This window comes from Ferrimonas pelagia (genome assembly GCF_039543565.1).
Lineage (GTDB): Bacteria > Pseudomonadota > Gammaproteobacteria > Enterobacterales > Shewanellaceae > Ferrimonas > Ferrimonas pelagia.
Map to the genome: position 1 here is coordinate 1 of NZ_BAABJZ010000003.1, position 115,343 is coordinate 115,343.

The following is a 115,343-nucleotide window of genomic DNA, read 5'->3' on the forward strand; positions in this document are numbered from 1 at the left end:
CCTGAACATCTCGCTATCGCAAAACGTCAGAATAAGTGGCGTCCCCTAGGGGATTCGAACCCCTGTTACCGCCGTGAAAGGGCGGTGTCCTAGGCCTCTAGACGAAGGGGACCCCGGACCATCGTTTAAACTCCGATGAAAAGAGTAAAAGACTTGGTGGGCGATACTGGGCTTGAACCAGTGACCCCCTGCTTGTAAGGCAGGTGCTCTCCCAACTGAGCTAATCGCCCAAATCTTTGTGTGCTTCACGCTGCAATTCCGATGAATCGAGCATGTCGCCAATGTTGCGCATCCGATGCGGATGCACCACATAAAATAAGTGGCGTCCCCTAGGGGATTCGAACCCCTGTTACCGCCGTGAAAGGGCGGTGTCCTAGGCCTCTAGACGAAGGGGACCCCGGACCATCGTTTAGACTCCGATGTTAAGAGTTGGTGGAGCTACACGGGATCGAACCGTGGACCTCTTGCATGCCATGCAAGCGCTCTCCCAGCTGAGCTATAGCCCCAAAGACTTGGTGGGCGATACTGGGCTTGAACCAGTGACCCCCTGCTTGTAAGGCAGGTGCTCTCCCAACTGAGCTAATCGCCCAAATCTTTGTGTGCTTCACGCTGCAATTCCGATGAATCGAGCGTGACGCCAATGCTGCGCATCCAATATGAATGCACCACATAAAATAAGTGGCGTCCCCTAGGGGATTCGAACCCCTGTTACCGCCGTGAAAGGGCGGTGTCCTAGGCCTCTAGACGAAGGGGACCCCGGACTGCTGTTTAACGTCCAACAACACGACGCTCTCTTTGCAGAGAAATATGGTGGGCGATACTGGGCTTGAACCAGTGACCCCCTGCTTGTAAGGCAGGTGCTCTCCCAACTGAGCTAATCGCCCAAATCTTTGTGTGCTTCACGCTGCAATTCCGATGAATCGAGCGTGACGCCAATGTTGCGCATCCAATGTGGATGCACCACATAAAATAAGTGGCGTCCCCTAGGGGATTCGAACCCCTGTTACCGCCGTGAAAGGGCGGTGTCCTAGGCCTCTAGACGAAGGGGACCCCGGACCATCGTTTTGACTCCGATGAAAAGAGTGTCTCTTACGAGATTGGTGGAGCTACACGGGATCGAACCGTGGACCTCTTGCATGCCATGCAAGCGCTCTCCCAGCTGAGCTATAGCCCCAAAGACTTGGTGGGCGATACTGGGCTTGAACCAGTGACCCCCTGCTTGTAAGGCAGGTGCTCTCCCAACTGAGCTAATCGCCCAAATCTTTGTGTGCTTCACGCTGCAATTCCGATGAATCGAGCATGTCGCCAATGTTGCGCATCCGATGTAGATGCACCACATAAAATAAGTGGCGTCCCCTAGGGGATTCGAACCCCTGTTACCGCCGTGAAAGGGCGGTGTCCTAGGCCTCTAGACGAAGGGGACCCCGGACCATCGTTTACACTCCGATGTTAAGAGTTGGTGGAGCTACGCGGGATCGAACCGCGGACCTCTTGCATGCCATGCAAGCGCTCTCCCAGCTGAGCTATAGCCCCAACTCGTTTGCTTTTTCAGGGGGCGTCCCCTTCAGTGCGAGGCGCATTTTAGGGAGCCCCCCCTAATGAGTCAATAGCGTTTTTTACGAATTGGCTCTGTTTGCTACAAATTCAACCGCCTTGTTGATCCTTTCGACAGAACGCGCCTGCCCAATCAACAATAAGGTCAGATCCAGGCTTGGAGACTGCCCGGCTCCGGTTGCAGCAACGCGCAATGGCATGCCAACCTTACCCATTCCAAGCTCCAGCTCAGCAGCTGTCTCCTGAATGCAGGTGTGGATCGCTTCTGCGTTCCACTGGGTTAACGCCGCCAGCTTATCGGCCACCAGCTGCAGTGGCGCCTGAGCAACTGGACGCAGGTGCTTCTTAGCTGCCGCAGCATCGAACTCGGCGAAGTCTTCGTAATAGTAACGGCTGCTGGCTGCGAGCTCTTTCAAGGTGTTGCATCGTTCTGCCATCACAGGCACCAGCTCGACCAAGGCAGGGCCCTGGCTGACATCGATACCCTGATCATTGAAATGCCATGCCAACTGCTCAGCGACGTAATCAACCGGCATGCTCTTCATGTAATGCTGGTTCAGCCACAGCAGCTTTTCCGTATTGAAGGCAGAAGCTGACTTATTGATGGCTTTCAGGGTAAACAGCTCAACCATCTCTTCACGGGAGAAGATCTCCTGATCACCATGAGACCAACCCAAGCGAACCAGGTAATTCAACAGCGCTTCTGGCAGGAAACCATCGTCACGGTATTGCATCACGCTCACGGCGCCATGGCGCTTGGACAGCTTGGCACCATCATCACCCAGGATCATCGATACATGGGCAAACTCTGGCACCGGTGCGCCCAGTGCTTGATAGATGTTGATCTGACGCGGAGTATTGTTGATGTGGTCTTCACCACGAACCACCTGGGTGATCCCCATGTCCCAATCATCGACCACGACACAGAAGTTGTAGGTCGGCGAGCCGTCAGTGCGTCGGATGATCAGATCATCCAATTCGCTGTTGTCGATCTCGATGCGACCACGCACATGGTCGTCAAACACCACGGTCCCTTCGGCCGGGTTGCGGAAGCGCACGACGAAAGGCGCATCTTCGGCAGCCGCAGCTTGACCGTCACGGCAGTGTCCGTCATATCGAGCTTTTTCGCCATTGGCCATCTGCTGTTCACGCAAGGCATCAACGCGCTCTTTTGAGCAGTAGCACTTATAAGCCTTACCCTCTTGCAGTAACTGATCGATCAGTTGGTTATATCGATCAAACCGCTGCGTCTGGAAGTACGGGCCCTCTTCCCAGTTCAGACCCAACCACTCCATACCTTCCATGATGGCATCAATAGCTTCCTGGCTGGAACGCTCCAGATCGGTATCTTCGATCCGCAGAACGAACTCACCGCCTTGATTACGGGCGTGCAGCCACGAGTACAAAGCGGTACGGGCGCCGCCGACGTGCAGAAAGCCGGTCGGGCTTGGGGCGAAACGGGTTTTTACGGTCATATCCTTCTCGATATACAAAAGCTTGAGGAGTTGGCCGACGGCCATTTAAGCAGGCTAGTTTAGCAGCCATCGCCGCCACCACCAAAGGCTATCCGCCTTAGCTCGTACAATACGCAGGCCTTGTTCTACGCTAGGTATTGTGTCTTGCAGATCCGGAGCCGACCATGCCCACTAATATCAGCCAATCCGCCCCTGTCGAGAGCATCGCTCGCTACCTCAAGCAGATCCACGGCTACGACCAAGCCAGAGCGGAGTGCGAGGCACGCCAGGTGATCGCAGACTTTAAAAAGATGCAGTCATTGGGCTACATTCGTGGCTGGTATTTCGACAGCGATGGTCACTTAGATCTGATCCCAAGCGACGACGTATTAGGACGATTGCACGAGAAGTAGTGTTGTGAGCGGTGCCTTCAAGACTGGGTCACAAGATCGGCTCAATGGCCGGCCCAAGCATTAGAGGCAGGTTCCACTGCGCCAACGACAATGCGCAGCAGCTTTGAAGGAATAAGGTGAGATAATGGGCAAATATCCCAGCAGATGCGGGAGCCGGCAGAACAAAGCACTTTACGTCGATGAACTCATAGCCAAACCATCACTTGAGTCATTTTGAGAAGCTGGCATAGTAAAGGCACCCGCCGTTCTTTTTTAGATGACTCAACCCCTTATGGATCTCCGTCAGTTACGTAACTTCGTCATGGTCGCCGAACACGCCAGTTTCACGCGTGCAGCCAAGGTACTGGGGGTCGCTCAGCCCGCTGTCAGCACCGCAATAAAAAAACTGGAGAACGATCTCGGCCTGGTCCTGCTACACCGCCAAGATAAGCGAGTCCAATTGACCGCCGAGGGGCAAGAGCTGCTTCCCCACGCGCAAGCCATCCTGCAGCGGGTTGAACAAGCCACACAAGCCATGGCACGCCTGCGAGATCTGGACCGGGGAGAGGTTCGTATCGCCCTGCCCGGCATGATCGGCTCCTACTACTTCCCGGCCCTATTGATGGCGTTTCACCACCGCTACCCAGATCTCAAGCTGTCGCTTTGCGAAGCGGGCACCAACGAGATCCGGGGCATGCTTGAGCGTGATGAAGTGGATATCGGTATTATTATCGATCCCGGCGAGCAGATGGGCCTAGATACCCTGCCTTTAACACGACCAGAAATGATCGCAGCCGTTGGCTTGGAGCACCCACTTGCGCAACAAGACACCATCGAGTGGGATGAGTTTTTCCAGCATGAGCTGGTCATGTTCAAACCCGGATACTATCACCGGGAGCTGGTCAACGAGTTGGCTCAAGCTCGTGGGTTTACACCCGACATCGCCTTTGAGACCAACCTCATCGAATTGATCCGCAGTATTGTTCGTCAAGGCTTTGCCATCACCACGGTGCTGGACATGGTGGTTGAGGGCGATCCCGAGATCAAAGCACTTAAGTTCAAAGAGCCCATGTTCTTAGATCTGCACGTTGGCTGGAAAAGTGGCCGCGCCTTGACCCAAGCAGACCGTACCTTCCTCGACTTCTTGCTTGAGCAGAGCGACTGAGACCATCCAAAGTAAACAGGGCAGCCCATAGAGCTGCCCTGCTTCCATCTATGGCATAAAGAAGTTTAATAGCAATTGCAGGATCACCGCGTTGGAGATATCAACGAAGAAAGCGTTCGCCAGCGGGATCACCATAAAAGCCAAAGGTGCCGCACCGTATCGCGCAGTGACGGCGTTCATATTGGCCATCGCGTTTGGCAGAGCACCAAGACCCATGCCCAGATAGCCCGCCGAGATCACGGCACTGTCGTAGCTTTTCCCCAACATAGGAAACATCACAAAGACCACCAGCAAGACCATCATAGTGACCTGCACCACCACCGTCACCAGCATCGGCAAAGCCAGATCCACCAAGGTCCATAATTGCATGCCCATAAGTGACATCGCCAAAAACAGACCCAGCGTCATTTCGCTCATCAGCGACAGCGACTGACCCTCAGTGGGCGCTTCCAACTTGGGCAGTAGACGCGGCAATATATTGGTCAGCACCAACCCCGACAGCATACAAGCCAAAAATTCCGGGATATTCACGCCGTGTTGTGTCCCCCATTGCGCCACATGGGTACCAAGGATCATCCCGGCAGACAGATACATCAGCACGACAAACATGCCCTGACTGTCGATCTGCCGACCCGAGCGTCGGTCTCCACTGGATTGGATCACCGGCTCGCCCGCTTTGAGTTTGTGCTTCTCAATCAACTTTTGCGCTAACGGGCCACCGACGAGGCCGCCAAGGATCAGTCCCATGGTGGCGCTGCCGATCCCGATCTCGAGCGCATTGCTGATCCCCACCTGCTCTTCAAACACCGATGACCAAGCCACCGACGTGCCGTGACCGCCAAACAAGGACACCGAGCCTAGCAGCAAGCCATTGACCGTCGGCAAGCCGGTCGCCATTGCCATGACCAAACCGGTGACGTTTTGCAGCACAACCCCGGCGACACAGATAAACATCAGCACCAACAGGGGTCGTCCCCCCTTGGTCAGCATGTCCAAGCGCGCAGACAAGCCCACCGAGGTAAAGAACGCCAGCAACAGCACATCCCGCAGAGACATATCAAACTGGACGTCAAAGCCCCATAACTGATGGGCAAGTAAAGAGAGCAGCGAGGCGGCGATCCCACCGGTCACTGGCTGAGGAATGTTATAACGGCGCAAAACGCCGATCTGGCTGTTCAACAGCCGACCGATCAGTAACACCACGACCGCAGCTAATACGGTTTCACGTAAAGACAATTCCATACCGAGCACCTTCTCAATGCATCGCACTTCCATCAGGAAGCACACTGGTCCACAAGCAAAGGCGGGCGATACTAACCATCAGCGAGGGGAATAACAAACTTCCACGGATGCATTTATATGCAGTCAATTCGGTTCGTCGCCGATATTTAGTGAGCAGACGTGAGGCCGGCGTTGATTAAGAACCTGTTTTTTATAGACATTGGTTGAATTCACCTCTTGCGCCAGGAAAGTTAGCAAGTATAGGCGGATATGACTCGACTTGATGAATTTTTCAACGCCCCTGAAGCGCATCCGGCTGACTTTGCGGCGCCGCCAAACTAAAACAATCCAGCTTTCGACAACGCGCAACGATCCCTGCAAGGCGCTCATATTGGCTCAGATCCACGCCACACTGTTGAGCCGTCTCATACTCCGGGATCACGCACACATCCACCAAGGTCAATTGATCGCCAAAGCAATAGGTAGCGGCGGTACGTTCTAGCTGAGCTTCCAGTCCATCAAAGGTTCGCTTGACCCAGTGGCAATACCAATCGCGCTGCTGTGCCTCATTTTGCTTCAGCTTCTGGCTCAGATACTTCATGACACGCTGGCTGTTCAGCGGATGACAATCACAGGCGATCTGCATTGCCATCGACCGCACCTGAGCCCGATCCGTCGGGTGGTCGGGGAGCAAGGGGTTGTCGGGGTAAGCTTCATCAAGGTACTCAATGATCGCCAGCGACTGATTAAGGATAAGATCACCGTCCACCAGGGTCGGGATCAGCGCTGCCGGACTTAGGACACCATAGCCCGGTAAGTGTTGCTCGCCACCATCCAGCGCCAGGTTGACCGCTTTACTTTCAAACGCAAGCCGCTTGTGATGGCATGCGATCCGAACTCGATAGGCCGCACTGGAGCACCAATAACCGTAAAGTTTTAGCATCGCGTTCACTTTCCCAGCTCGAGACTCTTTCTGTTGAGAAAATATAGCCGCCCCGACCCTAAATGCATTAGATTGCAATGGATTATTGGACGCTCGGCGCCGTTCACAGCTTTCCTGAAAAGAATAAAAAAGGGCCAAAAGCCCCTTTATTGGTTCATCTCTCGGCGATCAGATCACTCCGCGCCGGATCTGATCTTCTTCAATGGACTCAAACAGTGCTTTGAAATTTCCTTCACCGAAGCCTTCATTGCCCTTACGCTGAATGATCTCAAAGAACACCGGCCCTATGACCGTCTGGGTGAAGATCTGCAACAGGATCCCATCTTTCATGGGCGCACCGTCGATCAGGATCCGCAGTTCACGCATGGCGTCCAGATCCTCGGTATGCCCTGCAACACGTTCGCCCACCTTGTCGTAATAGCTCTCCGGCGTCGGCATGAAATCCATTCCCCCAGCCCGCAGCGAGCGAACCGTGGCGTAGATGTCATTGGTGCTTAGCGCGATATGTTGGATCCCTTCGCCCTTATAAGCCTTGAGGTATTCCTCGATCTGGCTCTTGTCGTCCGACGACTCGTTGATGGGAATGCGGATCTTGCCACAGGGGCCGGTCATCGCACGGCTGATCAAACCGGTCTTCTTCCCTTCGATGTCAAAATAGCGGATCTCACGGAAGTTGCCGATCCGCTCATAGAATCCGGCCCATTTGTCCATGTTGCCTTGATAGACATTGTGGGTGAGATGGTCGATCTCAAACAGACCGCTGTCGATCTGGGCCAGGCGCTGTTGATAATCATCATGGAACACAAAATCGACGTCGTAGATGGAGTGCTCACCATAACGATCGACAAAATACAGGGTTGAGCCGCCGATCCCATTGACCGCCGGGATCTTCAGCTCCATCGGTCCAATATTACCTTCAAACGGCTCCGCGCCTTGCTCCACCGCGTAAGCCAATGCCTTACCCGCATCCTTCACTCGCCAAGCCATGCCACACACGCTGGGCCCATGATCACGTGCAAACGCCTCAGCCTGAGAATGCGGCTGCGCGTTGACGATGAAGTTAATATCGCCCTGACGGAACAACCAGGCTTGTTTACTGCGATGACGGGCGATCTCGGCAAACCCGAGCTGAGCAAATAACTGCTTAAGGGCCTCGATCCCGGCCGGATCTGGCGCTGTATATTCGACGAACTCAAAGCCATCCGTCGCCAATGGGTTCCAATCGGGGTTGCTGTTCGCTGATGTCACTGTGTTGTTCTCCCTTTACCGCGTTCACGACGCCAATGCTGTAACAACCTGTTTACCTCATTGCTGGTACGGGAAGGAAGCGCCGAATGGGATCCGCGGGCAGGTCGCGAAACAAAGCAAATGTCATACTGACTTTACAGCGTGACATTTACTTCAAAGTAACAACAACTTATTTAGTACTTCGCTGTTTTCCGATCCGATACTCACGCAGCTTATTGGCGATCGCCGTATGGGAAACCCCAAGCTTTCTGGCCAACTGTCGTGTCGAAGGGTAAGCCGGATACAGTCGGCGCAATAAACTGGACTCAAACTGCTTCACCGCCTCATCCAGGGTGCCTTCAAACTCCTGATCGAAATAACCAAAGTTCTCACTCCAGGCAGGCAAACGCAGCTGCTCCGGGGTCAACTCCCCCCGCTCGTCAGCCATCGACACCGCGCGGAAGATGGCGTTCTTTAACTGGCGAACGTTGCCCGGCCACGCGTAATTACGAATAAAGTCCCGACACGCCGCCGACAACTGTCGCAAAGGACTGCCCAGCTGCTCGCTATAGTGCTCTAAGAACAACTCCGCCAAAGGAATGATGTCCGCTTTGCGCTCACGCAGCGGCGGCAATTGCAGGTTCAGCACATTGATCCGGTAGTAGAGATCCTCGCGAAAGGCCCCTTTCTGACACAACTCAGACAGATCCTTCTGACTGGCACAGACAATGCGCAGATCCACCGTGATCTCGGTATCGTCGCCCACCCGGCGGAAACAACCATCTTGGATCAAGCGCAGCAATTTCACCTGCAGTTGAGGCGACATGTCCGCCACCTCGTCCAAAAACACCGTCCCGCCATTTGCTTGCTCGATCACCCCGCGCTTAACCACTTCTCCGGGGCTCGACGCCAAACCAAACAGCTCGCTCTCCGCCACCTCATCCGGCAGCGACGCACAGTTGATCACCACAAAGGCCTTGTCCTGGCGCAGGCTGGCTTCGTGACAGGCACGAGCCAATTGCTCTTTGCCCGTACCGGTTTCCCCTAGGATCAACAAGGGAGCCTCCAATTGCGCCATACGCTGCGCCTCAAAGATCAGCGCCGCCATCCGCTCACTGTCAGCGATCAAGGTATCAAAACCGGAGCGTTGCTCCCTTAAGGCATTAAACTGCTTACCAACCCGTGCCGGTGACTTGAGCTGAACCATAGCACCGGCCAAGATCTTAGTGCCCTCTTCATCGGGCAGATAGATAGGTAAGATCTCCGCCAAATACTGGTTGCCGCTGATCGTCACTGTCGTCGCCTGTGGCAACACGTCCTCACAGCCCAGCCAACGGACAAACGAAAAGCCCTGAATAAAGTTTGCCGCCGGTTGCTCCAACACCGCCTCAGCAGCAGCGCCAAACACCGCCAGCGTCGAATCGTTGACCATCGAGAAGTTGGCTTTCAGATCCAACGAGAAGATCGGATCGGGTAAGGCCCGCAGCAACGCCTCCATGGCATAATGCTCTCGCTCTGAGGGCATATAAGGCACGGTGCGGACATCGGTAACGTTCGGGATCCGCCGCAACATCGGCATCAACTCTTGGAGCTGCTCGAACGTGGGAGCGGGGATCTGCAGATACACAAACCCTTCGCTGGCCGCATCGATGGCATTGATATTTATCTCGTGCTTCTCAAGCACTTCAAGGATCTCACGCGCTAATCCTATGCGATCTTGACAACTGACTCGTAAGCGCATCAGCCCTTCCTGTTGTTATATGTGCATTTGTGGGAACGGTTGTGCCGATAATACTGTAAAAGAACCTGTACGTTATAGTCCTTAGTGACAAAAAACCCACCTTGTCCGGTGGGCTGTTTACAGGTAGGTCGCCAGCGACGGCTCCTGCTCAGGAGAACAACGCGTCCGTCTTGGCGGCCATGATCAGATCATTCTTATGCAGCCCCCCGATGGCGTGGGTCCACCAGGTGACCGTCACCTTGCCCCATTCCAATAAGATCCCCGGGTGGTGAAACTCCGCCTCCGCCAGCTCGGCAACCTGATTGGCAAAGGCCCAAGCCAGCTTAAAGTTCTTAAACGTATACACACGTTCCAACTGCATCACACCGGCTCGCACCGGCACCGCCCAGTCGGGCAGCTCACGCATCAGTTGCGCCAACTCCTGCTCCTCGATCTGAGGGGCACCGGCCTGACAGGCCTCGCACTTCAATGTCGATAATTCGCTCATGATCTATTCCTTTAGCTTACTTGTTGTTTGGGGGGAAACGTCGGTTCAAACAGCCCCAGTCGTTGTGCCTGCGCCACACACTGCATCAGATCCTGATCGGCCAGCTCATACAGCTGATCGATCTCATCCAGCACATAATAGATCGGCTGCATAATGTCGATGCGATACGGAGTGCGCATCGCCTCCACCACATTCATCGGCCGGATCTCCGGCTCAGCCGAGATCGCGTATTGAGTTTCCCCCGGGCTCGATAGGATCCCACCGCCGTAGATCTTCAATTGCTGCTCGGCCCGCACCAAGCCAAATTCGACGGTAAACCAGTAGAGTCGCGCCAGGTAGCTGCGCTCATTGGGATGGGCCGCCAGCCCCAGCTTGCCGTAGGTGTGGGTGAAGTGCGCGAAGGCGGGGTTGGTTAATAGCGGACAATGGCCGAAGATCTCATGAAAGATGTCCGGCTCTTGTAGATAATCAAACTCCTCCCGACTGCGGATGAAGGTGGCAACCGGAAATTGCTTATCCGCCAGCAATTGAAAGAAGCGTTCGAATGAGATCAGGGCCGGCACCTGGGCCGTGCGCCAGCCGGTGCTGTCTAGCAGCACCTCATCCACCTCGTGCAGCTGTGGGATCCGTTCGTTGGGCAACGCCAGTGCCGCCAATCCGGCCATGTACTCATCGCAGGCTTTGCCCGCAATACATTGACGCTGACGAGCAATGAGATCCGCCCAGATCCTATCTTCGCCTTCGGGGTAGAGGATCCGCCCATTCGAGTCCGGTTGACGTGCCGTGTATCGCGACTGTTTCATCGTACCTCCCCGGCGGGTGGAGCCCCGCTCGACACCCGGTTCGGCTCCAATGCCTGAGCCAGATCGGCGAGCAGATCATCGACATGCTCCAGCCCGATCGCCAAGCGCACCAGGGTATCGCTGATCCCGGCCCGCCGCCTCGCCTCCGGCTCATACGGACTGTGCGTCATCGACGCCGGATGTTGTACCAGTGACTCGGCGTCACCCAGACTGACGGCAAGCGTGAATAACTTGAGTCCGTCGGCAAACGCCAAGGCATCGGCATAATCCCCTTTCAGCTCCAGCGCCACCACACCACCGCCAGCGGCCATCTGCTGGCCGATCAACTCCGAGCCCGCGTGGCCAGCCAGCCCAGGGTAGAACACCCGCTCCACGCCTGGGTGCGCTTGCAGAAACTGCGCCACCGCCAGGGCATTGGCACAATGTCGCTCCAACCGAACCGCCAGGGTCTTCAAGCCGCGTAGGATCAACCACGCATCGTGCGGCGAGAGCACGGCACCGAAGTCCTTGCGGATCTCCCCACGCAATCGCGCCATCAACTCCGCCTGACCGCAGACCACCCCGGCGATCACATCGCCATGGCCATTGAGGTATTTGGTCGCACTGTGGAGCACCACATCAATACCGTGGCTCAGCGGCCGTTGCAGCAAGGGCGTCATAAAGGTGTTGTCGACCACGCTAAGCAGCTCATGCTGCCGAGCCAGCAAGGCGATGCGATCCAGATCAAACACCTGTAAATGAGGATTGACCGGGGTTTCCAGCAAAACCAATCGGGTGTTGGGCCGGATCGCCTCAACAACCTGATCCAACTGGGAAAAGTCCACCTCAGTGAACTCGATGCCAAATCGGGGCAACTGCTCCGTTACCAAAGAGTGGCTGCAACCATACAAGCCCCGCGCCACCAACAGGTGATCGCCTTGCTGCAACAAGGTCAACAGCACGGCGGACACCGCAGCCATACCGCTGGCAAAGGCCACAGCGTCCTCCGCGCCCTCCAGCAGCGCCATCCGTCGCTCGAACTCATCGGTCGTTGGATTACCGAGTCGAGTGTAGATCGGGCCAGAGCGCTCTCCGGCAAACCGCGCCCCCCCGGTCTGACAGTCCGGAAAGGCGAACGTAGCCGATTGCCATAATGGCGTAACCAAGCTGGCAGTGGGATCGCGCCGGTGTCCCCCATGGATTACACACGTATTTGGATGCATCTTCGCAACCATGAATTTCTCCCTAGATCCGTCGCTGGCACGTCGATTTATCACTTTGTGCTGTGCCAAAAGCATTGCCCTACCTTAATTCAGACAACCGCAACAGGAAGAAATCACTCGTGGGATTAATGCATCTTATATTGTAAATTCATCGTTACGCTGTTGATATTGCCGCGCCTGGCGCAGTGCATCCGCCGAGACCCGGGTCAACTCCGCCAAGAGCTTGCCCTGCACGGCCAGCAATGACGGCCTGGCGCCGCTTTGATACGGCAACGGGCGACATTCGGCACAGGCGGCAAAGCCGAGCCGAGCGGTCAGCAGTCCCGCTCCGAGTCCTTGGGCGATCCGAGCTGACAACTTGCCTGTCAGCTCCGTCGACAGCATCTGTGTGCCCAGATCCACCGCCAGCTCACTGCCGCCGGCATACAACAGATTGACCAGGATCCCCCGCACCAAACGAACACGGCTCAGATAGCCGGGCTCGATCCCGTAGATCCGCGCCACTTCATCCAGCATGGCCTGATTGCGCCACAGCATCAGCGCCATATCCAGCGTCGCCATTGGGCTGGCTGCCAGCAACAAACTGGCCTGCGCCGCAAACCGGTAGATGCACTGCTGCGCCGCCCGATCTTGCTCAGACAGCACCGTGCGCTCATACAGCAGCAACAGCTCCCCGTCACTGTGATGAGGCTGACAGCGCTGCTGCCACCGTTGATAGTTGGCCTGATGGGCTTCAGGCAAGCGCTGACTAAGGGCGGCGACAAAGGCCGGTGCTTCGCCCCGCTGGGCACTGTCGAGGATCCTCTGCCCACACTGGCGCTGCTCCCCTGCCCGTTTCAGCTGGCGTAATCGACGCCACTCGCGCAGACATAAACGCAACAGCAGCCACACCCCGCCTCCCAGCGCCACGCTGTAAAGACCAAACAACACCGGACTGCGCTGCCAAGCCTGCCACAGCGTCCAGCCCGCTTCGGCCAGCACCAGCAAGCCAAAAGCCAGCATCACCAGCCGGGCCAAGCGACCGTGGACACGCCGTATCGGACGTTCCGAGGCGGCCGTCTGTGCGTCCTGCCACAGGGTCTCGTCGATCTCTTGCGCCGGCGCTACCGCCTCCGGCGCCACCTTCGCCTCATCGGACTCATCAAACTGTTGTGCCGGTTTCAATCTGCTCATCGCATCTTATCTCCCAACATCCACTCGATCAGATGATCCATCCGCATGTGCGGCAGCGCCGACTGTGGTCGTTCCAACCGTGGCGGCGCCAACGTCGCGAAATCAAAGCCCTGCTGCTGCCAAAAACCGGCACTGGGTAGCCGTTTTGGCACCTCACCGGGAAAGCGGGTCGTGGGTTGATGCTGTGGATCAAGCCCGCGGATCACCGGCACCACCCCACTGCCCTGATCGATCTGGCCCTGCTGACTGGCGCAGATAGCACTCAGCACCATGGTTTCGACCCGTCCTCCGGAAAAGCGCGCACGCCGTCCGCTCTCCCCCATCAGGCTATCGGTTAATGCCAGCAGGTTGGGGTGTTGATCCACCGTGATGTGATCGGCCTTACCGGCGACAAACAACAGTTTGTCGATCTGAGGCCGAAACAAGCGACGCAACAGTGAGCCCGGCCCGTAATGGAAGCTTTGCATGATGGCCTGGATCGACTGTGCCATCTGATCGATCTGGGCATGACCCTGATCCAGCGCGCCTAAGGTATCCAGCAACACCACCTGGCGATCAAATCGGGCAAAGTGCTGGCGATAGAAGGGTTTCACCACCTGCTGGCAATACGCGTCATAACGGGCCGCCAACAGATCACGCAAGGGATCGTCCGATCGCTCAAAACGCTCTGGCGGCAAGGGGAAAAATGCCAGGATCGGCGTCCCCGCCAACTCCCCTGGCAGCAACGCCCGTCCCGGTTGCAGATAAGTGGCAGCGAGTTCGGAGCGCAATTGTGACAGCAACGCCGCATACCCCTGTGCGATCTCATCCACACTGTCATCGCACACCGCATCCAGTCTGGCCCGCCAAGGCGCCGCGTGACGGTCCCAGGGCTCACTGGTCAACATCCGCCACTGCTGCGCGCTCCACTGGGCAAAGTCCTGCGACAGCATCGGCAGATCCAACAGCCACTCGCCGGGATAATCCACCAGATCCAGATACAGGGTGAGATGATCGGTCAACTGACGTTTGAGCCCCCGGGCAGGGACAAATCGCAGCGCCAAGCGGATCTCAGACAGGCCGCGAGTCGACGGTGGCCAGCTCGGCGGTGACTGACACAAACCGTCGATGGCCCCCTCATAGTCGAAGGGCAGCAGGGTCAGATCCGGCTGATGTTGACGCTGAACCCCCAACAAACGCCCCTCATGCAGCGCCTGCCACATCGGCAAATGCGTCTCTTGCGCGTGCAGCAATTGGTGCACCAAAGAGGTTAGAAAAGCGGTTTTGCCCGCACCGGACAGTCCGGTGATCCCCACCCGCAGGTGTTGATCCAGACTGCGATAGGCCAGTTGCTGGGCATGGCGGCCTAAGCCGCGTAGCTGTGTTTTGAATGCATCCATATAAAATAGCGGAAGCCTGACGGCTCCCGCAATAAGGGCTTATTTCAGATTATCGATCTCACGGCGCAAGCTGTATGCGTCGGAGGTGACATGGCGTTCCATCTGCTGCAAACGCAGCTCCAGCGAGCGAAAGCGGCTATTCACATCACGAAACGCATTGCGGGGGGATTCACCGGCTTGCCAGACCTTAGACTTCACATCCGGCCGGTGCATCGGCTCCTCACGCGGTTTCTTATCCAGCAGAACCCAGCCGACCACATACATCAGCAGAACAAAGCTAAAGATCCCGGTCAGAAGCAAAGCCGACAGCGCAACGATCCGAACCAGCCACACTTCGAGACTAAAACGCTCCGCCAGTCCGGCACACACCCCGGCGATCTTGCCTTGCTCTGGGATCCGATACAGGGGGGGGGATTGATCATTCATGGCCATGTTTCCTCCGCCATTCTGGGGACTCCGCGTCGAGGATCCGCTCCAAGCTGTCGATACGGCCGGCCATCTTATCGGCCCGATGCAGCAAGTCGTTCAGTTGTTGGTACTCTTCATCGGTCAACCCCTGACTGATCTGCTTCTTACTGCGGTAATGCAAGATCAGCCAAATGGGCGCGACTATCACCAGAAAAATGATAATCGGCGCAACCAGTAATCCGATCAGCTCGTCCATGCGTAACTCCTTATCGCGTCGTTCTTAAGATTTCTTCTTGGCCATCTTCTTTTTCATGGCCTCCAGCTCGTCGTTCACCCGATCTTCCGCTTCCAGTGCGGCAAATTCGTCCTCCAGGCTGCGCGGCTGGCTCAGCTCATAGGCTTCCACCTCGGATTCGATCCCCTCGACTCGACGCTCGTATTGGTCAAACCGACTCATCGCCTCATCGATCTTAGAGGTATCCAGCTGACGTTTCACATCCAAGCGGGAGCTGGCCGCTTGTTTACGCATCACAATCGTCTTCTGACGGGCACGCGCGTCATTGAGCTTCTCTTGCAGTTGGGTGATCTCCTCTTTCAACCGCTCGATCTGCTGCTCAACCACGATCAGCTCGTCTTTAAGCGCATCCACCAGATCCGACGCCTTCTGCTTCTCAATCAAGGCAGCGCGGGCCAGATCCTCACGGCCTTTCGACAAAGCCAATTCGGCTTTGGATTGCCACTCATTTACCTGATGCTGTGCCCGCTCTACCCGGCGGATCGCCTCTTTCTTCTCAGCTAAGATCTTGGCAGAGGTCGAGCGTACTTCAACCAGGGTGTCTTCCATCTCCTGGATGATCAGCCGAACCATCTTTTCCGGATCTTCAGCCTTATCCAACAAAGCACTTAAGTTGGAGTTCACTATGTCTGCAAAGCGCGTAAAAATACCCATAATCGATTCCTCATGATTTTTGTTGCCCTCGAGTCATAGGAATACAGATCCCGTGCCAACTCGGCAAAAACCACATAAGCTATTGTTTATTATGATGGTTAACAATATTGTTTCTTTTTGGCTCGTCCCTTTCTATTATGGAAAGCGCCAACAGTTAGCCAATCTCACCACACAGGAAGCCAGATGCCATCAGCTCGCCAAACGGACAATCTTATCGGCCAGTCCGCGGCTTTTCACCAAGTACTCGACCATGTCTCTAAGGTCGCGCCCCTGAGTAAACCCGTACTGATCATCGGTGAACGTGGCACTGGCAAGGAGCTCATTGCTGAGCGTCTGCACTTTCTGTCACGCCGTTGGGAACAGCCCTATATCAAGCTGAACTGCGCCGCCCTGAATGAAAACCTACTGGAAAGTGAGCTGTTTGGCCATGAATCTGGCGCCTTCACCGGTGCCGGCAAGCGCCACGAAGGCCGGTTTGAACGCGCCGACAAAGGCACCCTGTTTCTCGATGAGCTGGCCAACACCTCAGGTCTTATCCAGGAAAAGCTACTGCGAGTGATCGAATATGGGGAATTTGAGCGCGTCGGCGGCAATCGCACCATCCGCTCCGACGCCCGCCTGATCTGCGCCACCAACGAAGATCTGCCCCGCCTAGCCGCTCAAGGAGAATTCCGCGCCGATCTGCTTGATCGTTTGGCGTTCGATGTGATCACCCTGCCGCCGCTGCGCTCACGGCCGGAGGACATCATGTTGCTGGCCGAGAGCTTCGCCCTGCAGATGACACGGCAACTGGAGTTGGAGCTGTTTTCCGGCTTCACTGAGCGGGCGAAGCAAACCCTGATGGGCTATCACTGGCCAGGCAACGTGCGTGAACTGAAAAACGTGGTTGAGCGCAGCGTCTATCGCCATAACAACGCACAACTGCCGGTCCATCACATCGTGGTCGACCCGTTTGAATCCCCCTGGCGGCCCGAGCAAAAGGTGCGCACGGAAGATCAGCGCCCCAGTCCTGCGCCCGTTAGTAAGCCGGCATCGGTCGAGCCGATCCCGCAGGAGATCCAATTCCCGCTAGACTATAAGCAAAGCTGTCAGGATCACGAGATCCGCATCCTCAAGCAGGCGCTGGTGCAGAGCCAATACAACCAGAAAAAGAGCGCCGAAATGCTGGGGCTGACCTACCACCAGCTGCGCGGTATATTGAAGAAATACGACCTGCTGACGGCTCAGGACAATTGAGCCCCCTGTTCGCCCCTGCTAGACTACTGCGATCAATAAGTTGTGAAAGATCATCATGGCGAGATCCTGGCTCCTCCCCGTCCTGCTGGCCGGACTGTTAACCGGTTGCAGCGACAATAACATCCACCACGACGCGGGCTTGGTCTATTGCTCTGAAGGCAACCCTGAAACCTTCAATCCGCAGCTCACCACGTCTGGCACCGCCATCGATGCAACCGCCAAGCAGTTGTACAATCGCCTGCTGCGGATCGACGCCAACACCGGCGAGCTGCAGCCCGAGTTGGCCTTGTCTTGGCTGGTGAGTGAGGATCAGCGCGAATATCGCTTCGTCTTGCGTCAAGATGTACGCTTTCATCACAACGATAGGTTCGTTCCCAGCCGCCACCTGAACGCTGACGATGTGCTGTTTAGCTTCAATCGCGTGATCGACTCAACCCATCCCTATCATTCGGTTTCGGGCGGACACTACCCCTTTTTCCAAGGGATCGGCTTAGACCGAAACCTGCTTGCCATCGAGCGGATCTCCGATCACGAACTCCGCTTTGTCCTGGCCCAGCCCAGCGCCAGCTTTCTGGCCGACATCGCCACCGACTTTGCGGCGATCCTCTCGGCCGAATATGGCGAGCAACTGTTACGCCATGGCGAGCCGGAACGACTCGACAGTCAGCCCATTGGCACAGGTCCATTTTACCTGAAGGATTTCCTGCGCAACCGGCACATTCGCTACGCCCGCCATGAAGGCTACTGGGGGCCTCGGGTCGAGTTGGATCAGCTGGTGTTTGACATCACGCCCTCCAGTACCACCCGGGTAATCAAACTGATCGGCGGTGACTGTGATGTCGCCGCACTGCCGCAGATCAGCGAACTGTCGGTGATCCAACGTTACGATGATCTCGCCATCGACGCTCGCCCCGGACTCAATGTGGCCTTCTGGGCCTTTAATACCCAAAAGCCCCCGCTGGACGATCCCCGCGTCCGCCAAGCGCTGAGCCTCGCGGTCGACAAACGCCGGATCCTCACCGCGGTCTACCACAACACCGCAGTGAGCAGCAAAGGTCTACTGCCGCCTATCTCCTGGGCGTACGACCCCAATTTGCCGGAGTTCCCGCACGATCCCCTTCGGGCCCGCCAGTTGCTCGATAGCGCCGGTTACAGTGAGCTGGAGCTCAATGTATGGGCCATGCCGGTCAGTCGGATCTACAACCCCAACGCGATCAAAACCGCGGAGATCCTGCAGCAAGATCTGGCCAAGATCGGCGTACGTTTGAACATCGTCAGCTACGAGTGGGGCGGCTTTATCAGCAAGCTGGAACATGCCGAATACGACTCCGTTCTGATCGGCTGGGCGGCGGACAATCTGGATCCGGACAACTTCTTCACGCCGCTACTGAGCTGCGATGCACTGCTGTCCGGCTCAAATCGGGCGCGCTGGTGTGATCCCCAATTTGATGCGCTGATGGCGCAAGCCAAGGCAACCGAAGACAAAGCCACCCGTCGCCGCCTCTACAGTCAGCTCGAGCATCAATTACAACAGCAACTGCCGCTGCTGCCGCTGGCGCACGCCAACCGGACGCTTGGCCGCCAACGCAAATGGCAAGGGCCGATCCTGCATACCAGTGGCGGCGTCGATTTCACCCAGTTGTCCAAGGAGCCGTAAATGCTGACCTACCTGCTTAGACGGCTGAATCTGTTGATCCTCACCACCTTGGTGTTATTAGGCCTGCTCTACTTTGCCAGCCTGAACATGCCGGGCGATCCGCTCACCACCCTCAGCGGGATCCCCCACCCCAGTGAGCAACAACGTGCCGATCTGACCGAGACCTATCGGCTCGAGCACGGCCACATTCAAGGTTACTTGGCCTTTGTGGGTCAGCGCCTCAGCGGTAACTTCGGCTTGTCGCAGGCGTCCGGGATCCCGGTCAGCCAAGAATTGATGCAGGTGCTGCCCGCCACCATCGAGTTGAGTGTGTTGGCCGTCCTGCTCTCGCTCATTGTCGGGATCCCATTGGGGATCCTGGCAGCAAGCCGCCGCGGCCCCTTGCCGAAGATCCTCTGGACGGGCACGCTGCTCGGCTTCAGTGTGCCGATCTTCTGGCTGGGCTTACTGCTGATGCTCACCTTTGGTCTTGAGTGGGATCTGTTGCCGCCATCGGGCCGATTGAATCTGCTGTACGATATTCCACAGGTGACCGGCTTCTTGTTGATCGATATTCCCCTGTCCGATGCCAGCTGGCGCGGGGCAGCGCTGCAGGATGCGGTCAACCACCTGATCTTGCCCACCTTGGCCTTGGCAACACTGCCTTGCACCATAGTGATCCGCACCATTCGCGCGGCCATGCTGGCCGAAATGGACAAAAACTACATTCGAGCGCTAACCGCCCGGGGCGTCCACCATTGGAGCCTGATCCTCCACCATGCCCTGCCTAATTCGCTGGCGCCCATGCTGCGGACCCTCAGCCTGCAACTGGGCCAGTTGATCTCCGGTGCGATTGTGGTCGAGATGATCTTCACCTGGCCGGGGATCGGCAATTGGCTGCTCTCGGCTCAATACCAAGGGGATCACACCTCGCTAACCGGTGGGATCCTGGTGGTCTCACTGAGCATTATCGTCACAGCCATTGCGCTGGAGATCGCCCAGGCATTGCTCAACCCGATCAACCGCAAGGAGATCCATGGCTAATACATCGCTGTACCACGAGGATAAGATCCCCTCGCCATGGCACCAGATCTGGCGACACTACCAAAGTCGACCCAGCGCCGTTGTCGGCCTGTGGGCATTGCTGCTGGTGGTCTTCCTATCACTGTTTGGTCCGCTGATCGCCCCGTTCAGTGCCGAGCAGCAGGCCACCGAGCACCTGCTCGCGCCCCCCTCTTGGTTTGCCGACGGCTCCGTCGACTACTTCCTCGGTACGGATGCGTTAGGCCGGGATCTGCTGTCCCGACTGCTGCACGGCGCACATTTGACCTTCGGTTACGCCGCCTTGATCGTCTGGGTCGCCCTGTGCCTCGGCTTTGTGATCGGCACCTTGTCCGGCGCCAGTAAGGGCCTGCAATCTTCGGTGCTGGGCCACCTGCTCGATGCCTTGCTGTCGCTGCCCTCCTTGCTGTTAGCCCTGTTGTTTGCCGCGGTGCTGGGCCCGGGGGCACACAATGTCTTCTGGGCCGTTGGCCTCGCGCTGCTGCCGGGCTTCGTGCGCGTGGTTCACAATGCCATCCATGAGGAGATGCAAAAGGAGTACGTGATGGCGGCGCGGCTGGATGGGGCCAGCCGTTGGCAACTGCTGCGCTACGTGATCTGGCCCAATATCACCGATCCGGTGGTGGTTCACACCACATTGGCGTTTTCCACTGCGATCCTCGACATCGCGGTGCTGGGCTTTTTGTCTCTCGGCACCCAGGCGCCGTCGCCGGAATGGGGCTCGATGGTGCGCGAGGGCACCAATAACGTGCTCAGTGCCCCTTGGACGGTCACCATGCCCGGCTTGGCGATCTTATTCAGCGTCTTAGCCACTAACCTTGTGGGCGATGGTCTGCGCCAGGCCATCGCTGAGGAGCGGGGATAATGCAGTTATTGGATATCCGCAACCTGACCATCGAGCTGGACACGCCACACGGGCGCTACTTAGCGCTGGAGCGGTTTAGCCTTAAGCTCAGCGAAGGCGAGATCCACGGTCTGGTCGGCGAATCCGGCTCAGGCAAAAGCTTGCTGGCGAAAGCGATCCTGGGGATCACCGATCGCCGCACCCATGTCCAGGCCGATCGATTGAGCTGGAATGGCCACAATATGCTCACCATGAGCCCGGCCCAGCGGCGCGAGCTGATGGCCAACGAGATCGCCATGATCTTCCAGGAGCCCGCATCTTGCCTCGATCCCGGTGCCCGGATCGGCGCACAATTGCTCGAAGCGATGCCCAGGTTCGACGCCGAGCCATGGTGGCAGCGCAAACAGAAGCGCCAGGCATTGGCAATCAAGCTCTTGCATAAGGTCGGGCTAAAAGAGCACAAGCCATTACTGCGCGCCTTTCCTTGGGAGCTGTCTGAAGGCGAGGCCCACAAGGTGATGTTGGCGATGGCCCTGTCCCACAAACCGAAACTGATCATCGCCGATGAGCCCACGACCGGGCTGGAAAGCTCAGATCAAGCCAAGATCTTCCGCCTGCTCGACAAGATGAACAAGCTCGGTAACGTGGCGATCTTGTTCATCAGTCATGATCTGGAATCGGTTGCCCAATGGTCTCATCAGGTCACGGTGCTGTATTGCGGCCACCTGATGGAATCCGGCCGCAGCAAGCGGATCAGCACTCAGCCCATGCACCCCTATACTCAGGCGCTGCTGCAAAGTGCACTGACCATGCAATCGAGCCTGCCAAGCAAGAGCGATCTGCCGGCGCTGCGTGGGGCGGTGCCGCCTTTGCAACACCTGCCCGTAGGTTGTCGTCTCGGCCCACGCTGCCCCTATGCTCGGCGCGAGTGCGTCAAACCGCCAACCATTCGCAGTCAGTCGGGTCACGCCTACCGCTGCCACTTTCCACTGACGGATAAGGACACGACATCATGATCCCAGTGTTGCAGGTCCGCGGGCTGCATAAACACTATCGCAAGCACGAATCCCTGTTCAAGCGAACCTATAAACAGGCGCTCGCCCCCATCTCCTTCGATCTGTACGCCGGTGAGACCCTGGCCTTCGTTGGCGAAGCGGGCTCCGGACGCAGCTCGCTGGCCCAGGTGCTGGCCGGAGCCAAGCCCCGCAGCGGCGGCCAGATCTTATTGCAAGGCGAGGAGTTGCTGACCAAAGACCGACGCCGGCGCAGTCAGGATATCCGCATGATCTTTCAAGATCCCAGCACCTCGTTAAACCCGCGGCTGAGGATCGGCGCCCAGCTCGAAGAGCCCTTGCTGTTTAACACCGAGATGAGCGCTGAGCAGCGCATGGAAGCGGTTGCCGTTGGCCTGATCCGGGTAGGCTTACTGCGCGAACACGCCGATTTCTACCCCCACATGCTGGCCCACGGTCAGCGTCAGCGGATCGCCATCGCACGCGCCCTGATGCTGGATCCCAAGGTGGTCATTGCCGACGAAGCCTTCAGCGGCTTAGATACGTCACTGCGGGCCCAGTGCATCAACCTGATGCTGCAATTGCAGCGCCAGATGGGGCTTTCCTATGTCCTGATGTCGCACGATCTCGGCCTGGTTCGTCATATGAGCGATCGCGTCGTCGTCATGAAGAAAGGCAAGATCGTCGAGCAGGGAGACACCGAAACCGTGTTCGCCACACCGCAACACGACTACACCAAACGCTTGCTCGAATCGCAGTTTTTTAAAAAGAAGCATTAAAAAACCCCGCAAAAGCGGGGTCTAAATCGATGGCAGGGTGAGGATCAATCCAGCGCGATCACCTCAAACGGCACCACGGGATCGACATCGGCATCGTAATCGATCCCCGCTAAGCCGAAGCCGAACAGGCTTAAGAACTCCGCCTTATACTCGTTGTAATCGGCCAGCTCCGTCAGGTTGTCGTTGGTCACCTGGCTCCACAGCGTCTGACAGTGCTGCTGAATGTCTTCGCGCAGCTCCCAGTCATCCAAACGCAGGCGATTGTCGTCATCCGTTGGGATAGTGCCATCGGCGCGGTACAAACGATCGCTGAGCATGCGCCAGATCTGCTCGATACAGCCCTCGTGCACGCCCTCTTCGCGCATCTTCTTAAACACCATGGCAATGTACAACGGCATCACCGGGATCGCAGAGGAAGCCTGAGTCACCACACTTTTAAGCACAGCCACGTTCGCGCCACCATCAATGGCGGCCAACTGATCATTCAGCGCCGTTGCGGCACGATCCAGATCTTTCTTCGCCTCACCCAACGCACCATGCCAGTAGATCGGCCAGGTGATCTCGGTACCGATGTAGCTGTACGCGACGGTGCGACAGCCTTGGGCCAACACGCCCGCCTCGGACAGCGCCTGGATCCACAGTTCCCAATCCTGTCCGCCCATCACGGTCACGGTATCGGCCACTTCCTGCTCGGTCGCCGCTTCGATGCTGGCTTCAAACAGCACATCTTTATTGGTATCGACTGCGGTTGCCGTGTAGGTTTCGCCCATCGGCTTAAGGGAGGAACGCACCAGCTCACCGCTGTCTGGCAGTTTACGTACCGGAGACGCCAGAGAGTAAACCACCATATCGATCTGACCCAGATCCTGCTTGATCAGCTCGATCGCCTTTTGTTTGGCTTGATGAGAGAAGGCATCACCGTTAATGCTCTTGGCGTACAAGCCGGCCTCATGCGCGGCCTTGTCAAAAGCGGCAGCGTTGTACCAACCTGCCGTGCCTGGCTTGCGTTCGGTCGCCGGCTTTTCGAAAAACACCCCGATGGTAGCAGCCTGACAGCCGAAAGCCGCAGAGATCCGCGACGACAAGCCATAACCGCTGGACGAGCCAACAACCAATACGCGCTTAGGGCCGTCGGTTAATGCTGGCTGAGATTGAACGTATGCAATTTGATCCTGTACGTTCTTCTCACAACCCACTGGATGGGTTGTGGTACAGATAAAGCCACGAGTTTTCGGTTTGATGATCATCTTCAATTCCCTAAACGCCGACGCCGGCCATTCCCGTTAAGGGCTCTGCCCGCGTCATGACAAAATTTCTGCTGGCAAGGTTACCCTAAACCGGCCATCGCATTAAACCCACAGCGTGGTGATCAGACCATTCACCATAAGATAGCGACAGAAAAAAAACGGCGACCCGAGGTCGCCGTTCATTAAGCTAAAAGCAGTATTATTGGTTCGCGCCAGCCTGATACAGGATGGTCGCTTCCGCACGCAGGCTCTCCACCAACGCCTGATAGCCCGCTTCGCTCATCTGCTGAGCCAAACGACCTTTCAGTTGCTCTTCGCCGTCAATCTGCTCCGGGACGTTGATCGCATCCAGCGCCACGACCGCAATGTCACCGCTGGGCAAGCGCACAGAATCGATCGCACTACCGGACTCAGGCAGAACCATCTTAAAGGCACTCTGTACCAGAGTGGGATCCAAGTCAGCTTGACCAAAGCGGCTCACTGCCGCAACTGCGATCACGCCTTCAGGCGCGGTCCCAGCTTGCCAAGCCGCCAGCTTTGCGTCCGCTTGTTGCTGAGCCAGCTCGGAGGCTTTCTCGGTCAACAAGCGCTGCTCGATCTGAGCACGAACATCCGCCAATGCCTTGGTGCCGGACTCGATATGCTCGATCACGCGCAGTACCAGCATGTGGCCGCTTTCGATCTCAACCAGATCGGAGTTCATCGCATCCAACAGAACCGCTTCGGAAAACGCCGCGGCCAAGGCACGTGGGTTGTTCAACGGCGCAGGCGCCATGTTGCGCTCAAACAGCACACTGGTCTGTACCTTGGCACCGATCGCTTCCGCCGCCTCTTCCAGAGAATCCGGCACCTCAAAGCTCACGTCGGCCAAGGTTTGCTGCAGCTCGTAGAACTCACGCTGCGCTTTATCCGCTTGCAAGGTCTCGGTGATGCTGGCTTGCACGTCCGCGAACGGGCGCACGGTGCTGGCTTCCACTTCTTTGGCGTGGATCAGCTGATAGCCATAGTCAGAGGACACCACCTCGGACACGCCCCCTTCCGCCAAGCCAAACAGCACAGCATCAAAGGCCTGATCCATGGTACCTGGTGTCATCCAATCCAACTCACCGCCATTGTCAGCGGTAAAGGTATCATCAGAGACATCCTTAGCGACCTCGGCAAAAGACTCACCGGCACGTACGCGAGCCAAGGCGGCTTCGGCACGTTCTTCGCCGTCAGAACCTTCAAACAGCATGTGTGCGGCCAAGCGGCGCTCAGGTTGAGTGAACAGAGTGGATTGGGCTTGGTAGTACTCGTTGGCTTCCTCGTCAGAAACCACCTGAGACGCCGCCATGTCGGCCACATTCAGCTCAACAAACTCCACCTTAACCTGCTCATCTTGAACAAATTGCAGTGGGTTGCTGCTGTAGTAAGCCTCGATCTCTTCTTCCGTCACCGACAAGTCAGCTTGGAAATCGGCAGCGCTGATCTGCACATAGCGCAGATCACGGGTTTGCTGTTGCAACTGAGCCAAAGACAGCACTTCGCTTTGCGTGCTAAATTCGCTCCCCATCAAACCAATCATCAGCTGCTGGCGGGCCATATCGCGGCGCATCAGATCACGCAGACGCATGCCGTTCAGGCCGTTTTGGCGCAGCACCGCTTGATAACGATCGTTATCAAAGCGGCCATCCACCTGAAACTCGGCCATAGATACGATGGCGGCTTGGATCTGTGCGTCAGAAACACGCAAACCCATCGCATCCACTTTTTGATCGATCAAACGTTCGGCGATCAAACGGTCAAGCACACTCTGGCGCAAGCCCGCCATGTAGTTGCTGTCCGCCGCCAAACTATCAAACATCTCACCGAGCTGAGCGCGCATGCGGCCCTGCTCGTTCTGAAAGGCCTGGTCCAGATCGTAGCGACTGATCTCTTCACCATTGACATCCGCGGCCATCTGCTCGGCATTGGTGCCGAGATAGCTGTACACGCCGGTCAGGGCGAAGGATAAGATCACCGCACCAAGGATGATCTTGGCGACTGGCCCCTGGGAGCCCTCACGGATCTTCTCTAACATCTACCTTCTCTATATTTGGGTATCGATATGCAAGGGTTCGAATATTAACAAAAAAAGCGCACCTTGGGAGGATGCGCCTTTATTTGTTTGACTATTGTCAGCAATGATCCTAACAACCCCGCCAAACAACAACGCTCAAGCCAAAGGCTTGAGCGTTACGTGCAAACCGTTCTTAGTTTACGGCGTCTTTCAGGGCTTTACCGGCTTTGAAAGCTGGGATCTTAGCCGCTGCAATTTTGATCTCTTTACCAGTCTGTGGGTTACGACCGGTACGCTCTGCGCGCTCGCGTACTTCGAAAGTACCGAAGCCAACCAGAGAGATCTTATCACCGTTTTTCAGAGTTTCGGTGATAGAATCGATGAAAGAGTCCAGAGCACGGCCAGCAGCCGCTTTAGAGATATCTGCGCCGGAAGCAATTTGATCGATCAGTTGAGATTTGTTCATTTCATCCCCTTGAATTCTATTTTTCGCACCGCCGCGATGTCCTTAGTCGGTGCGCGGTCTGTCGAGGTTTTATATCAAGCTTGAAATCGAAGTTCAAGCACCTTGCAGACTGCTAATTCCATTTATCGGATACGGCTCAAACCCAGTCCTGCTGCGGTCTGCAGACAGATCCGAATTTGTTCAGTTGTCTACACTACCACGTATTTTCAGCTTGAAAAGCCTTTTTTCGGGTCACGCAATAAAAATGCGCCCTGAATGGGCGCATTGGTTATTAAACGAGTCACGAACGCGCTTCAATTACCTCAAAGCCCGATGGTGCGTGCTCTAGCGCCAATTCCAGCACCTCATCGATCCACCGTACTGCTTTGATCTCTAGGTCCGCTTTCACGTTTTCAGGGATCTCTTCCAAGTCGCGTTCATTCTCTTTTGGAATGAGCACCCGCTTGATCCCGCCCCGGTGTGCCGCCAGCAGTTTCTCTTTCAAACCCCCGATCGGCAGCACCTCACCGCGCAGGGTGATCTCACCGGTCATGGCCACATCGGAGCGCACCGGGTTGCCCGTCAATGAAGACACCAACGCGGTGCACATAGCAATACCGGCTGAGGGGCCATCTTTCGGGGTTGCGCCTTCGGGGACGTGCACGTGAATGTCACGTTTTTCATAGAAATCCGCATTGACCCGAAGCTTCTCCGCCCGGGCGCGCACGACGGTCATCGCCGCTTGGATAGACTCCTGCATCACATCGCCGAGCGAGCCGGTATAAGCCAGCTTTCCTTTACCCGGCACTGAAGTGGTTTCAATGGTCAGCAGATCGCCGCCCACTTCCGTCCAAGCCAATCCCGTCACTTGGCCGATCTGATTGGTCTCCTCCGCCTTACCATAATCAAAACGTTGAACCCCCAAATACTCCTTGAGGTTGTCCATATTGACCACCACCGGCTTGTCACTCTTACCCAGCAGGATCTGCTTCACTGCCTTACGGCAGATCTTCGAGATCTCCCGCTCTAAGCTCCGCACGCCAGCTTCTCGGGTGTAGTAACGAATAATGCCGATAATGGCGCTGTCGTCCACCACCAGCTCACCGGCTTTCACCCCATTGCGCTTGAGTTGCTTGTCGAGCAGGTGCTGCTTCGCGATGTTCAGTTTTTCATCTTCGGTGTATCCCGACAGCCGGATCACTTCCATCCGATCCAGCAGCGGGCCCGGAATGTTCATCGAGTTCGAGGTCGCCACAAACATCACATCGGACAGATCGTAATCCACCTCCAAGTAATGATCGTTAAAGGCGTTATTTTGCTCAGGATCCAACACCTCCAGCAGGGCCGAAGCCGGATCGCCGCGCATGTCTGAGCTCATCTTGTCGATCTCATCGAGCAGAAACAGCGGGTTCTTCACTCCCACCTTCGACATCTTCTGGATCAACTTGCCCGGCATAGAGCCAATATAGGTCCGACGGTGGCCACGGATCTCCGCTTCGTCTCGTACCCCACCCAGCGCCATCCGTACGTACTTACGTCCCGTCGCCCTGGCAATAGACTGACCTAAAGAGGTTTTACCCACTCCCGGTGGCCCAACCAAACACAGGATAGGCCCCTTCAGCTGCTTCACCCGCGCCTGAACCGCGAGGTACTCCAGGATCCGCTCTTTGACCTTTTCCAGACCAAAGTGGTCGGCATCGAGCACGTCACTGGCGACCGCCAGATCCTTCTTCACCTTAGAGCGCTTCGCCCAAGGCACGCTCACCATCCAATCTACGTAGCTGCGCACCACCGTGGCTTCCGCCGACATCGGTGACATCATCTTGAGCTTATTAAGCTCCGCCGACGCCTTATCTTTGGCTTCCGCGGGCATCTTGGCTTCGTCGATCTTATTGGCCAGCGCCTCAAACTCATCCGGCGCGTCATCCAGCTCACCCAACTCTTTCTGGATCGCCTTCATCTGCTCATTGAGGTAATACTCGCGCTGGCTCTTCTCCATCTGCTTTTTCACCCGACCACGGATCTTCTTCTCGACTTGCAGTATGTCGATCTCAGATTCCATCGTCGCCATCAGATATTCGAGCCGCTCCGCGACATCGACCATCTCCATCACCGCCTGCTTATCGGCCAGCTTAAGCGGCATATGCGCGGCCATGGTGTCGGCAAGGCGGGCCGCCTCATCGATGCCATTAAGCGACGTCAGCACCTCGGGCGGGATCTTCTTGTTCAGCTTGATATAGCCTTCAAACTGACTAATTGCAGTGCGGACCAGCACCTCTTCTTCGCGATCCGGCACATTTTTTGACGAGAGAAACTCCGCTTCCGCCACGAAGAAAGGATCCAGCTCAGTAAACTGGCGGATCCGAGCACGCTGACCGCCCTCGACCAACACCTTCACCGTGCCATCCGGCAACTTCAAAAGCTGCAGGATCGAGGCTACCGTACCGACATGGTAGATGTCGTTTTCATCCGGCTCATCTTGGTCCGCCTCGCGTTGCGCAACCAGCAATACCTGCTTGTCTTGCTCCATCGCCGCTTCAAGGCAACTGATTGATTTTTGGCGCCCGACAAACAGTGGGATCACCATATGGGGATAGACCACCACGTCCCTTAAGGGGAGTACGGGAATGACTACGTGATCAGTTCGCTCTAGGGTCATCGCTCACTTCCATTTGGCTGCAGGAAAAAAGAGGGGGTATTGCCGGTCCAAACCGGGTTAAGTGTTCGCAGCGTAACCGCGCTGTCCCAGCGCATTTACGCTGCGACACTCGAACGTACGCCTCTCGAGTGAGGCTCACATGCTTCAATGACCAACGGCAGCAGCCTGACCCGTCAAGCCCAATTCAGCTTGGCATCCCTCAGCGTACGCACCGAACCCGTGGAATGGATCGGTTTCGCATAGTCAGTATATGGTGCTGGATCCAACGGATTCAATGTTACAGGCACAAAAAAGGGGCCCTTTGGCCCCTTTCCAATCAATCACCTGGCAAATATTCGCCAAGCTTGCGCCGTCATTCTGCTGCGGCGGCTTGGGCCTCGCTGCGATAGATCAACAGCGGCTCAGATTCTCCGCGGATCACCGACTCATCGACCACCACCTTTTCGACATTATCGATGGACGGCAGATCGTACATGGTGTTCAGCAAGGTCCCTTCTACGATCGAACGCAGACCACGCGCACCGGTTTTCCGTTCCATCGCTTTGCGAGCGATCGCGCGCAAGGCATCTTCACGGAACTCAAGCTCAGTGCCTTCCAGCTCAAACAAAGCACCATATTGCTTGGTCAAAGCGTTCTTCGGCTCGTTGAGGATCTGCACCAGCGCGTCCTCATCCAACTCACCCAAGGTCGCCAACACCGGCAGACGGCCAATGAACTCAGGGATCAGGCCATATTTGACCAGATCTTCCGGCTCGACCTGAGCGAAGGTTTCGGTGATCGACTTGCCATCGTCCTGGCTGCGGACTTCCGCACCAAATCCGATCCCGGTGCCGACAAAGGCACGCTGATCGATCACCTTATCCAAGCCGGCAAACGCCCCACCACAGATAAACAGGATCTTGGAGGTATCCACCTGCAAAAATTCCTGCTGCGGATGCTTGCGCCCACCTTGCGGCGGAACCGCAGCCACGGTGCCTTCGATTAACTTCAGCAATGCCTGCTGTACGCCTTCGCCGGACACATCCCGGGTGATCGAGGGGTTGTCAGATTTGCGTGAGATCTTGTCGATCTCATCGATGTAGACAATGCCGCGCTGGGCCTTCTCGACATCATAGTCGCACTTCTGCAACAGCTTCTGGATGATGTTCTCGACGTCTTCACCCACATAACCGGCCTCGGTCAGTGTGGTGGCGTCCGCCATGGTAAACGGCACATCCAGTAAGCGCGCCATCGTCTCCGCCAGCAGGGTCTTACCCGAACCGGTAGGACCGATCAACAGGATGTTACTCTTACCCAGCTCCACCTCTGCGCTCCCGCCGCCATGGCGCAAACGTTTGTAGTGGTTATAGACCGCAACAGACAATACCTTCTTCGCCTGTTCCTGACCAATGACGTACTCGTCCAGATGGGCTCGGATCTCATGAGGGGTCGGTAACCGATCTGCCTGACGTTTCGGCGTCAGCTCTTTTACTTCTTCGCGGATGATGTCGTTGCACAATTCAACGCACTCATCACACACATAAACCGAAGGGCCGGCAATTAACTTACGCACTTCGTGCTGGCTTTTGCCACAGAAAGAGCAATACAGCAATTTGCTGTTATCGCCATCACCCTTGTGGATATCACTCATTCACTACCCCTTCATACAGGCGCTTTACAGTCTTTATACAGTCTATGACAGGGTACACGCTTTTGCTCTACGCGGTAACCCGTCTTGCCAGTACTGAGTCCACCAAACCGTACTCGACTGACTGATCAGCACTCATAAAGTTATCGCGGTCGGTATCTCGCTCGATCACTTCCATTGGCTGTCCGGTATGTTCGGCCAGCAGAGTGTTGAGCTTATGTTTGATGCCGATGATCTCTTGCGCATGGATAGCAATATCCGACGCCTGGCCCTGGAAGCCGCCCAGAGGCTGATGGATCATCACGCGGGCGTTCGGCAGCACGTGGCGCTTACCCTTAGCCCCGCCAGCGAGCAGGAAGGCGCCCATGCTGGCCGCTTGGCCCATGCACACGGTGCTCACATCTGGCTTAATAAACTGCATGGTGTCGTAGATCGACATCCCCGCCGTGACCGAGCCACCTGGGGAGTTGATGTACAGATAGATATCCTTATCGGGATTCTCTGACTCCAGGAACAACAACTGCGCGACCACCAAATTCGCCATATGATCCTCAACCGGTCCGGTCAAGAAGATCACGCGCTCCTTTAGCAAACGAGAGTAGATGTCGTACGAACGCTCACCTTTGGCGGTTTGTTCCACCACCATGGGCACCAGGGCGTTCAGCGGAGAATCTTGCAAATGCTGCATAATTTGTCGTTTCCCTAACAAAATGGCTCGTATGAGCGAAGCCTCATACGAGCCATTATAAGATTGGCCGATAAGGCCAAGTCAAATCACAGAGACTTAGCGCTGCTGCTGGTTCATGAACTCTTCAAAGTTCACTTCTTTCTCAGTAACTTTAGCTTCTGCCAGAATCGCGTCAACTGCTTGTTCTTCCAAAGCAACATTGCGCATGTTCTGCATCATCTCATCGTTCTTGGCGTAGTAATCCTGAACTTCCTGAGGATCTTCGTAAGCGGACGCCATTTCGGCGATCAGCGCGTTCACACGCTCATCTTCCACTTTCAGATCTTTAGACTTGATCACTTCGCCCAGCAACAGGCCAACCTGCACACGGCGCTTCGCTTCGTCAGCAAACAGTTCTGCTGGCAGCTCAGGCATGTTGTTGCCTTGCTGGCCACCAAAGCGCTGCATCGCTTGCTGGCGCAGCTGACCCACTTCCTGATCAACCAGAGCCGATGGCATATCGATGTCGTTGGCCTTAACCAGACCTTCGATAACCTGCTGCTTGGTGGCGTTCTTCAGCGCTTGCTTCAGCTCACGCTCCATGTTCTTACGAACCTCGGCGCGCAGGGCTTCAACACCGCCTTCGGCGATACCAAATTTAACCACGAAGTCATCGTTCAGCTCAGGCAGAACCTGCGCTTCAACGGCGTGCAGTTTGATGGCGAAGGAAGCCGCTTTACCTTTCAGGTTTTCAGCGTGGTAATCCTCTGGGAAGGTTACTTCAACCGCAAACTCTTCGCCCGCTTTGTGGCCTTTGATGCCTTCTTCAAAGCCAGGGATCATACGACCGGAACCGATCTCCAGCTCAAAGTTCTCGGCCTTACCGCCTTCAAACTCTTCGCCGTCGATGGAGCCGTTGAAGTCAAACTTCACACGGTCGCTGTCGGCCGCTTCGCGCTCAACCGCTTCGAAAGCAGCGTGCTGCTTACGCAGAGTTTCCAGCATGGTGTCAACGTTCGCTTCGGTCACGTCACAAACTGGCTTTTCTACTTCGATGCTGTCCAGACCAGACAGCTCTACCTCAGGGTAGACTTCAAACAGAGCGGCAAACTCCAGATCCTGACCTTCGTCGGATTTCAGAGGCTCAAATCGTGGCATGCCCGCTGGGTTCAGCTTCTGCTCAACCACAGCCTGGAAGAAGCTGTGCTGCATTACGTCACCCAGAACTTGGGCGCGAATGGCTTGGCCGTAACGCTTCTTAAACACAGACACTGGAACCTTGCCAGGACGGAAGCCATCCAGACGGATACGCTTGGCTTCTTTTTTCATCTCTTCGATCACCTTTGGCTCGAACTCAGTCGCTGCCACGGTGATGGTCATGCGGCGTTCCAGGCCCTGGGTGGTTTCAACGGAAACTTGCATTTCGTTACCTCAGTACTCGATATTCTTTTGGCTTCCTGCCGGTCCATACCGACAGGAATAAATCCGGTCCCAATGAAGGCGAAAAATTGCCCCACACTGGGCGCTACAGGCGTCCACGCCTTAATAAAGGACGGGCTATTATAGCGGCAGGTTTGAAGAGAGTCGAGATGGGGATCATGAGCCGGAGCACAAAGCAAAAAGGGGAGATGCATAATGCATCTCCCCTTTTCTAAATGGGTGGGGTGGCTAACGGGACTTGAACCCGCGACAACCGGAATCACAATCCGGGACTCTACCAACTGAGCTATAGCCACCACCGAGTTTTATGGCACGCCCGGCAGGATTCGAACCCGCGGCCATCCGCTTAGAAGGCGGATGCTCTATCCAACTGAGCTACGGGCGCAGAGAATACGGCAATATTTGCGTACCACTAAAAAGTGGTCGGTGAAGAGGGATTCGAACCCCCGACCCTCTGGTCCCAAACCAGATGCGCTACCAAGCTGCGCTATTCACCGACGTTGTCCTATCAATTGGGTCCTGTGATAGCAGGCGCGACATTATCGTAATGTGGCTGTTCCCCAGTCAAGTGCATGACGCTGCGCCATGGCCTCTCAACGGGGGCGGATATTAGACCTCTCTCGATCTGCCGTCAATCACTTTTTCCAACAACAATGCCGTTTGGCTAAAGCTTGAACGCCTCCACGTCGCGCGGCGTAATTTACCCCGCTAACCCACCCACGCCGCGTGACCACAATCACACTTACTGGTAAAATGCGCTCGGCATCCATTCCCCCTAATTATAACCAAAAGGATGACTATGACTGCCCAGCTCATTGATGGAAAAGTGATTGCTGCCGACGTCCGCCAAAAGATCCAACAAGAAGTGGCGTCCCGTTCCGCTTTAGATAAACGCCCCCCCGGCCTCGCCGTGATCCTGGTTGGCCATGATCCCGCCTCACAGGTTTATGTCGGCAATAAACGCCGCGCTTGTGAACAGGTTGGCTTTTACTCCCGCAGCTATGACCTACCCGACGACACTCAACTCGACCAGCTACTGCCCCTGCTTGATCAGCTCAATGCCGATCCACTCATCGACGGGATCCTGGTCCAGCTGCCGCTGCCGGCGCATATCGACACCACTCAGGTGATCGAACGGATCCGGCCCGACAAGGACGTCGACGGCTTCCATCCATACAATATCGGCCGACTGGCCCAGCGCATGCCCGTGCTTCGCCCCTGCACCCCAATGGGGATCATGACCCTAATACGCTCAACCGGTGTCCGCCCCCAAGGGCTGCACGCTGTGGTGGTGGGCGCCTCCAACATTGTCGGTCGGCCCATGAGTCTCGAACTCTTGTTGCGCGGTTGCACCACAACGACCTGTCATCGCTTTACCGAAGATCTGCAATACCATGTTAGTCAGGCCGATCTGCTGATCGTGGCCGTCGGTAAACCCAATTTTATCCCTGGTCATTGGATCAAGCCCGGCGCCATTGTTATCGACGTGGGGATCAATCGATTGGAGAATGGCAAGCTAACCGGCGATGTCGAGTTTACCACGGCCGCCGAACGCGCCGGATTCATCACCCCTGTCCCCGGCGGCGTGGGACCAATGACCATCGCCAGCCTGCTGGAAAATACCCTGTATGCCTGCAAGCGCTATCACAGCACTGAAGCGTAGAGCCGAGACAAATAGCCCGGTCAAGGACGGTTTACCGGGCGCTTTCAGCCAATGACAGGCCAACAGAGGCGCGCCTCGGACCGAAGGACGGGTTAGGTAAAACGCACCGCGTCATCGATGACACTGGTGTTGTTAAGCATCTGTCACGACACGGCCGACGCTAAAACCAACCTGCGAGCCGATGTGTCTGGGTGATTTAAGACGGCTGTTTGCTCCGCTTATCGGCTAGCTGACTCAGGGTATACCAAGCGGACGAGCAAAAGATCAGGCAATAAGCCAGCAGTTCGGTCCCCTCCTCAGCCAAATTTTTTACACCGCGAACATACTGCTCCCCCATTAGGGTGTTCCAGAGTATGCCCATACCGAACAAGCGAGAGAACACCATTAAGATCGCCATTCCAGCGATCATCAGTCCAAAGCTGCTGTGCCGACTGTAAGCCACCAGCGGCATGCCCGTTGTCTGAGGATGGCGGTAGGCATAGCCAATCGCGGTCGCGGCCAGCAGCACCGCGGGGTACTTCCAGAAACCGTGCACGATCTGATCAAAGACGGAATCCATCTCCCGGATCAACAGAACCGCAAAAAAGCCACCGACGAGCACCGCCGCTCCTCGCTGAGCCGGACGTTTGGCTACCAACAGCAGGAACATGGCCACCGTCACCGCCAAGATCAGCTCCTGCATGTACTCCACTAACGAGTCTTCACCGACATGACCCAGCAGCCAACGCACCTCCAGATGGATAACCGCCGTCGCGGCGGCCAGCAGTAACGCAACCGCTAGAAAACGGCCGATCGCAGGGATCATTTGTCTGAACACACTCACATTCGTCGACATTTGCGTCGCCCCCTTTACCAAGCTCTGCACCCCAAACACCTTATTACTGAGAATAGAGCGACGGATACTATCCGCGAGTATAGCAAACAGCAATCCCTGACGAATGCTCCTCGCCATCGGTTCAGCTTGAGTCCAGCGCATAAAAAAATCCGGGGCCCCTTTCGGGACCCCGGATCTTCATCAAGCCAGCGTGCCGCTGGTTGGGATGACGCTTACTTGCGACGCCAGGTGGTGCCACCCGCACCATCTTCCAGGATCACGCCTAGAGCATTAAGCGCATCGCGCGCTTCATCGGCCGCCGGCCAATTCTTATCGGCACGCGCTTGGTTACGTTGGGCGATCCACGCTTCGATCTGCGCCACCTCTTCGTCATCGCCACCGCCCTGCAAGAAGGCTTCCGGCGCCTGGCCCAACAGGCCAAGAATGTCACCCAGCGTGATCATCAAGCCCGCCAACTGCGCCGCCAGCTCGGACTCACCGTCTTCCTTGGTGATGTTCAGCTCCCGTGCCAGATCAAACAACACCGGCAATGCCTCGGCGGTGTTGATGTCGTCGTTCATGGCGGCATTGAAGCGCTTGACGTAGTCGTTATCCATATCCACTTGCTGCGCCGGCGTCACACCACGCAAAGCCGTGTACAGTCGCTCCAGCGCGGAGTGGGCCTGATCCAAGTTATCGGTGGAATAGTTCAACTGGCTGCGGTAGTGGCTGGACAGCAGGAAGTAACGCACCGACTCCGCTTGGTACTGCTTCAACACCTCACGGATGGTGAAGAAGTTGCCCAGTGATTTGGACATCTTCTCTTTGTTTATCTGCACCATACCGGAGTGCATCCAGTAGTTAACGTAGTCGTTATCATGCGCACAGCAGCTTTGCGCCACTTCATTCTCGTGGTGCGGGAACATCAGATCGCTGCCGCCACCGTGGATGTCGAACACCTCACCCAGATGCTTGCCGCTCATGGCCGAGCACTCAATGTGCCAGCCTGGGCGCCCTTCGCCCCATGGGGACGTCCAGCTTGGCTCACCCGGCTTGGCGCTCTTCCACAGAGCAAAATCCATCGGGTTACGCTTGGACTCATCGATATCGACACGCGCACCGGATTGCAGCTGCTCCAGATCTTGGCGCGACAGCTTGCCGTAATCGGCAAAGCTCTTCACTTCAAACCAAACATCCCCGGCTTCCGTGGCATAGGCATGGCCCTTTTCCACCAGCTTGGCAATGATGGCGATGATCTCATCCATATGGCCGCTCACGGTCGGCTCGATATCAGGACGCAACAAACCTAACGCATCAAAATCTTCGTGCATCAGCGCCACGTTGCGGGCCACAAGCTCGCTCCAGCACTCGCCATTGTCATTGGCCCGATTGATGATCTTGTCTTCGACATCGGTGATATTGCGCACATAGGTCACTTCCATCCCTTGGCTGCGCAGAAAGCGCACCACGGTATCGAAAGCAACGTAAGTACGGGCGTGGCCAACGTGGCAGAGATCGTAGGTGGTCACCCCGCACACATACATACCCACTTTGCCGGGCACGATGGGTTTAAATTGCTCTTTTTGACGGGTCAGGGTGTTGTAGATCTGCAGCATCATTGGACTCTTTGTCGAACTGTGGTCAAGCGAAAAGTGGAAAGCCGCTATTCTAGCATGAGACCCGGTCGTTCTTACGAGCTTTTTCCGCACGGCGGGATCAGGTAGGATCGGCGCTTGCCAATCAAACAAGAGACTGACCATTATGGTAACTTTGCACACCAACCACGGTGACATCACCCTTTCCCTGAATGCTGAAAAGGCGCCGATCACCGTCGAGAACTTCCTTAAGTACGCCAAAGAAGGTTTCTACAACGGCACCATCTTCCACCGCGTGATCGATGGCTTCATGGTACAAGGTGGCGGTTTTGATGCCGATATGCAGCAAAAGCCCACCCACGCCAACATCCAGAACGAAGCCAGCAACGGCCTGTCCAACAAGACCGGTACCATTGCGATGGCGCGTACCCCGGATCCACACTCCGCCTCGTCTCAGTTCTTCATCAACGTCAATGACAACACCTTCCTGGACTTCAAAAATGAATCCATGCAAGGCTTCGGTTACTGCGTCTTCGGCGAAGTGAGCGAAGGTATGGACATCGTTGAGAAGATCAAAGCCGTGGCCACCGGCAACCACGGCATGCACCAAGACGTGCCACTGCACGCCGTTGTGATCGAGAGCGTCACCGTTGCAGAGTAACGCACGCTATCAGGGGGCCGCAGTTTGCGGCCCTCGCACGTTGATCATCGGCGATCTGCATCTGTGCCCCTCCCGCCCCGATATCACGGCCGCCTTTGCCCGTTTTGTCGAACATGAGCTCGAGAACGTCGAGGCTTTGTACATCGTTGGCGATCTGTTTGAGTTTTGGATCGGGGATGATGACATCAATGCCTTTACCGATCAGATCGCTCAGATCATCCAAGCGGCCACGGCCAAGACCCAGGTCTACTTCAGCCACGGCAATCGGGATTTTGCCTTGGGTCAGCGTTTCTCGCAGCGAACCGGCATGATCCTGCTGCCTGAGATCGCCTGCGTCGAACTGTATGGCCACACCACAGTGATCCTGCACGGCGATAGCCTGTGCACCGATGACGTCGAATACCAGAAGTTTCGCACGCTACGCAACAAGCCCTGGTTCCGTTTTGTCACCGCGGCCATGCCACTCAAATTGCGTCGCTATCTGTCCGATCGTGGCCGAGCCAAGAGTAAGGATCGCGCCCAGCAAGACGATTATCAGATCGTCGACGTGACTGAGCAGGCAGTAGACAGCGTCATGCGCGAGTACAACGCCAGCCGTATGATCCACGGCCATACCCACAGACCCTGCATTCATCAGCTCGATGAGGGCCGTGAACGCCTGGTCGTCGGCGATTGGTATAGCCAGGAAAGTGTGCTGGTACTAACCCAGGACGGCGCGACATTACACCGCAGTGCCCTTTAATGGGGTTGACCAGAATGGAAGCGATAGAGCGGATCCAAACGCTCGATCAATCTCGCTTCCACCTGCCCTATCAGCCTTATCCGCTCCGTCACCGGCTCCGAGCTGAGCCCTTGCGCTAACGCCAAATAATCTTCGAAGTGACGCGCTTCCGAGCGCAGCAAGGACCGGTAAAACTGACCCAGCTCTGCGTCAACCAAGGGGATTAAGGCCGCAAAACGCTCACACGAGCGCGCCTCGATATACGCCCCGATGATCAACTGATCGACCAAACACGCCGGCTCATGGGTGCGACAGGCCCGGCGCAGATCCCGCGCGTACTGCCCTGCGGGTAACGCATCATACGCCACACCACGCCGCTGCATGATCTCCAATACCTGGCGAAAATGGTGCAGCTCCTCACGCACCAACAAGTACAGCTTGTCGATCAACGCACTGCGTTTGCCCGGCTGCGGTAATCGATAGCGCTCAACGTTGGCCAGAAACCGCCGCACCGAGCATCGTCCGTAGGCCACATCCTCACAGGGGGCCATCGCGGCCAACCAGTCCGTCTCATCCCCGCTGTAGCGACGCAACAGCCGCACCGCGGCCTGGGCAGCTTTCAACTCACAATTGGCGTGGTCGATCAATAAAATAGCGGGCTGGTTCGGGGCTTCGGCCAGCCAACTGGCTGGCGTCGGACAGTGCACGAACTGTCGAACAGGGGACAACACACTTGCTAACACCTGAGGCTCCTTGCTGGGTAGCAGATCGTCGCCAGTATACCGGAATGATGTTCTGCCGATGACGAAAACGGCTTGACTCTAAACAAGCATTCACCAATAACTAGAACATTGCTTGGCGGTTTTTTCGGCGTTTTACCGCCCTGCTCTGCATTAAGCAGCCAAGATTGTCAGCAAGCAATAGTTGTAGTGTCTGCAGCATCGACACTGAAGATAGTGACCATCAAAAGGACTATAACTATGATATTGAACCACCTCTGGGGACTCTACACCCACCCTCGGCAAGAATGGAAAACCATTGAACGCAGTCATGAAGGTCTCTCTTCCAGCTTGATCCACATCCTAGTGATCGCCCTGATCCCCGCCATTTGCGGCTATTTTGCCGCTGCCCACATCGGTTGGGATATCGGCGCGGGCGATCCCATCTACCTGACCAACCTCAGTGCCCTGAAGATGGCCGGGGCCATGTACATCGCCTTGATCGCTGGCGTCTTTGCCTTGGCGTATCTGGCGCACTGGATGGCCAAAACCTTTGGCGCCGATCCCGATTTTTCCCAAGCCTTAGAGCTGGCCGCCTATACCGCCACGCCCATGTTCATGGTCGGCTTTGCCACCCTGTACCCCCAGCTTTGGTTTGTCATGATGGCTGGCCTGGCTGGGGTGACCTACTCCGTCTACCTGCTCTACTCCGGCGTCCCTATCCTGATGAACATCCCTGAAGAGCGCGGCTTTATCTACGCCAGCTCACTGGTCACCTGCGGCTTAGTGCTGCTGGTGGGGATCATGGCCAGCTCGGTCATTCTCTGGAGTTACGGCTTCGGGCCCGCTTATATGAGCTGACGCTCAGAGCCATAAAAAAACGCCGCTGCGGAGATCCGCAGCGGCGTTTTTGATCGCAACGTTTGTTATGGGTGGCAAACGTTATGGATCTCCAGATTGGTGCTCTGCTCTCCCGCCTGCTTCACCTTCGCATCCTCGTTGCGACTGGCGTTGAGTCGGTCCAGATAGGCTTGATCAATGTCGCCGGTGACATAGCGGCCGGTAAAGACCGAGGTTTCGAAATGAGGAATGCTTGGATTGGCTTCACGCACCGCCGCTTCCAGATCATCGATATCCTGGAAGATCAGGCCATCGGCGCCGATCTGCTCGCAGATCTGCTCCACTTCACGACCATAAGCGATAAGCTCTTCCGGGCTAGGCATATCGATACCATAGACATTGGGGAAGCGGATCTCCGGTGCCGCAGAGGCAAAATACACCTTCTTCGCACCGGCTTCGCGCGCCATCTCAATGATCTGCTCAGAAGTAGTGCCCCGCACGATGGAATCATCCACCAGCAACACGTTCTTGCCCTTAAACTCCTGGCTGATCGGGTTGAGCTTGCGCCGTACCGACTTCTTGCGCTGTACCTGACCTGGCATGATGAAGGTGCGGCCGATGTAGCGATTCTTCACAAAGCCCTGGCGGTAAGGCAGATCCAACTCATGGGCGATCTGCAGCGCAATGTCACACGAGGTCTCCGGGATCGGGATCACCACATCGATATCATGGGTTCGCCACTCACGGGCGATCTTGGCCCCCAAGCGGGTTCCCATGTTGACGCGGCTGCCATAGACAGAGATCCCATCGATGGTGGAGTCCGGACGGGCAAAATAGACGTACTCAAAGATACAGGGCACATGCTGAGGCGCATCCGCACACTGTTGGGTATGCAGGTTGCCATCAAAATCCACGAAGATCGCCTCACCCGGCGCGACATCCCGCAGGGTGTCAAAACCGGACGCGTCCAAAGACACCGACTCCGACGCCACCATGTACTCGGTGCCCAGCTCGGTCTCTTTCTTCCCTAACACCAAGGGGCGGATCCCAAACGGATCGCGGAAAGCCACCATACCGACACCGATCACCATAGCGACGGCGGCGTAGGCACCGCGTACCTGACGATGCAACTGACGCACCGCCTCAAACACATCCGCCGCATTCGGGCAGTGCGCTTGCGATTTTTGCAACTCATGAGCCAGCACGTTGAGCATCAACTCAGAATCCGAGCCGGTGTTGATATGACGTCGCATCACCGCCATAGAGGCGACCAGATCGTCGTAGTTGGTCAGGTTGCCGTTATGGGCCAGGGTGATGCCAAACGGCGAATTCACATAGAAAGGCTGCGCCTCAGAAGAGCTGGAGCTGCCGGCGGTAGGGTAACGCACATGGCCAATACCGATATTGCCCTGCAGTCGATGCATGTGTTTAATTTCAAACACATCCTTAACCAGGCCGTTGGCTTTGCGCAGGCGGAAGGCCTGTCCATCAATGGTACAGATCCCGGCGGCGTCCTGGCCACGGTGTTGCAAAACGGTCAAAGCATCATAGATCAGTTGATTCACGGGCGTATGCCCGACGATCCCGACGATACCACACATGTTTGAGTTTCCTCACAAAGGTCGATGTTCTATATAGGGTGTTGTTATATTTGTCTTAGGAAACTGGAGGACTGCTCGATATGGTCAAAAAACCATTGGATCACGATGCCAAACTCGGGGATAAGGGCCGATTGCTGCCACCACAGCGCCGATGAGGCGGTGGTAAAGCTATCGAGGAAGAACAGCATCGCACTGACCACCAGTACCCCGCGCAATGCGCCGAAGCAGGCACCCAGCACCCTGTCTGTGCCACTTAATCCGGTCTTATCCACCAACTGACCGATCAGGTAGTTCACCAGTGTTCCAAGGATCAGGGTCGAAATGAATAAGATGGCCACGGCCGCGCCTTTTTTTAGCATCGGCTCGCTGATCTGGGTAAGAAAGACCGCCAGATCCTCATAGAAGCGACTGGCGATCACAAACGCGGCGATCCACACCACCAGCGACATGGCTTCACGGGCGAAGCCACGGATCAAACTGATCACCACTGATAATCCGATCACTGCCAAGATCGCATAATCGATCCATACCATCATTCGCTGCGTCCCCTTCCTCTTGTTTTTGGGCGGCGATTTTACCAGAGCGCCGCCGTTTTCACACGGTCGAATACAAAAGACAGGATCCTGTCTGCAAAACAATAAAAAGCCCGCGAAGGCGGGCGATTAAATCTTTAATGGGTCATAACGAACCAACTGGGTTTGCAGCGAATGCCGCTCGGCCAGTTCTTGCTGCAGTGCCTTGATCCGTTTCTGCTCGATCTCCGGCCCCACAAACACCACGGTCAACTCACCGTCTTGCGGCACCGCCGGTACGGTATAGGCCGGATAATCCTGTGCCCGTAACTCCTGTACCAATCGGTTGACGTTGCTGGCACTGCGGAAGCTGCCCAGACGAATGCTCCAGCCAGAACGGATAGCCTCATCGGCTTCCGGTTTCGGCACGCTGGCGTCCACCACAGGCGCCGAGCCGGGCTCAGGAGCCGGGTTTGTCGCATCGTCCTGCAGTGCCACCACCACCGGCTCGGCTTGCGACACGATAGGCTCAAACACCTCGGCGTGATCCGGCGTCACATCCAGAGCCGGCCGCAACGGGATGGTGGCAAATTGCTCCTCCACCCGGGTCTTCTCACCATTAAGTAAGTCCGGCAGCACCATAACGCCCAGCGCGACGATCACCACCGTGCCGACCAATCGGTTGTGCAAAGGCTTAGCCAAATTCAGCTCCTCTCTCGCCAGTACTGTTTTGCTTGGGCCACAGTGTAAAAGGAGCCAAACAAGATCACCAGATCATCCGGCGCCGCCTGCGCTAACGCCGCGTCAAGCGCCTGCGCCACACTGGCAAACTGGCGCGGCGCTGCCACATGCTGCGCCAACTGCTCGGCCGAGGCACCACGAGGAACCGACAGATCGGCCACATACCACTGCAGCGGCAGGGAGCGAAACAGCGCCAGGGTCGAAGCAATGTCCTTATCCGCCAGCATGGCGCACACCGCGTGCACCTGCCCGTAGCTCTGCTGAGCCAACCAGTCGGCCAGATAGCCGCCCGCTTGCGGGTTATGCGCCACATCCAACACCAAAGCCGGCTGCTGCGCAAGATGCTCCAACCGCCCCTCGACCTGGATCTGTGCCAGAGCGACACGAACCGCAGGCTCAGGTAAGATCCCCAGCAGCGCACGCAGCGCCGTCAGGGCCGTCGCCGCATTGTCCAGCGGGATCGCCGGCAGCGGCAGTGCCGTCAGGCAGAGATCGTCACTGTGATAATCCCAGCTGTCCGCGTGACGGCGCAGCTCAAACTCGCGTCCCCGTTGACTCAGCGAAGCGCCGATCGCATCGGCATAACACGCCACCGAAGCGGGCGGTTGAGGATCGCCACAGATCGCGGCATGGCCAGGACGAAACACACCGGCCTTTTCTCGACCGATCCCTTCCCGGCTATCCCCCAGATAGTCCTGATGATCCAGATCCACCGTGGTCACCACCGCCACATCGGCGTCGATCAGATTGGTCGCATCCAGTCGTCCACCCAGGCCAACCTCAAGCAACACCACATCCGGTTGATGGCGCGCAAACAGCCACAAGGCGCCCAGCGCCGAATACTCGAAAAAGGTCAGGCTGGTCTCACCCTGCGCCGCCGCAATGGCACTGAAAGCATCAACATGTGCCTGCTCGTCTAACTCGTCGCCATTGATCTGGACCCGCTCGGTGTAGCGCTCAATATGGGGAGATGAGAACACGCCCACCGAGTAACCGGCTTCGCGTAGGATCCGCGCCATCAATGCACAAGTGGTGCCCTTGCCGTTGGTTCCGGCGACGGTGATCACCCGGCTGTGTGGCAACGCGGTCAGCTGCAGACGCTGCGCGACGGTGCGCAAACGCGCCAAGCCTAAATCGATTTCAGTGGGGTGCAGAGCTAAGATCTGATCAAGCCACTCCGCTAGGGAGTGGCTCGTGTCGAGCGTCGGGATCATTCCTCAGCCGTCTCGCTGGACTCAACCGTTTCCGTTGCGGTCTGGTGGGTAAACTTAGCGAGGGTCCGGCCTAAGGTGTCACGCATGTCGCGACGATCAACGATCATGTCGATCGCACCTTTCTCCAGCAGAAACTCGCTGCGCTGGAAGCCTTCTGGCAGCTTCTCGCGAACGGTCTGCTCGATCACGCGAGGACCGGCAAAACCGATCAGGGCGCCCGGCTCAGCGATATTCAGATCGCCCAGCATGGCCAATGACGCCGAAACGCCGCCCATGGTGGGATCGGTCAACACCGAGATATAGGGCAAACCGCGCTCTCGCATCCGCGCCAGCGCCGCCGAGGTCTTGGCCATCTGCATCAGCGAGAACAAGGCTTCCTGCATCCGCGCGCCACCACTGGCCGAGAAACAGATCAGTGGGATCCCCTTCTCCAGCGCCACATTGACCGCTCGAACAAATCGAGCCCCAACCACGGACGCCATCGAGCCGCCCATGTAGGCAAATTCGAACGCACACACCACCACAGGCAAGCCTTGCAGCTCGCCCTCCATCACGATCAGCGCGTCTTTCTCACCGCTGGCCTTGTTGGCTTGGCTGATACGATCTTTGTACTTTTTGGAATCACGAAACTTGAGGATATCCTGCGGCTCAAGCTCGGCGCCCAACTCTTGGTGGGTGCCTTCATCCAGTAAACGCTCCAACCGGGTGCGCGCAGTGATCCGCATGTGATTATCACACTTGGGACACACCTCCAGGTTGCGGCTCAGCTCAACACCATAGAGGATCTGATCGCACTTACTGCACTTACTCCAAACCCCTTCCGGCACGCTGCGACGACGCTCTGCCACCGCTTTGCTTTTTGGCAGGATCTTTGTTAACCAACTCATTTGCGGCTCTCTCTCCATTCCGGCAAACTCGGCCTTCCGGCCGACAAAGGTAGGGAACTTGCAGCCAACCGACGGGCAACGAGTCGCCATCGTGCAAGGTTGGGCCCCTGTACCTGTTTTAGCATGGCAGCCATTAAACCATAAGGGCGTTTTGGCAGCTAACGAAAACTGGTCATACCCTCTTAATACGGCTCAAAACAATAAGATATCAAATCTCTTTGCGCTATAGCGGATCCGGCAAAAACAGCGGTCCTGGCGCGCTGCGTGGGATGCCAAAGGCCTCAGGATAATCCACCTCGACCAAGTACAATCCCTCCGCTTTGGCCGTTGCCGCCGCCAGATCGCGGTTTTTCGCCGCCAGTAGCTCGGTGATCCACTCTTTGGGCTGGTTGCCCTGACCCACTTCCATCAGCGACCCCACAATGTTGCGCACCATATGGTGCACAAAGGCGTTGGCCTTGATGTCGACGATGACAAAGTCGCCCTGACGATCCACCTTAAGGTGATGGACATTGCGGCAAGGGCTGTGAGACTGGCATTGAATGGCACGAAATGAGGTAAAATCGTTCTCACCCAGCAACAACTGGCCGGCTTCTTCCATTAAGTTGGCGTCGAGGGCATGGTAATAATGGCTCACGCCATGGCGCAGGATCCCAGGGCGCAGGCGATGATTGTAGATAATGTAACGATAACGGCGTGCTGTCGCTGAAAAGCGGGCATGGAAATCGTCACTCACCGGTTTGGCCCAGCGCACCGCAATGTTGTCCGGCAAATTGGCGTTGACCCCCAGGGTCCAAGCGGCGGGACGACGCTCAAACTGAGCATCAAAATGCACCACCTGCCCGGTACCATGCACGCCGGCATCGGTTCGCCCGGCACAAAACACATCCACCGGATGGTTCGCCACCTTGGCCAGCGCCTCTTCCAATCGCTGCTGAACCCCGATCACCTCACGCTGCTTTTGCCAGCCAAAGTAACCGTGCCCGTTATATTCAATCCCCAATGCAATGCGCATGTCTTGCCCCCATCAATCTTAGGGCGCGCATTATAGCGACCAAAAAAAACGGTGGCGAGCGCCACCGTTGTTTGCTGTCATTTCCGCTTACAGCTGCGCCAGCAAGATCTGCGCTTCCGAGCGCTGGGAATCACCGCCCTCCAGTGCCACCTCTTTCAACAAAGCGCGAGCACTGTCGGTATCTTCGATCTCAATATAAGCGCGTGCCAGATCCAGCTTGGCCGCACTGCCCCCTTCATCCATCGGCGCTTCGTTCATCGCCACCATGGTGTCGGTCTCCAGCGCGACTGGGGACTCATCGGCCTCAGCAGCCAGTTCACTCTCTTCCAGCAACTTATCGATATCGATAAACGGCTCATCCGCCGGCGGCACCTGAACCGTCGCAGGCGCGCCGACTTCAGGCTCCACGGCATTGAGTAAGGTGTCCATGTCGACTTGATCGGCAAGCTCAGCGGTGCCTGCCTGTTGCCGCTGCTGCTCCTGCTCCTGCTCCTTGAGCAGTTCATCCAGTGACAGGATATCTTCATCCTTCAGCGCGCTGTCAAGCTGGATCCCCGCGGACGACGGCTCCGTCGACGCGATCGGCTCCAACAAACCATTATCCACAGCCTCCTCTTGCGGCATCTCCTCAGCCAGCCGGGGCTCCTGATCCCCCAACTGGGTCTGCACCGCATCGGCTTCACTGTCGCTGCGTCGACGCAACAACAGCAACAGCAGTACCATCAACAGCCCAACCGGCACGATCGCCAGCAAGGTCAACTTAACCGGGTTTGCCAGAAGATCGGCCCAAAATGACGGCGGTGTCGCCACCAAAGGTTCATTCACCACCGCATCCGCAACCGGCTGTGTCGCGGGTTGCTGGCTACGCTGCCGGTCCAGCTCCTGCTCTAGGGCATGGTTGAGCAACTGTTGCTCATCGAGCGCCTGCTGCATCAGGGTCAATTCCTGGCTGAGGGTGTCCAACTGCTGCTGCAACAACGCATTTTGCTCCAGCATCTGCGCCATCTCATCCGCGGTACTGGCCAACTCCTGACGCAGTTGATCAACCTTGGCTGCCTGCTGAGCCTGCGTCGCCAACTCAGCCGACAACTGCGCATTCTCCTGCTGCAGCTCGGTCAGATCTCCGCCTGCGCTGGTGGCAGTGTCCGCAGGCGCCGCGCCAGCGGCCGCCGCTTGGCCTGACCCGCTGAGGACCGGAGGCTGCCAAGCGCTGTCATGCTGTTTGGCCTGACTGCGGGCCTCACTGGCGGGCAGCGCGGCCATCACCGCTCGGGTCGGCACGGTCAAAACACGATTGCGTTCAAGTGAGTTGAAGTTCGAGCTGGTAAATGCATGGGGGTTGGCGTTAAACAGCGCCTGCATCACCTGGTAAACGGTTACCCCATTGTCCGGCCGGACTTCATTGGCGATCCGCCACAGGGTGTCGGTCCGCGTGGTTGGGCCATACTGCTGCAGTGGCTGATCCACCACCTGCTGAACCTCGCCATCCGGCCCAGTCACATACAGGGTTTGGGCGGTCGCTGGCAGCGCCAGCATCATACTGCCCAAGGCAGCAGCGCGCAGCGCGCGACTCAAGGTGTCGTTCATCATTCCCACTCGTTATTACTGGGCAGTTCACCTATTTTCTTCAAGTGAACTGCCACTTTTCAGTACGTTACAGGTAATCCTGCACCAAAAGCTCGGCGATTTGTACTGAATTCAATGCCGCGCCTTTGCGGATGTTGTCGGCAACAACCCAAAGGTTCAGACCTTGAGGGTGACTGATATCTTGGCGCACCCGACCGACAAAGACATCGTCCTGACCTTGTGCGTTGCCGATCTGAGTCGGGTAATCCTCGTCCTGCTCCATTAAGGTCACCCCTGGGGCTTGCGCCAGCAGGGCTTTGGCTTCATCCACCGAGGTTGGCATCCGGGTCTCGATGTGGATCGCCTCAGCGTGACCATAAAACACCGGCACACGGACGGCGGTCGCATTCACCTTAATATCGGCGTCACCGAAGATCTTCTGGGTTTCCCAGACCATCTTCATCTCCTCTTTGGTGTAGCCGTTATCCATAAAGACGTCGATCTTGGGCAAAACGTTAAATGCGATCTGCTGATCGAACGCGTCCGTAGTGGCCGGCATGCCCTGCAGCAACTGGCTGCACTGTTTCGCCAGCTCCTCAATGGCACGCTTGCCCGCACCAGACACGGACTGGTAGGTACACACGTTGATGCGCTCAATACCGAACTGATCGTGCAGCGGCTTCAACGCCACCAGCATCTGAATGGTGGAACAGTTTGGGTTGGCAATGATGTTGCGGTTGCGGAAATCCGCCAGCGCGTGTGGGTTCACCTCTGGCACCACCAGTGGGATCTCAGGATCGTTACGGAAGTGCGAGGTATTGTCGATCACCACACAGCCCGCATCTGCGGCGATCGACGCATACTTTTCCGACACACTGCCACCGGCGCTGAACAAACCGATCTCCGCCGTCGTCCAATCAAAGGTCTCAACATCGATAATATCGAGTTCTTCACCGTTAAAGCTCACGGTTTTACCGACGCTGTTGGCGCTGGCCAGGGGGAACAATTTGGCCACGGGGAAACCCCGCTGCTCCAAGATCTCAATCATGGTTTGACCGACGGCGCCCGAGGCGCCCAATACTGCAACGTTATATGCCATGTTCGTTTTTCTCTTCTACCGTAAAGCCCAAATTGGCCAACATCTTTGCTTGCTTCGACGTGGCAGGGACCACAGGCAAAGCACTGAATTCTCGTCGGGCGAGGTTCGCCTGACGTCGTTTATCAAATCCGTCCGGCAAGGCCGCACGGAATAAGCCGTCTTCCTCGGCCAGATCGTACACACTGCGGATCAGCGCCAGCAGATCCGCATCGTCCAGCTCAGCCTCAAGCTGTCTTGGCGGCAAGGCGTTATCGCCCAGCAACGTCGCCATTTCCGGGGTGGGGCAACGGCCCTGTACTAGTGCCTGATGCAGCATCTGGCTGCCGCGGATCTTGCCCTCCACCGAATAACCGGCAATGTGAGCCGTGGCAATGTCCGCCAGCTCAACCAGAGCCGCTTTGGGGCGGGGCTCGCCCTCCCAGACATCCAGCGCCAAACGCAGATCCGGCCGTCGTGCCTTAACTCGGATCAACGCGTCGTTGTCCACCACTTCACCACGGCATGCATTCACTAACCAAGCGTTTGATTTGAGCATGCCAAGCCGCGCTTCATCAAGCAGGGCCAAGGTGGGATCATCGCCATCGGTTATCAAAGGCACATGCAGGCTTATTACATCACAACGCTCGATCAGCTGGGCCAGACTAAACCAAGGCCCCGCCGCACCGCTGCGCTGTTTGGGGGGATCGCAACGCAACACCTCGATCCCCAGCGCCGACAGGCGCTTTTGTACCGCCGAGCCGGTGTTGCCCAGCCCCACCAGGCCGATGGTTTGTCCCGCCAGCGGCTTGCAGGTTTTCACCGCCAGGATCAGCAGGGCTTGCAACACATACTCACCCACCGCATCGGCGTTACAGCCCGGGGCATTGGTCCAGCGAATGCCGCGCTGCTCCAGCGCCTCGATCGCCAGGTGATCCGTGCCTATGGTGGCGGTACCGACAAACTTCAGGGCCGGAGCCGCCGCCAGCAGCTCTGGCGTCACCTTAGTGACCGAGCGCACCAACAGCGCATCCACGTCCTGCAGATCTTGCGGGCCAATCGCCCGACCCGGCAAACGCCGTACTTCCCCCAGATCCGCAAACAGCGGATCCAGGCTGGCCATATTCTCATCAGCTAGAATTTTCATTGTTTTGCAGCGCCACTCGAACCGGCTATCCAGTGTACCCGATGCCGCTCAGGGACGCAGCCCAGATCCCGCCGCTGTGCGCGATATCACCTGAAAAAAGGGCAGAAACAACAACGGCCCGGTGCGCTAGCATCGGGCCGTTGAAAAAAGCCAAGGTTCGCCGTCGCGAATTACTTGTGCTTGGTGAAGATCAGCGTCGCGTTGGTGCCGCCGAAACCGAAGCTGTTGCTCATGACGGTACTCAGCTGCTTATCCAAACACTCTTTCACGATCGGCATGCCTTCGGCATCTGGGTCGACCGTATCCAGGTTGATGCTTGGCGCGACAAAGCCGTGCTCCAGCATCAGCAAGGAGTAGATGGCTTCGTGCACACCAGCCGCACCCAGGGCGTGCCCGGTCATCGCCTTGGTGGCGGAGATCAGCGGCAGATCATTGCCGAAGGTCTCGAGAATGGCGCCCAGCTCACGGGTATCCCCGACCGGGGTCGACGTGCCGTGGGTGTTCAAGTATTCCACTTCGCCCGCACCGGCGGCCGCAGCTTGGTCCAGCGCCTGCTGCATGCAGCGGGACGCGCCTTCACCGGAAGGGGCCACCATATCGTAACCATCGGAGTTGGCACCGTAACCCACGATCTCCGCGTAGATCTTGGCGCCACGGGCCAGCGCGTGCTCCAGCTCTTCCACCACAACGATACCGCCGCCACCGGAGATCACGAAGCCATCACGATCGGCATCGTAGGTACGGGACGCCTTGGTCGGATCGTCGTTGTACTTAGTGGACAGCGCGCCCATGCCGTCAAAGCCCATGGCCAGGGTCCAGTGCAGCTCTTCGGAGCCGCCAGCGAAGACCACATCCTGCTTACCCAGCTGGATCTGCTCAACCGCGTTGCCGATACAGTGGGCACTGGTGGCACAGGCGGAGCTGATGGAGTAGTTCACGCCTTTGATCTTAAACGGCGTCGCCAGACAGGCAGAAGCCGTGGAAGACATGATCCGTGGCACCAGGTAGGGACCGATACGGCGAACGCCTTTGGTGCGCAGCGTATCCGCAGCTTGGACCTGATTGAGCGACGAAGCGCCGCCACAACCGGCGATGATCCCGGTGCGCGGGTTGCTGACCTGCTCTTCGGTCAAACCGGAATCGGCGATCGCCTGCTCCATCGACAAATAAGCGTAAGCGGCCGCGTCCCCCATGAAGCGGATCACTTTGCGATCGATGTGTTCGGACGGGGTGATCTTCAGATCGCCCCAGACGCGGCTACGCAGCCCCATCTCTTCAAACTGTTCCGAGTAGCTGATCCCACTCTTACCTGCACGCAGGGCCGCAGTGACCTCTTCGGCGTTGTTACCGATACTCGAAATCACGCCGATCCCGGTAATGACCGCTCTTTTCATCTGTGTCGTCCTATCTGTGTTTAGACTCAATTCAACCGCAGCTATGTTAGCGCGAAGCCCGGTGTAAAGTGGTCGGCTTTCCCCAAGTCACGGTAGAATAGCCGCCAAATGCTGACTTTTGAGGGCTGTTGTGAGCCATTTAACCCCCGCCAATATCGACTGGTCCGATCCCGCCGCGCCGCTGTCGACCCAATTTGGTGACTTTTACTTCTCTAAAAAGAATGGCGCGGCCGAGACTGAGTATGTGTTCCTGCATCATAACCATTTACCCGGACGATGGCAGCAACACCAACAAAGCCTTTTCACTGTGGCCGAGACCGGATTTGGTACTGGCCTGAATTTCTTCGTGTTATGGCGCCATTTTCAGCAATTTCGCCGTCAGCACCCCAGCGCAGCCTGCCAGCGACTGCACTTTGTCAGCGTCGAAAAATATCCGCTGAATGTGGACGACTTGCGTCGGGCCCACGGCCAATGGCCCGAATTTGCCGATCTGGCGATGCAACTGCGCCAGCACTACCCACCGGCAACCCAAGGTTGCCACCGTCTCCTGTTGGATAACGGCCAGATCGTGCTGGATCTGTGGTTCGGCGACGTGCTCGATACCCTGCCGCAGATGGACGCGGGTCGAAATGGCGTGGTCGATGCGTGGTTCCTGGACGGTTTCACGCCGCGCAAGAACCCACAGATGTGGCAACCGGCGCTGTATCAGCACATGGTACGCCTGTCCCGGCCCGGCGGCAGCTTCGCCACCTTCACCGCCGCCAGCGACGTGCGGCGCGGCCTGCAAGCGGCAGGCTATCAGGTCAAAAAAGCCAAGGGCTTTATGGGCAAGCGAGAGATGATCTACGGCACCTTGCCCATGGACAGCGACGCTGCAGACAGCGACGCGCGATCCCGCGAACTCGAGCCGGTCAGCATCGTCGGTGGCGGCATGGCCGCCGCCAGCACCGCGCTGGCCCTGTGTCGGCGCGGTGTTCAAGTGGATCTGTACTGCGCCGATGACGCCCCGGCGCAAGGCGCGTCCGGCAGCCGCCAAGGCGCGCTCTATCCCCTGCTCAATGCCGGCGGTGATGCATTGAGCCAATTTTACAGTCAGGCGTTTCCGCTGGCCCGGCAGAGCCTGCTGCAATTGGCTGAACAGCATACGATCCACCACGGGCTCAGCGGCGTGTTGCAACTGCCGGTGGACGACAGAAGTAGAGACAAGATCCGCAAGCTGGCTGGCAGCGGCCTGCCCAGTGAGTTGGTTCAGGGGGTGTCGGCCAAACAGGGCAGCGAACTGGCTGGCGTGCCGATCGATCGAGATGGCGTGTATTATCCGCAGGGGGCCTGGATCTGCCCGAAAGATCTCACCCTCGCCATGCTCGCCGAAGCCGAGCGCACCGGCCTGTTGAGCTGCCACTATCAACACCCGCTGCAAGCCCTGCACTGTGACCAAGGCCGTTGGCTGCTGGATTTTGGCCACCGCACGGCGCACGCCCCCCAAGTGGTGCTCGCCATGGGCGCCAGCAGCGCCGGACTCGCGGCCACCGCGCCGCTGCAGCTCAATCCAGTACGGGGCCAAACCAGCTACCCCGAGGCGCAAGATGACACCGCCAAACTGCAGACCGTGCTCTGCGCCGATGGTTATCTCGTACCGTCCATGGATGGACGACTCACCTGTGGCGCCAGTTTCGTTCGCGGTGACGACAACACCGACTGGCGCGAGGCCGATCGTGACGAGATCCGTCAGCGCATGACGCGCAGCTTCGGTGCGCTGGCGTGGCACACGCAGCTTGAATTGGACGACTCCGGTCGGGCCGCCGTGCGAGCGACGGTGCGGGATCACCTGCCGTTAGCCGGCCCGGTGCTGGATTGGGACAACACTCAAGACGGCATGACACCGGCGCAAACCCGATGCCAACCCGGCTTATACCTGCTCTCCGGTTTAGGCTCGCGCGGCCTGTGCTCGGCCAGTTTGTGCGCCGAGTTGCTGGCCAGCCAACTGCTGGAGGAGCCCCGCCCGCTCAGCGGTGATCAGCAAGCGCGGCTGGCCCCGGGCCGGTTCTGGCTACGGCGCTTAGCCAAAGGCCAGCCTTTACTTCATGGTCCGCTCCCCGACAATGCGTCGAAATAGCCCAATCCAAACGAAACAAGGCTCACCGGATGGTGAGCCTTGTCATAGAGAACGAGTCTCGAATCATTAATCGAGAACACGCTCACGAGCTTGCAGCAGCTGCGATTGCGGGATCCCAACCAACACCCACAAACGCCCACTATCTTCCGACACTCGACCCAGCATACGCGTGCCAGCCAACTCCGCCTCCGTCACCGTGGTGCCAGAGGAACCATCCGCAGCAACCACTTGCTCTTTGTTTCCGACTCGTTCCGTGCCCTCACTGCTGCTGTCAGAAACCGCCATTCGCGCATTCACTTCCAGAACCAGATTGGCGCGGGCATTTTGCATCGCCATCCGCTCCCTGTGAGCGTAAGAGGCTTTGCTAGCCTCATAGCTACCGGTCGCCAAGATCATATCAGCTCGTTCTTCCTGACTTTCAGGACACATCCACTCAGGTGCAACTTCGTTGCTGTCTGGAAAGGTGCACACAAATTTAGGGGTTGATGAACAGGCAACTAGGCCCAATGCCATCATGGCGGCAACTAACTTTTTCATTGGTCGTACTCCATATCGTGATTTTTTCCCCACCGACCTATCGTGCTTTCACGGCTGGCCAGCTCGAACATCCCTATTTCGTTAACGGGACAAATTGTTATAAGGCAAGATCTCAAGCCGTTGGGATGACAAAGTCTGCACTTCCCGTTCCGTCAAGCCATTGATCCAAGTCGCTAACTGATGCTCATCGCTGGCCCGTTGCAACAGCTCTAGCGACGCCGTAGGAGCCAAGACCCAATGCTGTTGCGTAGCCCGTTCCGTGGGGTTTTGCACCTGTAATCTCAACGATCGGCTTTGCCCGAAACTGGCTGGCAATCCAATTCGCTCCCAACTCCCATCAAAGTGGATGATCAGAAGATCCAATGGGAATGCACTCAGCTCGCTTAACGTCATCTCCAGCATGTCGCCATGACCGATCCGTTGCGTACTGAGCCCCAGCTCGGTCGCGCCGGATAATTGCTCAAAGGCCGAGACCAGCTCACTGCGCCTAAGCGGCACGCTGGCGGGCCCTACCTGCAACAACCAGCCGTGATCCCATTGCAGTCGCAATTCAAGACGAGGCCCATGCCCCGGAGGGAACTGCGACCCCACTGAACGCGTCAACAGTGGGCTCCCGTAAAAGCCGCTCGGTTGTCCCGGGATTCCCGCTGCTGCCAAAGCCTCTCGAGCTCGCACGACCAGCGGACGCATATCCAGCTCGACGGCAACGTAGTAGTTACCGCCACACTGCCGTTGCTCAATCACTCGGGCCCGTTCCAACTCTACCTGGGCAACCGAGCGGGACGTGCTGAAACTGCTGTGCTCGACGCTTTGGCTCGATGTTGAAGTCCATTGCAAATCCGAACTGCTGTCCTGGCTTAATATCTGCTGTGCCAGACCGGACCGGGCGGCCCGGTTGGCTTCATCAATGGTCGCCCCCTGTCCTTCGAACAAATAGACATTGGGATCCACTGAGAACAGCCCCTGTTCGCAACTCTGCTCCGTCGAGGCACACCCAGACAAGCTGGCCAACACTAGCGTTACCAAAGCAAGATACCGTTCATTTCTGCCCATCACTGGTATTCCGCCAAGAAACGTTTGGCGGTGCCAAACTCAATCACCGGCTCCGGAGCCATGGCTCCCAGCTGGTTGGCAATGCCTGGAATGTGGGTGCGTAAGTATTGTCCCAACTGCTCGTTGGTCAGGCTCTTACCTTCGGCGGCATCGTTACTGAGCCCATGCGCTAGGACATAGGTAAACAGACCTTGCTGGGCACCATGATGGCTATGGCGGTGACTTTCGCAGTGTTGACTGGCTTGGTACAGGTCATAGCCATTGCCAGTCGACTCAAATGCACTTTCAAACCGGACCGATGACCGGTTGCTATCCTCTTCAGTCGATGACACACCGCTAAAACAGGTATCCAAGAAGATCGAGGGCCGACTGCCAGGCAGCGACTGAATGACCGTCATCATCTCAGAGAGCTTTAACGCCGTTCTGGGAAGATCTTGCCAGTCACTGTCGGTCGCCATTAGATAGTGCTCCCAACCAATGTTCTCCGCGGTCGAGCCATGCCCGGCGTAGAATACGTAGACTTCGGCTTCGGCATTGTCCCCGACCAAAGCAGCAAAGGAGCCCGGCGTGGAACGGTCTGCCATCAAGCGCTGCAGTTGCGCAAGCGTGACATCCTCTGCGGTGAGGATCTGACTGGTCGGCACCCCCAGTGAGCGCTCGAACACCTTCTGCATCACTTCCACATCCCGATTCGCATGGTAAACCGTGTGGTTGTTCTGATACTCCAGATTGCCAATAACCAGAGCATAAGCATTCGGATTGGTTTGCGCCGCTTTGGCAAAGTTGTAGTCTCTGTGACTGCGAACCACCTGATCACCAGTCACCCGCACCGACAACGGCAGCTTGTCGACAAACTCGTTGTGATCCTCGAGCTGCAGGAAGAAATTGAGCGACTCGCCCTCTTTTACTCTCATGCCAGGTTGCAAAGTGGCGTACATCCGGACTTCCTGCTGGGGCAGCAGCGGCAGATTTCGCGAAAATTCAATGCCCTCGGTAAACGTCATCAGCTTTCGGCTTTCCACCTGCAGCCGCCCACTCAGCTCCCGCGCCGCGCCGCCTCGGTTGACCAACGCGATCTCTACTTGGACAGGGACGCCGGCGGAGATCGCCACCCCTTCCTGTATCATCAAGCTAGCCTCGATTTCTGGCGGGACATAGGCCGCAACCTGCGCCGCAGAAGTAATGCGATCTTCGCCAATGCTGTCCTTCTCTTCTGCAGTGACAACAAAGTCGACCTGACCGTGGGCAAAATCCCGAGGCAGGTCCAGATCCAGCGTAAAGATCTGATCCTCACCACTGGCCAGATCGCCAGGGCGCCACTGCGCTTGGGATAGGATAACCCCCTGTTGCTTAGCAGACACCGACACAACCACACTCTCGGCGGCTGAACGACCAAGGTTACTCAACTCCAGGCGCATCTGCGCAGGGTGACCGGCCTGCCAGCCAATGTTGCGATCCAAAGCCGTTACACTGGATCTCAGTTTCAATTGCGGCGGGTTTTGGCGCTTTTCCGCTCGCGCTTCCTCCAGCCTAGCTTGACCCAACACCCAACCAGGCTGGTACTCTTTACGGGTATCGATAAATTCAACATCGCGACGAACAAAACGACCCGAACCGACTCGCTGATGCACACTTTCCCGCTTGAGCAAAATAGAGCCATCCTGATCGTTTAATGCTTGGGCCTGCTTTGCTTTATCTTCGGCCCGGATCAGCTCACCGCGCTCCAATGCGCGTTTAGCTTCCAAATACAACTCGTGGGCTGCGATATTGGTTTTGTAGGCATTAACAGTAAAAGGCAGCAGCATCAGTGCTAGGGCGGTATATCCTAATTTCATATCTGTAATCCTTTAGAACTGAGCACTGATCGCGACGCCGTGATGCCAGGTGCCCGAATACTGCTTGGGCAGGACTTGTTCACTGCTGGCAAAGTCGATGGCAAAGTTCTTATATCCCAGCCCGATACCGAAACTGCTTGCCCCATCAGAGCGCAGCCCTTGCTCGGTTTCGTATTGCTGTTGACCGGCCCGCAGCGATAACGTGGTGTTCGTCGTCAACAGCCAATTCCACTCTACCCCGACCGCTAATCGCGACAACGACTCTTCCATAGCAACGAGATTTGGCAGGCTATCGAACTGATCATATTGCAGTGCCAAGTTCAGATCCCAAGAGATGTAATCCGACAAAAACGCAACATTGGCGGCTGTGCCTAAGCTGTACTGGCTGCCCCGGAGCATGGGGTCATCTTCGCCTATCGCTTCATCCCCTATGACTTCACTCCGGTAAGCACCTCCAAGCCGCAAGCCGAAGTAGCTGCGAGTGCTGCCTACGGCCTTTTGCCAATCCACGGCTTGCCACAGCATTCCGAGGCTGAAACCCGTGCCTTCGGAGGCCATACTGCCGTCCGGAGAGTCCAGACTCATCATATCCAGAGTCGCCCCCACAGTGACTCGCTCACCCAGACGTGTGCCCAACGCGAGCCCGAGTGTAGACTGTTCGAAACCGGCCAGTTCCCGCCCTGTGTCGTAAATTGGGGTAAAGGCGTCCCTTTCATAAAACAACCCAAAGCTGCCGACTTGAGCGGCAAACGCGGTAAACTCCGTGTCTGGGTCATGCCAATTCCCATCTTCTTGCTGCGACGAAATGCTGCTAAATTCAGCCGTGACACCAAGCACGGAATTGCCTTCACGATCGCGGTTGCCAATGGGACCCGCCGGATTGGCACTCCATGCCGTCGTATCTTCTGCCAACGCAACAAAAGCGCCACCTAAAGCATCACAGCGAACCCCGCCCGCCTGCGCACAGGGGTGAACCAAAGCCAAGGTCGCAGCGACACAGCTAAGCCACCTCGCTTCGCTCAAAAATGACATCCCTTCTCCTTTACGCCCCATCCCGGATCAATATGGCTCCGGACAGATCGACTCACTCACGGTTCAATTGATATCGAGAGAACCTGAGACAAAAATAAAAAGGTAATGTTAATAATGACTTGGCTGCGCGTCTAATGACACTCCACGCATTCGAAGCTGCACCACAAACACAACTCATAGCCCTCCCAATCTGGTAACGTGCGCATCGCCCCTGGCTGCCCTGGCTGCAGAATTTAATCTTTTTATTCCATCAATGGCAGGGAGCTTTGCCTGCTTACGACCCAATTTTCTGGCCCAACCCTCCACACCTCCAACGGCCTACCTTGCAGTTACAATATCCCTACAACATCTTCTACTACATTGAAATAAAAGCTGTTTTATCATTGTTGATTCGTTTTTATGGAGAATATGATGAAGAAGTTGTTCTCACTTCTCACTCTGCTTCCCCTTTTAACCGCTTGCCTATTCACGGAAGGAGACGAAGCGTTTCCCAGTGGCCCAGGTGTCGGTGGGGGCGCTGTAGTCGAAAATCTGGAGTGGCATGTACCTAGCCAGATCCCACTGGGCGAAGCGATTGGTCATGCGCTGATCGCGCACTTTACCGATGGCCACAGCAGTAATGTCACCGACCTGTCCAATTTCGAAACGGACAGTCCCGAGATCGTTGCCATCGACAACAAACAAATTGTTGGACTCGCCATCGGCGAAGCGACCCTGTCTGCTCAGTACCGAGGCCGTACTGAACGAGTCCGTATCGAGATCGGCGCATCAGAAATCTTGGCGATTGAGTTTTCTGGCATCGAGCCTTCCCAACCTGCGGGAACCCAGCAAAACTGGACCCTGACGGCCAATTGGTCCGATGGCGAAACGACAGATATTACTGCCAGTGCAGAGTGGTCCAGCGCTCAATCCGACTCTGTGCATTTCAGTGCCCCTGGCGAGTTCCGCGCCATGGTACCCGGCGAAGTCGAGATCCAAGCCCGGTTCGGGCAACTGTCAGTATCGGAAACTGTGGAGGTCACGGCGCCAGAGGCCATCGAAGTAGTGTTGACCCAAGCCCCCTATGGGCAGCTTGAGATGCTGCTTGGTGACCGCCTAGAGATCGCATTTAGCGCTCGATTAACCGACGACACCTTAGTACCACTCGATACCCCATATGGTTTTCGAGTCGACGGCAACAGTGCAGACACCTCTGGGCTCGACTTCGTCAGTCACAATGAGCCCACTCTCAGAGCACTGCGGCCCGGCGAATTATCACTGCGCCTGGATCCGCAAGAGCGACCCGACGGTGTCAGCCGCTACGTGTATGTCGATCTCACGATCCAGGATAACCCAGCCGAATACCGATGGGTGCGCCACGACTTTGAACCTGAAGCCGATAACCTGACTTGGACCCGGCGAGCTTATGCCGTCGACGATGGCAAAGTGGTGATGCTATTTGAGGTAAAAGACGGCAACAGTGCCGACGGGATCTATCTGGTGACAGCCGATCAGCAAGGCTATTCTGAGCCTAAGCAGATTTTGAAAGGCCAGTTTATGGACACGCTGACCCACACTCGCTGGGCTCAAAACGGCCAATTGGTCTTTGTCAGCAAGATGGCCAACGGGCAGGAGAACATGTTCTGGTATGATCGTAATACCGCGACATTGACGCCAATGTCAGCCCCGGCAGAAACCCAGGGCACATTCAGTTACCAGAATAATTGGCCACTGATGACTTCTGCAGGCACAGCCTTCATGTATCTGTCTCCAACCGATAGAGACCACCCGCACCGGGACGAAATGATGCTGATGCGTTACGACCGAACGCAACAGCAATGGCAATTGGATCAGGTGCTGCCGATCTCGGCTTCACAACAACGCGGCAGCAACCTAAAGTTCCCGGACAACATCGCTGACACCCTGATCTACCAAGGAACAGACAGCGGTTACTGGCCATCATTCACCGTCATCAACACATTGACCGGCGATGTCGAGGTTCTGGTTCCAGAGCGTCCATCCCAAACCGCAGATCGCTTGTATCGCTTCGACTTTACCGGTAGTGACCCACTGCAAGCTGTTGCAATCAGCTATGACAGGGAGTATTTCCTATATTGGTCGGAGCTTGACCTGGTTCCAGAAGCGCATGCGCTGTTACTTGGCGAGTCCATTGAGACCATCAGCAATACACCGCTTCATAGCGCGGATATGGAGATGGGTGACCGCTTCTTATTCTGGCCACGGGTCCAAACTGCAGACGGCAGCGATAATGTCACCTTTCGGACTTTGCAAAATGGCAGTTGGCACGTCACCCACCTACCCAGCCCCCAGGAAAGCTACACACTGGAGCTCTATCGCGCTCAGACCCGTGAAACACAGAGCAGCGACAAAGCGACCATACGTCACCCTCAGCTCGACAATGAACAGATAATGTTGAGCAGTCAGGGTATGTGGGTGAGCCACCACGGACAATGGTCTCAGGACACTGAGCTGTGGCGCTTCAATATCAGCAGTAGCAGCTCCTATGCTCAGCAAGTTGTCCACCTGGGCGACAGTTTGGGCCTAATTTACCGCGATGGCTCACTCAGCCGACAGCATCTGTGGATGCTGCAACTCCGTCAGCCGGACTAGCAGCCCAGGATACGAAAATGCCGCAGAGATTCTCTGCGGCATTTTTTCTTAGCTGGCTTTGTTTCAAGCAATCAAACGCTGATTAAGCTGCTGCCAGGCATTCTGGATCAGTACCAGATCTTGCGGCGACAGCTCGCTTTTCGCGGCACCCAACACGTCAGCCATCTTGGCCTGCAAGCCATCGAGTGTTGGCGCTTCGTTTTGCTCCAACTGGGACAGCACCACGGCAAAATGCCCCTGCAAGTAGCCGCTAGCAAACACCTCATCGTCACTGCCGGACTGCAGCAACTCACCGGTCCACTCGTGGCAGATCTCATCCCAACGCTCTAACATACTTCTTCCTCCGGATCGGCTAGGGGGTACAACACGGCGTCCCGATAGCCGGTGGTAATGCGATAGTGGCCGGTTAAGGCCCGATCTAAGGTGTGATCACCGGTGTCCGCCAGCATGGGACGGCCCGCCAGTGCTTCTAATTTGGTTTTGGTGGCGACAATCATGATGTTGTCACGACCGATGGTCCGGATCACCAAAGGGCTCAGCTGTTGATTGCCGCGGCCAAACAGGTGACCCTGGCCACCGATCAGGGTGAGCACGAGCTTGGTTGGCTTGTCCGCGATGACATCAAGCAATTGCGCTTCGGTCAGATCCTGCCCCAGCACTTTGTTGTCTTTGATCAGATCGATACCCAGCAGGGTGTTGGCCAGCCCGAGGTGATCCATCACCGCCGCCACCGTGCTGCCCGAGCCCATGACACACTGCCAACCGGCTTCATTGAGCGCTTCGATCTGCTCGGCCATGTCGGCGCCAATGTCATCCAGCACCAACGCCTGATGCTCCTGGCCGCCCATCTTCACCGCCTGCACGTAGCGCAGCGCTTCGGGCACCATCATTTCGCCAAAGTATTGGGCCTTGACCTTACCCTGGCGAAACGCGACCTCATCGATATCACGGACTTCACCGTCGGTGACGCTCAGCAGTTCGCCCCGCACCATCTGCGCGGCGACAACGCCCGCCGCCTTGGGGCTGATGGCATACACCCCGGAGTGGATCTTCACCCCGGCTGGCACCCCGAGTACCGGAATACGCTGGCCCACCACACTGCACAGATCCCGCGCCGTGCCATCGCCGCCCGCAAACAAAATGAGATCCACCCGTTCCGCCAGAAGATGCTCTGCCAACGCGCGGGTATCCGCCGCGTCAGTCACCGCCGGTGGCGTGTGGCGTAACCGGGGATCAAAGCCCAGCTCTGTCGCCAGAGCCCCGCCCATCTCGCCCTGGGCCGTATGGACTTGGATCCGCGCTTTGAGCGGCACCAGTGCCGCCAGCGCCAGCGCCATCCGCGCCCTCGCTTTGGGCTTGGCGCCCAGCGCCAACGCCTGCTCGGCAACCCCATCGGAGCCTTTAAGGGCGACGCTGCCGCCCAGGCCCGCCAGCGGGTTGATGATCAGTCCCAGTTTGAACACAGCTTATCCTCACTCCATGTGAAACGCGTCGGTAATGGCCGATCGAAATGCTGGCAGAACAGCCGGGCCAGTTGCTGCGCCCGGGGCGGCCAGCCCCGTGCCTGATACGCCTCGGCTGCCGCCTGAACGCGACGCCGAAACCCAACTCTGTCGATCTCGATGGCGGTGTTATCCGCGCTGACATCAAATGCCTTGCCGCAGGCCTGGCTCAGATACCACTCGATGGCCTGCGGCTGCGCTTCCAGCGACTCAAACTCCGCCTGACGCTCGGTGCTGCGCTGATCCGACTCATACCAATAGCCGTAATCCAGCAACGCTCGACGCTCCGGCCCCGCCTGGCACCAATGCGCCAGCTCATGCAGCGCGCTGGCCACATAGCCGTGGGCAAAGTAGATCCGATGATAGGGGCAGATCTCATCGGCTGGCAGATACAGCGGCTCCTCGCCACCATCGAGCAGCAAGGTTTGGTATTCCCGGCCCGGGCCCTGCTCAAACAGGTGTTGGATCTGTTTCGCGTTTGGCATCGAAAAACTTAAACAGCAGCATGATCAGTCCGGCAGCGAGGGCTGCCATGGCGGCGCTCCACCAAGTAACGTGCGCGCCATCACCATTTTGCCACAGTATGCCACTGAGATAGGCACCCAATGCGCCGCCGACTCCAAAACTCAAGCTGGCATACAGCGCCTGCGCTTTGCCTTGATCCGCCGACGCAAACGCGCCATGGACAAAAGCGATGGCACAGGCGTGGGTCAAGCCGAAGCTAAAGGCATGCAGCAGTGCGGCCAAAGCTTGCCCGCTCAAACTCATCCCCATCCAGTCAGTCATCAACCAGCGCAACGCCGCCAGCGCGCAGCCAACCAACATCAGCGAGCTCAGCGACCAACGCGCCAGCAGTCGAGGCGCCAACGCGAAGATCCCGATCTCGGCGATCACCCCCAACGCCACCAAGGCGCCAGCCCAAGCCTCACCGAAGCCAAGTTGGATGAGATACAATACGTAAAAGGTATAAAACGGCCCATGGCTGGCCTGGATCAGCAAAGCGGTGAGCAAAAACAGGATCACCTTCGGCTGCCTCAGTGCCTCAACAAAGCCGAGGCTGGCTTGGTGACGCTGAGCGGGTGCCGCTTCCGCGGGCTCGCGGATAAACCAGGAAGTCAGCACCAATGCCGCAAACACCAGCAGGCCGATATGAGGCAAGGCTGATGCGCCGTGACGCTCAAACCACCAGCCGGCGCCGACCACCATCACGATGTAACCCACACTGCCGAAACTGCGTAGCGTACCGTACTGATGACTGCGCTCGCCCAGACTGGTGAGCGTCACCGCCTCGAGCTGCGCCAAAATGGCATTCCAAAAGAAGGTAAACAGCGCCATCACCAGCGCAAGGGTGACAAACGCCGTTGAACCGGATAATCCAGCGAACGTCAGCGCAGCCAACGCGGCCCCAAGGCGGATGATCGCCACCCGCTTGCCTAGGTGATCCGCCAGCGCCGCCCAAAGATTGGGGGCGATGATCCGGGTAGCAAACAGGATCGCCAGCAGTTGGCCGATCTCGAGCGAGTGGAAGCCCAGCCCGTCGAGGTAGAGCCCCAAGTAGGGCACCAACAGACCAAGAATGGCAAAGAAGCAAAAGTAACAGGCCGCCAGAGCTTTGCCCTGGCGGCCTGTTAATGGAGACGTGGTCAAGGCCTTAGCCCTGCTGCATCGGCAGTACCGGTGTCGCCACCTGCACATCACCACACTGTGCTTTGTGACGCATCAGGTGATCCATCAAAGTGATGGCCACCATCGCCTCGACAATGGGCACGGCGCGAATGCCAACGCAGGGATCGTGACGGCCCCGGGTCACCATCTCGACGCTCTCGCCTTGGGTATTGATGCTCTGCCCAGGCACCATGATGGACGAAGTCGGCTTAAACGCCACCTCGGCCACCAACGGCTGTCCCGAGCTGAGTCCCCCCAGAATGCCACCGGCATGGTTGCTGGCGAACCCTTGCGGGCTCATCTCGTCACGGTGCTCTGAGCCCTTCTGGGTCACCACCTCGAAGCCGTCGCCGATGGAAACGGCTTTGGCGGCATTAATGCCCATCAGGGTGTGGGCGATCTCCGCATCGAGGCGATCAAACACCGGCTCACCTAAGCCAACAGGCAGGCCCAGCGCTTCGACGCGCACCTTCGCGCCGACCGAGTCACCAGACTTTTTCAGCTCGCGCATGTAGTCGTCCAGAGACTCCAGCTTGTTGCCATCTGGGAAGAAAAACGGGTTTTGCTCGACCTGACTCCAGTCGTACTGCTCGGCTTTCACCGGGCCCAGCTGGTTCACACAGGCACGGACAATCACGCCACACTGCTGCGCCAGATACTTCTTAGCGATGGCACCGGCCGCCACCCGCATCGCGGTTTCCCGCGCGCTGCTGCGACCGCCGCCGCGGTAATCGCGATTGCCGTATTTGTGGTGGTAGGTGTAATCCGCATGGCCGGGCCGGAACAACTCGGAGATGGCCGAGTAGTCCTTGCTGCGTTGATCGGTGTTTTCGATCAGCAAACCGATGCTGGTGCCGGTGGTTTTACCCTCAAACACCCCGGACAGGATCTTGACCTGATCCGGCTCGCGCCGCGCCGTGGTGTAACGCGAGGTGCCGGGGCGCCGCCGATCCAGATCGATCTGCAGATCCGCCTCTGTGATGGCCAGTCCCGGAGGGCAGCCATCGACAATGGCGCCTAGAGCGACGCCGTGACTCTCACCAAAAGTGGTGACGGTAAAAAGCTTTCCAATGCTGTTGCCGGCCATGGCGGGGACTCCTGTGCCGTTATTCTTCTACGTTTTGATCTACTTGTACGGTGCCAATGCTGCTTCAGCAGCCACCAACTGCTCACGGGTCAACATAAAGACGCCGTGGCCGCCGCGCTCAAACTCGAGCCAGGTGAATGGCAGCTCAGGGAACTGCTCGGACAGCGCCACCATGGAGTTGCCCACCTCGACAAACAGCAGGCCGCCTTCGGTCAGTTGATCCGCCGCTTGCGCTAGGATGGAACGGGTTAGTTCCAGGCCATCGTGCCCAGAGGCCAAGCCCAACTCCGGCTCGTGGTGGAACTCGTCCGGCAGATCTGCCATGTCATCCGCATCCACGTAGGGAGGGTTAGACACGATCAGATCGTACTTCTGGCCCTTGAGCACGGAGAAACCATCGGATTCGATCGGGTAGACCCGATCCAGCAAGCCGTGGTTTTCGATGTTCATCTGCGCCACTTCCAGCGCATCCGGGCTGATATCGACCGCATCCACCTGCGCATCCGGGAAGGTATGGGCACAGGCGATGGCGATACACGCCGAGCCAGTACACAGATCCAGCACATGATGAACCGGCTTGTTGTACAGCCAAGGGGTGAACTCATTTTCAATCAGTTCAGCAAACGGGCTGCGTGGCACCAGCACCCGCTCATCGACATAGAATTCAAATCCGGCAAACCAAGCACTGTTGGTCAGGTAAGGCACCGGCACGCGCTCGCGCACACGACGGATCGCCAACTCAACGATACGGTGTTTCTCGGTGCTGGTCAGTCGGGCGCTGCGTACCTGAGGACCCAGCTCCAATGGCAGGTGCACCGTGTGCATGACCAAGGCAACGGCCTCATCCCATGGATTGTCGGTGCCGTGACCGTAGTAGATCCCAGCGGCATTGAAGCGGCTGACACACCAGCGCAACATATCGTCGATGGTATGAAGCTCATTGACGGCTTCATCAATAAAGATCTTTTCCACGTCGTGGCCTTCCTAAAAATAAATTGGCGGCCATTGTAGCGGGAGATCCCCTCCTATTCCTATCCTGTCTCGCGTAAAATAGTGCGCCATGAAAAAATCGAACCCCAATCAAGACGACGATTTCGCCTTGTTCCGCGACAGCATGGCGGATGTAAAGCCGCTTTCGCAGGACAGGATCAACCATCGTCCACCGGTGCCGACACCGGATAAAACCCGTGCCAAGCAGCAGCGGAAGCTGGCCGATCACTACTTTTCCGATAGCTTTCAACCGGCCTTTCCCAGCCATGGGCCGATGCGCTATGTGCGTGATGGCGCCAGCGCGTATGAAGTGAAGCGGCTGCGCCGAGGCGACTACAGTCCGGAATTGCTGTTAGATCTGCACGGATTGACCCAAGCCGAAGCGCGACATGAGTTGATCGCCCTGCTCGACGCCTGTAAACGTCAGCAGATCCCCTGCGCCAGTGTGATGCACGGTTTAGGCACCGGCATTCTGAAAGAGCGGGTGCCGGCCTGGTTGTGTCAGCACCCTGATGTCGTGGCGTTCCATCAGGCCCCGCTGGAGTGGGGCGGCAATGGGGCCCTGCTGGTCTTAGTGGACATTGGCCAATTCGATCCCGAGCTTTAGCGCGAGACGTCGCTCAAACCGGCAATAATTCGTGCGGGGCCAAGCGCTCAACCAAGGTTGCTGCCTCATCCAGGGTGATTTTCGCCACGGCGGAGGTGGTAAACATGGCCGGGATCTGACCCGGCACCAATTCGGCCAACAGATACCCCAGCAACGGCATGTGGGACACCACCAATACGCGTCGAGCGCCCAGCACCTGCGCCGTGGCGATCACCACATCGCTGGCGTACTCAGGATCCGCCTCGGGCACCAGCTCTTCTAGGATCTGGACCGGTACCGGCTGCGGCAGGATAGCGGCGATCTGTTGCCAGGTTTGATCGGTGCGCACATAGGGGCTGATCAGCACCAGATCCACCGTTTGCCAATCCGCGAAGTAATGCTCCGCCATTGCCCGGCTCTGCTGTTGCCCCAATACGGTGAGCTCACGTTGCGGATCCGTGGGGGCATCAAAACTGGCCTCGCCATGACGCATCAAAAATATGTCCATCTGCTATTGTCTAATTACTGCTTCGTTCAGCCGATTCTAGCTTGCCTCGTCGCGCGGCAACAGCCCTGGACTAGGTAGTCTTTAGTCGGATGTCACGACCAGCGATTGCACCAGACCCGATCTGAGCGCACACTAGCTCTCATTAATGACCTCAAGCAAAGGACGGCCGCAGTCAAGGCCGCAAGGTGGCCATGGCCCAAGCGTTGAAGATCAGCCCCAACGATCCGCGGACGTACCAATATCTCGAGCTGGACAATGCGCTGCGGGTGTTGTTGGTGCAGGATCCCGCCGCCACCAAAGCCGCGGGGGCCATTGCCGTGCGGGTCGGCCACTTTGACGATCCCGCCGGGCGTGAAGGCATGGCCCATTTTCTCGAGCACATGCTATTTTTGGGCACCGATAAATACCCGAATGCCGGTGAATATCAGCAGTTTATCAGTCAAAATGGCGGCTCGCATAACGCGTGGACCGGGCCCGAATTCACCAGCTACTACTTCGATATCAAACCCAACGCCTTTGCCGAGGCACTGGATCGCTTCTGCCAATTCTTTACCGCCCCCCTGTTCGATCCGCACCTGGTCGAAAAAGAGCGCCAGTCGGTCGACTCTGAATTCAAGATGAAGCTGCAAGATGACATGCGCCGCTTCTACCAAGTTCACAAAGAAACCGTCAATCCGGCGCACCCTTTCTGCAAGTTTTCCGTCGGCAATCAAGAAACACTGGCAGATAGACCGAACCAGCCAGTGCGAGACGAACTGGTGCAGTTCTACCAAACCCAATATTCGGCCAACCTGATGACCCTGGTGTTGGTCAGTCCAGAGCCTTGGGACGCGTTGCTGCCCCAGATCCGCTCCAGCTTTAGCCAGATCCCGGATCTCGGTCACATTAAGCAACTGCCTCAAGTGCCGCTATACCGGCCACAAGAGCTCAACATTCAGCTCGAGATGGCGCCGCTGAAAAAGTCGCGACAACTCACCCTGACGTTCGCCCTAGGCGCACTGGATGCCTGGTACCGCCATAAGCCCCTGACTTACCTTTCCTACCAATTGGGCTATGAGGGCAAGGGAAGCCTGTTGTCGGTACTCAAAGCAGAGGGACTGGTCAGCCAACTCTCCGCCGGCGGTGGGATCAACGGCTACAACTTCAAAGACTACAACATCAGCTATCAGCTGACGGAAAAGGGATTGGCCGCACAAGATCGGATCCTCGCCGTCACCTTCCAGTATATCGAGCAGATCCGCTTGCATGGGATCGAGGATTGGCGCTATCAAGAGCGACAGCAACTGCTCGAGCGCGCGTTTCGCTTTCAGGAAACCTCAAAGCCACTGGAGCTGGCCAGCCACCTGACCATCAACATGCAGCATTACGACGTCGCCGATCTGATCTACGGCGATTACCGCATGGACGGCCTGGATCGCAACGTGTTGAGCGAGATCCTGGCGCAATTCCACGTCGACAACGTTCGCCTGACGCTGGTCGCACCAGAGTGCGAAGGCGATAGACAAGCCAAATGGTACGACACGCCCTATCGCTTACGGCCGATCGATGCCGAACGCAAGCAAGCCTGGTTAAGCGCCGCGCCATGCCCGGGGATCACGCTTCCGCCGGTCAATGAGTACATCAGTGATCTGCTTGAGCCTCGCCCCGAACTGTCGACCGATCGCTTCCCTGTGCCGATCTACCAAACCGAACAACTGACCCTCTGGCATAAGAAAGACAGCGAGTTTAACGTCCCCAAGGCGCATCTGTTTGTGTCGCTGGACAGCGAAGCCTGCCACCACGATGCACGCAGCGCCGCGATGACCCGACTCTACATCGCCCTGCTGATGGACAGCTTGGTAGAGCTGACCTATCAAGCGGAGGTCGCCGGGCTCAACTACAACATCTATCCCCATCAAGGCGGTCTAACCCTTCATCTGAGTGGCTTCACCGGTGGACAGGAAAAGCTGCTGGATCTGCTGCTGCATCATGCCCAACAGCGGGATTTCAGCGCGGAAAGCTTTATCGAAACACGCAATCAGCTCCAGCGCAGCTGGAATGGGATCCGAGTCGGACGCCCGGTTTCACGCCTGTTCAATGCGCTCACCACCACGCTGCAACAGCGCAGCTTTGATCCGCTGCGGATGGCCGATGAGCTGCAAAGTGTCGATCTCCAAGAGCTGCATCGACACATCGACGCGATCTACCAACAGGTGCATGTCGAAGGGCTGGTGTATGGCGACTGGATCCGCGCTGAAGCGGATAACCTGGCTCTGCGCCTCGAGCACACCATGCAGCAGGTTTCCAATCCAGGCCGAGAGGTGAAGCGTCAACTGGTCAGCATCCAGAATAAAGGCACGGTGTTGCGTGAGATCGACAGCAACCATCAAGACAGCGCCATCTTGGTGTACTACCAATCGCGCCGCAACGAGCTCAAGAAAATGGCGCTGTTTAGCCTGCTCAATCACACCATCTCCAGCGACTTCTTCAATGAACTGCGTACCAAGCAGCAGTTGGGCTATATGGTCGGCACCAGCTATGTGCCGATGAACCGTTGCCCGGGCATCATCTTTTACATCCAGAGCCCCGTAGCTGGGCCTTTGCAATTGCTCGAATCCATCGATCAATTTATCTCAGACTTCAGCTATGCCCTGATGCAGATCTCCAGCAAGCAATGGGAAAGCACCAAGGCGGCGCTGTGCAATCAGATCCTAGAGCAAGACAATAACCTCAAAGCCAAAGCCCAACGCAGCTGGGTCAGCATTGGCAATAAGGACACAGACTTCGATCAGCGGGACAGCATCGCCCAATACATCGCCTCGATGGATCGAGCAGAGCTGATCCGCTTTATTATGGATCGGATGCGCAGCCGCAACCCAGACCGGTTAGTTCTATACTCATCAGGGAGTTCGCACACACAGATGGCCCCATTAACCGGTGAAAGGCACATTACCGACGTCGCGTCATTTAAAGGCCAATCAAATTTAATCGACTTCTAAGCAAATGAGATTCAATCAAAGGAACGAACGCTTGGATGCCGGTTAACTTGATGTTAACGTTCTGGCACCATCAGGAAGTTAGAAATGGATGTTTTTTATGGGAAAATGGATCGCTACGCTGATTTTGCTGATGCTGCCGCTCTGGAGCATCGCACAGCCCGATCCTAAACCGCTCCAGCCTAACTACCCGTTTCGCCACTTCGATCAGCAGGAAGGATTAACCGAAGGGACCATCACCAGTATCGCCCAAGACGGTGATGGCTTTATCTGGGTCGGGACCCTTAACGGCCTGAACCGCTTTGACGGCCATCGCTTCAAACACTATCAGGCATCCCCCAGTCAGCTGCATGGCCTAAAGGAGAACATGATCGTTGATCTGTTGCTCGACAGCGAGCATCAGCTCTGGGTGATAACCAATGCCAACCTCTATCGATTTGACCCCGTCAACAACCGTTTTGTCGCCCCATTCGAGCTCAATGACCACTTCTGGTCAGCCAGTCAAAACGCCACTCAGTTGATCCTCTCTGGCCATCGCGGCTTCTATGTCATCGAAGACGAACAAGTGACGTTCCATGATATCAGCAGCATTGACAACGAAGGCTACCTCGCCCTCCCCGGGCTGGATACAGACTCCTACCTTATCTCTACCTTTGACGGACGCAACTACCTCAAATTGGCACAGGATCCCACATTTCAGCCCACCCTCAGCCACACGGGTAAGATCAACGCCGTACAGCCTATCGATGGCAAGCATGCGCTGATCGCCTCCAATTTGGGCTTATTTGTCGCTCAAACAGCGTCAAGCGGGCAACTGCAGGGGCAACAGCTGCGCACACCGCCCTTGATCGCAGGACTGCGTTATCAGCCCGACAGTCGCGAACTGTATCTCGCCTCGCTGGAAGGCTTGTATACGGGCAAACTCACCGAGGATCTTCGGCTCGAAGCACTGAAGCCGGTCTCGGCCACCCCAACCACAGAGATCTTACTCGACAGCAATGCCGCGCTATGGGCCGGGACGGTGGGCCAGGGCCTACACCACTACTCTCCCAAAATACGCCAGATAAAGACCTACCCACTGAGCAATACCGCAACGGCAGAAAATCAGGTTTGGTCCGCATTCGAACAAAACGGCACCGTTTGGGTGGCCAACAACACCGGCACAGTTCAGCGATTTAACCAAAGCATGCAACCACTAGAACCGTTGGATGTGGCGCTGACCGGTCCGAAGAGCCTATCTCCCAGTGCCGACGGACTCTATGTCGCCGGTGCCAATGGTCTTCGCCACTACCACGCCCAAACCCAAGATTTCACCGCCCTCATCGCCGACCGCATCGTTACCAGCCTAACCCCAACACCCGACGGACTCTTTGCCGGTACCTACAGTGGCGATGTCTTTCATATCGACTCAGAACACCATGTCCGCTTGTTGCCGCTAATGGACACCCTGAGCTCGACCATATTTAATGTCACTCAAGTGGGCGCCACCCTCTATGTGGGCGCCCAATCTGGGCTATTGATATATCAGACTCAAGATGGTGAAGAGCGCTGGCAAAAAACACACCACTTACTCAGTGACAAAGTGGTCACCAGTATTGGCGTCTTACATGACAGTTTATTGATCGGCACCGCATCAGACGGACTCTATCACCTAGAACAAGATCAACAGCTCTCTCGCCTAGAGACCCAAGGTATAACCGAGTCACCGGCCATTTACACCATCAATATCACCCAAGATCATATTTATCTGTCCGCCAGCAATGGCATCATCAAGCTAAGCAAAGACACTTTAAACCTGCTGGATCATTATTTACCTTTTGATGGCGTGCAGAAGTCATATAATGCAATGGCCTCCTTTACCAGCTCAGACAAAATATTCTTTGGTGGCAGTGAAGGTCTAACAATACTGACGGCAACAGATAGCGCAGAACCCGTTCATGATGCGAAACCCATCATTACCGCCATTAAGGTCTTTAACCAAGATTATCGTCCGCCGATGGGCGATCCCCTTTCGCCGTCACTGCTCGAACGCATTGTCCTGTCCTACAGCGAGTACCCCTTCTCCTTTACCTTTGTCGATCTGGCCAGTCGCCAAGATACGTCACTGCGATACCAATACCGCTTGCAGGGTTTTTCCGACCAATGGCTGACCGCCGATAATGACCACCGCGTCGCGACCTTTACCAATGTTCCCCATGGTCAATATACCTTTGAGGTTCGCACCCAATCCGTGTTTGCACACACCCGCCCCGGCCATACCCGCATTGAGGTCCTGATCACCCCGCCATGGTGGCTGTCAACGCAAGCCAAACTGCTGTACGCCTTGCTGTTGCTCCTCACTGCTGGGCTGAGCTATCGCGAATACCAACGACGCCGGGAGGTGCAACAACGCATTGCCCAAAGTGAAGAGCGATTAAAGCTCGCCCTCTGGGGCAGCGGCGATGAAATGTGGGACTGGGACATTCCTGCAGGCAAGGTGCATCGCTCCAATAGCTGGCAGATCCTGTCCGTTGAGGGCCAGCAAGGACGAACCACCCACCCTGACGACAAACAACGGGTCCATCAATTGCTGATGGCACACTTCGAAGGCAAGAGCGAGCACTTCGAGGCGACCTATCGGGTCAAAACCAGTGAAGACGATTGGCTTTGGGTTTTGGACCGCGCCAAGATCGTCGAGCGCGACGAACACAATACCCCACTACGAATGACCGGGACCATTAAAAACATTAATCAGCTCAAGCGCTCGGAGGAACGACTGTCGCTGTTTGCTCGTGCACTGACCAACATCTCCGAGGGGATGTACATCCTCAATGCGCAACGCGAGTACATCGAACTCAATAACGCCTTTTTGAAGATCACCGAACAACAGCGAACGGATCTACTGGCTAACCCCATTCACTTCAACGAATACCCCGACAGCTATGTCAGCAATATCTTTACCATTGTCGACAAGCAGGGCCAGTGGAGTGGCGAGATCGATCATTGCAAACACAATGGTCACCGGATCCAACTGGAGATCCGCATCGATCGTATCGATGACATCCCTGAGGGCGACTGTTTCTACGTGGGCGTCGTCAATGATATCACCCACCGTAAGGCGGCCGAACAAGAGCTGCGCCGGCTGGTCAATAATGACAGCCTCACCGGACTGCCCAATCGAAACTACCTGCAGATCAGCCTGGATAAACTGATCCGGCTCCAGATCCCATTCTGTTTGTTCCTGTTTGATCTGGATGATTTCAAACGCGTCAATGACTCACTCGGCCACGAGTCCGGCGATGCACTGCTATGCCATATTGCCAACCGACTCCGAGCCCGCTTGCCGGATGAGGCGACCCTTCACCGGCTTGGCGGCGATGAATTCGCCGTGGTGTACGAAGGAGAGCTAGCCCTGCCTGCCAGCACCTTGGTCGCACAAACCCTACTGGAGGGCTTTGAGCACCCCTATAGCCTCGAGCACAACGAACTGTTGATCCACAGCAGTATCGGCATTGCCAACTATCCCGAAGACGATGACGATCGCCAGTCACTCCTACGCAAAGCCGATCTCGCCATGTACCACGCCAAAAGCCTGGGCGGACAATGCTACCAATATTACAACGATAACATGAACAAAGCGGCGCAGGAGCGGCTGAGTGGTGAGCGCTTACTGCGTGAAGCATTGAAGAAGGACTGGTTCGAAGTCCACTACCAAGCCAAAGTGGATACCCACAACCACAATATTGTTGGTGCCGAGGCCTTGGTTCGGATCAAACACCCGCAGCATGGCCTGATCCCCCCAAGCCAATTTATCCCACTGGCAGAAGAAAGCTCGTTGATCATCGAGATCGGCGAGTTGGTGCTGAAACAGGCCTGTGCCACGGTACAAGGCTGGCATCAACAAGGGCTGTTTTCAGGCCGCATTGCCGTCAACCTAGCGTCGAAGCAATTTACCCAGCCGGATCTGGTTGAACGGATCACAGAGATCTTGCAAACGACTCAACTGCCGGCCACCCAATTGGAGCTGGAGATCACCGAAGGGACGGTGATCCAGAAGCCCGAGGACGCCGTGATCACCATGAGAGCACTGCGTCGCTTGGGGATCAGCCTGGCCCTGGATGATTTTGGCACCGGCTATTCCTCCCTGTCCTATCTTAAGTCGTTCCCACTCGATACACTCAAGATCGACAAATCCTTTATTGATGATCTCATCTATTCCCACTCTGAACTGATGATGGTTTCCTCTTTGATCACCATTGCTAAAAACTTGGGTTTAACCACGGTTGCAGAAGGTGTCGAAGTCAAAGAACAGGCCAGACATCTACAGAATTTATCCTGCGATATGATCCAAGGCTTCCTATTCAGCAAACCGCTAACCAGCTCAGAATTTGAAACCTTACTACGCAGCGAACAACATCGCCTTAAACGAAAGAGTCAAGAATCCGTCTAAATTCGTTGGCATGACGCTTGCTATAATATTTTCAGTTTTCATAGCAGAAAATATTTCAAGGACCGATCATGACCAACTTCGCTAAAAACATCGTACTCGTCGCCATTATTTCACTTTCCACCTCAGCCTCCGCCTCATTACCATGGAATAAACTTGAAGTGGCGTCCCCAATAAACACTGACATAAATATAATTGCGGCCGTGCCGTGGATAAAGAATGTTGAGGCCGCCGCCGTACCGTGGATAAAAAACGCTGACACCGCCGCCGTGCCGTGGATCAAAAACGCAGAGACCGCCGCCGTACCCTGGATCAAAAACACTGAAACCGCCGCCGTACCGTGGATCAAGAACACTGAAACCGCCGCCGTGCCTTGGATCAAGAACGCTGAAACCGCCGCCGTGCCTTGGATCAAGAACGCTGAAACCGCCGCCGTGCCTTGGATCAAGAACGCTGACACCGCCGCCGTACCTTGGATCAAGAACGCTGACACCGCCGCCGTGCCATGGATAAAAAACGCTGACACCGCCGCCGTACCGTGGATCAAAAACGCAGAGATCGCCGCCGTGCCGTGGATAAAGAATGCTGAGTTCGCCGCCGTGCCGTGGATCAAGAACGCTGATACCGCCGCCGTGCCGTGGATCAAAAACGCCAACATCGAGACCGCCGCCGTGCCATGGATCAAGAATGTTGAGACTGCTGCCGTGCCTTGGATAAAGAATGCTGAGTTCGCCGCCGTGCCTTGGATAAAGAATGTTGAGACCGCTGCCGTGCCTTGGATCAAGAACGCTGAAACCGCTGCCGTGCCGTGGATCAAAAACGCTGAAACCGCCGCCGTGCCTTGGATAAAGAATGTTGAGATCGCTGCCGTGCCGTGGATCAAAAACGCTGAAACCGCCGCCGTGCCGTGGATAAAGAATGTTGAGACCGCTGCCGTGCCTTGGATAAAGAACGCTGAAACCGCCGCCTGATCCCAATCCAATCCGAATAAGGAGTACAACATGTGGACTGCCATCAAACGCTACTTCAACGGTCGTAACAAACGGATCACGACACCGCTGCCCGCTCATGTGCATCGTGTAGAAACCGTCAGCGCTGCCGCTTGGTGGAACTGAGCGCGTAACGCAAACTCAACGGTCGGCAAGCCCCATGGCGCGCCGGCCGTCATTGTGACAACCCACCTCCACCTTCTCGTGATCCTTCACTCATAAATGGCAAATCTGTGCCAAAAGTCCGCCAGTTCACTCAACTTTAAAGCGCCACCGTCAAAAATATGACGCGCCTACTGACCGGTTGAGTGATCAGATCGGCATGCCCTTGCCGGGCTCATTACATCAAACTCAACCAGCGATCGCTTGAATACCCCGCGCTCCGCACCGCCAGATCGCAAAAAGGGGCGCCGCTATGGCGCCCCGTGCATACAACTCATCGGCAGACTAGGAGAAAAAGCGCGCCTCGTTCTCCGCCATAGTGACCAAGCGATCGGCCGGACGGAAGCGCTCACCGAAGCGCTGCTGATAGTGAGTCAGCTTCTTCACCAGAGTGGCTGCGCCCATCCGGTCAATGTAGCGGAACGGTCCGCCCCGAAACGGCGGGAAGCCGATCCCAAAGATCGCCCCGATATCGCCGTCCCGCGGACAAGCGATGATCCCCTCCTCCAGGCAGCGGACCGCCTCGTTCAGCATCTGAACTACGCAGCGCTCGGACAACTCCCCGGCACTGAGGCGCGACTGAGGCGTCACACCCAACACCTTATAGACGCTGTCATCGACCGGTTTCGGCCCCTTCTTCTTCGCCGCTAAGCGATAGAAGCCCTTGCCGTTCTTCTTACCTTTCCGTCCATCGGCTAGCACCTTATCGAACGCCGCAGGCGCAGCAAAGCGATCACCCAACTCCTTTTCCAGGATCGGCGCGATCTTCGCCCCAACGTCGATCCCAACCTCATCCAACAAGGTCATCGGCCCGACCGGGAAACCAAACTTGACCAACGCCTGATCCAGTAGCTCGATCGGCTCCCCCTCAAGCACCAAATTGGCCGCTTCGTTCATATACAGCGCGAGGATCCGATTGACATAAAAACCTGCACCATCCTGCACCACGATGGGCGTTTTGCCCTGCTTGCGGGCAAACGCCACTGTGGTGGCAATGGTCTCGGGTGAGGTTCCCTGATGGGCGATCACCTCCACCAGTGGCATCTGCTCAACCGGTGAGAAGTAGTGCAATCCGATCACCTTATCCGGACGCGCCGCGTGCTGCGCGATCTGGCCGATCGGCAGCGACGAGGTATTCGATGCGAAGACCGTGTGCTCACCACAATGGGTCTCCACATCCTTGACCATCTGGTGTTTCAGCGCCAGATCCTCGAACACCGCCTCAACCACCATATCGACGTCCTTCACGCCATCGTAACGGGTCGTGGTGGACAGCAGACTCATCGCCTTATCCCGTTGCGCAGGGGTCATATGCCGCTTCTTGACCCGACGATCGACCTGCTTATAGCTGTACGCTAATGCGTTTTGCAAACCCTGCTCGGCAATGTCTTTCAGCCGAACCGGCAACTTGGCCTTGAACGCCGTCACCGAGGCGATCCCGCCCCCCATCAAGCCACCGCCAAGCACCATCACCTTATTGATCGTCGCCGGCTCAACATCGCCGGCACCGCTCTCTTTCTTCATCTCTGTGCTGGCAAAAAACAGTGCGCGCAAACACTCAGACTCGGGTGACATCACCAACTCGCCAAAGAACCGCGCCTCGGCCTCATAGCCCGCCTCCGGCCCTTGCTCGACGCCGATGCGCACCGCCTCAATGATCTTCGGTGGCGCGGGGTAGTTGCCTTGGGTCTTCTTCTCGACCTGCTTCGCAGCTTGCTCGTAGATCATCTTGCGACCCACCCCCGTCAGCTCTAAAGCCTGCTCAGCGGCCGATAATTTGGGTTTCAGCTTCTTACGCTTGCCTTTGCCGACCCATTTTTTCGCCACACTCACCAGCACAGAGTGGGGCACCGCTTCGTCGACCACGCCAAGTTTGAGCGCTTGTTTGGCACGCAACTGACGCCCGGTTAGCATCAGATCCAACGCCTTGGCAACGCCGACCAATTTAGGCAGGCGCTGAGTACCACCGCCCCCGGGCAAGATCCCCAGTTGCGACTCAGGCAAGCCCAGCTGCGTCTTATCACTGTCGGTGCAGATCCGATAATCGCACGCCAGCGCCACCTCCAGGCCGCCCCCGAGGCAGGGACCGTGGATCGCCGCCACCACAGGCACCGTCAGCGTCGACAACGCTTGCAAGGTCTGATGACCGGACAGCGATAATCGGGTGACGTCCTCCGCCGTTTCGCAGGCAGCCAACATGCTAATGTCTGCCCCCGCGATAAAGGAGTCCGGTTTGCCCGAGGTCAATATCACCCCTTGGATCGCACTGTCGCTGCGGATCTGCTCCAGCACCTCCAACACCTCGCCATTAAAGCTCTCGCGCAAGGTATTCATGGTCTCACCGGGCACATCCATGGTGATCACCGCGATCCCATCGTCATCCTTGTGCCATTGGAAGGTCTTATCCGTCATTACTCTACCTCCAGGATCATCGCTGCGCCCAAACCGCCCGCCGCACACGCCGTCGTCAGCCCCGTGCCGCCACCGCGTCGTTTCAATTCATTGCACATCTGGGTGATCATCCGCGTACCGGTCGCGGCAAAGGGGTGACCGTAAGCCAGCGAGCTGCCCATCACATTAAACTTATCCATGTCGATCTCACCGATGGCGTCACTGCGCCCCAGCTTTTCCTGGGCAAACCGCTTGCTGGCAAACATCTTCACATTGGCCAGAGTTTGCGCCGCGAAAGCCTCATGCATCTCGATCAGATCCAGATCCGCCAGCGTCATTCCGGCCCGATCCAACGCCATCGGCGTGGCATAGCTAGGCCCCATCAACAGATCCTCCCACACATCAATAGCGGAGAACGCATAGCTGCGGATATAGCCGATGGGATCGTATCCCAGCGCCTTGGCCTTGGACTCCGGCATCAACAGCACCGCAGAGGCGCCGTCGGTCAGCGGAGTCGAGTTCGCGGCAGTGACACTGCCGTGCTTGCGATCAAACACCGGTTTTAGCTTGGCCAGCTTATCCAGCGCCATGTTGTCCCGCACATTGTTATCCCGCTCGATAAACTGCTTGTAGGGCGGCACATGACAGGTCATCACCTCCTGCGCCAACACCCCGGACTCCCAACTTTGATGGGCCAGTTGATGAGAGCGTACCGCCAGCTTGTCCTGATCACTGCGGGCGATCTGATGGGACTTGGCCATCTGCTCGGCAGTCTGTCCCATCGACAAGCCGGTGGAATACTCCGCCACCGCCGGTGGCACTGGCATCAGATCCTTGGGCCGCAGCTTGCTCAAGATCGACAAACGCTGGCCCAAGGTCTTCGCCTTGGTCAGATCCACCAAGGAGTGGCTCAGCTTACGGCTTACCTCGATCGGCAACACCGAGCTGGAATCCGCCCCGCCGGCAATGCCGATCTCAACCGAGCCCGACAGGATAGATTCGGCCACGTTGACGGTGGATTGGAATGAGGTGGCGCAAGCGCGGGTCACCGAATAGGCATCGGTATGGACCGACATGCCAGTTCCCAGCACGATCTCACGGGCGATGTTGGGCGCCTTTGGCATCTGGATCACCTGGCCATACACCAGCTGATCCACCAACTTAGCGTCCAGCTCATTGCGCGCCAGCAACTCACTCACTGCCATCTGTCCCAGCGCCAAGGCTGAGATCCCATGAAAGGTGGTCGCTTGTCGGGCAAATGGCGTACGCAGGCCCGCGACGATGGCGATCCTGTCCCCCGACGACGTCTTTAGCGATTGTCGTTGCGTCATGAAATGTCCTCTATTCCCTGTAGAACCCTGCGTGATCCAGATGAGGTCTGACCAGCAAAATGTGATCCAATACTAACTTCTACAGCGCGAGTTTCAAACAGCTGTGTGAATTTTCCTCTGCTACAGTGGTCAGACAATCATCGAAGGTGCTAACAAAAGTTACCAAGATCTGATAATTACTGAGTGATAGCGCACAGTTTTCACCACCGTAGGGCCCGTCATGCGACCACAGAAGAACCTTAGCCGCCGACCGCTGTCTGTTTGGATAGCGATCCTGTACATCCCGCTGGGCCTGCAGATGCTGTTCTGGATGATGGGGTTTCATTACGTGGATTTTTCCTTGCCAGATTCGCTGTGGGCGATCCCTGAGACACTGGCACGCTACTACATCAGCGTCACGCTATTGTTGTACCCCGCCGTCTTTGCCTATGGTCTGTTTTTCAGTCTGGATCAGAACCGGCAGGGGGCGCCCGCCACAAACGTGATCTTGGCATCGCTCCTGCCCTTCATAACCGCAGCCCCCTACTTGCTCACCGTACAGATCATGCAGTATTTTCAATAACCTTGGATATGAACCCTGCTCTGGGATGAACGACTCCAACGCTCAGCCCGTGCACCGACATCGCGAAAAGAGAACAGGCATGCAACTGCAACGTCTAAATCAAATTCAACAATATCTGCAGCAGATGGTCTTAGGCCAACCCAATCTGGTGGAAGGTCTGCTAACCGCGCTGATCGCCGATGGTCACCTTCTGGTTGAAGGGCCTCCAGGTCTGGCCAAAACCCGCGCCGTCAAAGCCCTGGCCGACTGCATCGACGGCGATTTCCATCGCATCCAATTCACCCCGGATCTGCTTCCGGCGGATCTCACCGGCACTGACATCTTCCGCCAGGAGACCGGCCAGTTTGAATTCCAGCCGGGGCCGCTGTTTCACCACCTGGTGTTGGCCGACGAGATCAACCGAGCCCCCGCCAAGGTGCAGTCCGCCCTGCTGGAAGCGATGGCCGAAGGCCAGATCACCGTCGGCAAGCGCAGCTACCCGCTGCCCAAGCTATTTCTGGTAATGGCCACGCAGAATCCGATCGAGAATGAAGGCACCTACCCGCTGCCCGAAGCCCAGTTGGACCGTTTCTTGTTGCACCTATCGCTGGACTACCCCAACGCCGAAACCGAGTTGCAGATCCTGGCGCTGTCGCGCAACGAAGCGCAGCATGCGGTGATCAGCGTGCCTGAGCCGCTCACCGAAGCTGAGGTCTTTGCTGCCCGCGAGGCGGCCTTGAAGATCTACCTCGCCCCCCAGATGGAGCAATACATCGTCTCTCTGGTGATGGCCACCCGCCAGCCGGCACGCTACGACGACACCCTCGCCGCTTGGCTGCAGTGGGGCGTCAGCCCACGGGCCAGCATTGCCTTGGAGCGCTGCGCCCGCGCCCGCGCTTTCCTGCATGGCCGGGATTACGTGGCACCAGAAGACATTCAAGCCGTCGCGCCGAACGTGCTGCGCCATCGCATTCTGCTGAGTTATCAGGCGGAAGCGGAGGGGATCAGCAAAGATCAGGTGATCAGCCGCATCGTTAAATTGGTGGCCGTGCCCTGATGTCACAGCTCGCTCTGCCCCGTCACGGCGACGGGGCAACCCTCAATCTCAAAGAGTTACTGGCCCGGGCGGAACATCAGAGCTTGGTTCGCAGTGACGATCTCGGTCGCGCCAAGGCGTTGATGGCCGGAGAGCGCCTATCGCGACTCAAGGGCCGTGGTATGGAATTTGCCGAGGTTCGCGCCTACCAGGCCGGTGACGATATCCGCACCATCGACTGGCGAGTCACCGCCCGCACCGGTAAAGCCCACACCAAGCTGTTTCGCGATGAGCGCGAACGCCCTGTGCTGCTGTGTGTCGATCAGGGCAGCCGCATGCAACTGGGCTCCGAGTTGCTGCTGCAGTCGGTTCAGGCCGCACACCTGGCGGCGCTACTCAGCTGGCATATCAGTGCCAAAGGCGACCGCCTTGGCGGCATCGTCTGCACCGAGCAGCAACATAAAGAACTCAAGCCGCGAGCGCGTCGCGCCGGGCTGCTGGCCATGCTGGAAAGCCTGGTCGAGCTGCAGTTGCCACCAACCAACCTTGCGCCACAGCAAGACTATTGGTCGCAGGCCCTGACACGCTTAGAGCGCTTGATCCGCCCCGGCTCGTTAGCCGTGATCATCACCAACCCGCTGGGACTGGATCCCGACAGCCTGCAGCGGATCAGCCGCTTGCGCCGACACGCCGAGATCCGGCTGTTCTGCCTGACCGATCCGCTGTTTGACACCCTGACACAGGCTCAAGGGCCTCTGCCGGTGCGGATCCCTGAGCAGACCCAGCCCCATTGGCTGGATCGACGCGCCGCCCGTCAATTGTCAGAGCGCTGGCAGCAGGCGCGCAACAGTGCCCAACAACACAGCCTGCAACAGAGCCTGCCACTGAGTGAGATCAGCGCCGCTGAGCCACTGGAACAACAATGGCGAAAATTGTGGATATGAACCCGTTAGACTCCCTTCACGATATTGTCTTACCGCAGCCCGTTGACTGGTGGCCCCTGGCGCCAGGCTGGTGGCTGCTCGCCGCACTGGTGCTGCTTGCGCTGATCGCCGGCGGCATCAAGCTTCAGCGTCATTGGCGCCATCAGCGACCGGCCAAGCTCGCCATCGCCCAGCTGCAACGCCTCGATCCCACCGCGCCAGATCTGGCCACCCAGGTCCAGGCGCTGCTCAAACGGGCCGCCATGGCCTACGGTCCCAGAGAGCAATGCGCCGGTTTGCATGGCAACCAATGGCACAACTACCTGCAGCAGCTCAGCCCACACCCCTGGCCTGAGTTGTTGGGCAACCCATACCAGGCGCAAGTCAGCCACGGCGGACAACGCCTGCTCGACGCCGCCAGCGCGGCATTGACCCAACTGCCAAAACAGACGGAGGCGCAACATGCTCAGTCTTGACTGGCCTTGGCTCCTGCTCGCCATCGTCTTGCCCTGGTTGTTGCCCCGCCGTCGCCCGGTACAAGCTGCCGCGCTGCGCCTCCCCGGCACACTCAGCCAGCAGATCCCCAGCGCCACCGGCCCCAAGCCGCACCGACTGTGGCAACTGCTGGCCCTCGTCGCATGGCTCTGTTTGGTGCTGGCCGCGTCCCGGCCGCTGTGGTTAGGCGAACCCGTTGCGCTCAAGCGCGAGGGGCGGGATCTGATGATCGCGGTCGATCTCTCCGGCTCGATGCAGATCGAAGACATGGAGCTGAACGGGCGCCTGGTCGATCGCTACACCATGGTCCGCGCCGTGCTAGGCGACTTTATTCAGCGACGGGACGGCGACCGCATGGGGCTGATCCTGTTTGCCGATCAAGCTTACCTGCAGGCACCGCTGACCTTCGATCGTCACACCGTCAGCCAATATCTGCGCGAATCCGAGCTGGGTCTGGTCGGCACCCAAACCGCCATTGGCGATGCCATCGCCCTCGCCGTCAAACGATTTGAGCAGCTCGATCAGAGCTCACGCGTGCTGGTACTGCTGACCGATGGCGAAAATAACGCCGGTCGCTTTACACCAGCGCAGGCGGTGGAGCTGGCCCGCAAGGCAGGCGTGACCCTGTACACCGTGGGGGTGGGCTCGTCCGAGATCCGCCAACGCCGACTGTTTGGCTCGCGCACGGTGAATCCGTCAGCCGAGCTGGATCGCGCCGAAGCGGAGTTTGTCGCCCTGTCCGAGTCCACCGGTGGCCGCTATTTCCGCGCCCGCAGCACCGCAGAGTTAGACGCGATCTACGATGAGTTAGACAAATTGGAACCGATAGAACAAGACGGCACCCAGTGGCGTCCACAAACCGATCTCTACCCCTGGCCGCTTGGCGTGGCCACCGCTCTTATCCTGTTGCTGTTGGTTCGGAGGCAACATGGCTGAATTTCACCTGATCCGCCCCTGGGTCCTGCTTGGGCTCGTGCTGCTACCGGCGCTGGCGTGGTGGCTACGGCAACAAGCCCAATCGGGCCATTACTGGCAGAAACTGCTACCCGCTCACCTGCATCAGGCGATGTTATTGGGGGCCGATAGCAGCCGCCCGCAAAGCACCCGCCTGCCAATCGGCTTGCTGGCCCTGCTATTGTTCGCCCTGTCCGGCCCCAGCTGGGACAAGCAATCGGTGCCGCTGTTTCAACTGCAACAAGGTCGCGTCCTGGTGATGGACATGTCCTACTCCCAGTGGGCGACTGATCTGGCCCCCAATCGCTTAACCCACACCCGCTTCAAGGCGCTGGATCTGCTTGAACAGATCCCCGATGGCGAGATGGGCTTGGTGGTCTATGGCGGCGACGCCTTCACTCTGGCCCCATTGACCGACGATCGCAGCACCCTGGCCAATCTGATCCCGGTGCTGTCGCCGGATCTGATCCCGGTTCCCGGCTCCAACCTGCCCAAAGCGCTCTATCAGGCCGATCAATTGCTGCGTGACGCTGGGTACAGTCAGGGGGAGATCCTCCTGCTGATCGACGGCCTGCATAGCGAGCACGCCAACGAAGCCATCGAGCTGGCGAACAAGATGCCCTGGACCCTCAATCTGTTGGTGATCGGCACCGCCGAAGGCGCGCCGATGGAGAAGCCCGGTGGTGAGTTGGTGCGCAGCCGCAACGGCGAGATCGCCCTGGCCGTCACGGATTACGCCACGTTGGGTAAACTGGCCCGCGCCGGCGATGGGATCCTCGTGCCCTACCAGCCCGATGGCAGCGATGTGCGTCAACTGGCGCCGCGCGCCGATGCCCTGCGCGATGAAGGGCAGCAGCACGATAACCGCCAGCACAGCCAATGGCTGGATCGGGGAGTCTATCTGCTGCCCTTGCTGTTGCTGCCTTTGGCCTGGATGCTACGGCGCCACGCCTTGCTGACGCTACTGCTGCTGCCGTTACTCACCCCCAAGGCGGAGGCGGGCTTCTGGCAAACCGGTGATCAGCAAGGCCAGGCGGCCTTCGATGAACAGCAGTTTGAACACGCTGCCGCCCAGTTCTCCGATCCCGCCTGGCAGGGCGCTGCCCACTACCGCGCCGGCGAGTTTGAGCAAGCGTTGGCGGCATTTGAGCGCTCGGAGGCTCTCGACAGCCGTTACAACAGCGGTAATGCCTTGGCCCAGCTGGGGCAGTATCAGCAAGCGGCCGAACGCTATCGCCAGGTGTTGGAGCAACAGCCTGAGCATCCCCAGGCGCAGGCCAACCTGGCGTTGATGGAGCAGCTGCTAGAGCAACAGGAGCAGGACGCCCAATCCGACCAAGGTGAAGGTGAAGGTGAAGGCGACAGCCAGCAACAGGACACCCCGTCGGATCAAGGATCGCAAAGCGAGAATGGCGATCCGTCCGAGCAACAAGCGCCGCAAGAACCGAATGAGGGCGAGCCCTCTCCGTCCGACCCGTCTCAATCGAGCGGATCTCAGTCCAGCGACGCCTCGTCACAACAGGACGCCGGCAGTGAAGCTGAGCAAGGAAGTTCTGAGCCTCAAGCGGAACAACCTGAGCCCGCCACGGACTCCGCCGGGCAGAGCAACGACAACGAGCGCGAGCCGGAGCAAACGCCTTCGCAGCCATCCGAGCCCACACAAGAAGAGGCCAATGCCGAAGCGCAGGTCGAGCCCCAGAGCGAGCCAAGCGCGGGCGATCAGCAACCGGACGCATCGACTGCGGCTGGGGCCGCTCAACCCGGCGAGTCCGGCAGCGATCCCGAACTGGAACGAATGCTGCAGTTGGTACCGGACGATCCCGGCCAACTGCTGCGCAATAAAATGCAATTGGAATACCAACGCCGCCGTCAGGAAGGCACCATCAATACGGAGCGAACCCAGTGGTAACGCGGATCACCACCCTAAAACGTTTATGCCTCAGCGCCTTTGTGCTGCTGATCGGCGCTTTGCCTGTGACGGCTCAGGCTCTGACCGAGCTGACCGCCGTCGTGGATCAGAATCCAGTGCTGACCGGCCAGTCCTTCACCCTGCAGGTGACCGCCAATGACAGCGTCGACAGCAACGCCCTCGACACCTCGGCCCTGCAGGCCGACTTTGCGGTGGGCCGAACCAGCGTCAGCTCCAGCACCCAGATCGTCAATTTTGACATGCAGCGCCAGACCACCTGGACCATCCTGCTACTGCCCAAGGCGGCGGGCGCGATCACCCTCCCCGCCCTGGAGATCGACGGAGTGCGCAGCGCGCCCATCCCGCTAACGGTGTTAAACCCGGATCAAGCCGGAGAGGCGGCCCCCCTGCCGATGGCCTTTATCGAAACCGAGCTGGAGCGGGAATGGATCTACCCGGGCCAACCCACCCTGCTCACCGTGACGCTGTTTTTGGGCGCAGAGCTGCAGCGGGGCAGCCTAAACGCGCCCGAGCACGCCAACGCGCAACTGCAGCAATTTGGCCAAGATGAATCCGACACCGTGGTGCGCCGCGGCATGCGCTACCGCACCATCAAACGTCAGTTTTTGCTGACCGCCCAAGTCAGCGGCACGCTGGAGCTGGGCTCCGCCAGCTTCGACGGCGATCTGCTGGTGCCGGGACAGCGCGGCGATATCTTTGGTCGCGCCCAAGCACGCTCCATGGTGGCCACCAGCGATCCCATCGTTGTCAACGTCATGGAGAAACCCGCCAGCTATCAAGGAGCCTGGCTGGTGGCGGACATGGTTGCCCTGTCTGATCACCTTGGCGATGCCGAGCAGTTTGAGGTCGGCCAGCCGATCACCCGAACCCTGCAGTTGACCGCCATGGGGACGGTCGCCGATACCTTGCCCGAGCTTGCGCTCAGCGCGCCAGCGGGCCTGCGGCTCTACCCGGATAAGGTCGAGCGCGATGGCGGCGTGCGCGAGCAACAACTGGTGGCGACACTGCGGCAGACCGTGGCATTGGTGCCCAGTGCACCGGGCAGCTACACCCTGCCCGAGATCCGTGTGCCTTGGTGGAACCCGCGCCTGAAGCGACAGGAGTGGGCGGTGCTGGCCGAGCGAACCATCGAGGTTCAGCCCAGCAGCACGGGTCTGGCCCCCGTCGGCCTGCCGACACCGGTGATCCAGCCCCAGACTCACACCGAGCCCAATGCCGGCTATTGGCCTTGGCTGACCGCGGTCTTTGCCCTGCTGTGGCTGCTCACCCTCGTTTGGGGCTGGCGTCGGGGCCACCCGATGGCTCAGCCCATCAGCCAGCAACCCGTCAATACCGACAAGGTGATGCTCAGCAAGAAGGCGCTGCTACAGGCTTGTGCCAACCACGACGCCAGCCAGGCGCTGAATCTGCTCCCGCGCTGGGCCAGTGAACATCTGGGCCACCCGGTCTCTTTGGCGCGGATCCCGCACCACCTGCCGACGTTGAGCGAGGCCATCGCGGCGCTGCAACACTGTCGATTCGGCGCCACCCCGGCCCCTTGGCAGGGCCAGGCGCTGGCCCAAGCGATCCAGGCGTTACCTGCGGTGGCGGTCGATGCTGGCAGATCCGACTTGCCGCCGCTGGATCCGACATCCAGAATGAGCGGATAGCCCCCACCAGCGCGCTCAAGGAGAGGCAGTAAAAAATGTTAGGTCGGTTTGGAAAGAAAAAAGCCGCATCATCGGTCAGTACTGACATGATAAGCAAACAACGACGCTATGAGTCGCTGGTGCGCGCCTTGCACGGTGATCTCTTCCGATACGCCTACTGGCTGTGCCACGATCGCTCTGTCGCAGACGATCTGGTGCAGGAGACCTTTTTACGCGCATGGAAATCGCTCGATTCGCTCAAGGATGAAAAAGCCGCCAAGGCGTGGCTTATCACCATCTTGCGGCGGGAGAATGCCCGCCGCTTCGAACGAAAACGGTTCGATCTGACCGACATCGACGACGTCCAAGTCGCCGACAGTACGTCCGCGTCACCAGAACAACAGGTGGAAGATCTGTGGCTGCGGCAAAAAATGGCCCAACTCGAGCCCGAGTATCGAGAGCCGTTATTGCTGCAGGTTCTGTATGGCTTCAGTGGTGATGAGATCGCCACCGTGCTGGAGCTCAATCGCAACACGGTAATGACCCGCTTGTTCCGGGCCAGAAACCAACTGCGAGACGCGTTAGAGATCGATCCCGCCGATAGGGGGCAACGCAATGGATGAACTCGAATTCCGCCGGCGCCTGTACGCCGAGCCCAACAGTCAAGATCCACAAGTTCAGGCGGCCGCCAAGGAGACCGCCGGCCGCGAAGCGTTTTGGCAGGAGCTCAAGGGGTTGGATCAGAAGATCCAGCAAGCCGCTCGGATCCCGGTGCCGGATGATCTGGCCGATCGCCTGTTGCTGCAACAGAACCTAACGGTGCATCAACAGCATAAACGCCGGCATCGCTGGCAGTTGGCTGCCGCGGCATCGGTCGCGTTCACCGTGGGGTTATCGTTCGCGATCTACAACACACCGCACGATGATCTGGGCCAACACGCCTTGGCCCACATGGTTCACGAGGAGGGCTTTGTCGCCACCATCGATGAACAGATAAGCCTGGCCAGCCTCAACACCAAGCTGGCCTCGATGGGCACGACGCTGCAACAGCTGCCCGGTGAGATCTTCTACGCCAATTACTGTGATTTCCGTGGGGTTCGCAGCCTGCACGTGGTGATGGGCTCGGCGCAAGGCCGCGTCACCCTGTTCCTGATCCCCAAACAAGGGGAGCTCACCCTGCCGGCGCAGTTTGCCAGTGAGCGCTACCAGGGCGTGGGTCAGGATCTGCCCGCGATGCACCTGGCGCTGGTTGGCACACCGGAGCAAGAGCTGCAGCCGGTGCTGGACGATCTCAGCAGCGGCTTCCAAAGCTTGTAGCGTGCATCGAACCGTCAACCCCAACACAAAAGCCGGAGCACAAGCTCCGGCTTCTTTGTTTCAGTGGAAAACTCATCGGCCCGATGAGACACAACGCCGAGCCCTAAGCACTTATACCAATCGCACTAAGTATTTGCCCAATTCAGAAGCACTCAGCGGTTCAGGGGCGCGGCGTGATTGTGCAGGAATGGTGGGCCCTTTTAAACAATCACAACAACGAGCCTGTGCCGCTGAGTGCTTCCCAAAGGGCTGATGAAAAAGGGCTTTATTCTGCGTTAGTCCATCTCGCATTAGAGCCACTAGAGCTTCGCTGAACTGCCTTGCCTAAAGTCCTTTTTCAATCAGCTGAATGGATAAATACTTAGCGTGATTGGTATTAACTGTCTGCGGCCAACATCATATCCAGATGCATCACGCCACCGTCATCATACGGCTCAGAGCTCACCACAAAGCCAAACCCTTGGTAATACTGGGTCAACGCCTGCTGAGCGGAGATCTTAACCGCCTTATCCGGTGCCAGCTCACGGGCTTTATCCAATCCCGCTTGGATCAATCGGGCCCCGAGGCCACGGCCGCGCACGCCCGCCGCCAAGACGATCCGACCCAGCTTCCACACCGTGCCCGCGTCGATCAGGCGCAGATAGCCATCCAACTCACCCTCTTCACCGCAAACCAACAGATGCAGCGCAGACTCGTCCAGGCCATCAATGTCCTCATATAAGCTGTCTTGCTCAATTTGAAACACCCGCTCTCGCAGTTGCAATATCGCATAGAGGTTACTGACCCCCAGTTGCTCAAAGCCGTACCACTGAAAATGGGGTTCCAAAACGGTATTACTGGTCACTTTTGCCTACCTTTGCTAGCATTTCGCGCGTCTCAAAAGCACATAAGAATATTAAGCATGATATCGACGGCGACAACCATTACTTTTTTTGCGTATCTGATCTTCTTGTTGGTGATCGGCACCTTGGCCTACAAGAACACCAATACGTCTTCGGATTACATCCTTGGGGGCCGTAAAATGGGCCCTGCCGTGACCGCACTCAGCGTCGGTGCCTCCGACATGTCTGGCTGGCTGCTGCTTGGCCTGCCCGGGGCGGTTTACCTATCCGGCTTAAGCGAAGCCTGGATCGGGATCGGCCTGGTATTGGGGGCTTGGGTAAACTGGCACCTGGTCGCCAAGCGCCTGCGGATCTACACCGAGTTCACTCGCGACTCGCTGACCCTACCGGATTTCCTTGAGCGCCGTTTCGCCGATAATGGGGTCTTACGCCTAGTCGCCGCCAGCACCACCTTACTGTTTTTCACCTTCTATACCTCCTCCGGTATGGTTGGCGGCGCCATTCTGTTTGAACAAGTGTTTGGCCTGGATTACACCGCTGCCCTGCTGGTGGGCTCCGCCATTATTGTCTCCTACACCTTCGTCGGCGGCTTCTTCGCTGTCAGCTGGACCGACTTTTTCCAGGGGATCTTGATGTTGTTGGCGTTGATCTTAGTGCCAGCAGTGGTGTTCTTCAGCGACAACCACGATGTTGCCATGCTAGAGCCGGGCATGCTGGAGATCTTGCCGGAAAGCCTGTCACTGCTCGCCATCATCTCCTTGATGGCCTGGGGCCTGGGTTACTTTGGTCAACCCCACATCCTGTCGCGCTTTATGGCCATCGGCGATGTCAAAGACTTGCCGGTATCACGCCGCATCGCCATGAGCTGGATGCTGATCTCCCTGTTCGGCGCCCTAGCAACCGGTCTGGCCGGCGCGCTCTACTTTGCTGGCAGTCCGCTCCCCAATGCCGAGACCGTGTTTATCGAGCTGTCCAAGGTGCTGTTTAACCCATGGATCGCCGGTTTCCTCATTGCCGCTATCCTGTCGGCCATCATGAGTACCATCGACTCGCAACTGCTGGTCTGCTCCTCTGTGGTGACCGAAGACTTCTACAAGAAGTGGTTGCGTCCAGACGCGTCTGAGCGCGAAAAGGTGATGGTGGGTCGTTTGACCGTATTGGCGGTTGCCGTATTGGCCACCATGATCGCCCTCAACCCACAGTCCAGCGTGCTCTCCCTGGTGTCCTACGCCTGGGCGGGCTTTGGTGCCGCCTTCGGGCCGGTGATCCTGCTGTCCCTGTACTGGCGTGACTACAGCCGATACGGCGCCATCGCCACCATCATCGTCGGCGCCGCCACCGTGGTGCTGTGGAAACCGCTTGAAGGCGGCCTATTCGATCTGTACGAGATCCTGCCCGGCTTCCTGTTTGCGACCATCGCCGGTGTGATCGTCAGTAAATGGAAGCCCACCACCGAACCTGTGCGCGAGCAGCACGCCAAGTTTGAGCAGCTACTCTAAACCTGCAAGACATAAAGGGCGCCTCTGGCGCCCTTTTTTTTTACATCAATCCCACCACAAAATCACATTCGCCGACAAAAGGATCGAGTTGCCTGCAAAGTCGACGAACTTAGCCCCAAGACCCCCTCTGGTCGGATATGTACGCCTCTGTTCGCTCACTAGAATGCGCAGCAATTATTAAAACGATCCACTGCCGTATAGTGAGAGCGCAAATGAAAACGATGAACAAGACCCTGATCGCCGCAGCAATGACTTCGACGTTCACCCTGGTTGCCGCCCCAAGTTACGCCGCCGGTTTCCAGCTGAACTCCCAATCGGCCACCGGTATCGGTCGTGCCTTCGCTGGTGACGCCATCATTGCCGATAACGCCTCGGTACTGTCCCGTAACCCGGCCGCCATGGCACTGTTCGATCAGAAAGCCGTTTCGGTTGGCGCCTCCTATGTGGATCTGGATGTACAGATCAACAACGTCGAGTACGCCGGTGGCAATCTGGGCAGCATCGACGATGCGGCGTCCAACACCGTCATTCCCAACTTCTACTACATCCAGCCGCTGAGCGACAAGTGGGCGTTCGGGATCGCCGCCTTTACCAACTTTGGGACCGGCACCGACTCCTCGTCCCTGCTGAGCACGCAGGCACCGGTAAACCCGATCCCTGGCGGCGCTATGCCACTGGATCTGATCGGTGAGACCGAAGTGATCACCATGAACCTGAACGCCAGTGTGTCTTACCGCATCAACGATCAGTTCGCCATCGGTGCTGGCCTGGACATCGTTCACGGCTCCGGCAAGCTGACCCGTGCCCAAAACGCCATCAGTGCCGACGCCGATGGCATCGGTTTCGGCGGGATCCTGGGGGCCACCTATGAGGTGAACGACAACCACCGTTTCGGCATGAGCTATCGCTTTAGCCCGAACGTCACCGCCACCGGTGATATCGGTGCCAACCTGGGGATCAACGGCGAACTCAGCTACAGCCACAGTGTGGTTGGCAGCGGCTGGGTACCAAACAGCTACACCGTAAACCTCAACGCCACCGATCTGGCCCTAGGCATTGCCGCTGACTTCGAAGAGTTGGAAGTGCCGCTGCCGGACGTGTTCCAGTTTGCTGGCTTCCATCAGTTGACCGACCGCTTTGCGCTGCACTACACCGCCCAGTGGACCCAATGGAGCGTGTTTGACCAAGTCACCGCCCGCAACGGTAAGATCAGCGGCGATTTCGCCGGCACCCTCAACGCCAACTGTCAGGGCGACAGCGCCGCTGGCGAAGCGACGTGTCTGGGCATAAATGCCATCTTTGATCAGATCCTACCCATTTCCGGCGAGAGACAGTTGTTTAGCGCAGATCTGGCCGAAGTGGCCTTGAAAGAGTACAACTGGAAAGACTCTTGGATGCTGAGCATCGGTGGCACCTATGACGTCACCGACAAGCTGGCCCTGCGCGCCGGTTACATGTACGACCAAGGCGTGGTTGGCGAAATCGCTTCCCTGTCCATCCCGGATTCCGACCGTAACTGGTACACCGCCGGTATGGGCTACAAGCTCTCTCGCAATGCCAGCGTCGATCTGGGCATCGCCTTCGTTCGTGGTAAAGAGGTTCAGTTGGAAGAAGACTCCCTCTTCGCCGGCACCGTCTCTGCCACCACCAACTCCAACGCCGTGTACTACTCCATGCAGTACAACCATCGCTTCTAAGCGATCCGCGTGAACAGCAATACCAACGGGGTGCCTCTGGCACCCCGTTTTGCTATAAAAACGCCAACAAACAGGAGTAATTACTCTAATCCCGGCAATTTTTAATGGACTGCTCTGTGGTGGGCAGTTTTTGTGCACGTCTATGGACGCCAGAAGCGAGATCTTGATCGCAGTTTTGTGTATTATGTCGACGCGTTTGATACAGGTCAGACCACGAAAGCAACGCCCATCCATACAATGGGTTACGTGTTTCGCACAATTACAACAACAAGGAAAAGTTGATGAAAGCTGTTAACAAGACGCTCATCGCCTTGGCGGTCGCCGCCATCAGTTCCCCCTCCTTCGCCGCAGGCTTCGGCCTCAATGCCCAATCCGCCACCGGCGTCGGTCGTGCTATCTCCGGTGACGCCGCCATCGGCGACAATGCCGCTATCCTAGCCCGCAACCCCGCCGGTATGGCGCTGTTTGACAGTAAAGCCCTCTCGGTTGGCATGAGCTATCTGGATGTCGACGTCAACATCAAAGACGTTTCAGTCACGCTGCCAGGGGCGATTGTGGGCTCGCCTTCCGATGTTGCGGTGCCTATCGGCAGTGAACACAGCGCCGCCGACAACAAGTTTGTCCCCAGCATCTACTACATCCAGCCGATCAACGATCAATTTGCCTTTGGTCTGGCCGCCTTTACTAACTTCGGCACCGGCACCGACACCAGCGCCCTGCAGGGTGGCGAGTTGATCCCGGGCAGCGAACTGCCTAAACCGGAAGACCTGCTGGGCAACACCCAGTTGACCACCGTCAACTTCAATGCCAGCTTGTCCTACCGCATCAATGAGATGTTCAGCGTCGGCGCCGGTTTGGACGTGATCTACGGCTCTGGTGAAGTCAGCCGTGGTTCCATCCCAGACGGCGCCGGCGGTGCCATTCAACTGGTGGACGTCGATGCCGATGGCATCGGCTTCGGCGGGATCGTCGGCGGCCTGATCGAGTTTAATCAAGATCACCGCATCGGCTTCAGCTACCGCTTCAGCCCGGAAGTGACCGCCGACGGCACCACCGACAAACTCAGCAGCGAAGAGGGCGTCCCGGCCCGCTATCAAGAGATGACCGTGCCCCTGCCGGACATCTTCCAGATCGCCGGTTTCCACCAGGTATTGCCCCAACTGGCACTACATTACACAGTGCAGTTCACCCAGTGGAGCACCTTTGATGAGATCACCATGAAAGACGGTGTGATCGCCATGGGTCACCCTCTGCTTGATGGCAGCGCCGTACCCAACGAGCCGCTGAAGGAGTACCAATGGGAAGACTCCTGGCTGTACAGTGTCGGTGCCACCTACTCCGTCACCGACCAATTGGATCTGCGCGCCGGCTACATGTTTGATAATGGCGTGATCGGCGAGCTCGAGTCCATCTCCATCCCGGATTCTGACCGCAACTGGTACACCTTTGGCGCAACGTACCGCCTCGACAAGCACCACAGCTTCGACTTTGGTTACGCCTATGTTCAGGGCCAGGACGTGGAAGTGACGGAGCTCAGTGCCATCCTAACGGCAGGGATCAGCGAGCAAGTTGGTGCGCTGACTCCGATCTACACCACAGCGACCACCCGCTCCAACGCGCAGTACTTCTCACTGCAGTACAACTACAGCTTCTGATCGCGCCGATCTGAGCTGAAACAAGGAGGCCAACCGGCCTCCTTTTTGATCATGGCTCAACTGCTGATGTGGGTTTGGCTATCACTTCATTCCGTCTGTCCCCCTTCGCAACTCTTCCTCTACCCGTTATTCTGAAGCCCTTAACGTGTTGGGAATGCTAAAAGATGTGGATCGGCTTTACCCTGCTCGCGGCGTTTATGCAGGCCTGGCGCAATGCCTTTCAAAGCCGACTCAGTGGCGAAGTCAACGTTGCCGGGGTCACGCTGGCGCGCTTCCTTTGGGCCAGTCCCATCGCCGCTGCCTACCTGACCGCTTTGTATCTGTGGAGTGATCCCGGCCTGCCGGCGATCACTCCACCTTTTATCGGCTTTGTCGTCGGTGCCGCGCTGATGCAGATCCTCGCCACCGGCCTGATGGTGCGCCTGTTTCAGATGAAGAACTTCGCCGTCGGGGCCGGTCTGGCCAAAAGCGAAGCCCTGCTGGCCGCCATTCTCGGCCTGCTGTTCTTTGGCACAACGCTGTCACCTCTGGGTTGGCTCGGGATCGGGATCGGTGCCATCGCCGTGTTTCTGCTCTCCAGCAAGGGCGGTCTGCGCCAGCTGTCCCTGCCAACGGTAGCGCTCGGGCTGTGCTGCGGCGGAGCCTTTGCGTTAACGTCTCTGTGGATCCGCGAAGCCAGCCTCAGCCTCACCCTGCCGTTTCCTCACCGTGCCGCCTGGGTCTTGCTGCTGGTGATCAGCCTGCAAACCCTGCTCCTACTGCTCTATCTGTGCTGGCGTGATCGCCCGACCCTGCACGCACTCTGGCAACGCCCCAAGCTAACAGGCCTGATCAGCCTCAGTAGCTGTCTGGGCTCTATCGGCTGGTTCAGTGCCATGTCGCTGCAAAACGTGCCGATGGTGAAAACCTTGGGTCAGGTGGAAGTGTTTTTCACCCTGCTCATCGCCGCCTACTGGCTCAGGCAGAAGGTAAAGCTGCAGGATGTACTTGGCCTGATCTTGATTGCCATCGCCGCCATCATTGTCATGTGGTCCTGACTCGGCGCAGCCGTGCATCGAGTTTTTCGAATGCCCCAACCACATTTCGACTATTCCAGAAATTTGACATCATCCCGTAGCGGCGTTAAAGTTTGGCCAACTTGAGAGGGAGGGAAGGCAGCCGCTGCTGTATTGTCTCCTGAATAATCATTTCGAATCTTCTGGAAACATCGTCATGAGTACCTTAACGATCGAACGCCTGCTCGACACACTTCAATTCTTCGCCTTTCTCGCCTTCGAGCTGACCGCCCTGTTTTTGCTGATCAGCTTTTTGATCGGCGTGATCATGGACGTGATGCCCGCCAAGCGGATCCAAACCATCTTGGGATCTCAAGGTGGCCGAGGCTACTTGTCCGCCGGTTTGCTGGGGGCGCTGACGCCGTTTTGCAGTTGCTCAACCATTCCTATGCTGAGCGGACTGCTCAAAGCCCGCGCCGGCTTTGGCCCGACCATCACCTTCCTGTTCACCAGCCCCTTGTTGAATCCCATCATCATCGGTCTGTTCTGGGTCACGTTCGGGCTTAAGGTGACCGCCATCTACTTTGCTATCGCGCTGGTAACCTCAGTCATCGCCGGCTTTGTGCTGGAGAAGATGGGCTTTGAGCGCCATGTCCGCCGTGAAGTGGTGGAAGGCGGTGCCGCCAGCGGTTGCGGCAGCACAACGTCCAGCTGCGGTACACAAACATCGTCCGCAGCACCCGCCAGCTGTGGCACCAGCACCGAGTCCAGCTGTGGCACTGGCACACCATCGTCTGCCAGCAGCTGTGGCACCGATACCGGCTCAAGCTGTGGTGGCAGCAAACCCGCGGGCCGTTGGGCCAAGATCTGGGCCGAGACCTGGAAGCAGTTTCGCAAGATCTTCCCCCTGCTGATGCTGGGTGTGGCGATCGGCTCATTGACCTACGGCTTTGTCCCGGAAGATCTGATCGTCCAGTACGCTGGCGACGATAACCCACTGGCCATCGCCATTGCCGCCGTGATCGGCGTACCTTTGTATATCCGCGCCGAGGCAATGATCCCGCTGGCGGCCGCACTGGAGCTCAAGGGCATGGGCATGGGCGCCTTGATGGCTTTGATCATCGGCAGTGCCGGTGCCAGCATCACCGAGGTGATCTTGCTCAAAACCCTGTTCCGCCGCCCGATGATCATCGCGTTTCTGACCGTGATCTTCACCATGGCCTTCAGCGCCGGCATGCTGTTCAGCGTGCTCTAATCCACCTCCGGTCCAATGCTCAGCGGCATTGGGCCGGTTTTCATTTCGATAATTAACTAACTGTGGAAAAATAAACACCATTCCTTGTCAGCCGGAGTCCATCCGTGAGCGAACTCGAACTGCACGCCAAAGCCTTAAAAGAGTTGGGTCATCCTGCCCGCTTGGCCGTTTATAAACGCCTGTCCAAGGCCGGTCATGCCGGCCTACCCGTCGGCACCCTACAAAAAGAGCTGGCCATTCCCGGCTCCACCCTGTCTCATCACATCTCCGCCTTGGTCTCCGCCGGCTTAGTGAAACAACACCGGGAGGGCCGCATTCTGCACTGCGTTGCCCAATACGACCAGTTCGATCGCCTACTGGCGTTTCTGTGTGACGAGTGCTGCAAGGATGAGCAGGGTTAAAGGACGCATTTTACCCGGGCAAAACTTGCCCAGCGGATAGTGACCCGCTACCATTCGGCTCCATTTTCATTCCGGCCGTTGGCCCAGCCGCCAGCCGCCCGTAAACGCAAGGCACCCGCATGTCCAAATTTTTCTATAAAGGCAAAATTGAGAAGAAGCCTAAGCACGAAAGCTACGGCTACAACACCAAGCGGGCCGCGAAGCTAGGCACCGCCGAAAACCCACTCAATCTGATCGTCAATTCCACCGAGCGTCAGGCTGAAATTGAAGCCCTGCTGGCCGAGCACCAACTCATGGCCAATATCGAACTCAATGCGGACGCGCAAGAAGAGATCACACAGCTGGATACGCTGCTGAATAAACCGCAGACCACCACCTTCGATAAAACCCCGAGCCGCAACGATCCCTGCTCTTGCGGTAGTGGTAAGAAATACAAAAAGTGCTGCGGCTGATCGCCCTCATCGCTAAACAACAGCCAGTGCCACGCACTGGCTGTTTGCTTTCGGTCCCGCTAAGCCCGTCCTTGTCGCTGCCACAAATGAAACATTGCCGTTAGAAACATTGCGTCACGTCACAATAACGACACTTACTCAATCACGCCAGTGTCGTTAACAAACAGAGCGTTGTACCGGAATACATCAAACCGAGCATCGAATACATCGAGGCTTCATACCGTTCCGGCTAAAGCATCCTTATTTAAACCCTGTCGCACCACGTAACACTACAGAACAATCTGAACTCAGCCGTTGTAATGGGAATAATTCTCACTTAAAGTTCGGCGCAATTGATTTGGTTAATCATTCTCATTAAGAGTTGTACTGGGAGTTAGGAATGTTTTCGAGCAAAAGTCCAATCGCGCTGGCGGTAACAGCCATACTGCTAAGTCATCCTCTGATCGCTGCAGAGCAGGAAGCTTCAATGGTGGATGCGTCGGTGGAAACCATCACGGTCCGAGGAAACTCATTCGGCGATTATAAAAACGACCACGCTCGCGGTGCCATGCGCGCTGACATCCCTCTACTCAATACGCCTCAGTCGGTGACCGTTATCCCGGAAATCATCATTGATGAGCAGCTGGCAACCACATTGCGTGAAGTACTGACCAACGACGCCAGTGTTACCGGTGGTACCACCTTCTGGAACCGTGAAACCTTCAATGCCCGCGGCTTTACCATCAGCAACGATGGCTATATGCGTGATGGTCACCAGTTCTGGGCTTACTACGTTCCGCCTATAGAGACGGCTGAAAGCATTGAAGTCATTAAAGGGACTTCTTCCCTTCTTTACGGTAAGACCAGCCCTGCAGGCCTGATCAATATGGTCAGCAAGAAACCAACTCATGAGCGTTTTGTTGAGCTCGGTTTCGACTTCGACAGCAATGGCAGCACCCGCTACCAGGTCGATACCGGTGGCCGTATCGATGAGGAAGGCAACTTCCGCTACCGCGCTGTGGGCGTTAAGCAAGACAAAGAGTTCTGGCGTGAATATGCCAACGGCGAAAACGTTGAGCGCGATCGCTGGCTGGGTTATCTAAACCTGGAAGCCGACATCGGCGAGTGGGGTATGTTCTCTGTGTACTACGATCGCACCGATGACAAAGCTGGCAACGACTCTGGGGTTTGGTTGGACGCTGACGGTAATGTCGTCGGTGATCGCCGCACCGCTTGGGATATGCCATGGGCGGTGTTCGAAAATGTCGTCGATAACTACGGTGCCGATCTGACGGTTTATCTGGGCGCTGATTGGCAAATGAAAGTCGGTTATAACCACAATGAGTTTAACCGCCATCGTTTCGACTCAAGCCCGAGCGTTGGCAGTTACAATTCCACTAGTGGCACCTACTCCATCAGCCCGTTTTCACGTTTCGATGATTGGCAATACACCAGCCAATATGTCGACTTTACCGGCGAATTCAGCACCGGCAGTATCGAGCACAACATGCTGATTGGTGCCAACCGTTTGGAATACTTCTACCAGCAGTCCCGCGACAACAATCTGCCGGAAGACTTCAATACCACCATCACCATTGGCCAGCCTTTACCGGCACGTCCGGATCTGGACTACCGTCGAGTCGAGCCTGGCACCCCGAGTGAATGGGAATACTACGGCATCTACATTCAGGATTTGATCACCCTGAACGAGCAATGGCAGCTGTTGGTTGGTGGCCGTTTCGATAAACAAAAGAAGGTCGAAAATGTTAATCAGGACGCTTTCCTGCCTCGTGGTGCGGTGATCTTCCATCCCAATTCGGATGCCAGTATCTACCTGAGCTACTCAGAAGCCTTTACCCCGAAGGGAGCCATTGATAACGAGTACGACGTCAATGACGGCCATGAGCTGGACCCTGAATTGGCACAAAGCTGGGAGCTGGGCGCAAAATGGGAGTTGAATGAAGGCCGACTGCTGCTGTCTGGCGCGCTGTTTAACACGGAAGTGACCAACTTCAGTTATAGCGAAGAGACAGGCAACATCATCGATGGTGAGACTGAGACCATCACCACACAAGGTGGCAAACAACGTCATCGAGGCATTGAGTTATCCGCACAAGGTCAAGTCAGCCAGAATTTCTTCCTGATGGGTTCAATGATGTATCTGGATGCAGAGTATATCGATCACCCTAATGGGGAGCTGATGGGTTTTACCCCTGTCGATGCGCCAGAGTGGAGCGCGGCGATATGGTCCCGCTATCAAGTGAATGATCAGTTGGCTTTAAATCTGGGCGCGACCTACGAAGGTGACCGCTTTGCCAATGACAGCAACTACACCTTTGATGACGTTGATATCTTCTCTAATGACATTGTCAAAGATGCCTACGTTCGAGTGGATGCCGGTGCCTCATATCGCCTGAAGTTGGCGAGATCTGAAGTTAACCTTCGTGCCAACGTGCAAAACCTGTTCGATACCGAATATTTAGGTGGTGGTGCTATGGGAAGTCGCGGTGCTGTAAGCGTTTCCGAAGGCCGTACTTTTGCGATGTCCGCGAGCGTCGCTTTCTAAACCGATTTCATCATCCCAAAGCAAAGGCGCTTGATGCAGGCATCAAGCGCCTTTGCTATTAGTAAGAACTAAGACTCAGTCAATCAACGCTGGTAGCTCCGCCAGGATAGGACCAGCATTGGCCGGATATAGCAGATATTCACCGTGATACTTCACCAGCGACTTGTAATCCGTCACCTTATGCAGCAGCAAGCCGTGACGATACGCCATGGCGATAAAGGCTGACATGTCACCCCGCAGGTACAACGAGATCGGTTTGATCAACTCATCGTCGTTGAGGAAATGGGTTTGTTGCTGTTTTGCGCACAGGACCAACGAACCTTGGCCATCTGTATGGTGGATGAACGGCCCATCGATCACCTCCTCCGGCTCAACCACCCAGCCTGCCGCATCGGCCTCCTCGGCTAAAGCTTCAAGCTGGCGCATCGTCACCATGGCCATCTCTTCCGTGCCGTGAAGCAATGGACCATAGATCGCCGCGATCCGTTCGAACAGATCCTTCAGAGCGGCCCCTTTGCCCTGGGTGCGCGCCTGCTTTTGCCAAGCCTTAAGTTGCTTGGCAGTCGAGTGGGCAAAACGCTGCTGCTTGATCGCGCGGGTCACCCAAGCACTGAAATAGTGCGCTTCGCTGATCGGCGCACGCGGAACGCGGCCGCTCTCTTGTGCTTGGGCCAACTCCGTCAAACCGGTCGTGGCCAAGGTATAGATCTCAAAATTAAAACGACTGCTCATGGGCTCTGACACATTGGAAGAAAATGATCTTTAGGATCGCACAAGCTGAGGGCTGCAACCAGTGACGCCGCTTCATCCGAGCAAATTATCCGCGACATTCGCCCCGTTCGGCTGCAGCTGCGCAGTGCTCGGATCAAAAAGCCCTGCACAGTGGCAGGGCAAGTTCAGGCCATGATAAAGCCTTTAAGCACTGTTGGCCTTACGTCCAAAGGCCCTACGCAACTCCATTCGCGAGCGCTCCAGCTGCTGCAACAAATGCTCGCGCTGTGCGGCCACCGTGTCGGGCTCATCATCACGACTGCTTTGCTGCACCTCAGCCGTTGGCTGCTGCTGTTGCAGCTGCGCCAGGCTGTGACGTAATTGTCCTATCTCTTCGGCCAACTCGGTTAACCGCTGCTGATGGCGCTCGTCGGCTTGCAGTAGGGTAACCGCATGGATCAGTGCCGCCTTAGGCTGGCGAAAGGTCACCTCAAGATCCAACTGAGCACGACCGTCCATCGCAACACCCGGCGTGTCCCGGCTTTCCAATACCTGAAGATAGGCCCAATTGAGCAGCTGCCACTGCCCCTCCTCAAGCGGCAACTCCTGTTGCAAGGCCCTTAGCATACGACTACTGAATTGGGCGCCTTGTTGTTTGGCACGATCCAGTGCCACTGCCCGCGCGTCACCGGGCTTATCGCCCTCCTGCAGCACCACCTGATCCGCCACACGCAGGATCAACGTCTGCTCATCATCGGACAGCGGTGTTACCTGCTGCGCCTGTACCACCGCGCTCAGCAGTAAGCACGCGCACACCCCCAGCCATTTATTCATGCCTTTCTCTTCTTGTTATGGTTTCCCACCGGCATGCTACCGTGCCCCAACCATTTTTCAAGCCGCTCGCACCGACATTGCGAGCTGGGATCTTACTGCAGCACGCCGCGCCGTCGCATCCAGCGAGCATAGCCGTACAAAACAAACGCGATGACGAAGATCACAGCGGTGAACAGCAAAGAAACTGGGTCACCGACAACCTCTAAGCCATTGGCGAACACATAATTTCTTAGCGTTACCAGCACCATCATCACCCAAGAGGTCAACAACACCGGCGCCGCCAGACCACGTCGCAACAGCAACAACACAGCACCGAGCACGCCACCCCACACCGCAATGGCCCAGCACGCATCGACCCAGGCCGGAAAACCATAGAAGAACGCCAACTGCTCTGGGGTAAACGCCGCCATATAATCGGCATTGCGAGTCTGGGTCATAACATAATCCATTGCCCCCATCGCGTTCCACAACAGGGCAAGTATGCCCACCAGCCAAAGGTGTTTTGGCGTGCCGGATGTTTGCGTTGCATTCTCCATCATCGACTCCGTTATCTATCATAAAGACCAACTCAAACTCTAGCGCAAACGCTTAGAGCCGCTTTGACATCAAAATGTCTCTGTCGTCACCAAATGCTGAAATGGCCCTTATACCGTTGTAGTCGTAAGGCAAATTAAAGTAGGAATAGCACCATTCGGCGCATACCAGAGCCATGATCAACGGCAAAAACCCTTCCCTCATCGAAGCATTACACCCACGAACTTCGTAGTAGGTCGTCCGGCACTCAACCTGGTACTCGATAATGTGGCTAGAACTGGTGTGCGCCGCGATGTAATCACTCAGTTTCATTGCCATCGCATAGGCTCATTTGGGTTCCACTGTCTCCTCGTGAGACATCTGATAACGGTTCATTAAGCCCACACTGGACTGCTTCACCAGAAGCATCACAAAGGGCTCAGGTAATCGCCGAACAATCATCTCTCGGGATAGCCCGTCAGGCGCGTCAGTCTCCGACGCTGAGCTCAGGACATCGAGGAGCGCCGCTTAGAACAGACGTAAAAAAGCCCGGCAAAAGCCGGGCTTGAACGTCGTGTGCAGAGAGATGAGATGACTGTTTGGGCTTAGGCCGCGGCAGAGTCTTTTTTGCCCTTAACCGCTTTGACCTTTACCACGTCACCCGCAGAAAAGTCCTGACCGTCGACGTAGGCCTTGCCGTAGAAGGACGCCAGCAGCACTTGCTTGAGCTCAGCGATCAGCGGGTAGCGTGGGTTCGCACCGGTACACTGATCATCAAAGGCATCCACCGCCAGCTCGTCCAGCTTAGCCAAGAAGTCCGCCTCATTGACGCCCGCGTCCTTGATGGACTTAGGAATATCCAAGTCGCCCTTCAGCGCTTCCAGCCAGCCGATCAAGGCTTCAACCTTCGCATTGGTGTCGTCACCGGCCTTGGTCAGGCCCAGGTGATCCGCCACTTCGGCGTAACGACAACCCGCTTGTGGACGGTCGTACTGAGAGAAAGCGGTCTGCTTGGTCGGCTTGTCCGTGGCGTTAAAGCGAACCACGTTGCTGATCATCAGAGCGTTGGCCAAACCGTGTGGCAGGTGGAACTCGGCACCCAGTTTGTGGGCAATGGAGTGACACACACCCAGGAAGGAGTTCGCAAACGCCATACCAGCGATGGTCGCAGCATTGTGTACCTTCTCGCGGGCGATAGGATCCGCTGCCAGGTGCTCGTAGCTGCTTGGCAGGTAGTTCTTCAACATCTTCAGCGACATCAGTGCGTGACCGTCGGAGTACTCATTGGCCAGCACAGATACATAAGCTTCCAGGGCGTGAGTCACCGCATCGTAACCACCAAAAGCGGTCAGCGATTTTGGCATATCCATCACCAGATCAGCATCGACGATCGCCATGTGTGGGGTCAACTCGTAATCCGCCAGTGGGTACTTAGCGCCGGTCTTGTCGTCGGTCACAACGGCAAACGGGGTGACTTCGGAGCCGGTGCCTGAGGTGGTGGTAATACACACCAGCTCGGCTTTCTTACCCATTTTAGGGAACTTGTAGATCCGCTTACGGATATCCATAAAGCGCATCGCCAAGTCCGCGAAGTCGGTCTCTGGGTGCTCGTACATTACCCACATGATCTTGGCTGCATCCATCGGCGAGCCGCCGCCCAGGGCAATGATGGTATCTGGCTGGAAGCTCTTCATCGCTTCAGCGCCTTTCTCAACCACGGACAGGGTTGGATCCGCTTCCACATCGTAGAAGGTGACCACTTCCATGCCTTGAGATTTCAGGATGGCGATCAGGTTGTCAACGTAGCCGTTGTTGAATAGGAAACGGTCGGTCACGATGAAGGCGCGTTTCTTACCTTCCAGATCACCCAGCGCGATTGGCAGGGAGCCACGACGGAAGTAGATGGACTTCGGCAGTTTGTGCCACAGCATGTTTTCAGCTCGCTTCGCTACAGTCTTCTTGTTGATCAGGTGCTTAGGACCTACGTTTTCGGAGATGGAGTTACCACCCCAGCTGCCACAACCCAGGGTCAGCGATGGCGCAACGTTGAAGTTGTACAAGTCACCAATGCCACCGTGAGTGGTCGGGATGTTCACCAAAATACGCGCGGTTTTCAGCTTGTCGCCGAAGTACTTGATACGCTCGGATTGGGTGTCTTGGTTGGTGTACAGGCCGGAGGTGTGGCCGATACCGCCCATTTCTACCATCTTAACCGCCATGTCTACGGCGTTTTCGAAGCTAGAAGCACGGAACATACCCAGGGTTGGGGACAGTTTCTCGTGAGCAAACTCTTCCTCGATCTTGATCTCCACCCCTTCACCGATCAGCACCTTGGTGTCGGCGGCCACTTTTACACCGGCCATGTCGGCAATGACGGTCGCAGGCTGACCCACGATCTTGGCGTTCAGGTTGCCGTCGATCAGGATAACCTTGCGCACTTTATCGGCTTCAGCTTTGGTCAGGATATGACAGCCGGACTGGGCGAAACGCGCTTTCACGGCGTCGTACACTTCGTCCATCACGATCACGGCCTGCTCGGAAGCACACACCACACCGTTATCAAAGGTCTTGGACATCAGCACGGAAGCCACCGCACGTTTAATGTCCGCAGTCTCATCGATCACAACAGGAACGTTACCGGCGCCTACACCAATGGCTGGCTTACCGGATGAGTATGCGGCCTTCACCATACCCGGGCCACCGGTGGCCAGGATCAGGTTGATATCGTCGTGCTTCATCAGTGCGTTGGACAGCTCAACCGAAGGCTGATCGATCCAACCGATGATGTCTTTCGGCGCACCCGCTTCGATAGCGGCGTCCAGCACCAGCTTGGCAGCATCATTGGTGGAGTTCTTGGCACGTGGGTGTGGCGAGAAGATGATGGCGTTACGGGTCTTCAGGGAGATCAAAGATTTGAAGATCGCAGTAGAAGTTGGGTTGGTGGTCGGTACGATACCGCAGATCAAACCCACCGGCTCAGCGATGGTCATGGTGCCCATGCAGTCATTCTCTTCCAGAATACCGCAGGTCTTTTCATCTTTGTATTTGTTGTAGATGAACTCGGATGCAAAGTGGTTTTTAATCACCTTGTCTTCAATGATCCCCATGCCAGATTCAGCAACGGCCTGTTGGGCCAGAGGAATACGGGCGTTGTTGGCGGCCAGTGAAGCGGCGCGGAAGATCTTGTCCACTTGCTCCTGAGAGAAGGTGGCAAATTCTGCCTGTGCCGCCTTAACGCGGGCAACCATAGCATTTAGCTCGGCGATATTAGTTACAGCCATAAGATAGCTCCTGAAATATTAAAAACTAAAAATTAAAAAACCTTTTAGTAAGTCCCCTAGGCCTTGCTCAATAAAGCGTAGATAAATCTGCTCGCTTTGTTGTGCCGCTTAGTCAACGCACTTAGTAAATGACTTTCGAAATTGATTATATGAAGTCAGTTTGAAGAAAGAAGTGATGGAGATCACCTGCTGCGACAAAGAGGTAATTTTGTGAAAAACGAGACAAAAGAACACAAAGAAACCACAGGGGGGTGCAGTTTCGTGACATGACGCTCTGAAAGGCCATTTTGTCCCACTCACACCGAGACAACTTGACCGCCTCACAATTGTAATTTATTTACATTAAGGTTGATTCCGCTCGGCCGAAAGCAATGCACACTCGGCGATAACCGCTGCCGATGGCTCGGCCACACAGCGCCTCTCAGATCCGCACCTTCCTAATGAAAATAATTCGCCCCCCATCCACGCCGGATCGCACCAACGTCCACATTAGCAACCGTATCTTCCTCACTAAGAGCGAACGGCATTTGCTGGGTGACTCAAAGAACTTGCCCGAATGGAGATCAGTTACGGCGTAGGGCAAACCAAGCCAAGATGTAATAAAAATTCCCCTCCAAGTGCTCGCATCAATATCTGACAAATGCCTCTCTTGTAGCTCGGCACAATACAAACGCCATGATAGAACGCGAGAAAGCACACAAAATTAAAAACACTTGCACCTTTACATACCCACTTCGACTCAGCCTCACTTGCCGCAAAGCAGCGTAACCACTGGCACCGGCGAACTTTGTGGCTCCGCACCTTTCCCGCTGACGGCCAACCACTCATTGACATTGTTAATGAAAAACGACTAAATCACCCAAAAAGCCGAGATTCCCATAATTTCTCGGTAAAAAACAACAAAATAAAATCAATGAGGTAGAGGTAGATGGCGCAATTTAAGTTCTCCGCGTTGGCCATAGCGCTGGCCATGGGTTTGGCTGGGTGTAACAGTGAGGTAGACAACAACGGTCACGATATCATTCTGCCGCCAAACCCAGGCACCCCGCCGATCACCCCGGAGCCACCACCAACATGCGATCCGGAAACAGACGACAACTGTAGCGATGGCGACGAAGACATCGACATCGATGTTCCAGAGTGTGAAGAGGATTGTGAAGACAAGACCGAACCGGGCGATCTATACCGGGTCGCGACACTGCCTGCGGGTGCCGAGGTGTCCGGCCTGACCGTCACAAAATCAGGCGAATTGCTGTTTAATGTCAAGTCCCCAGCCAACAGCTGGTCGCAGGGCGACGACGAGTTTAAGACTGGTGCAATCGGCATTGTAAAAGGCTTAAACGTCAATACCGACTTAACTCGCGAGCTGCTTGACGTATTGGACAAACCTGCGCTGCCAGAATTGGATGACGAAGACAAACCCATCTACTCCGAGCAGCATCTGACCGTTCGTTTGGTACAAGGTGACTACCAACCACTGGGGATCGCTGGTGAAGATGGACTGGGCGTGATCACCGGCAAGGGTGAGCAACCTGCGATCTTTGATCCCAGCGATCGCGTCGCCTTTAACATCTTTCTCGACAACGAAGATGGATCAGCAACCCTCTTTACCGGCTGGGATACCACTCCCGGTGGTCTGTCTAGAATGACCCTCAGCCAAAGCGAAGGTATTTGGACCGTCACCGACGTCGAAATGCTCGACTTCACGGGTATCAATGGCACCGCAGGCAACTATGCTGGCACGATGTCACCTTGGGGCACCATCCTCTTCACCGAAACCCATGCGGCTAACCCGGCAGGCGGAACCAGCACCACCAGCAAATTCTTTAACGTGCCCGAGGATAACTACAGCTACAAGCTGAAGAACGGCAACGAGAATACGGTTGATCGTCACGATTTTGCGCAGACCATGGAACAATACCTGGCTGGCGAATTCCCCAACGCCTACCGCTACGGTTTCGTCCATGAATTCAACCCAACAACCGGTGAAGTGCGTGCCCTGCCCATGCTCGGTCGAACTGAGCACAGCCAGTTAGCCATCATGCCGGACAACAAGACCGTTTACTTCGGCCACACCAGCGTCAGCGGCTCATTGATGAAGTTTGTTGCCGATACCGAAAAGGATCTGAGTGAAGGTACCCTGTACCTCTCACGCGTTGTTCAAGACACAGAGGAAGGAGCTGATCCCGCCGAGACCGGCTTTAACATCGAGTGGGTTCCACTGCTCACTGACAGTGTCTCTCTGCAAGACGTTGAAGCGTGGATCGCCGAGTGGGACGAGATCGGCACCGAAGCGTTTGCGGAAACCCACGCCAACAGCCAAAACGGCAGCGATGGCTTGGTGGATAACGATCTTGCCAGCAACTACCTCACCAACAACGACATGAATCAGTGGGCCGCCAGCTTGAGCGACTTCACTTGGTTTACCGCAGGCGGCAACAGCATCACCGGTGGCGATATCTATAAGAATGGGCGCTTCAAAGTCGACGAGCGTCCGGCTTTCTTGGAAACCAAGATGGCCAGCTTCCGTCGCCAGGCCAACACCAATAAGAGCTTCAATGAAGATCTGCGCGCGACCGCCGCTTGGCGCTACGTCAACGGCTTTGCTTTCAATGCCAACCGTGCCAAGAGTGACGACGATGCCTACATCTATTTCACTAACGGTGACTTCAACTACAACATGAGCAACACGGGCAATAACAGTGCGGCCATCGTGGTTTCTGATCGCGTTGGGGCCTGTGGTGGCCTGTATCGCATGCCGATTGAAGCCAACTACAGCATCAGCCGCATCGAGCCGGTTCTGATGGGTGGCGATGACCAAAACAATACCGATTTGGAAGAGTTTGATTACCGTTGCGATCCAAACCTACCCGCTCAAATCAACAGCATTACCGTGCTGGACGATGGTCGTCTGCTGTTGGGTGAAGGGGATGCCGGCTCTGCCGATAGCGCCGGTCAACTCAATAAATCTATCTGGCTGTATCACCCAGAATAATGACAGGCTCATTGGCTTAAAGCTAAAACGCCATTAGGACAAAACCTCGTTTAGCAATAAGCGGGGTTTTCTTTTATCTGGGTTTATTTCGAACGGGTACTGTTTCGAGACCGACACCGCTCCCACACGGGCTCCCGTACTTAACACCACCAGTGCCAGACAGTAAAAACGGAGCCATTTGGCTCCGTTTTTACTCAGCGATGCCGCGAAAAAATGATTACTTCTTCTTCGCGTCTCGCTGGGCGCGCCGCTCTTCCTGTTTCGCTTTGATCTTATCCAACTGCTCCTGAGGCATCAGACTGAACTTCTTCGGGTAGTCGGTTTTCATCATCGACAGGACTTTCTCCGGGTTGTCACGATGCGCCAGCATTGGCAGAACCGGATCCTTGTGCTCCACCATCCAGTCATTAAGCTTCTGGCGATACTCGGTGATCTTGGCTTGATACTCCGGGTTGTCCATCAGGTTATTCAGACTGCTCGGATCCAGGCTCAGATCGTAGAACTCCTCCATCTCACGCTCACGGAACATGCGCAGACGCTCCAGTTGCACCTCGTCACCGGAAGCCGCCCACTCCTCAGTGATCTTGCCTTCATTGGCATTGCGGTAGTTGGCGCCCTCTTCGCTCCACGGATTGAAGATATAAATAAACTCTTTGTCCTGAATGGCACGCATCGGCGTGGCCCCACCGCCGATCTTATAATCGATCTGGGTATAGACGTAGTCCCGTCCCTCCTGCTCCTCACCGCGCAGTAGCGGAATAAAGGATTGGCCATCAAACTCGGCGTCGATCTCAATGCCGGTGGCATCCAAAATGGACGGCATAATATCGACGAAGGAGATGAAGTTGTCTTCATCCACATAGTCGGTGTTGATGTCGCCATTGGGCCACTTGGCAAAGAACTTGGTGCGGCTGGAAAACATGTAGGTGTTGGCCTTGGCGAACGGGAACGCCGAGCCGTTATCGGACAGGAACATCACCAGGGTGTCATCCGCCACGCCCGCATCTTCAATCGCCTGGATGATCAGGCCAAAGCTGTCGTCCAATCGGCGCACCGAGTTGTAGTAATGGCTCAACTCCAAACGGGTCTGTGGCGTATCGGGCAGGTATTCAGGGACAACCACTTCATCAGCAGTAAACAGCTTTGAAGGCTGCGTCGCGTCTGCCCAGCGCGGATCTTCGGGATCATGGAAGGCGCGGTGCGGATCGTGCGAATTCACCATCAAGTAAAATGGCTGCCCCGCTTTTTTACTCTGCTCGATAAACTCCGCGGTGTACTTGGCGTAGAGCTTACCGTCGCGGCCTGATCCCAAGTCGCCATAATCCTGTACGTAGTTCCACTGATAGCCCAGATCTGGCGTTGAGTGTGACACCTTACCCAGCACGCCGGTTTGGTAACCGTGCTCGGTCAAGGTTCCCATCAGCGTCGGAATGCTGCTGTCCTTCAGATTCATAAAGCCCATCATGCCGGAGCTGACGCCATACAGGCCGGTGGCCATGATGGAGCGGCTGGGCATGCAGATGGAGGTGTTGGAGTGAGCGTGCATAAACTCCACCCCGCCTTTGACATAGGCATCCATGTTGGGCGTCAGGTCCGGCAGGCCATCGGTGAAGCGACTGAACACCTCGTAACCCAAATCATCCGCGGTGATCAGCACCACATTGGTGGGCGCCTGTTCGGCCCAAACTGGAGCCGCCACCCCTGCGGCCAAACAGGCCGTCACTATCAACTTTTGTCTCATGTTGTCCTCGGTGCTGATCACGGCAGTCGTGGTCATCGTCGTTATTAAAATTATTCACACTGAGTCAGATTACCCGCCTGCTCATACAAAGCTGAGAGAGGTGTCTGATAATGCGAGACCTTTACGTTTTCCCTGAACAAACTTTGCACTCATGGTGGGGCCGTATACGCGCCATCTATCGCAGAGCATTGATGTCTCATCATAGACTGACAGGGCCCGTTCTGCGGCTTTAAGCTGGCCAGCCCGAAAACAAAGCCTCATATAAACATAACCAGAAGCAGGCACGGGGTTCTGTGACCGCAGCGCTGCGAGTTTCTAAAGGGGGCAAGAAGCAGGCACTGAGTTCTAGGAACGCTGCGCTGCGAGTGCCTAGGAAGAGCAAGAGCAACTGCCCGGAAGGTGGCCAGCGACGGTCGTTTGCTGTCTAAGCGCACTTTCACCGGTGTTAATGCGACAATAAAGGTGCCTAAGGGCTCGATGACACCACTATTTGCGCATCCATATCAGTCACTTACGGAAAAGTATGTATATGAATCCAGTATGGACGGCCCATAGACAGGATCTTTAGCGCAGGCGTATGAAATAGATAGAAAAAAGGCTCTTGGTGTGATCTGATTAATTCGCCAAAACAAACCAAATAACAACCGAAGAGCCATGTCTATTCTCGCCACATCCAACACCCTAAAACAACTTTTTGATGAGACTTGGTTGAACCAAGTCTCGAGAAGCACAAAATTCGTACAACGAATGCGGGATATTCAGCCGTTGCAGTTGGTATCGAGCTTGGTTGCTGCACTTGGAGTGCGGCAAAGTCGACTCCATCGCTGAGCTTCATCGTAGCTTTAACGCAAGTCAGTACGACACTAATCGTGTGGCATACAAACCGTTTCACAACAAACTCCGCTAGGAAGGATTCGCCAGAATGATGCAAGCGCTCGCCGAACGCGCAATGCTGGTGTTCCAACAGCAGGTTGAGGGGCCGTTGCCAGATAGACTGACAAAATTTAGGCGTGTTTTATTGCAGGATGGCTCGTCGTTTGCTCTCCATGACGATTTAAAGTACAGCCTCCCAGGCCGCTTTAAAGCGTATTGTCCCGCAGCCGTTTAGTGCCACATGACGATGTCTCTATTGGATGATTTGCCGACCAAACTGTTGGTGACACCCGATACTGCGCCGGAACGCGAGCACCTACCAAAAGCTGAGACGTTGACCGGGTCACTTCTCATGGCGGATGCGGGATATATCGATCATAAGTACATGGGAAAGGTCGCGACGAACGGCGGTCACTACTTGATGCGAGCCACCAACTCAACTAACCCCGTCATCGTTGCTGCCCAGAATCGCCGAGAAAAAGCGGTTTCAAAATTGGTGGAGTGAAGCTCAAGGCGATGTCTCGAAGCCATAGCCAAGCAAAGATCTTGGATCTCGATGTACGTTGGCGCAACTTCTCCTGTCGTGCAGTTCGCTTCTGGCACGCAGAGGAACAGCGTTACCTGACCTGGCTAACAAACCTGCCGAGGGATCAGTATCCGGCAAGCGATGTCATGCAACTATATCGACTGCGATGGCAAATCGAATTGTTGTTTAAAGAGTGGAAAATTCACAATAATCTGCGCCGCTTCGCAACGCAGCAAAGGCACCTGGCTGAAGGGCTCATTTGGGCCAGTTTACTGAGCTTTATGGTGAAGCGAATTATCGGTCGAACCACACAGCGAGCAAAAAAGGTGTCGTTTTTATCGACTCTAAAGATAGCCAAAGTAGCCGGGATTGGCTCGTACGTTTGTTACGCTCTATAGCGGCGAAAAGCTTGCGCGATATCCAAGCAGATCTGGCTTGGGCGGTCGAGTTTATCGCAACAAACTGCCGAAGGGCCCCCCAAGCAAAGTCCAGACTCAGCGGGACTTTGCAGGGAGTTTACGAGGGGGTATCGGCTTAAGGTCCAGTGTATGATGGGCGGCTATAGCGAATTCTGCTATTTGGCTTGCCACTATCATGGGTGTCTCGAGATGTTGTTGGTGCCTTGTTGGATGTTATTGGATGTTGTGTCTTGTTAGATTTTATTTATAGGCTATTTGGAAGCATCTAAATGCTTAAGGTTCAAGCTATGATACGGCTCATTCATCATATGGAACGCTCAATCGATTCAATATATGAGTCAGGGTCAAAACCTTCGAGATTGCCAACAATGGCATCAGCATTTTTTTTAATGGATTCAAAATCGAAGGAAATGGGACTGTCTGCTGGCTGAAGTTGTGCCATGGCACATGCAAACTGATCACAAATATACGGGCTGTTAATAGATCTTATTTCATCTGAGAGCATTGGGTTGAGAGACAGTATGCTGAACCCACGTTCAATTACAGATAGCATGGAAATGACGTCCCAAATGTTCTTTTCACTGCCTTTTATTAATCCCATGAGGCGACCTTGCACTAGGTAATCATACTGTTGCCTCTTCCATATAGAGAAAAGCTTTCGCGTGATAAGTAAGCGCTTAGGTGAAGCTCTTTCCCATACATTACTGTCCGCACCAATGGCGCCCAAGCCTAGGCTTTCGTACTCATCGTCTTGGTGAACGGCCCCTATGTAATGTGGCAGAATAAAGCGAGATAAATAATCTGCAGGGCACTGGAAAGACAGTGCAAAAAGTTCTACCCCCCATTTTGCAAAATATCTGTTAAACAAAGCAAGCGCTAAGTCATCCTTGTTGATGAATTCAGAATAAATAGTATTGACCGAACACCCGACACTTGATGCTAAGGTGTTGAAGCTCACATTGCTCCTTCCGGATTTTCTCATTTCTATCTTTGCAAAATCGAGTATTCTTCGGTTTCTTAATGTTTTTGATTCCACACCTGACAATCCACTGGTCGAGTTTAACTCATGCTAACACCACATTCTGTCTTGTGTTTGGTTTAGGCTTATATATGTAACAAAGCTCAGAAATCCACAGGTTCAAGGATCATTGTCACGACGTGGGTTTGTCGCCTAGGTCACTTATTTTGTGAAAACATTTCCTTTGTGATGGCAGGTTTCATCATCAATTTCCCCATATAGTTCTCATAATGTTCAATGCGGTAAGGGCTAATATGTAAGTCAACGGCAACACAGTCAAAATAGGCGAATCGAATGGCAAAAGGTTATTATCCGTTAACAATGGCTCTTCTTATTTCATTTTCTAGTTCCGCCGCCATGGTAGCGACTGAAGTGGGAATTATGGATTGGGGAACAAAAGCTGAAGAAAACTTCGGAAAAATGAAAAGTGAAAATAGCTTTGTGAAATTCAAAGGCTATAACGCTACAGATTGGGGAGATGTTTACGGTCATGTAAAACTCGAAGATTTCGAGGACTCTGATATGATTAGTTCAGAGATAAACTTGGTTGGACAAATAGCGATAGGCGAAACTGGATTCAACTATTACGGTCAGGTTTTTAATAAGACTAAACCACGTTGGTCGGAAACCAATACAACACTTGGGTTCAGCTGGCTTCATGATATGTACGGTTGGGATATTCAGTTAGCACTCGCCGCCCACATTGTAAATGCCGATTACAAGAACTTTGATCGTAGTTTCAAAGGGGGCCTAAACGGTGGTTATCAGTTTACCCAAATAGATCGCGGCTTCAGCATTGGAGGCCAGGATTTTAAGTTTACATACTGGCAAGAACATTTCTGGGGGCGTGATAAAAATTATTTAGCTATATCAGGTGATGAAAAAGATTTCGGTTTTAACGGACTTGTCGCCATCCGTTGGTTTCTACCCGCAAACTTATCCGCGAGCATCGGTTATCGATATGCTAACAATAATCTTGGCATAGCTGGGTATCATGATGCATTCATGTATTCGCTTCAATATAACTTCTAAGCACTAACAAATCGGAAATATAACCAATGATCAAAAAATCATCCTTGAAATTGTGTGTTGCTCTTGCTCTATGTTGTTCGCCTGGCCTGGTTGCGCCTGCATTCGCTGGTGGCGATCTGCCTGGAACTGCGTCTACAGCAGTTCCACAAGGCCAGTTGGGCTACGTTTATGTAGATCCCTATAATTTTAGCCCATTGGTTGCAGTTATTGACCTCGGTGGTCAGAAGATTTCGAATGTCTCAGTAACCGTTAAGGGTAAGGGGAAAAAAGGGATCGACATCAATTACAAAGTTAGTGATGGCCAGATCTTGACCCATAATGGCATTCCGGTATTTGGCATGTATGAGGATCATCTCAATGTGGTTGAGGTGAAGTACAAGCTTGGTAGCAAGGTACAGTCCGAAACCTATAAAATTCGGACCAGTGCCCTTCCGCATATCCATATTGATGGCCAAGACCGTACGCAGTACGAGTATGAGCCTGTCGTTGTGAAAGAAGGCTTTGAGGACCGGTTCTACCTGGTCGACGGGCAAGTCATCACGCCAAATATTCGCGACAAATGGGACTGGATCCCCACCCAAAATATCATCGACACCCAAGGCGAAGTTCGGTGGCATATGCGCGCTGATGTGATCTACGATCGCCCTGGTGGATCCATGTCCTTTAAACAGACGCGTGACGGCAAGCTGATATTTGGCCAAGGTACGATGTTTGATGACCATCCTGGTTTTCTGCGTCCTTATTACGCGAAATATGATTTCCTCGGTAAGCAATCTTTCCGACGAGAACTGCCTAAGGGCTACATCGGCTTCTCACACGAGATCACCGAGATGCCTAATGGCAACCTCCTGATTCGTGTCGGCAAACAAGATTACCTGTTGCCGGACGGTAACTACGTCGACACCATTCGCGATCACGTGATTGAAGTCAACTCAAATGGTGACATTGTAAAAGAGTGGGACTTCAATCAGATATTGGATCCGATGCGTGACTCCGTGCTGACCTCGCTGGACATGGGCGCAGTGTGCCTCAATGTCGACATGGATCAGTCCGGCAAGACGATGACTATCGAGGACCTCGCTAACGAACCTTATGGGGATCTTGCAGGCGTTGGGACCGGCCGCAACTGGCTCCACGTGAATGCGGTAGGTTATGATGCGGATGATGACAGCATCATTATCAGCTCCCGTCACCAGTCCGCGGTTATCAAGATCGGCCGGGATGATGAGGTTAAGTGGATACTTGGTACTCCCGCTGGCTGGCAAGGTGAGTTAGCATCAAAGGTGCTAAAACCAGTTAATAGCAAAGGGAAGGCCCTAAAGTGTGACGATGCAGGCTGTGAGGGCGATTTTGACTGGACTTGGACTCAGCACACGGCTTGGCCAGTGCCTGAGCGTGGAACCGTAACAGTCTTTGATAATGGTGATGGTCGCGGTTTGACTCAGCCTCCGATGCAGACCATGAAATACTCACGTGGCGTAGAGTATAAGATTAACGACAAGAAGATGACGGTCCAGCAAACCTGGGAGTACGGTAAGGAGCGGGGTTACGAGTGGTACAGCCCAATTACGTCCCTCACCGAGTGGCAGGAAGATCATAAAACCATGTTTAATGCCTCAGCATCAGTAGGCTTATTGGAAGGTGATAAAGCGCCTGAGCACTACATTACTGAGGTAAATCCAGACACGAATGAAGTTATGGTTGAGTTCAAAATCAAGGCATTGCTGAAGCATGAGCCTGGCTACCGCAGCACTGTAGTTCGTCCTGGCGAGATGTTTAGTCAATAAAGTAACTGTGATCTAAACCGGTTGCGATAAATGGCTTCTGTTGTTATCCCAAAAGAGCCACGCTTTTATTAGCGGGGCTCTTTTTACGTTGTGTGCTAAATAACTATTCCGAAATGTAGATCACTGAGTTCTCAGATGTGGAGGGAACTCGGCTTCCATTGTGCGGTCTGATCAATCGCCAAAAAGAAAAGTTCGACAAGGAAGCCGAGCCCCATGATGCTAACACTGCCAGACCGTTCTGAGCGACGCCGGATCATCAAAAAGCTACATAAAACCAAGGACAAGGATGAAGCAAGACGATTGACCGCCATAAGACTGTTGGCCGAAGGCCATACAGTCACCTCGGTCTCAAGGCTTTTGGCTGCAGCGCGATCTTCAATTAATCGTTGGGTCACTTGGTATACCGAGTCTGGACTGGAGGGCTTGGAGTCGTCCACGAGGGGGCGGACATCCCGCCTGCCTTTCGTAGAGATAGCCGCATTGCTCAAGACGTAGCTGCAGTTTTCACCTCAAGATATTGGTTATCAGCGGTCGCGCTGGAGCACAGAGCTTATGGCTATCGAAGTTAACCGCTTCTTCGACCTCAAAGTGCACTCTTCAACACTGCGCCGTTGGCTCCCTAAACTGGGGATTGTCTGGCGCAGAGCCGCGCCCACACTGCATATTCGGGATCCTCACAAGGCCGAAAAACTGGCAC

Annotated in this window: 93 protein-coding genes, 15 tRNA genes and 1 pseudogene (1 of these 109 running past the window's edge); 41 read left to right on the forward strand and 68 right to left on the reverse strand. The window is 56.4% G+C overall.

The features are described 5' to 3' along the window. Positions 1 to 36 precede the first annotated feature (36 nt). The 13 genes from ABEA08_RS00455 to gltX form a co-directional block, all read right to left on the reverse strand. Positions 37 to 112, reverse strand: a tRNA-Glu gene (locus ABEA08_RS00455). Between the two features lie 42 nt (positions 113 to 154). Further along, positions 155 to 230 (reverse strand) — tRNA-Val (locus ABEA08_RS00460). A gap of 90 nt (positions 231 to 320) precedes the next feature. Then, a tRNA-Glu gene (locus ABEA08_RS00465) sits at positions 321 to 396 on the reverse strand. 34 nt (positions 397 to 430) lie between these two features. Next, positions 431 to 506, reverse strand: a tRNA-Ala gene (locus tag ABEA08_RS00470). 7 nt (positions 507 to 513) lie between these two features. Next, positions 514 to 589, reverse strand: a tRNA-Val gene (locus ABEA08_RS00475). 90 nt (positions 590 to 679) lie between these two features. Further along, positions 680 to 755: transfer RNA gene (locus tag ABEA08_RS00480), tRNA-Glu, on the reverse strand. A gap of 53 nt (positions 756 to 808) precedes the next feature. Further along, positions 809 to 884: transfer RNA gene (locus tag ABEA08_RS00485), tRNA-Val, on the reverse strand. 90 nt (positions 885 to 974) lie between these two features. Further along, positions 975 to 1,050, reverse strand: a tRNA-Glu gene (locus ABEA08_RS00490). A gap of 48 nt (positions 1,051 to 1,098) precedes the next feature. Further along, positions 1,099 to 1,174: transfer RNA gene (locus ABEA08_RS00495), tRNA-Ala, on the reverse strand. 7 nt (positions 1,175 to 1,181) lie between these two features. Next, positions 1,182 to 1,257 (reverse strand) — tRNA-Val (locus ABEA08_RS00500). Positions 1,258 to 1,347: 90 nt separating this feature from the next. Further along, positions 1,348 to 1,423, reverse strand: a tRNA-Glu gene (locus ABEA08_RS00505). 34 nt (positions 1,424 to 1,457) lie between these two features. Beyond that, positions 1,458 to 1,533, reverse strand: a tRNA-Ala gene (locus tag ABEA08_RS00510). An 83-nt stretch (positions 1,534 to 1,616) separates the two neighbouring features. After that, a complete protein-coding gene (gene gltX, locus ABEA08_RS00515) occupies positions 1,617 to 3,029 on the reverse strand; it encodes a glutamate--tRNA ligase (RefSeq protein ID WP_345332149.1) in 1,413 nt (470 codons plus the stop codon). A 164-nt stretch (positions 3,030 to 3,193) separates the two neighbouring features. Here gltX and ABEA08_RS00520 point away from each other — a divergent pair, with 164 nt between their 5' ends. Further along, the gene (locus ABEA08_RS00520; RefSeq protein ID WP_345332151.1) at positions 3,194 to 3,421 is read left to right on the forward strand and encodes a hypothetical protein; all 228 of its coding nucleotides are present in this window, start codon (positions 3,194 to 3,196) and stop codon (positions 3,419 to 3,421) included. Between the two features lie 271 nt (positions 3,422 to 3,692). Then, positions 3,693 to 4,565 (forward strand): LysR family transcriptional regulator, encoded by an 873-nt coding sequence (locus tag ABEA08_RS00525; RefSeq protein WP_345332439.1) that lies wholly within the window; start codon positions 3,693 to 3,695, stop codon positions 4,563 to 4,565. A gap of 48 nt (positions 4,566 to 4,613) precedes the next feature. On the opposite strand, the gene gltS is transcribed toward ABEA08_RS00525, so the two are convergent. The 12 genes from gltS to pspA form a co-directional block, all read right to left on the reverse strand. Then, on the reverse strand, positions 4,614 to 5,807 hold the full coding sequence (gene gltS, locus ABEA08_RS00530) for a sodium/glutamate symporter (RefSeq protein WP_345332153.1): 1,194 nt from the start codon (positions 5,805 to 5,807) through the stop codon (positions 4,614 to 4,616). Between the two features lie 271 nt (positions 5,808 to 6,078). Then, positions 6,079 to 6,729: a maleylacetoacetate isomerase gene (maiA, locus tag ABEA08_RS00535; protein ID WP_345332154.1), complete on the reverse strand. Its 651-nt coding sequence runs from the start codon at positions 6,727 to 6,729 to the stop codon at positions 6,079 to 6,081. A gap of 168 nt (positions 6,730 to 6,897) precedes the next feature. Beyond that, positions 6,898 to 7,977, reverse strand: coding sequence for a 4-hydroxyphenylpyruvate dioxygenase (hppD, locus tag ABEA08_RS00540; protein ID WP_345332156.1), 1,080 nt, complete (start codon positions 7,975 to 7,977; stop codon positions 6,898 to 6,900). Positions 7,978 to 8,146: 169 nt separating this feature from the next. Then, complete coding sequence (tyrR, locus tag ABEA08_RS00545) at positions 8,147 to 9,697, reverse strand: transcriptional regulator TyrR (protein WP_345332158.1); 1,551 nt, start codon at positions 9,695 to 9,697, stop codon at positions 8,147 to 8,149. Between the two features lie 148 nt (positions 9,698 to 9,845). Then, entirely contained in the window at positions 9,846 to 10,184 is a 339-nt protein-coding gene (locus ABEA08_RS00550; RefSeq protein ID WP_345332160.1) for a 4a-hydroxytetrahydrobiopterin dehydratase, read from the reverse strand. A gap of 11 nt (positions 10,185 to 10,195) precedes the next feature. Then, a complete protein-coding gene (gene phhA / locus ABEA08_RS00555) occupies positions 10,196 to 10,987 on the reverse strand; it encodes a phenylalanine 4-monooxygenase (RefSeq protein ID WP_345332162.1) in 792 nt (263 codons plus the stop codon). Beyond that, positions 10,984 to 12,201 (reverse strand): trans-sulfuration enzyme family protein, encoded by a 1,218-nt coding sequence (locus tag ABEA08_RS00560; RefSeq protein WP_345332164.1) that lies wholly within the window; start codon positions 12,199 to 12,201, stop codon positions 10,984 to 10,986. Before ABEA08_RS00560 ends, phhA begins: the two co-directional genes overlap by 4 nt. Positions 12,202 to 12,324: 123 nt before the next feature. Beyond that, positions 12,325 to 13,362 (reverse strand): TIGR01620 family protein, encoded by a 1,038-nt coding sequence (locus ABEA08_RS00565; protein WP_345332166.1) that lies wholly within the window; start codon positions 13,360 to 13,362, stop codon positions 12,325 to 12,327. Continuing rightward, entirely contained in the window at positions 13,359 to 14,741 is a 1,383-nt protein-coding gene (locus ABEA08_RS00570; protein WP_345332168.1) for a YcjX family GTP-binding protein, read from the reverse strand. The genes ABEA08_RS00565 and ABEA08_RS00570 overlap by 4 nt, the downstream gene beginning before the upstream one ends. 39 nt (positions 14,742 to 14,780) lie before the next feature. Next, positions 14,781 to 15,167, reverse strand: a complete 387-nt coding sequence (gene pspC, locus ABEA08_RS00575) for an envelope stress response membrane protein PspC (RefSeq protein ID WP_345332170.1) — start codon at positions 15,165 to 15,167, stop codon at positions 14,781 to 14,783. Beyond that, on the reverse strand, positions 15,160 to 15,405 hold the full coding sequence (gene pspB, locus ABEA08_RS00580) for an envelope stress response membrane protein PspB (RefSeq protein WP_345332172.1): 246 nt from the start codon (positions 15,403 to 15,405) through the stop codon (positions 15,160 to 15,162). The genes pspC and pspB overlap by 8 nt, the downstream gene beginning before the upstream one ends. Before the next feature lie 24 nt (positions 15,406 to 15,429). After that, positions 15,430 to 16,098, reverse strand: a complete 669-nt coding sequence (gene pspA / locus ABEA08_RS00585; RefSeq protein WP_345332173.1) for a phage shock protein PspA — start codon at positions 16,096 to 16,098, stop codon at positions 15,430 to 15,432. Positions 16,099 to 16,281: 183 nt separating this feature from the next. Here pspA and pspF point away from each other — a divergent pair, with 183 nt between their 5' ends. From pspF to ABEA08_RS00615, 6 genes are read left to right on the forward strand one after another with little or no spacing between them, the layout of a single operon-like run. After that, a complete protein-coding gene (gene pspF / locus ABEA08_RS00590) occupies positions 16,282 to 17,334 on the forward strand; it encodes a phage shock protein operon transcriptional activator (protein WP_345332175.1) in 1,053 nt (350 codons plus the stop codon). A gap of 55 nt (positions 17,335 to 17,389) precedes the next feature. Beyond that, positions 17,390 to 18,991 (forward strand): ABC transporter substrate-binding protein, encoded by a 1,602-nt coding sequence (locus tag ABEA08_RS00595; protein ID WP_345332176.1) that lies wholly within the window; start codon positions 17,390 to 17,392, stop codon positions 18,989 to 18,991. Then, complete coding sequence (locus ABEA08_RS00600; RefSeq protein ID WP_345332177.1) at positions 18,992 to 20,014, forward strand: ABC transporter permease subunit; 1,023 nt, start codon at positions 18,992 to 18,994, stop codon at positions 20,012 to 20,014. It abuts the gene before it with no gap. Next, a complete protein-coding gene (locus ABEA08_RS00605; RefSeq protein ID WP_345332179.1) occupies positions 20,007 to 20,897 on the forward strand; it encodes an ABC transporter permease subunit in 891 nt (296 codons plus the stop codon). The genes ABEA08_RS00600 and ABEA08_RS00605 overlap by 8 nt, the downstream gene beginning before the upstream one ends. Next, a complete protein-coding gene (locus ABEA08_RS00610) occupies positions 20,897 to 21,892 on the forward strand; it encodes an oligopeptide/dipeptide ABC transporter ATP-binding protein (RefSeq protein WP_345332180.1) in 996 nt (331 codons plus the stop codon). Before ABEA08_RS00605 ends, ABEA08_RS00610 begins: the two co-directional genes overlap by 1 nt. Beyond that, the gene (locus tag ABEA08_RS00615) at positions 21,886 to 22,668 is read left to right on the forward strand and encodes an ATP-binding cassette domain-containing protein (RefSeq protein ID WP_425557307.1); all 783 of its coding nucleotides are present in this window, start codon (positions 21,886 to 21,888) and stop codon (positions 22,666 to 22,668) included. The genes ABEA08_RS00610 and ABEA08_RS00615 overlap by 7 nt, the downstream gene beginning before the upstream one ends. Before the next feature lie 44 nt (positions 22,669 to 22,712). On the opposite strand, the gene fabV is transcribed toward ABEA08_RS00615, so the two are convergent. The 10 genes from fabV to ABEA08_RS00665 form a co-directional block, all read right to left on the reverse strand. Beyond that, a complete protein-coding gene (fabV, locus tag ABEA08_RS00620) occupies positions 22,713 to 23,915 on the reverse strand; it encodes an enoyl-ACP reductase FabV (protein ID WP_345332184.1) in 1,203 nt (400 codons plus the stop codon). Between the two features lie 199 nt (positions 23,916 to 24,114). Continuing rightward, a complete protein-coding gene (locus ABEA08_RS00625; RefSeq protein WP_345332185.1) occupies positions 24,115 to 25,974 on the reverse strand; it encodes a SurA N-terminal domain-containing protein in 1,860 nt (619 codons plus the stop codon). A gap of 172 nt (positions 25,975 to 26,146) precedes the next feature. Next, positions 26,147 to 26,419: a nucleoid-associated protein HU-beta gene (hupB, locus tag ABEA08_RS00630; protein WP_345332187.1), complete on the reverse strand. Its 273-nt coding sequence runs from the start codon at positions 26,417 to 26,419 to the stop codon at positions 26,147 to 26,149. A 280-nt stretch (positions 26,420 to 26,699) separates the two neighbouring features. Next, entirely contained in the window at positions 26,700 to 29,057 is a 2,358-nt protein-coding gene (gene lon, locus ABEA08_RS00635) for an endopeptidase La (protein ID WP_345332189.1), read from the reverse strand. 352 nt (positions 29,058 to 29,409) lie between these two features. Further along, positions 29,410 to 30,687, reverse strand: a complete 1,278-nt coding sequence (gene clpX, locus ABEA08_RS00640) for an ATP-dependent protease ATP-binding subunit ClpX (protein ID WP_345332190.1) — start codon at positions 30,685 to 30,687, stop codon at positions 29,410 to 29,412. Positions 30,688 to 30,754: 67 nt separating this feature from the next. Continuing rightward, positions 30,755 to 31,372, reverse strand: a complete 618-nt coding sequence (gene clpP, locus ABEA08_RS00645) for an ATP-dependent Clp endopeptidase proteolytic subunit ClpP (protein ID WP_345332192.1) — start codon at positions 31,370 to 31,372, stop codon at positions 30,755 to 30,757. Between the two features lie 96 nt (positions 31,373 to 31,468). After that, on the reverse strand, positions 31,469 to 32,773 hold the full coding sequence (gene tig, locus ABEA08_RS00650; protein WP_345332195.1) for a trigger factor: 1,305 nt from the start codon (positions 32,771 to 32,773) through the stop codon (positions 31,469 to 31,471). Between the two features lie 238 nt (positions 32,774 to 33,011). Further along, positions 33,012 to 33,087, reverse strand: a tRNA-His gene (locus tag ABEA08_RS00655). A gap of 12 nt (positions 33,088 to 33,099) precedes the next feature. Further along, positions 33,100 to 33,176 (reverse strand) — tRNA-Arg (locus ABEA08_RS00660). Between the two features lie 35 nt (positions 33,177 to 33,211). Beyond that, positions 33,212 to 33,288, reverse strand: a tRNA-Pro gene (locus ABEA08_RS00665). 302 nt (positions 33,289 to 33,590) lie between these two features. Here ABEA08_RS00665 and folD point away from each other — a divergent pair. Further along, positions 33,591 to 34,454 (forward strand): bifunctional methylenetetrahydrofolate dehydrogenase/methenyltetrahydrofolate cyclohydrolase FolD, encoded by an 864-nt coding sequence (gene folD / locus ABEA08_RS00670; RefSeq protein WP_345332197.1) that lies wholly within the window; start codon positions 33,591 to 33,593, stop codon positions 34,452 to 34,454. 196 nt (positions 34,455 to 34,650) lie between these two features. Here folD and ABEA08_RS00675 read toward each other — a convergent pair whose 3' ends face one another. Both ABEA08_RS00675 and cysS read right to left on the reverse strand, forming a co-directional pair. After that, positions 34,651 to 35,259, reverse strand: coding sequence for a hypothetical protein (locus tag ABEA08_RS00675; RefSeq protein WP_345332199.1), 609 nt, complete (start codon positions 35,257 to 35,259; stop codon positions 34,651 to 34,653). Between the two features lie 242 nt (positions 35,260 to 35,501). Then, positions 35,502 to 36,887 (reverse strand): cysteine--tRNA ligase, encoded by a 1,386-nt coding sequence (gene cysS / locus ABEA08_RS00680; RefSeq protein WP_345332200.1) that lies wholly within the window; start codon positions 36,885 to 36,887, stop codon positions 35,502 to 35,504. Positions 36,888 to 37,029: 142 nt separating this feature from the next. Between cysS and ABEA08_RS00685 the strand changes: the two genes are divergently transcribed. Continuing rightward, positions 37,030 to 37,524 (forward strand): peptidylprolyl isomerase, encoded by a 495-nt coding sequence (locus tag ABEA08_RS00685; protein WP_345332201.1) that lies wholly within the window; start codon positions 37,030 to 37,032, stop codon positions 37,522 to 37,524. After that, the gene (locus ABEA08_RS00690; RefSeq protein ID WP_345332203.1) at positions 37,514 to 38,266 is read left to right on the forward strand and encodes a UDP-2,3-diacylglucosamine diphosphatase; all 753 of its coding nucleotides are present in this window, start codon (positions 37,514 to 37,516) and stop codon (positions 38,264 to 38,266) included. Before ABEA08_RS00685 ends, ABEA08_RS00690 begins: the two co-directional genes overlap by 11 nt. On the opposite strand, the gene ABEA08_RS00695 is transcribed toward ABEA08_RS00690, so the two are convergent. Continuing rightward, positions 38,263 to 38,988, reverse strand: a complete 726-nt coding sequence (locus ABEA08_RS00695; protein WP_345332205.1) for a MiaE family protein — start codon at positions 38,986 to 38,988, stop codon at positions 38,263 to 38,265. The genes ABEA08_RS00690 and ABEA08_RS00695 overlap by 4 nt on opposite strands. 237 nt (positions 38,989 to 39,225) lie before the next feature. On the opposite strand from ABEA08_RS00695, the gene ABEA08_RS00700 reads away from it, so the two are divergent. Further along, a complete protein-coding gene (locus ABEA08_RS00700; protein WP_345332207.1) occupies positions 39,226 to 39,825 on the forward strand; it encodes a Yip1 family protein in 600 nt (199 codons plus the stop codon). 65 nt (positions 39,826 to 39,890) lie between these two features. Here ABEA08_RS00700 and purF read toward each other — a convergent pair whose 3' ends face one another. From purF to fabB, 10 genes are all read right to left on the reverse strand, one after another. Further along, complete coding sequence (purF, locus tag ABEA08_RS00705; protein ID WP_345332208.1) at positions 39,891 to 41,405, reverse strand: amidophosphoribosyltransferase; 1,515 nt, start codon at positions 41,403 to 41,405, stop codon at positions 39,891 to 39,893. A 44-nt stretch (positions 41,406 to 41,449) separates the two neighbouring features. Next, the gene (locus ABEA08_RS00710) at positions 41,450 to 41,938 is read right to left on the reverse strand and encodes a CvpA family protein (protein ID WP_345332442.1); all 489 of its coding nucleotides are present in this window, start codon (positions 41,936 to 41,938) and stop codon (positions 41,450 to 41,452) included. A 129-nt stretch (positions 41,939 to 42,067) separates the two neighbouring features. Next, positions 42,068 to 42,619 carry an SPOR domain-containing protein gene (locus ABEA08_RS00715; RefSeq protein WP_345332210.1) on the reverse strand — a complete coding sequence of 184 codons (552 nt, stop codon included), beginning with the start codon at positions 42,617 to 42,619 and terminating at the stop codon, positions 42,068 to 42,070. 2 nt (positions 42,620 to 42,621) lie between these two features. Beyond that, entirely contained in the window at positions 42,622 to 43,872 is a 1,251-nt protein-coding gene (gene folC, locus ABEA08_RS00720) for a bifunctional tetrahydrofolate synthase/dihydrofolate synthase (protein WP_345332212.1), read from the reverse strand. Further along, positions 43,869 to 44,759 (reverse strand): acetyl-CoA carboxylase, carboxyltransferase subunit beta, encoded by an 891-nt coding sequence (accD, locus tag ABEA08_RS00725; protein WP_345332214.1) that lies wholly within the window; start codon positions 44,757 to 44,759, stop codon positions 43,869 to 43,871. The genes folC and accD overlap by 4 nt, the downstream gene beginning before the upstream one ends. Positions 44,760 to 44,982: 223 nt before the next feature. Then, positions 44,983 to 45,774, reverse strand: coding sequence for a tRNA pseudouridine(38-40) synthase TruA (gene truA, locus ABEA08_RS00730; RefSeq protein ID WP_345332216.1), 792 nt, complete (start codon positions 45,772 to 45,774; stop codon positions 44,983 to 44,985). An 87-nt stretch (positions 45,775 to 45,861) separates the two neighbouring features. Then, positions 45,862 to 47,364: a FimV/HubP family polar landmark protein gene (locus ABEA08_RS00735; protein WP_345332218.1), complete on the reverse strand. Its 1,503-nt coding sequence runs from the start codon at positions 47,362 to 47,364 to the stop codon at positions 45,862 to 45,864. A gap of 64 nt (positions 47,365 to 47,428) precedes the next feature. Further along, a complete protein-coding gene (locus ABEA08_RS00740) occupies positions 47,429 to 48,439 on the reverse strand; it encodes an aspartate-semialdehyde dehydrogenase (RefSeq protein ID WP_345332220.1) in 1,011 nt (336 codons plus the stop codon). Then, positions 48,429 to 49,562, reverse strand: a complete 1,134-nt coding sequence (locus tag ABEA08_RS00745) for a 4-phosphoerythronate dehydrogenase (protein WP_345332222.1) — start codon at positions 49,560 to 49,562, stop codon at positions 48,429 to 48,431. The genes ABEA08_RS00740 and ABEA08_RS00745 overlap by 11 nt, the downstream gene beginning before the upstream one ends. 170 nt (positions 49,563 to 49,732) lie before the next feature. Continuing rightward, on the reverse strand, positions 49,733 to 50,956 hold the full coding sequence (fabB, locus tag ABEA08_RS00750) for a beta-ketoacyl-ACP synthase I (protein ID WP_345332223.1): 1,224 nt from the start codon (positions 50,954 to 50,956) through the stop codon (positions 49,733 to 49,735). A 130-nt stretch (positions 50,957 to 51,086) separates the two neighbouring features. Here fabB and mnmC point away from each other — a divergent pair, with 130 nt between their 5' ends. After that, a complete protein-coding gene (mnmC, locus tag ABEA08_RS00755) occupies positions 51,087 to 53,072 on the forward strand; it encodes a bifunctional tRNA (5-methylaminomethyl-2-thiouridine)(34)-methyltransferase MnmC2/FAD-dependent 5-carboxymethylaminomethyl-2-thiouridine(34) oxidoreductase MnmC1 (RefSeq protein WP_345332225.1) in 1,986 nt (661 codons plus the stop codon). A 66-nt stretch (positions 53,073 to 53,138) separates the two neighbouring features. Here mnmC and ABEA08_RS00760 read toward each other — a convergent pair whose 3' ends face one another. The 4 genes from ABEA08_RS00760 to ABEA08_RS00775 all read right to left on the reverse strand — a co-directional run bounded on the left by ABEA08_RS00760 (position 53,139) and on the right by ABEA08_RS00775 (position 57,529). After that, positions 53,139 to 53,609 carry an LPP20 family lipoprotein gene (locus tag ABEA08_RS00760; RefSeq protein ID WP_345332227.1) on the reverse strand — a complete coding sequence of 157 codons (471 nt, stop codon included), beginning with the start codon at positions 53,607 to 53,609 and terminating at the stop codon, positions 53,139 to 53,141. Positions 53,610 to 53,690: 81 nt separating this feature from the next. Then, a complete protein-coding gene (locus ABEA08_RS00765; RefSeq protein ID WP_345332229.1) occupies positions 53,691 to 54,635 on the reverse strand; it encodes a hypothetical protein in 945 nt (314 codons plus the stop codon). A gap of 26 nt (positions 54,636 to 54,661) precedes the next feature. Next, positions 54,662 to 56,497 carry a caspase family protein gene (locus ABEA08_RS00770; RefSeq protein WP_345332231.1) on the reverse strand — a complete coding sequence of 612 codons (1,836 nt, stop codon included), beginning with the start codon at positions 56,495 to 56,497 and terminating at the stop codon, positions 54,662 to 54,664. Positions 56,498 to 56,509: 12 nt separating this feature from the next. Next, positions 56,510 to 57,529 carry a hypothetical protein gene (locus ABEA08_RS00775; protein ID WP_345332233.1) on the reverse strand — a complete coding sequence of 340 codons (1,020 nt, stop codon included), beginning with the start codon at positions 57,527 to 57,529 and terminating at the stop codon, positions 56,510 to 56,512. A 411-nt stretch (positions 57,530 to 57,940) separates the two neighbouring features. Between ABEA08_RS00775 and ABEA08_RS00780 the strand changes: the two genes are divergently transcribed. Next, positions 57,941 to 60,139 (forward strand): hypothetical protein, encoded by a 2,199-nt coding sequence (locus ABEA08_RS00780; protein WP_345332235.1) that lies wholly within the window; start codon positions 57,941 to 57,943, stop codon positions 60,137 to 60,139. A 63-nt stretch (positions 60,140 to 60,202) separates the two neighbouring features. Here the strand turns inward: ABEA08_RS00780 and ABEA08_RS00785 are convergent, their stop codons facing one another. The 6 genes from ABEA08_RS00785 to prmB are packed head-to-tail and all read right to left on the reverse strand — an operon-like array spanning position 60,203 to position 65,365. After that, on the reverse strand, positions 60,203 to 60,472 hold the full coding sequence (locus ABEA08_RS00785; protein WP_345332237.1) for a YfcL family protein: 270 nt from the start codon (positions 60,470 to 60,472) through the stop codon (positions 60,203 to 60,205). Then, on the reverse strand, positions 60,466 to 61,602 hold the full coding sequence (locus ABEA08_RS00790; RefSeq protein ID WP_345332239.1) for an ATP-NAD kinase family protein: 1,137 nt from the start codon (positions 61,600 to 61,602) through the stop codon (positions 60,466 to 60,468). Before ABEA08_RS00790 ends, ABEA08_RS00785 begins: the two co-directional genes overlap by 7 nt. Continuing rightward, entirely contained in the window at positions 61,584 to 62,126 is a 543-nt protein-coding gene (locus tag ABEA08_RS00795; protein WP_345332241.1) for an elongation factor P hydroxylase, read from the reverse strand. The genes ABEA08_RS00790 and ABEA08_RS00795 overlap by 19 nt, the downstream gene beginning before the upstream one ends. Further along, a complete protein-coding gene (locus ABEA08_RS00800) occupies positions 62,092 to 63,288 on the reverse strand; it encodes an MFS transporter (RefSeq protein ID WP_345332243.1) in 1,197 nt (398 codons plus the stop codon). Before ABEA08_RS00800 ends, ABEA08_RS00795 begins: the two co-directional genes overlap by 35 nt. A 4-nt stretch (positions 63,289 to 63,292) precedes the next feature. Beyond that, positions 63,293 to 64,393, reverse strand: coding sequence for a chorismate synthase (aroC, locus tag ABEA08_RS00805; protein WP_345332245.1), 1,101 nt, complete (start codon positions 64,391 to 64,393; stop codon positions 63,293 to 63,295). Between the two features lie 39 nt (positions 64,394 to 64,432). Then, positions 64,433 to 65,365 carry a 50S ribosomal protein L3 N(5)-glutamine methyltransferase gene (gene prmB / locus ABEA08_RS00810; protein ID WP_345332247.1) on the reverse strand — a complete coding sequence of 311 codons (933 nt, stop codon included), beginning with the start codon at positions 65,363 to 65,365 and terminating at the stop codon, positions 64,433 to 64,435. Between the two features lie 88 nt (positions 65,366 to 65,453). On the opposite strand from prmB, the gene smrB reads away from it, so the two are divergent. Then, on the forward strand, positions 65,454 to 65,990 hold the full coding sequence (gene smrB / locus ABEA08_RS00815) for an endonuclease SmrB (RefSeq protein ID WP_345332249.1): 537 nt from the start codon (positions 65,454 to 65,456) through the stop codon (positions 65,988 to 65,990). Between the two features lie 13 nt (positions 65,991 to 66,003). Here the strand turns inward: smrB and sixA are convergent, their stop codons facing one another. Further along, positions 66,004 to 66,477 (reverse strand): phosphohistidine phosphatase SixA, encoded by a 474-nt coding sequence (gene sixA, locus ABEA08_RS00820; protein ID WP_345332251.1) that lies wholly within the window; start codon positions 66,475 to 66,477, stop codon positions 66,004 to 66,006. 185 nt (positions 66,478 to 66,662) lie between these two features. Here sixA and ABEA08_RS00825 point away from each other — a divergent pair, with 185 nt between their 5' ends. From ABEA08_RS00825 to ABEA08_RS00835, 3 genes are all read left to right on the forward strand, one after another. After that, positions 66,663 to 69,455, forward strand: coding sequence for an insulinase family protein (locus ABEA08_RS00825; RefSeq protein ID WP_345332253.1), 2,793 nt, complete (start codon positions 66,663 to 66,665; stop codon positions 69,453 to 69,455). 97 nt (positions 69,456 to 69,552) lie between these two features. Further along, positions 69,553 to 73,881 (forward strand): EAL domain-containing protein, encoded by a 4,329-nt coding sequence (locus ABEA08_RS00830; RefSeq protein ID WP_345332255.1) that lies wholly within the window; start codon positions 69,553 to 69,555, stop codon positions 73,879 to 73,881. 68 nt (positions 73,882 to 73,949) lie between these two features. After that, the gene (locus tag ABEA08_RS00835) at positions 73,950 to 74,849 is read left to right on the forward strand and encodes a phage tail family protein (RefSeq protein ID WP_345332257.1); all 900 of its coding nucleotides are present in this window, start codon (positions 73,950 to 73,952) and stop codon (positions 74,847 to 74,849) included. A gap of 465 nt (positions 74,850 to 75,314) precedes the next feature. On the opposite strand, the gene fadJ is transcribed toward ABEA08_RS00835, so the two are convergent. Continuing rightward, entirely contained in the window at positions 75,315 to 77,441 is a 2,127-nt protein-coding gene (fadJ, locus tag ABEA08_RS00840) for a fatty acid oxidation complex subunit alpha FadJ (protein WP_345332259.1), read from the reverse strand. Next, positions 77,441 to 78,751 carry an acetyl-CoA C-acyltransferase FadI gene (fadI, locus tag ABEA08_RS00845; RefSeq protein ID WP_345332261.1) on the reverse strand — a complete coding sequence of 437 codons (1,311 nt, stop codon included), beginning with the start codon at positions 78,749 to 78,751 and terminating at the stop codon, positions 77,441 to 77,443. The genes fadJ and fadI overlap by 1 nt, the downstream gene beginning before the upstream one ends. A 220-nt stretch (positions 78,752 to 78,971) precedes the next feature. Between fadI and ABEA08_RS00850 the strand changes: the two genes are divergently transcribed. From ABEA08_RS00850 to ABEA08_RS00890, 9 genes are all read left to right on the forward strand, one after another. Further along, entirely contained in the window at positions 78,972 to 79,313 is a 342-nt protein-coding gene (locus ABEA08_RS00850; protein WP_345332263.1) for a hypothetical protein, read from the forward strand. Between the two features lie 79 nt (positions 79,314 to 79,392). Then, the gene (locus ABEA08_RS00855; protein ID WP_345332265.1) at positions 79,393 to 80,349 is read left to right on the forward strand and encodes an AAA family ATPase; all 957 of its coding nucleotides are present in this window, start codon (positions 79,393 to 79,395) and stop codon (positions 80,347 to 80,349) included. After that, positions 80,349 to 81,272: a DUF58 domain-containing protein gene (locus ABEA08_RS00860; RefSeq protein ID WP_345332267.1), complete on the forward strand. Its 924-nt coding sequence runs from the start codon at positions 80,349 to 80,351 to the stop codon at positions 81,270 to 81,272. The genes ABEA08_RS00855 and ABEA08_RS00860 overlap by 1 nt, the downstream gene beginning before the upstream one ends. Continuing rightward, positions 81,251 to 81,727: a DUF4381 domain-containing protein gene (locus tag ABEA08_RS00865; RefSeq protein ID WP_345332269.1), complete on the forward strand. Its 477-nt coding sequence runs from the start codon at positions 81,251 to 81,253 to the stop codon at positions 81,725 to 81,727. Before ABEA08_RS00860 ends, ABEA08_RS00865 begins: the two co-directional genes overlap by 22 nt. After that, positions 81,714 to 82,682: a vWA domain-containing protein gene (locus tag ABEA08_RS00870; protein ID WP_345332271.1), complete on the forward strand. Its 969-nt coding sequence runs from the start codon at positions 81,714 to 81,716 to the stop codon at positions 82,680 to 82,682. Before ABEA08_RS00865 ends, ABEA08_RS00870 begins: the two co-directional genes overlap by 14 nt. After that, entirely contained in the window at positions 82,675 to 84,609 is a 1,935-nt protein-coding gene (locus ABEA08_RS00875; protein ID WP_345332273.1) for a VWA domain-containing protein, read from the forward strand. Before ABEA08_RS00870 ends, ABEA08_RS00875 begins: the two co-directional genes overlap by 8 nt. Then, positions 84,603 to 86,279, forward strand: coding sequence for a BatD family protein (locus ABEA08_RS00880; protein ID WP_345332276.1), 1,677 nt, complete (start codon positions 84,603 to 84,605; stop codon positions 86,277 to 86,279). Before ABEA08_RS00875 ends, ABEA08_RS00880 begins: the two co-directional genes overlap by 7 nt. 35 nt (positions 86,280 to 86,314) lie before the next feature. Continuing rightward, a complete protein-coding gene (locus ABEA08_RS00885; protein WP_345332279.1) occupies positions 86,315 to 86,881 on the forward strand; it encodes a sigma-70 family RNA polymerase sigma factor in 567 nt (188 codons plus the stop codon). Next, positions 86,874 to 87,575, forward strand: coding sequence for a DUF3379 domain-containing protein (locus tag ABEA08_RS00890; RefSeq protein ID WP_345332282.1), 702 nt, complete (start codon positions 86,874 to 86,876; stop codon positions 87,573 to 87,575). The genes ABEA08_RS00885 and ABEA08_RS00890 overlap by 8 nt, the downstream gene beginning before the upstream one ends. 376 nt (positions 87,576 to 87,951) lie before the next feature. On the opposite strand, the gene ABEA08_RS00895 is transcribed toward ABEA08_RS00890, so the two are convergent. Beyond that, positions 87,952 to 88,419: a GNAT family N-acetyltransferase gene (locus tag ABEA08_RS00895; protein ID WP_345332284.1), complete on the reverse strand. Its 468-nt coding sequence runs from the start codon at positions 88,417 to 88,419 to the stop codon at positions 87,952 to 87,954. Positions 88,420 to 88,476: 57 nt separating this feature from the next. Here ABEA08_RS00895 and putP point away from each other — a divergent pair, with 57 nt between their 5' ends. From putP to ABEA08_RS00935, 8 genes are all read left to right on the forward strand, one after another. Next, positions 88,477 to 89,916 (forward strand): sodium/proline symporter PutP, encoded by a 1,440-nt coding sequence (gene putP, locus ABEA08_RS00900; protein ID WP_345332287.1) that lies wholly within the window; start codon positions 88,477 to 88,479, stop codon positions 89,914 to 89,916. A 212-nt stretch (positions 89,917 to 90,128) separates the two neighbouring features. After that, on the forward strand, positions 90,129 to 91,613 hold the full coding sequence (locus ABEA08_RS00905; protein ID WP_345332289.1) for an OmpP1/FadL family transporter: 1,485 nt from the start codon (positions 90,129 to 90,131) through the stop codon (positions 91,611 to 91,613). 281 nt (positions 91,614 to 91,894) lie between these two features. Next, positions 91,895 to 93,268: an OmpP1/FadL family transporter gene (locus ABEA08_RS00910; protein WP_345332291.1), complete on the forward strand. Its 1,374-nt coding sequence runs from the start codon at positions 91,895 to 91,897 to the stop codon at positions 93,266 to 93,268. 164 nt (positions 93,269 to 93,432) lie between these two features. Beyond that, on the forward strand, positions 93,433 to 94,305 hold the full coding sequence (locus ABEA08_RS00915) for an EamA family transporter (RefSeq protein ID WP_345332294.1): 873 nt from the start codon (positions 93,433 to 93,435) through the stop codon (positions 94,303 to 94,305). Between the two features lie 175 nt (positions 94,306 to 94,480). Beyond that, positions 94,481 to 95,518 carry a permease gene (locus ABEA08_RS00920; protein WP_345332297.1) on the forward strand — a complete coding sequence of 346 codons (1,038 nt, stop codon included), beginning with the start codon at positions 94,481 to 94,483 and terminating at the stop codon, positions 95,516 to 95,518. Between the two features lie 104 nt (positions 95,519 to 95,622). Continuing rightward, the gene (locus ABEA08_RS00925) at positions 95,623 to 95,919 is read left to right on the forward strand and encodes an ArsR/SmtB family transcription factor (RefSeq protein WP_345332300.1); all 297 of its coding nucleotides are present in this window, start codon (positions 95,623 to 95,625) and stop codon (positions 95,917 to 95,919) included. A 119-nt stretch (positions 95,920 to 96,038) separates the two neighbouring features. Further along, complete coding sequence (locus ABEA08_RS00930; protein WP_345332302.1) at positions 96,039 to 96,371, forward strand: PBPRA1643 family SWIM/SEC-C metal-binding motif protein; 333 nt, start codon at positions 96,039 to 96,041, stop codon at positions 96,369 to 96,371. Between the two features lie 379 nt (positions 96,372 to 96,750). Then, positions 96,751 to 98,916 (forward strand): TonB-dependent siderophore receptor, encoded by a 2,166-nt coding sequence (locus ABEA08_RS00935; protein ID WP_345332304.1) that lies wholly within the window; start codon positions 96,751 to 96,753, stop codon positions 98,914 to 98,916. Between the two features lie 75 nt (positions 98,917 to 98,991). Here the strand turns inward: ABEA08_RS00935 and ABEA08_RS00940 are convergent, their stop codons facing one another. From ABEA08_RS00940 to adhE, 4 genes are all read right to left on the reverse strand, one after another. Beyond that, positions 98,992 to 99,648: a DUF2913 family protein gene (locus tag ABEA08_RS00940; protein ID WP_345332307.1), complete on the reverse strand. Its 657-nt coding sequence runs from the start codon at positions 99,646 to 99,648 to the stop codon at positions 98,992 to 98,994. A 183-nt stretch (positions 99,649 to 99,831) separates the two neighbouring features. Then, positions 99,832 to 100,461: a hypothetical protein gene (locus ABEA08_RS00945; protein ID WP_345332309.1), complete on the reverse strand. Its 630-nt coding sequence runs from the start codon at positions 100,459 to 100,461 to the stop codon at positions 99,832 to 99,834. Positions 100,462 to 100,553: 92 nt separating this feature from the next. Beyond that, positions 100,554 to 100,898 carry a hypothetical protein gene (locus ABEA08_RS00950; RefSeq protein WP_345332311.1) on the reverse strand — a complete coding sequence of 115 codons (345 nt, stop codon included), beginning with the start codon at positions 100,896 to 100,898 and terminating at the stop codon, positions 100,554 to 100,556. Positions 100,899 to 101,579: 681 nt separating this feature from the next. Further along, a complete protein-coding gene (gene adhE, locus ABEA08_RS00955) occupies positions 101,580 to 104,255 on the reverse strand; it encodes a bifunctional acetaldehyde-CoA/alcohol dehydrogenase (RefSeq protein ID WP_345332314.1) in 2,676 nt (891 codons plus the stop codon). 928 nt (positions 104,256 to 105,183) lie between these two features. Here adhE and ABEA08_RS00960 point away from each other — a divergent pair. Further along, positions 105,184 to 107,250 carry an alkaline phosphatase PhoX gene (locus ABEA08_RS00960; protein WP_345332317.1) on the forward strand — a complete coding sequence of 689 codons (2,067 nt, stop codon included), beginning with the start codon at positions 105,184 to 105,186 and terminating at the stop codon, positions 107,248 to 107,250. A 217-nt stretch (positions 107,251 to 107,467) separates the two neighbouring features. Here ABEA08_RS00960 and ABEA08_RS00965 read toward each other — a convergent pair whose 3' ends face one another. Then, positions 107,468 to 108,991 carry a sulfatase family protein gene (locus tag ABEA08_RS00965; RefSeq protein WP_345332319.1) on the reverse strand — a complete coding sequence of 508 codons (1,524 nt, stop codon included), beginning with the start codon at positions 108,989 to 108,991 and terminating at the stop codon, positions 107,468 to 107,470. A 1,114-nt stretch (positions 108,992 to 110,105) separates the two neighbouring features. On the opposite strand from ABEA08_RS00965, the gene ABEA08_RS00970 reads away from it, so the two are divergent. Next, a complete protein-coding gene (locus tag ABEA08_RS00970; protein ID WP_345332322.1) occupies positions 110,106 to 110,369 on the forward strand; it encodes a transposase in 264 nt (87 codons plus the stop codon). A gap of 11 nt (positions 110,370 to 110,380) precedes the next feature. Then, complete coding sequence (locus ABEA08_RS21980) at positions 110,381 to 110,788, forward strand: transposase (protein WP_425557308.1); 408 nt, start codon at positions 110,381 to 110,383, stop codon at positions 110,786 to 110,788. Positions 110,789 to 111,113: 325 nt separating this feature from the next. Here the strand turns inward: ABEA08_RS21980 and ABEA08_RS00975 are convergent, their stop codons facing one another. After that, complete coding sequence (locus tag ABEA08_RS00975; protein ID WP_345332325.1) at positions 111,114 to 111,767, reverse strand: TetR/AcrR family transcriptional regulator; 654 nt, start codon at positions 111,765 to 111,767, stop codon at positions 111,114 to 111,116. A gap of 354 nt (positions 111,768 to 112,121) precedes the next feature. On the opposite strand from ABEA08_RS00975, the gene ABEA08_RS00980 reads away from it, so the two are divergent. From ABEA08_RS00980 to ABEA08_RS00990, 3 genes and pseudogenes are all read left to right on the forward strand, one after another. Beyond that, the gene (locus tag ABEA08_RS00980) at positions 112,122 to 112,859 is read left to right on the forward strand and encodes an outer membrane protein OmpK (RefSeq protein WP_345332327.1); all 738 of its coding nucleotides are present in this window, start codon (positions 112,122 to 112,124) and stop codon (positions 112,857 to 112,859) included. A gap of 26 nt (positions 112,860 to 112,885) precedes the next feature. Further along, on the forward strand, positions 112,886 to 114,646 hold the full coding sequence (locus ABEA08_RS00985; RefSeq protein WP_345332330.1) for an aryl-sulfate sulfotransferase: 1,761 nt from the start codon (positions 112,886 to 112,888) through the stop codon (positions 114,644 to 114,646). A gap of 213 nt (positions 114,647 to 114,859) precedes the next feature. Beyond that, a pseudogene (locus tag ABEA08_RS00990) lies at positions 114,860 to 115,343 on the forward strand (IS630 family transposase) (it continues 554 nt past the right edge of the window).

Excerpts from the sequence above, each read along its gene's own strand:
- fadJ (WP_345332259.1), bottom strand. The coding sequence starts at position 77,441 with ATGACGGATAAGACCTTCCAATGGCACAAGGATGACGATGGGATCGCG.
- adhE (WP_345332314.1), bottom strand. The coding sequence starts at position 104,255 with ATGGCTGTAACTAATATCGCCGAGCTAAATGCTATGGTTGCCCGCGTT.
- ABEA08_RS00785 (WP_345332237.1), bottom strand. The coding sequence starts at position 60,472 with ATGTTAGAGCGTTGGGATGAGATCTGCCACGAGTGGACCGGTGAGTTG.
- ABEA08_RS00905 (WP_345332289.1), top strand. The coding sequence starts at position 90,129 with ATGAAAACGATGAACAAGACCCTGATCGCCGCAGCAATGACTTCGACG.
- truA (WP_345332216.1), bottom strand. The coding sequence starts at position 45,774 with ATGCGCATTGCATTGGGGATTGAATATAACGGGCACGGTTACTTTGGC.
- ABEA08_RS00855 (WP_345332265.1), top strand. The coding sequence starts at position 79,393 with ATGCAACTGCAACGTCTAAATCAAATTCAACAATATCTGCAGCAGATG.
- ABEA08_RS00865 (WP_345332269.1), top strand. The coding sequence starts at position 81,251 with ATGGCGAAAATTGTGGATATGAACCCGTTAGACTCCCTTCACGATATT.
- ABEA08_RS00860 (WP_345332267.1), top strand. The coding sequence starts at position 80,349 with ATGTCACAGCTCGCTCTGCCCCGTCACGGCGACGGGGCAACCCTCAAT.
- folD (WP_345332197.1), top strand. The coding sequence starts at position 33,591 with ATGACTGCCCAGCTCATTGATGGAAAAGTGATTGCTGCCGACGTCCGC.
- hupB (WP_345332187.1), bottom strand. The coding sequence starts at position 26,419 with ATGAACAAATCTCAACTGATCGATCAAATTGCTTCCGGCGCAGATATC.
- sixA (WP_345332251.1), bottom strand. The coding sequence starts at position 66,477 with ATGGACATATTTTTGATGCGTCATGGCGAGGCCAGTTTTGATGCCCCC.
- ABEA08_RS00830 (WP_345332255.1), top strand. The coding sequence starts at position 69,553 with ATGGGAAAATGGATCGCTACGCTGATTTTGCTGATGCTGCCGCTCTGG.
- ABEA08_RS00890 (WP_345332282.1), top strand. The coding sequence starts at position 86,874 with ATGGATGAACTCGAATTCCGCCGGCGCCTGTACGCCGAGCCCAACAGT.
- ABEA08_RS00605 (WP_345332179.1), top strand. The coding sequence starts at position 20,007 with ATGGCTAATACATCGCTGTACCACGAGGATAAGATCCCCTCGCCATGG.
- ABEA08_RS00735 (WP_345332218.1), bottom strand. The coding sequence starts at position 47,364 with ATGATGAACGACACCTTGAGTCGCGCGCTGCGCGCTGCTGCCTTGGGC.
- fadI (WP_345332261.1), bottom strand. The coding sequence starts at position 78,751 with ATGACGCAACGACAATCGCTAAAGACGTCGTCGGGGGACAGGATCGCC.
- lon (WP_345332189.1), bottom strand. The coding sequence starts at position 29,057 with ATGACCCTAGAGCGAACTGATCACGTAGTCATTCCCGTACTCCCCTTA.
- pspF (WP_345332175.1), top strand. The coding sequence starts at position 16,282 with ATGCCATCAGCTCGCCAAACGGACAATCTTATCGGCCAGTCCGCGGCT.
- ABEA08_RS00910 (WP_345332291.1), top strand. The coding sequence starts at position 91,895 with ATGAAAGCTGTTAACAAGACGCTCATCGCCTTGGCGGTCGCCGCCATC.
- ABEA08_RS00675 (WP_345332199.1), bottom strand. The coding sequence starts at position 35,259 with ATGATCCCTGCGATCGGCCGTTTTCTAGCGGTTGCGTTACTGCTGGCC.
- smrB (WP_345332249.1), top strand. The coding sequence starts at position 65,454 with ATGAAAAAATCGAACCCCAATCAAGACGACGATTTCGCCTTGTTCCGC.
- ABEA08_RS00970 (WP_345332322.1), top strand. The coding sequence starts at position 110,106 with ATGACGATGTCTCTATTGGATGATTTGCCGACCAAACTGTTGGTGACA.
- ABEA08_RS00885 (WP_345332279.1), top strand. The coding sequence starts at position 86,315 with ATGTTAGGTCGGTTTGGAAAGAAAAAAGCCGCATCATCGGTCAGTACT.
- clpX (WP_345332190.1), bottom strand. The coding sequence starts at position 30,687 with ATGAGTGATATCCACAAGGGTGATGGCGATAACAGCAAATTGCTGTAT.
- folC (WP_345332212.1), bottom strand. The coding sequence starts at position 43,872 with ATGATCCCGACGCTCGACACGAGCCACTCCCTAGCGGAGTGGCTTGAT.
- tyrR (WP_345332158.1), bottom strand. The coding sequence starts at position 9,697 with ATGCGCTTACGAGTCAGTTGTCAAGATCGCATAGGATTAGCGCGTGAG.
- ABEA08_RS00525 (WP_345332439.1), top strand. The coding sequence starts at position 3,693 with ATGGATCTCCGTCAGTTACGTAACTTCGTCATGGTCGCCGAACACGCC.
- ABEA08_RS00980 (WP_345332327.1), top strand. The coding sequence starts at position 112,122 with ATGGCAAAAGGTTATTATCCGTTAACAATGGCTCTTCTTATTTCATTT.
- ABEA08_RS00930 (WP_345332302.1), top strand. The coding sequence starts at position 96,039 with ATGTCCAAATTTTTCTATAAAGGCAAAATTGAGAAGAAGCCTAAGCAC.
- ABEA08_RS00775 (WP_345332233.1), bottom strand. The coding sequence starts at position 57,529 with ATGTCATTTTTGAGCGAAGCGAGGTGGCTTAGCTGTGTCGCTGCGACC.
- clpP (WP_345332192.1), bottom strand. The coding sequence starts at position 31,372 with ATGCAGCATTTGCAAGATTCTCCGCTGAACGCCCTGGTGCCCATGGTG.
- ABEA08_RS00550 (WP_345332160.1), bottom strand. The coding sequence starts at position 10,184 with ATGAGCGAATTATCGACATTGAAGTGCGAGGCCTGTCAGGCCGGTGCC.
- ABEA08_RS00920 (WP_345332297.1), top strand. The coding sequence starts at position 94,481 with ATGAGTACCTTAACGATCGAACGCCTGCTCGACACACTTCAATTCTTC.
- aroC (WP_345332245.1), bottom strand. The coding sequence starts at position 64,393 with ATGGCCGGCAACAGCATTGGAAAGCTTTTTACCGTCACCACTTTTGGT.
- ABEA08_RS00915 (WP_345332294.1), top strand. The coding sequence starts at position 93,433 with ATGTGGATCGGCTTTACCCTGCTCGCGGCGTTTATGCAGGCCTGGCGC.
- ABEA08_RS00610 (WP_345332180.1), top strand. The coding sequence starts at position 20,897 with ATGCAGTTATTGGATATCCGCAACCTGACCATCGAGCTGGACACGCCA.
- accD (WP_345332214.1), bottom strand. The coding sequence starts at position 44,759 with ATGAGTTGGTTAACAAAGATCCTGCCAAAAAGCAAAGCGGTGGCAGAG.
- ABEA08_RS00560 (WP_345332164.1), bottom strand. The coding sequence starts at position 12,201 with ATGGTTGCGAAGATGCATCCAAATACGTGTGTAATCCATGGGGGACAC.
- phhA (WP_345332162.1), bottom strand. The coding sequence starts at position 10,987 with ATGAAACAGTCGCGATACACGGCACGTCAACCGGACTCGAATGGGCGG.
- ABEA08_RS21980 (WP_425557308.1), top strand. The coding sequence starts at position 110,381 with ATGTCTCGAAGCCATAGCCAAGCAAAGATCTTGGATCTCGATGTACGT.
- gltX (WP_345332149.1), bottom strand. The coding sequence starts at position 3,029 with ATGACCGTAAAAACCCGTTTCGCCCCAAGCCCGACCGGCTTTCTGCAC.
- ABEA08_RS00625 (WP_345332185.1), bottom strand. The coding sequence starts at position 25,974 with ATGTTAGAGAAGATCCGTGAGGGCTCCCAGGGGCCAGTCGCCAAGATC.
- ABEA08_RS00875 (WP_345332273.1), top strand. The coding sequence starts at position 82,675 with ATGGCTGAATTTCACCTGATCCGCCCCTGGGTCCTGCTTGGGCTCGTG.
- ABEA08_RS00935 (WP_345332304.1), top strand. The coding sequence starts at position 96,751 with ATGTTTTCGAGCAAAAGTCCAATCGCGCTGGCGGTAACAGCCATACTG.
- ABEA08_RS00740 (WP_345332220.1), bottom strand. The coding sequence starts at position 48,439 with ATGGCATATAACGTTGCAGTATTGGGCGCCTCGGGCGCCGTCGGTCAA.
- ABEA08_RS00600 (WP_345332177.1), top strand. The coding sequence starts at position 18,992 with ATGCTGACCTACCTGCTTAGACGGCTGAATCTGTTGATCCTCACCACC.
- putP (WP_345332287.1), top strand. The coding sequence starts at position 88,477 with ATGATATCGACGGCGACAACCATTACTTTTTTTGCGTATCTGATCTTC.
- ABEA08_RS00745 (WP_345332222.1), bottom strand. The coding sequence starts at position 49,562 with ATGAAAATTCTAGCTGATGAGAATATGGCCAGCCTGGATCCGCTGTTT.
- fabB (WP_345332223.1), bottom strand. The coding sequence starts at position 50,956 with ATGAAAAGAGCGGTCATTACCGGGATCGGCGTGATTTCGAGTATCGGT.
- tig (WP_345332195.1), bottom strand. The coding sequence starts at position 32,773 with ATGCAAGTTTCCGTTGAAACCACCCAGGGCCTGGAACGCCGCATGACC.
- pspB (WP_345332172.1), bottom strand. The coding sequence starts at position 15,405 with ATGGACGAGCTGATCGGATTACTGGTTGCGCCGATTATCATTTTTCTG.
- ABEA08_RS00780 (WP_345332235.1), top strand. The coding sequence starts at position 57,941 with ATGAAGAAGTTGTTCTCACTTCTCACTCTGCTTCCCCTTTTAACCGCT.
- ABEA08_RS00520 (WP_345332151.1), top strand. The coding sequence starts at position 3,194 with ATGCCCACTAATATCAGCCAATCCGCCCCTGTCGAGAGCATCGCTCGC.
- ABEA08_RS00835 (WP_345332257.1), top strand. The coding sequence starts at position 73,950 with ATGACCAACTTCGCTAAAAACATCGTACTCGTCGCCATTATTTCACTT.
- ABEA08_RS00570 (WP_345332168.1), bottom strand. The coding sequence starts at position 14,741 with ATGGATGCATTCAAAACACAGCTACGCGGCTTAGGCCGCCATGCCCAG.
- purF (WP_345332208.1), bottom strand. The coding sequence starts at position 41,405 with ATGTGTGGTATCGTCGGGATCGTCGGGCATACGCCCGTGAATCAACTG.
- ABEA08_RS00985 (WP_345332330.1), top strand. The coding sequence starts at position 112,886 with ATGATCAAAAAATCATCCTTGAAATTGTGTGTTGCTCTTGCTCTATGT.
- ABEA08_RS00685 (WP_345332201.1), top strand. The coding sequence starts at position 37,030 with ATGGTAACTTTGCACACCAACCACGGTGACATCACCCTTTCCCTGAAT.
- ABEA08_RS00565 (WP_345332166.1), bottom strand. The coding sequence starts at position 13,362 with ATGAGCAGATTGAAACCGGCACAACAGTTTGATGAGTCCGATGAGGCG.
- gltS (WP_345332153.1), bottom strand. The coding sequence starts at position 5,807 with ATGGAATTGTCTTTACGTGAAACCGTATTAGCTGCGGTCGTGGTGTTA.
- ABEA08_RS00965 (WP_345332319.1), bottom strand. The coding sequence starts at position 108,991 with ATGAGACAAAAGTTGATAGTGACGGCCTGTTTGGCCGCAGGGGTGGCG.
- ABEA08_RS00850 (WP_345332263.1), top strand. The coding sequence starts at position 78,972 with ATGCGACCACAGAAGAACCTTAGCCGCCGACCGCTGTCTGTTTGGATA.
- ABEA08_RS00870 (WP_345332271.1), top strand. The coding sequence starts at position 81,714 with ATGCTCAGTCTTGACTGGCCTTGGCTCCTGCTCGCCATCGTCTTGCCC.
- ABEA08_RS00770 (WP_345332231.1), bottom strand. The coding sequence starts at position 56,497 with ATGAAATTAGGATATACCGCCCTAGCACTGATGCTGCTGCCTTTTACT.
- ABEA08_RS00700 (WP_345332207.1), top strand. The coding sequence starts at position 39,226 with ATGATATTGAACCACCTCTGGGGACTCTACACCCACCCTCGGCAAGAA.
- cysS (WP_345332200.1), bottom strand. The coding sequence starts at position 36,887 with ATGATGCTGCAGATCTACAACACCCTGACCCGTCAAAAAGAGCAATTT.
- ABEA08_RS00760 (WP_345332227.1), bottom strand. The coding sequence starts at position 53,609 with ATGAAAAAGTTAGTTGCCGCCATGATGGCATTGGGCCTAGTTGCCTGT.
- maiA (WP_345332154.1), bottom strand. The coding sequence starts at position 6,729 with ATGCTAAAACTTTACGGTTATTGGTGCTCCAGTGCGGCCTATCGAGTT.
- fabV (WP_345332184.1), bottom strand. The coding sequence starts at position 23,915 with ATGATCATCAAACCGAAAACTCGTGGCTTTATCTGTACCACAACCCAT.
- ABEA08_RS00960 (WP_345332317.1), top strand. The coding sequence starts at position 105,184 with ATGGCGCAATTTAAGTTCTCCGCGTTGGCCATAGCGCTGGCCATGGGT.
- ABEA08_RS00940 (WP_345332307.1), bottom strand. The coding sequence starts at position 99,648 with ATGAGCAGTCGTTTTAATTTTGAGATCTATACCTTGGCCACGACCGGT.
- ABEA08_RS00950 (WP_345332311.1), bottom strand. The coding sequence starts at position 100,898 with ATGACCCAGACTCGCAATGCCGATTATATGGCGGCGTTTACCCCAGAG.
- ABEA08_RS00945 (WP_345332309.1), bottom strand. The coding sequence starts at position 100,461 with ATGAATAAATGGCTGGGGGTGTGCGCGTGCTTACTGCTGAGCGCGGTG.
- ABEA08_RS00710 (WP_345332442.1), bottom strand. The coding sequence starts at position 41,938 with ATGGTATGGATCGATTATGCGATCTTGGCAGTGATCGGATTATCAGTG.
- ABEA08_RS00795 (WP_345332241.1), bottom strand. The coding sequence starts at position 62,126 with ATGCCAAACGCGAAACAGATCCAACACCTGTTTGAGCAGGGCCCGGGC.
- ABEA08_RS00595 (WP_345332176.1), top strand. The coding sequence starts at position 17,390 with ATGGCGAGATCCTGGCTCCTCCCCGTCCTGCTGGCCGGACTGTTAACC.
- pspA (WP_345332173.1), bottom strand. The coding sequence starts at position 16,098 with ATGGGTATTTTTACGCGCTTTGCAGACATAGTGAACTCCAACTTAAGT.
- pspC (WP_345332170.1), bottom strand. The coding sequence starts at position 15,167 with ATGAATGATCAATCCCCCCCCCTGTATCGGATCCCAGAGCAAGGCAAG.